The following is a 109,461-nucleotide window of genomic DNA, read 5'->3' as shown; positions in this document are numbered from 1 at the left end:
ATTTATTTAGAGCGAGAAAACAGCTAATTATGGACCGAAAAAATGTCAGGGAGACACTCGGTTTTTATTGACAAGGGAAGTCATACCAACGCTAAGCTAAAGGGCGTAAATGTGGCGCGAAAATGGCGAAGCCGCGCCACGTTTGCGTCCCAGCCCCGACAGGGGCGTTTTTGAGCGCCTTGTTAGCGCCCAATTCGCTCAGCCACAGATGCTAAATTTTTATGGTTTTCAGCCCAACCAGCATGTATGGATATGTCCCCTTCAAGTAATTGAGGGCAATTAATTTCTATGGATGCGGAGGACTCGGCATTTATCCTTGCTATTCTCTCGCATTCGATTCGATTACTCTGCTCGAACCAAACTACAACGTCTCCGCCGAAATCATGATTGTTGACAACCTTGAATCGCTTTAGAGGGAAAGAGGTACTGTCGCTACCACCAACGAATAGATCGTTGTCATTAAGGGTAAATGGATTATCAGAGTCGTTGCGAAGTCCCAGCGCTTTCAGGATTGAATTATTTGAATTTATTACTTTATTGCTAATCGTTTTTCCAAAGAAGTCAGCTCCTGAGTAGGCGCTTATGTGTGCGAGGACTAAAAAAACCAAAAAATAACAAATACGATATGAAATTTTTGTGACATTGTTTTTTCCTTTTATTATCAAAATACTTTGTGTATTGCTTATAAAGCGTCAAAAGCCCCGGAGGCTCGTTGAATTGGGCGCTAAAACCCCGATAAGGGGCAATTGCTTGCATGCGAAAATCGCGAAGCCGCATGCGAGGAATTGTCCCAGCGAGCGGAGCGAGTGTGTTGATTGGTTTGTTAAGCGCCACTACGTGTCTAAGCATATCTCATCCCAAGATTCTTCAGCGTAACATACCCACTCAAGAGATTTCCTCCGCTCAATAATGATGTCCATATTGACTAAGTTTGTAGCTTTATTATTCATTTGCGAATGCCTACAGAACCAATGTGCCCTGTAAAAGGCATCCAATTTTTCAATAATTTCTTTTTCTGATCTCAATGTAAATGAGTTCAAGAAATCCTGCGCGGGTTCGTTGTCTACAAAACTAGGTAAATAGGACGCGAGTGAGTCTTCAACCTCAGAGTTGAATGTTAAGTTGCCATGATAGCCTCCGCACCATGTGAGAGCCCATATCGCTTCTATGCTCCAATACAAATCAATTTTAGTCTGGTCTTCCCATTTATTGTATTCCTGCCCCAAAAGAGCAGTCTCTTCCTCAGTGAGATGCCGCATGAGGTTATTTTGCTTCAAATACGACGAAACAAATTCGTTTGTTGCTCCAAAGTGAGATTGAAGTAATACCGCAAGAACGACACATCTTTCTGCAACTTCATGCGCACTACGAAATTTTGGAATGTCTAAAGCGGGAAGATGCTCTGGAACAATTATTCCCAGTTTTGAAAGAGTCTTCGTGTTTTTCTTTTTGATTTTCTGTGGGTTGATTCTAGAAAAAAACATGAGATGCTGAATATCCGTGGTGCTTAACAATTTATTAGTTTTCAATCTGGGGTAAAGAACTACGACGAAGTGGGGTATAAGTCCATGACTTTCTTTGGCTGGCATTTTCCTCAGGCCTCTCAAAACCTCATACACTGGGTAAAGTAATTCACTCTGGGGTAATTAAACACCCCAAAAAAGTGCTGCATATTTTGAAGCAGTCAATATCGTTAAAACTGTTTTTGTGTACAGTGTTTAAGTGCGCAAAGTAGAGATACTGTGGCCGCTGCTTGGAGGAAGCTACATGCCGTCACAATTTTTGCAATACATCGAGGCATTCATGTGTCGTAAACGCTATGCAAAGCGCACAATCGAGTCATATGTGTCGTGGATCGCTAAGTACATTCGATTTCATCAGCTTCAGCATCCGTCAAAGCTGCACGACAATGATGTTGAAGTATTTTTGTCGTTTTTAGCATCCGAAGCAAACGTTGCTGCAAACACGCAAGCCCAGGCGCTTAATGCATTGACATTTCTTTACAGCAAAATTATTCAGAAGCCATTAACAGCAGACTTGCGCTTCGCTAAAAGCCATCAACAAAAAAAGCTGCCGGTGGTGCTTACTCGGGCAGAGATTACGGCGTTGCTAGCGCACGTTTCGTCGCTGCATTTGCTGGCTGTCAGCATGCTTTACGGAAGCGGCTTGCGCCTGATGGAGTGTGTTCGCTTGCGTGTCGGAAATATTGATTTCGATTTTAAGTGTGTCAGGGTTTACAACGGAAAGGGGGGCAAGCATCGAGTGGTAACGTTAGCTAAAAAATATGCACACGCGAATAAACAATTGGAATGGCAGTATTTATTCTCGGCAACCAAACGCAGTGTTGACCCGGAATCTAAACTTGTGCGCAGGCACCACATTGATGAAAAGCAAATCCAACGCTCGATACGCATTGCAGCAGCTGATGCAGGTATCTCAAAAAATGTGACACCGCATACACTCCGGCATACCTTCGCAACACACTTGCTGCAATCGGGAGCCGATATCCGAACGGTACAAGATCAACTGGGTCATACCGACGTGCGAACTACGCAGATTTATACACACATTTTACAGCGGGGCGGTAATGCCGTTGTCAGCCCGTTAGGGTAAATGGGCACTAAGCATTCCGCTCGACGGCAGTGTGGGCTAGCGCAACAAGCGCCTGTTTGTAATCGCTATCAGGAATTTCATTCAGTGCCTGAATCGCAAAATCGGCTTCAGCTTCGGCTAATTTTCGGGTGTAATCGAGGGCGCCGGTTTGTTTGATAACAGCTAAAATTTTATCGAATGCAGGCAAGCCATCGCTGTTTTCAATGGCACTTCGGATCAACGCCGCGTCTTCCTCGTTTGTGGCATTCCACATGGCGTATAACAAAGGCAGCGTGGGTTTGCCTTCGGCGAGATCGTCGCCGGTATTTTTACCCATCACATCGCTGTCGGCGTCATAATCCAAAACGTCGTCAATTAACTGAAAGGCGGTCCCTAAGTGTTTACCGTATGTCTGCATTGCGTTTTCAATCGCATCAGGCTGTTCGGTCAACACCGCGGCAAGTTGCGTGGCTGCTTCAAACAGACGTGCCGTTTTACTGTAAATAACGTCCAAATAGCGCTCTTCGGTGGTGTTAGGATCGTTGCAGTTCATAAGCTGCATCACTTCACCTTGAGCGATACGGTTTGTCGCGTCAGACAAAATATCCATGACACGCATGCGTTGTAAACCCACCATCATTTGAAATGCGCGAGAGTACAGAAAGTCACCCACCAGCACACTGGCTTGATTTCCAAACAACTCGTTCGCGGTTTCTCGCCCACGGCGCAATGTCGATTCATCAACGACATCATCATGCAGCAGTGTCGCGGTGTGGATAAACTCGATAATCGCGGCTAAATGAATATGTTCGTTCGATTGGATGTTCAATGCTCTGGCGGCAAGTACAGTGAGCAGAGGGCGTAGTCGCTTACCACCACTGTTCACAATGTAGAAGCCAAGCTGATCGATGAGGGCGACATCAGAGGCGACCTGTGATTGGATCAGTTGATTGACCGCCAGCATATCGGTTTGCGCTAGCGCTTGGATCGCATCTTTATCCATAAAAAAATCTGACTACCCGAGACATCGAAATTGTCGTGAATTGTACAGCAATAAAGCTTGGTATCCAGTCGGGAATATCGGAAAATACAGGTCGTTCGGCGGATTTTACAACCGACCAAACCCTCAGAAACACTGCGCTTTGGCTGGTTTTGAAAAAAGTGTTGCAAAAATAGCCATTTTTCGCGGCAGGGCACTTGCCTCAAATTTGGTTATCACGTACAATCCGCGCCCTGTTTTTGTAATCAGCGCAACAGTGCGCAGAGCGGAGTAATTTATGTACGCGGTTTTCCAAAGTGGTGGTAAACAACACCGTGTGGCCGAAGGTCAAACCGTTCGTCTTGAAAAACTTGAAGTCGCCCCAGGCGAGTCAATCGATTTTGAAGACATCTTAATGGTAAGTAATGGTGATGACGTTAAAATCGGCACACCTTCAGTAGCGGGTGCTAAAATAACAGCTGAGGTTGTTACGCACGGTCGTGGCGAAAAAGTTAATATCGTCAAGTTCCGTCGTCGTAAGCATTCACGTAAGCAAATGGGTCATCGTCAGTGGTTCACTGAAGTGAAGATCACTGGCATTAGCGCATAATAGGAGCACGTACACATGGCACATAAAAAGGCTGGTGGTAGTACCAAAAACGGTCGTGACTCAGAAAGCAAACGCTTAGGTGTTAAGCGTTTTGGCGGTGAGTCCGTTCTAGCCGGTAACATCATTGTTCGTCAACGCGGAACTCGTTTCCACGCCGGTGACAACATGGGTATTGGTAAAGACCACACTCTATTCGCTTTATCTGACGGTAAAGTTCAATTTGAAGTGAAAGGTCCAAGAAACCGTAAATTCGTCAGCATCGTTGCTGAGTAAGAGAATTTAGCGAATTCGAAAAAGCCCCGCTTCATGCGGGGCTTTTTTATGACCGCATTGAATAGCAAAATAGCGTAAGCATGCAGTGTTGACTACACTATGTAGCATTAGGTAAGCGAACCAGGTGGTCGCTTACCACAATTAGCATTTAAGGTTTGGCGCTGGCTAAACTTTTCAGTTCGAACCCAGTAAGTATTAACAGAGATAATCATGAAGTTTGTAGATGAAGCGGAAATTCGCGTCGAAGCCGGCGATGGCGGCAATGGCACTATCGGTTTTCGCCGAGAAAAATATGTTCCTCGCGGTGGCCCCGATGGTGGCGACGGTGGTGACGGTGGCAGTGTTTATTTGGTGGCTGATGAAAACCTCAACACACTGATTGATTATCGTTTTGAGCGTTTCCATCGGGCTCAACGTGGCCAGAACGGGCAAGGCAGTGATTGCACAGGGCGTGGTGGTGAAGATTTAGAGTTGAGGGTGCCTGTTGGTACGCGAGCCACGGATAAAGATACCGCAGAACTGCTGGGTGACCTAACCCAACATGGCCAACGCCTTAAAGTGGCGCAAGGTGGCTTTCATGGGCTCGGAAATGCACGTTTCAAAAGCAGCACCAATCGTGCACCTCGTATTAAAACCGATGGTACGCCGGGTGAAATCAGAACGTTGCAGCTCGAACTGATGCTACTCGCCGATGTGGGGTTACTGGGTATGCCAAATGCCGGTAAATCCACTTTTATTCGAGCCGTTTCTGCGGCAAAGCCGAAAGTCGCGGATTACCCATTTACCACATTGGTGCCTAATTTGGGTGTGGTGAGAATGGATTCACAGGAAAGTTTCGTGATTGCGGATATTCCAGGGCTGATCGAGGGCGCTGCAGAAGGCGCCGGCTTGGGTATTCAATTTTTGCGTCATCTCGAGCGCTGCCGTGTGCTGCTTCATATGGTTGATATTATGCCCGTGGATGGCTCCGATCCGGTTGATAACGCCCGAGCAATAGTTAACGAGCTGGAAAAATACAGCCCTAAACTGGCCGCTAAACCGCGCTGGTTGGTTTTCAATAAGATTGACCTGTTAATGCCAGAGGAAGCCGAAGCATTGACCGCTAAAATAGTCAAAGCACTTGAGTGGGAAGGCGACTATTATCAGATTTCGGCATACCAGAAACTCGAAACGCAGTCGTTATGTCGCAAGGTCATGGACTTTATTCATGCGTTGCCAGCCGACACAGGTGCTGAGGATGATCAGCAACCGATTGACTTTAAATGGGATACGTTTGACAAAAACGCCGCGCAAGAGGCTGATTTTGATGGCGATGATGACGATTGGGATGACGACGATGATGATCATGATATGCAGATCATTTATCGCAAATAGCACTGCGCTCGGGTAAACTGCACAGCATTGAGTTTTGTTTAGTACCCGCCTCTATGCGAATTTCCATGATAGCAGCGATGACGCCAGCGCGCGTTATCGGTGCTCAAAACACCATGCCATGGCACTTGCCTGCCGACTTACAACATTTTAAACGGGTTACGTTGGGAAAGCCGGTGATCATGGGGCGCAATACCTATGAATCTATCGGCAAAGCGCTACCCGGGCGACCGAACATTGTTGTCTCCAGTCGAGATGACTATGTTTTGCCGGATGCTTCAGTCGTTAATCATTGTGAAAAAGCCCTTGAGCTGGCGCAATCTTATGCCGGTGAAGAAGTCATGATCATTGGAGGAGGGCGGATCTACCAGAGTTTCTTACCGCAGGCTCAACGGTTATACCTCACCCTGATTGACGCGGACATCAAAGGCGACACGTATTTCCCCAACTATGAAGATGCAGCGTATTGGCGCGAAATTGCCCGTGAGCATCGTGAAGCTGATGAACGTAACCCACATGATCTCACGTTTGTGACGCTGGAACGGATTTCTGCGAGCGCCACAGAGTAATACTGTAGCTGTACGCGTACACCGTACTGAACACAATAGAAGGCGTGACAGTTAGCCACAGATTTGGCGTTTGATTGAGTAGATTCACACCCACCACGAGTATTGATTGAACCAGAATCGGCAAGATGGGGGCGAAAACCACGCCCGGTAACTGAGCGCCTGCTAATCGACGTGCAGATTGGTCTAATGCATCGTTCATTGCATCGCGCATTGCCGATGCCTGCCGAGATGGGCTGTGTACCGCACATAACACCGGTACCATAAACGCCAACGACAAGCACCGATGCGCCAGTGAATGGTTTGCTCGTTCAAGCAAGAACGTAAAGCCCAGTGTGATCAGGCCACTGTAAGCACCCTGCACAAAGGCGCTTTGAAGCGTCATTGCGGGGTCAATATCGGGCGCGCTGTTTGCCCAATACGCCCATCCGAAATAAAAAACAAAGGCAACAGCGCCGGATAAGATCAGTCTATAGGTCGAATTCACATGGATGTTTGGTTAAACAACGCTTCCAGATTAAGGCCTTGATGACCCAGCATATCGCGTAAGCGACGCAAGGCTTCAACTTGAATTTGACGAACACGCTCACGCGTAAGACCAATTTCCGCACCAACATCTTCGAGCGTTGACGGCTCATACCCCATCAGACCGAAACGACGCGCTAAAACTTCCCGCTGTTTCGGATTGAGATCGCTCAACCAACGAACAATACTTTGCTTTATGTCGCTATCTTGTAAATTTTCTTCCGGGCTGTATTCGTTATCATCAGCGATAATATCCAGCAGGGCTTTGTCACCATCACCACCAATGGGGGTATCGACGGAGGTGATACGCTCATTTAAACGGAGCATTTTCGTCACGTCCTCAATGGGGCGGTCGAGTTCGGCGGCTATTTCCTCAGCGCTGGGCTCGTGATCAAGTCGTTGCGAAAGCTCTCTGGCCGTGCGCAGGTAAACATTTAATTCTTTGACGACATGAATAGGCAACCGGATCGTGCGTGTTTGGTTCATGATGGCACGTTCGATGGTTTGACGTATCCACCAGGTCGCATAAGTCGAAAAACGGAAACCTCGCTCAGGGTCGAATTTTTCTACGGCACGAATTAAACCTAAATTACCTTCTTCAATCAGGTCGAGTAGGGCGAGACCACGATTATTATAGCGACGAGCGATTTTAACCACTAAACGTAAGTTGCTAACGATCATGCGTTTGCGTGATGCTTCATCGCCTTTCAGTGCTTTGCGCGCGAAAAACACCTCTTCTTCGGCAGACAACAGCGGTGAAAACCCTATCTCACCGAGATAAAGCTGGGTCGCATCAAGTGTTTTGGTAAATTCTTCGGCCGTGAGTGAGTCGTCGGCAGACGTATCAGGCTTGGATTGTTTGGATTCAGCTTCAAGAGAGGCTTCATCAGGCTCCATGACAAGGGTGTCTATGTCGCCGTCTATCTCATCTTTTGTGGTGCCGGGAGCATCCGCTTGCGCATCATCGATTACAGCGTTTTTGGTTTGTCCCATAACTGCATCTCCTTTGTAGTTTCCTACGTCATTAGTTTTGTACGATCTCTCCTGTCTTTCTAATTATTATTTATTGTTATTATCGGCGGGGAAGATAGCGTATCGGGTCAAGTGACTTGCCGCGATATCGAACTTCAAAATGAAGCATGACCGAATCGGTACCTGAATTTCCCATTGTGCCTATTTTTTGCCCTGCACTAACCCATTGCTGCTCTTTCACCTCAATGGTGTCGTTGTGTGCGTAAGCGCTTAAAAACGTATCGGTGTGCTTAACAATAATTAAGCGCCCATAGCCTCTCAGAGCTTCACCGGTATAAACAACTTTGCCATCAGCGGCGGCAACCACAGGTGTGCCACGTTGATTGCGAATATCGATGCCTTTGTTACCCGACTCACTGGCATCAAACAAACCGACTAACTCACCCTCTGCGGGCCACACCCAAGTGTTTACCTTACTGGCAAACTGCGTTGGCGGAGCGCTAGACCTAGGCGGCGCTGGTGTGTTGCGTTTCGGCAACTCGACTCTTCTTGGCACCGTCTTTACATTTTGTTCACTTTCACCATACGCCTGCTCTGGTTTGCGGTCAACTGGCTTTGGCGCGACAGGGGAACTGGTTCGACCTCGCGAAGCGACAGGGGCTGTTAGGCGCAGCGATTGGCCCACCTTAATGGTGTAGGGAGCCGACAAATTATTGTATTTTGCAAGGTCCCGGTAATCGTTGCCGCTGTACCATGCGATGGCGAAGAGTGTGTCACCGGGTTGAACGGTGTAGGTGGAACCGGAAAACGGACCTGCCGGTTCTTCAACTCTCATATCCAATGTGGTGACCGGCGCGGGTGTATGTTGTGTTGAGCACCCTAACAAAAGTGCCGAAGAATACAGTGCGAGTAACAGGCGCGCTAAGTACCGGAATGGGATAGTACAACGAAGGTCAGCACCGGTAACAACCACGGTTTTCTGTCCTGTCAACGTAAGTAAAAGTAGGCAGCAACAGCCAGTAAAACAACCGCCCAGCCCAAAAACTCTACCCATTCGCGCAATTTACTTTCCATTGCTGGGCCACCCCACCGCATTAAGGCGGCGACAAGGAAAAAACGCATCCCGCGGCCGACCGCTGATGCCAGCAAAAAGGGTAAAAATGCCATGCTTAGGAAACCCGCGCTCACGGTGAAAATTTTGTACGGTATGGGTGAAAAGCCGGCAATAAACACAACCCACACACCGTAAAGTTCGAACCATTCTACCGCGCGGTCGACTTTGGGTTGATAACCCATGGTTTCAATCCAGGGGGCGATAAGGGCTTCAAACGCAAACAAACCTAAGAAGTACCCTGCAATACCACCCAGTACTGATGTTACTGTGGTGATTAACGCAAAACGCCATGCTTTGGAGGGTTGGCCAAGTGCCATTGGCGCGAGCATGACGTCCGGTGGAATGGGAAACACCACTGATTCGGCAAAACTCAATACGCCTAAATAGCGTTCAGCATGCCGATGTTTGGCCCAGCGCAGCGCGAGGTCGTAACAGGGCTGAAAAATCTTCATGCAATAGCACCGGCCACTAAAGGCACGAAACGAACTGACTCAACTTCTTCAGTCACCAATTCCCCATCGCGGCGATCAATGCATAAAAGCGTTTGCGAATCATGGCCTACCGGAATAATCAAACGCCCACCCTCGCTCAGTTGATCGGTTAATGCCGTGGGCAGAGAACTCGCCGCGGCGGTTACAATAATGGCATCAAACGGACCTTTGCTTTGCCACCCTTGCCAACCGTCGCCATGCTTCATTGAAATATTGTGCAAATTAAGGTGATTCATGCGTCGTTTTGCTTGGAACTGCAGTGATTTGATGCGTTCTACGGAAAAAACCTTAGTAAACAATTGGGCGAGAATAGCGGTTTGATAACCAGAGCCTGTACCGATTTCCAGCACACTGTTTGCTCCATTCGGCGCGTTCAGCAATAACTCGGTCATGCGCGCTACAATATAGGGTTGAGAAATGGTTTGGCCCTGACCAATGGGTAGCGCGGTATTCTGAAAGGCTTTATGTTTTAGCGCATCTGGCAGAAAGAAATCGCGCGGCGTGCCTGCGATCGCGTTGAGCACCCGATTGTTCGTAATGCCTTCCTGCACCAAAAGTTGGGCGAGTGCGTCGCCTTTACGTGAACTTGCTCTCATGAGGATTCAGTGTGTCGGTCGATTGTTATTGGTTTTTTCATTATTGTCACGGTTCAGATGGATTTGTTCAACCAATCTTTCATCTCATCCATGCTTTGGTACGCCGTGATATCAACACTCAGTGGTGTGATTGAGCTGTAACCATTAGCAATGGCGTGAAAATCGGTGCCCGGTCCAGCATCTTGTTCACTGCCCACGGGGCCATACCAGTATATTTCGCGCCCGAAAGGATCGGTGTCTTTCACCATGGTTTCAGCACGGTGACGGCGCCCCTGACGAGTAACCTGCACCCCGTTTAATGAGGCGTAGGGTAAATCGGGCACGTTGATGTTCAGGATCTGATTGGCCGGTAACGGGTGCGCCTTCAACTTATTAATGGTATCTACTACCACTTTGGCAGCGGTTGCAAAGTGTTCACCGCGTTTGCTGGTAAGTGATACGGCAATGGCCGGAAGCCCCATGTATCGGCCTTCAGTTGCCGCCGCAACCGTGCCAGAATAAATCACGTCATCGCCAAGATTCGCGCCATGATTAATGCCGGAAACCACCAGTTCAGGATCATCCTGCATAAAACTGTTCACACCGAGATGAACACAATCAGAGGGGGTGCCGTTGACTGAATAAAACCCATTTTTCATGGTCATGACGCGCAGTGGGGCGTGTAGCGACAAGGCATTGCTTGCGCCGCTGCAATTTCGATCGGGAGCGATAACCGTTACATCATGGTGTTCCGCCAAGGCGTCATATAACACTGCGAGGCCTTCGGCATGCACTCCGTCGTCATTACTCAATAAAATTCGCATGATGTCTCCTCAGTATCTGATGATTTCTCGCAGCACAGACGTCGCATAACACCCCGATGGTAACGAAAACTGCAGCTCTAAATCATCACCATTCACCTTCCATGTTAAATCTTGTGGGGTGGTTAGCAAAGCCCGTCGCTCTTGGCGTAAACCTAATTCCGACAGCAGTGCTCTGGCCGGTTCAAAGCCATTGAGCTGAGCGCTTTCCCATGCAAATGCCTGATCTTTAGAGGCCAGCTCGCCTTTGCCGAGCATTGGCGCGGTTAACAAAATATCGCGTTCCTGCAGCCGCTTTAACAATACCTCATCCACCTGGTCACAGATAAAAAAACTATTGCTGCCAGACAGTTGTATAGCATCACCCGGTAATGGTTGATGCGCTAATGATGCCTGCACTCGGGCGCTGACGACCGTATTAAATACCCAACTGCGCAAGGCAGAAATTGCCATAGAGCGCTTGTTGCGATTGCGGATTGTCTCTCCTGCCAGCATCTTTTCCGCCAGTGCGAGATTACCGCCGACCTGCCAGGTGTCATCCGGTGTTTGTTTAACACCAAAACGCTGCTCGGCGAAATAGTTGGGCACACCATGGGCGGTGACGTTGGCAAGTCGTTCGGCAAAATCTTCGGCCAGTGTGACATCGCGAAGCCTGATGTCAAACGCATTACCTTTCAGTACGCCCGTGCGCAATTTTTTCGTGTGGCGCTGGCTGCTTAGCACGCGAGCGCCCTCCAGCGCAAAGGATTGCCAATCAGGCTCGCTATTGCCAGGTATGTGCAAGCCGAACCATTGTTCGGTAACGGCCAGCTTATCTTTGCGCCCAGCGTACGTCACATTGCGCAACGGGATCTGACAAAACTTGGCCAGCTGTTCAGCCACAAAGGCGGTATTCAGGTTTGTTTTTTCCAGCCACACGTAAATGTGCTCGCCCTCGCCTGAGGGTGCATAGCCAAGCTGCTCGCGGACGATAAAATCTTGTGGTTGTTGCTTAAATGTACCGGTGCTTGACGGTTTACCATGCAAATATTGCCAACCTTGCGTATCCAACACCATTACCGTGCTTCCAGCAAGACGACAGCGTGACATGCAATGCCTTCTTCTCTGCCGGTGAAGCCGAGCTTTTCGGTCGTGGTTGCCTTCACATTAATCATGCCAATCGCCGAATCGGTATCGTCAGCAATGGTGCGGCGCATCGCTTCAATATGCGGTGCCATTTTTGGTGCCTGAGCGACGATAGTCATATCGGCGTTGCCAAGGCGATAGCCGTGTTCATTAAGCAGTGCCATCACATGACGCAGCAACACACGACTGTCAGCGTTTTCGTAGTTAGAGTCCGTGTCGGGGAAGTGTTGGCCAATGTCGCCCAGCGCCGCTGCGCCAAGCAGTGCATCGCACAACGCATGAAGTAGCACATCACCGTCAGAATGGGCAATAAGACCCTGCGCGTGTTCGATAGCCACGCCACCGATCATGATGGGGCCGGCACCGCCGAATTTGTGCACGTCAAAACCGTGACCAATGCGCATGTTTGCTCTCCGTTACTGCTGCTTATTTTGGGTCAAATAGAAGGTGGCCAGCGCTAAATCGTCTGGCGTGGTGATTTTAATGTTGCTTGCGTTGCTCTCGATTAGCGCAACGTCGAGCCCTTGAGCTTCCATCGCCGATGCTTCATCAGTGATGGACAATCCTTTTTCAAGACCGACCTCGATGGCATCAATCAATTGAGTCAGTGGAAAAAACTGCGGGGTTAGCGCATGCCATAAAAATTCACGGGGCTCGGTGCGTTCAATCACCGGTACGGCAGCCTCGCTGCATTGTGAACGTTTCATCGTGTCGCGCACGCGCGACGCTAAAATGCCGCCAGCGCAGGGTTCACTGCGTAAGGCTAACAAATTGCTAATATCTTCGTGGCGTACGCACGGTCGGGCCGCATCGTGTACCAGCACCCATGACTCTGCATTGCTTTGATCACTATTTTGGCTGTCTCTAACGGCGCGCAATCCGCACAATACACTGTCAACGCGCTCATCCCCGCCGATCACGAGCTGAATATTGCTCTGTTTCGCGATCGTCAGGCCGCTAAAGATGGTGTCATCGGTACTGATCACAACGTATATATCGCCGATGCGCGGATGTGAATCGAGGGTTTCGATGGTGTGCTGTAAGATCGTTTTTCCGGCGATGGTTAAATACTGTTTAGGCATGCTGGCTTGCATGCGCTTGCCAATGCCCGCAGCGGGTATAACAACTGGGTAAAGAGTCGACATGGGTTATTGCTCTGCTGGCAGAATACGGTAAAACGTTTCGCCTTGTTTAATCAGGCCTAATTCGTTGCGAGCGCGTTCTTCGATCGCTTCAAGGCCTATTTTCAAATCGTTGATGTCTGCTTTTAGCAAATCGTTACGCTGAGTCAGATTCGCATTTTGCTGCACTTGTGCGGCTATTTGCGCTTCCAGTTCCCATAAGTCGGGAATACTGTGCTTGCCAAACCAAAGGCGGTACTGCAGCAGCGCCAGTAAGGTGATAAGCAACAGTGGCAATAAGCGTTTGCGCAACATGAAAATGCCTTTCATTGAGATGCGCCTATTATGCCGCGTATCGATTCACAATCAAAGCTTTCACCCGCCTAGTTTGCCTTTAAGCTTATCAAGTAGCTTTTTCTTCTGATCGTCAACCACATTGTTGAGTTGGGTTTGCAAAAGGTTTTCTAGCGTTGTCGCATCGCCTGATGCGAGTGCTTGCCAGTCGACCGTTTGAGCCAACGCCGCATTCGTTTCGCCCAGCGCATCAGCGGCTTTGGCGTTCAACTTATCACGCAGTTCGCTGAGCTTTCCACTTTGCCCGCCAGACAAGTTTGCTGCGATCGCGCCAACCAATTGCTTATCCAGATTTGAACCAATTGAAAAACGCGGACTGTTGATATCGCCGCTAAAGCCAATATTCATCGCGAGCGAGGAAATATCTTCAAGCGCGTCGGCTAGAGCACTGGTAAAATTGTCGGTGCCGCTGGCTGTCAATGCAAGCTGTACCAAGTCAACTTTGCCCGTACCGCTTACCTGATTATCTGTGACCTTAAGCGAGCCGCTTGACGCCAGCAACGCTTCGGCGATCTGCGCCGTCATGCGGCCACCGTCTGATAAGGTTAAATTGTCTAAATTCACGCCAGAGAGTGACCAGTTTTGCTGCGCATCGATACCTTTGTCATCTAATTTGAACTGACCAGATGTGTTAAACGCGCTCCAAAACGCGCCTGCGGCTGCATCGACAGTAAACGTGGTAGCCGCGTTGATCAGCGCATGTTGGTCGGTGATATTTTGCCATTGCGTTGTGATGGATTCGCCTTTGACGTTAACCGAGGCTCGCGCATTCTTGATCCACACTTTAGGCAACCCGTCCGTATTGATTTCGACAGGTTTTGCATCTTCGGTATCGCCTTGCAGCATGGGCGCTATGGTTTGTATCGCCAGCGTGAGGTACTGCGTATACTGTTCGGCTTTATCACCAAACACACTTTGCGTGACTTGCTGCAAGGCAGCCTGGTCCCCAGCAAACACACCTTGCAGTAACTGATAATCCTGCTGTGGCGCATTTCTCAAAGCGCTGACGGCTTCACTCAAATCAGCCTTAGCGGTTTGTGCTGCCTGTTTAAATGCCTCAATCTTTGCCTTATCAACGCGCATCTGCTCTTTGAGTTCATCAAACTTCGCTTTTGCCTGTAACAGTGCTTGTGGGTCGTTGAACTGAGTTTCCTTCAACGTTTTAATTTCCTGCTTATAAAATTCGAGACGTGCTTTATCAGGTAACGACTGGTATTGCGACTTAAGCGTGTCGGTGTGCGTTTGATAGGTTTGCTGAGCTTGCTCTACCGCTTTGGTGGTTTTTAAGGGAGAGTTTGCCAATAGTTCATCCACAGACGGAATATCCTCGGCTGTCGGAAAGGCAAAACCGGCACTGGGGTCGGGTTTTCGAATCACTTTGCCTGCGCTTGCTCTTGGTTGCGCAAATTGAACATTATCAATATTGAGTTGATTGGCGATAAGTTTTTGTTTCAACAGTGGCATGATCTCAACATCGGCAAACGCTTCACCAACAACCACTTTGTTTTGCATCGGTTTGGCGGGGTCGGTGAGTTGTATATCTCTTAACGTAATCGTTGCGGGAAACAGGCTATGGCTGACGTCACCAATATTCACTTCAGCACCATAGGCCTCTGTCAGCTGTTGCTCGCCGATTGTTTTGATGAGGTAATCAAGCAGGAAAAAGTAGGTCACCAACAGCAAGGCGACTATAATCAGCAGCGTGTTTCTAAGCAATTTCATCGTATTTCCCATATTCACTAATACCATCGACTGCGGCCTGTGGCCCTATCACTAAAGACAAAAATGGGTGCAGCGAGTTCAACGCCATGGTCGCACAGTGATGTTGATCTACCGACTATGGTTGATACTGAAAAAACATCAATGATACGCTTGTTGTCTTGCGTTTATTTTACGCGCTGTCAGCATTATTCAACGTCAATGAGTTTGGCACACTCTGTTGTCTTTTCAATTTAACTAGAGGCTCATATGCTTTTTTCTGATCAACTTTGTTCGGCATTACCACTTCGTCAGGCTATTCGTGATTATCATCGCATTGACGAAGAAAAAGCGATTGATTTCATTCTTCCCGAAGCTGAAATCAACATGCGTGCGCGCAGCCGAGCCTGGGACCGTGCGCGCAAGCTGGTGTTGCGCATCCGTAAGGAGCAGGAAGGTCACGGCGGCGTAGACGCACTATTAAATGAATATTCTCTCTCTACATCGGAAGGTGTGGTGCTGATGTGTCTGGCTGAGGCGTTACTACGTGTGCCTGACAAAGAAACGCAGGAAGGTTTAATCCGCGATAAGCTGGCAAAAGGTAAGTGGGCACCGCATTTAGGCAACAGTGATTCGTTTTTCGTGAATGCGTCATCGTGGGGCTTGTTGCTCACCGGAAACATGGTGAATTACGCCGATAAGCGCAAAACCGAGCAATTTAATCTATTAGAAAAAACCATGGGGCGCTTAGGCGAACCGGTGATCCGCCGTGCTATGAATATCGCGATGAAAGTCATGGGCCGTCAGTTTGTCATGGGTGAAACCATTGACGAAGCGCTTAAGCGTGCACGCGAGAAAGAACAGCAAGGCTATGTTTATTCCTATGACATGTTGGGCGAGGGGGCACGTACTTCGGCTGACGCGGAGCGTTATTTTAAATCTTACGAAAAAGCGATCCATGCGATTGGTAAAGCTGCCAAAGGTAAAGGGCCACGGCTCAGCCCCGGTATTTCAGTCAAACTTTCGGCGATCCATCCACGTTATGAGTTCACCCATCGGGATCGTGTGCTCAAGGAAATCCCGCCTAAACTGCTTTCCCTGTGCTTGCTGGCAAAAGAGTACGACATCAATCTTACGGTAGATGCAGAAGAATCAGAGCGTTTAGATATTTCATTGGACATTATTGAGGCTGTGTTTCGCGACCCTCAGTTAGGCGATTGGTCTGGCTTCGGACTTGCGGTGCAGTCATACCAAAAGCGAGCCATCCATGTGATCGAGTGGCTGCGCGCGTTGACGGTTGAAGAGGGCCGCAGTTTGATGGTCCGTCTGGTTAAGGGAGCCTACTGGGATACCGAAATCAAAGCGAGTCAGCAAGGCGGGTTGGATGATTACCCCGTATTTACGCGTAAATCCTCTACAGACGTTTCATACCATGCGTGCGCGAATCGGTTGTTGGCCTATCGGGATTCTATCTACCCTCAGTTTGCTACGCATAATGCCTATACCGCGTCGGTGATTATTGAGTTGGCGGGTGACGATAGAACGGGCTTTGAGTTTCAGTGCTTGCACGGTATGGGCGATACCCTGTACGACAGTGTCGTTAATGAAGAAAAAATTCAGTGTCGTATTTACGCGCCGGTGGGCGATCATGAAGATCTCTTGGCATATCTCGTGCGCCGCTTACTTGAAAATGGTGCGAATTCATCTTTCGTTAATGCCATCATCGACGATAGTAAGCCGGTTGAATCTCTACTGGAAGATCCGGTCGAACGCACACAGCGCCTCACTCAACGCGTGAATCCGAATATTCGTTTGCCCAAGGCAATTTTTGCGCCTGAGCGGGTCAACTCAGCCGGCATCGATATCACCGATTTAAATCATATGGTGCCGCTGAAACGCGGTGTGGAACGCTTTATCAGCCTTTATCAGGTGGATGAGCCCACGCTGCCGGAAGGGGCCGTTGCGGTAAGAAACCCCGCCAATCAGTCGCACATTGTCGGTTACCATGAGTACGACACCAAAGCGCAGATGCAAGAAAAACTAGCCAAGGTGACTGAAGGTTACGAAAGCTGGCACACGTTGCCGGTTGCAGAGAGAGCGCATGTGCTAAACCGCATTGGTGATGCGCTGGAGCGCCATCGCGATGAGCTTATTGCGCTTTGTATTGTCGAGGCGGGTAAGGTGACACAGGATGCGATAGATGAAATCCGCGAAGCGGTTGATTTTTGTCGCTACTACGCCGTTGAGTTAGAGAAAGTTTGCCTGGATGAGCGTTTGCTCTCCCGTGGTGTTGTGTTGGCGATCAGTCCTTGGAACTTCCCACTGGCGATATTTTTAGGTCAGGTAGTTGCTGCCCTTGCGGCCGGCAATACCGTGATTGCGAAACCTGCCGAACAAACAGCGCTGATTGCCAGACGGGCAGTAGACATCATGTATTTGGTGGGCTTGCCGGAGGACGCTGTTCAATTAGTGATTTCCGACGGTGCGCCGGTAGGCGAAACGCTTTTGCCAGACGAGCGCGTCAATGCCGTTATGTTTACCGGATCTACGCAAACTGCCACCTTGATTGCACGCACACTCGCTAAGCGAAGCGGTGCTCAGGTGCCGTTGATTGCTGAAACAGGCGGTCAAAACTGCATGATTGTCGATTCCACCGCGTTACCCGAGCAAGTGGTTGACGACGTGGTGCATTCTGGTTTCCAAAGCGCAGGCCAACGCTGTTCAGCGCTGCGCGTGTTGTATTTGCAAGAGGAAATCGCTGACAAAGTCATTACCATGCTGGTAGGGGCGATGAAAGAATTGTCTATTGGTGACCCACGCTGGTTGAGCACTGATGTTGGCCCGGTGATCGATAAAAAAGCCTTAGACACGCTGCAAAGCCATATCAAAAATATGGAAGGAAAGGCCAAGCTGCTGCATCAATGTGACTTCGGCAGCGAGCACGTTGAGGGCGTTGATAAGGGTCACTTCTTCCCGCCAACATTATACGAGATTGAATCGGCAGACATTTTAGAAAAAGAAGTCTTTGGGCCAATCATTCACGTCGTACGCTTTAAAGCAAATCAGCTTGAAGCAACCGTAGAGAAAATTAACGCGCTGGGCTATGGCCTGACCATGGGCGTGCACTCTCGCATTGATGAACGCGCACAGGCGCTGGCAGAAATGGCGCGTGTCGGGAACGTTTACATCAATCGTAATATTATTGGTGCGGTCGTCGGTGTGCAGCCCTTTGGTGGGCGAGGCCTGTCTGGAACGGGTCCGAAGGCGGGTGGTCCAAACTATTTGCCGCGGTTAATGCTGGAACGCAAAACACCAAGCGATATCTGGACGGCGCCTGATCCGACCTCGCGGGACTTTACGCCCAATGAGGCAGACGATGAGAAAGTGGATCAGTGGATGCAAAAAGCCGCTGAAGCTCAGCAAAAATGGCGTCGTTTGGCGCTCAATGATCGGATTTCATTTGTACGTCAGATGTTGGCAAAACTGGCACGCGACGATGTTAGTGAAGATTATGCGGAAGAGTTGGATGCAACCCTGTCCGGCGCTCGTAAGCAATTGACGCTGATTGAAAAACTGTTGAAAAAGCACACCGCGTTACCGGGGCCAACCGGCGAGGCGAACGAACTGCGGTTTGAGTCTCGTGGTGTGCTACTCGGGTTTGGTGATACCAGTGTTAACTTCGACTATTGGGTATTGTCGTTGGTGACTGCGCTCGCCACGGGTAACGCCATTGTGACGGTGGTTTCTGATGCTTACTATGGCGAACTGGAAGCCATTAAGGGTTATCTGGTTGATGCTGGTGCGCCACCTGATGTGCTGCAAGTAGCACGTCCGGAGCATTTGCACGCATTGCTCGCCCACCCAGTGTTAGCCGGGGTTGTGGTCGACAGTCAAAACAATCACCACGAGTACTTCTGTGCACGGCTTGCCGAACGGGAAGGCCCAATCCTGCCGGTTATCACCTCAGAGTATATGGATAACCTGATTGTGCGGCTGATGACTGAAAAAACCATTAGTATTGATACCACTGCATCCGGCGGTAACACCTCGCTGATGACACTGGTTGATGATGACTAATTAGCGCCTGTTGGTCGCTGATTTTAAGCAACAGTGAGACACAAAAAAGGGCGTTCTAAACGCCCTTTTTTAGTGCTCGTTATCAGTCACTCGCTTCCATTACATCCATTGATCTTCACGGCGACGTTTTTTCGGCAGGTAAGTCAGTAATATGCCAAGCAGAATACAGACCACGGCAACGATACCGCCGCGAGTAAACCATTCAATCATGGCGGTATTGTCTGCGTTATCCAATTCCGATTGCAGCGTGATATTGCTTTGCAGTGCTGTTTCCAGCTCGCCAGCCATACGTTGATTTTGCTGCTCCAGGGCGTTTTTTTCGCTGCGAACGCGTTGGTATTGCTGCTGTAATGAACTGAGGCGTTCTTGCAACTCGCCCACTTGCTCTTCCAGTGCGGGCAGTTGTGCACGTATCGATGGCGTGTTGGACACATACTGGGCTTCAACCCACCCGGTCTGGCCTTCGTTATCGGTCATTTGAATAAATTGCGGGTCGCCATCACGTTGCAAAACCGTGATCGGTTGGCCTGCCTGTATGGTGCCTATAATACGATAGTTCCGACTGGGGCCTGTGTGTATGAATACCGTCAAATCATCGGTGATACTAGCTGTTGTAGCATCACTGCCCTGTTCTTGCAGAGCGATAGCTGAAAAGGAAAACGAAGCGAACAATAATAAAGCGAATAGTCGTTGCATAAATCCAAGCGCACACAGCGCGATTAAGAATAATTACCCGATGGTATTCGATGGTGAACCGATTGCCAAGTGAAAGGGGCAAGAGTAAGGTTACAGCGAGACCAACAACTTAGGTGGAAATGTCCGGTTTGATTAACGAACTTGAGATGAAATTTGCCCTGTCCGGCCAGGGGCATGCCGTATTTCGTGAGCAACTATTGCCCAATCTGTCGGAGAAATTGAGTCAATCTGACGGCTTACAAGTTGATTTTGAGTGTAAGCAGCTCACCAATCATTATTATGACACGCAGGATTTTTACTTTGCTAAGCATCGCTTTGGTTTTCGGGTACGCGGCTGTGACGGCGTTTTTGAGCAAACGCTGAAAACCCATGGCAGTACCACGGGGGGGTTGCATCAACGCGGTGAATACAACATCCAGTTACAGGAGCCGACCCCGGATCTCACACTGTTTTCGCGCGTCGAGTGGCCAGACGATGCCGAGCCAAGCACGTTAACGAAATCGCTGAGCCTGCGATTCAAAACTGATTTTGAACGCAACGAATACACTTTACGGTTCAACGATGCGGTGATTGAACTGGTGTTCGATCGCGGCGAAGTGAGTGCCGATGGCGACACAGTGCCTATCGATGAAGTAGAGATTGAGCTAAAAACGGGCAATGTGGATCGCGTATTTGAATTAGCGCGTTTACTCAATAATACATTGTCGCTTCGTCTCAGCGACACCACTAAGGCAGCATCGGGGTATCACCTTATTGGCGAGTCGCTCATTCAGCCACACCCCTTGCCCGAATACTTGCCGTTAGCGCCTAAACTTTCCACCGAAGATGCCTTCTGCCAATCGGCACAAAAAGCCTTGATGCATTGGCAATATCACGAACAAGCGTACCTGCAAACGCACAAACTCAAATATTTAGACTTTATGGTGGAGGGGGTGCACTTACTGCTTCACTGTGTATCGTTGTACTTGCCAGTGTTGCAGTGTCCGGAGTTACTGAAGCTGCACAAACAATTGATCAGTTTTTCGCAACGCTGGCAATGGGTGAATGAGCTCAACAGCATTCGCTACCTGCGCTCAAAGCGTGGGCCATTTAGTAAGTATTTGAATGAACATGACGCGTTAATGAGCTATTTACAGGGGCGCAAGATGGGCTTATTGCAGGGGCGTGCCGCCCGAACGCTTTTTTTTGATAGCACGGCTAATAACATCAAATTGCTGACCAGTGAGGTTATTTTAAAGCGGCCTTGGCAAGCCACGGTATCAGGCGCCGACAAACCGGTGCTAGAACATGCGCGTGGCTGGCTATCGCAAGGCTGGCAAAACGTGATGCAAAGTTTGTCGCAAGCTGAGCCATTAGCAGATTCGCATTATGTTGCTACCGAGCATGTATTGCGCCAAGCACTTACCAGTGGTTTCTTACTGGCCGATTTGTTTGGCGATGAACGCGGCGAATTTAGAGCGCCCTGGCTGGATATTCTCAGTGGTATTCAAGAGCTCAGGGCATTGCTCGCCTTGAAGTCACTGCTGCGTGAAGCTGAATTTGATCAAGACCTTGAATTAAAGTCGTGGGCGGCCGATAAAATAAAGAACCTATTGCACGTGATTGAGCGAACGCGACGCGTGGCAATCCAATCTGAGGCTTATTGGTGATGACGTGGCAGCGCTGGTCGATTTATATGTTCTGATTTTATGTGGATTATGGGTAGCACTGCTGGGTTTAGCGTGGTTTCGTTTTGATGATCTGCCGCATGGCCGCGCTTTATTTATTCTGACTTTACTCTGGCCTCTGAGTCTGGTTGAAGAGCTCATTAAGCTTTTTCCGTCGGCCACATGGCTAGCGAGTCTGGTGGGTTTGACGTACGTAGCGCCGGTTTTGTTAAACGTTGGATTAACCAGAATGCTCTACCCGCTCATCGTTGAGCAGCCTCGGCAGCGGCGCAGACTGCAATCGATTATTGTCGTGCTCATTGTGTTGTTGCAAGTGCCCATCATATTGCTTCCGCTTGATGTAAAGGTGGCATTACTTGATGCCTCGCCGGTGGGCGAGCCTCTGTATAATCTCCCTCTTTATGCCTGCTACGCACTTGGCGGTGCAGCGATAGTGGCGATGGGGATCCAACTTGTCGAAAGCATGCAGGCGCATCAAGCGTCACTGCCTGAACAGGTTGTTGATATCCGCTATTACAAAATGCCTGCTGTCATTGGTTTGGTCGGTACGCTGGTGAGTATTGCATTTTGCGCAGTGATTATTGTGAGTCTGGTGGCTTTTTCTGTGCTCGACTTTTCTCTCTGGCAATCGGCGCTGCATATAGCCTACGCCACGGTTTTGCTACTCATCTTGATATTGATGACCGAGCGACGTCGCTACTCTCCACTGCCCATCGACCTCGACAAAGTCGCCCAGCGCCCCTATAGCGACGAATTGCTTCGACGCACGCTGACTTCGGCAGAGCAGGCGATGATCCAGCAAAAAGCCTATAAGGTGATTGGTTTGCGACTTCGACAACTGGCTGACGCTGCCGACGTTGACCCGACGGTGCTTGCTGCCGCAACACATGCACTACTGAAGCGAAACTTTCGAGCCTTTGTGTACCATTATCGATTGGAATATGCGAAGAAGGTGTTGATGCGCTCCGATGCCAAGGTGTCTTCGGTCGCGAAACGGTTGGGTTTCCACTCTGAAAAGTTCCTGAGCGGCGTATTTGTCAAATATATCGAAGCGACGGGCGATCCGGATGAGTCGCCCGCAACGTTGCACCCTGAGAACGACGCGTTGATGTTGTCAAAGCGCCGCGAGAAAAGCTGAGCGTCCTTCCTCATTGCTCCTAATGAGCAACAATAAACACAGTCTAATTTTATGTTCTTTGATTTCGTGCACTGCTGACATTCATCATTTGAGATTGACAGGCGGTTTGAGACGAGGAGAAGTAGTAAACACATTCAACTACGATGACGATTCTTCGTAGAGAGCCAGCAGTGTGTTTCTTCGGTTCGTGTCAACGTCGGTAAAATCTACGCTACAGGTTTTCAAAACCAAACGCGTCATTCAGAATTTGCTGAGTAAAGGCTTTGCGCAGATAAAAGCCGCGCGGGCGCGTTTTAATCAGGCGCCCGTGTTTGCCGATAGCGTCAGTGAGCTGCTGGCCGTCAGCTGCTTTGGGTCTCAGTTGCAAAAACTCACCCGTTCGGGCGGTGACCGATTCAATCTCGCCCAAACTGATCCGCTCCATAAGCTCTTCCCAATCGGCTTGCAGCTGCGCCAGTTGGGAATGATCAGGCGACCAGAAAATGGGCGATCCAACGGTGCGCTGAGCGGGTGGAATGTGACGATCGCCAACCACGGGTATCCACAGCACTTGCTGCAGCTTGTTGCGCACGTTGCTCGTTTCCCACCGAGTGTCCTCGATGCCTAACAACGGTGCGTAGCATACATAGGTTGTTTCGCAGGGGGCGCCCATTGCATTGATGGGAAGTGTTTTCAGTTCAACACCCAGCTCTGGAAAATCTTGCTGCGGTTTTGAGCCAGCCGTTGCCCCCAACCAGAGCTCAAGTAACTGGCCGCTCCAGCCTTTTTCTCGTTTGAAATTTTCAGGCACTTGAAGGGCGGCCATGTTGGCTAAGTCGCCCAGCGTCAAACCGGCTATTTGCTCAGCTCGTTGTCGCAGCTCATGGAGGGATTTTGGCGGCTGTTGTGGTGGCTGCATGGCGGCGTGCTACCTGAATTATCATTCAAACTAATTAGCGCTAATGCTATGCAATTCATGCAGTTTATGGAAGAATGAATTCATTGATAAATGAGTTACGCACTTTGGAGTCTACGTGATAGACGCAGACGGATTCCGTGCGAATGTTGGTATCGTAATATGTAATCGTATGGGCCAGGTATTTTGGGCTAGGCGATACGGGCAGCATTCATGGCAGTTCCCGCAAGGCGGGATAGATGATGGCGAAACCCCTGAGCAAGCAATGTTCAGAGAGCTGTACGAAGAAGTAGGTTTACAGTCAAAAGACGTAGAAATTATTGCTTCGACACGCAATTGGGTTCGTTACAAGTTACCAAAACGTTTGATCCGGCAGGGCTCGAACCCCGTGTGTATTGGTCAAAAACAAAAGTGGTTTTTGTTGCAACTGCGCTGCGATGAGTCGGATGTGGATGTGCTGCAGTCAGGCCATCCAGAGTTTGATGACTGGCGCTGGGTAAGTTATTGGTATCCTGTGCGCAACGTGGTGTCGTTCAAGCGTGATGTGTATCGGCGTGTGATGAAAGAATTTGCGCCCATCGCCATGCCTGCCAACGCGAAACACATTTTTGGTCAGCAACGGCGAAAACGTCAACGCCGCAATTAATTCACGTTGGCATAACAGGAGCTTATGCTTACTACTCTTAAGCGGATTGTACAAGAAGTTAACCGAATTCCGGTGCTCGATGAGGCCATCGGGCATTTGGTGCTGCGTGTTAAACAGACCATGCAGGTGGACGCATGCTCGATGTACTTGGCAGATTATCAAACACAGTTGCTCACACTGGTCGCCACGGAAGGGCTGGCGAAATCGGCCGTTAATCGGGTGTTAATCGGTTTTTCTGAAGGGCTGATTGGGTTGGTAGGGCAGCGCGAAGAGCCTTTAAACATCATCGATGCGCATAACCATCCGCGCTTCAAATATTATCCTGAAGTGGAAGAAGAGCACTTTAATGCGTTTCTTGGCGCGCCGATCATTCACCAGCGCAAGGTGCTGGGTGTGATCACACTTCAACAACGTGACAAACGCCGCTTTAGCGAAGATGAAGAGGCTTTTTTAGTCACTCTGGCAGCACAGATTGCACTGGAAATAGCCAACGCGGAGATCCGCGGAGCGTTGCGCACGCCGTCGAAAATAGGTCAGCTTACGTCACAGAAAAATCTCCATGGCGTGGCAGGATCATCGGGCCTCGCGTGCGGCACGGGCTACCAGCCAAACATTAAGATTGATTTAAGCCGCTGGCAGGTCAAACGCACGACTGACGTGAGCGCAGCGATAGCCGATTACCGCGCGGCGGTAGACATCACTCGTCGCGAAGTGGAAGGCTTGTCATCGTCATTAGAGGGAACAATCCCTGAAGATGTGCGCTCGATTTTTCAGCTCTACCATCAGCTTCTGGACGCCAATAGCCTCGGGCGCGAAGTTGAAGCGAAAATCAAGCAACAGGATTGGGATGCGGGTTCTGCATTAAAACTGGTCGTCGAGAGTTACGCGGCACAGTTTGAAAACATGGAAGATCCCTACATGCAGGAGCGGGCTATTGATATCATTGACCTGTCGAATCGAATTTTACGCAATATTGTGGCCCGTGCTAGCGGACACAAAGGTCCGCAGCAGCGCCGTATTGAGACGGATTCTATTTTAGTGGCCGAAGAAGTGTCTGCGCCTATGTTGGCCGAGTTTCCACGCAAGCATTTGGTGGGCATTATCTCCATCCGTGGCTCAAACAACAGCCATACTGCCATTCTGGCCAGAGCGATGGGCGTGCCAGCGGTGATGGGTTTAAACAATGTGTCGCCGGAACTGTTAGATGGCAAGCCCATCTTGCTCGATGGCTATTCCGGTGAAGTGATTGTTAATCCACAGCGGCATATTGAAGCAGAATTTAAACACCTGATCGCTGAAGAGCAGGAACTATCAAAAAAAATTGAACAGGAAGCCGTTAAGCCTAGCGTGACTGAAGATGAGCATGCCATAACGCTGCTTGTGAATGCGGGTTTGTCGGTAGAACTGGAACTGCAACAGGAGCAAGGCTGTGGCGTAGGGCTTTATCGCACAGAAATTCCGTTTATGTTGCGCGAGCGATTCCCCTCAGAGCGAGAGCAATTTGAGCTGTATCGTCAGGTGTTGCACAGCGCAGCCGAGCATGAAGTCACGCTTAGGACCTTAGATGTCGGGGGAGACAAACCGTTACCGTATTTCCCCATCAATGAAGAAAATCCCTTTTTGGGCTGGCGAGGCGTACGTTTAACGCTGGATCACCCTGAGATTTTTCTGGTGCAGATCCGTGCGATGCTAAGAGCCAGCGCGGGTCTGGACAACCTGCACATTATGTTACCCATGATCACTTCAGTGAATGAGGTGGATGATGCGTTGCGGCTAATTGATCAAGCCTATCACGAGGTCAATGAAGAACTTCAAGGGCCCGGTGGCTTGCTGTATAAGCCAAAAATTGGTGTCATGTTGGAAGTGCCTGCGGCAATTTATCAAATCCCCCAACTTGCGTCCCGCGTGGATTTCTTTTCGGTTGGTAGCAACGATTTAACCCAATACTTACTTGCGGTGGATCGCAACAATGCCCGTGTGGCAAACCTCTACAGTAGTTATCATCCTGCGGTTTTAAATGCACTTGCAACGATTGCGACTCAATGCAATGCCCACAACACGCCTGTTACCGTGTGTGGAGAACTGGCCGGGGAGCCCGGAGGCGCGGTGTTACTCGTCGCCATGGGATATCGGAAACTTTCCATGAATGCGCATAACTTGCGTAAAATCAATTGGGTGATCCGCAATATTTCCGTGGCGGAGGTCGAACAATTACTACCGGCGGTATTGGCCTGTGATCTCCCTGCCGACGTATTTGAACGCGTTAATAAGTATTTAGACAATAAGCAATTGGGCGGGTTAACCCGAGCGGGTTGGTAGGATGGAAATGATGTTGGTCATTGTTATCACCTGCATGTTACTGGGGGCTGTAGTAGGCGTACTGGCGGGCTTACTGGGGATTGGTGGTGGCCTGATCATGGTACCGGCTCTGGCTTACTTGCTTGCGGGTTGGCTCAATATCCCACCGACAGAAACGATCGTTATTGCCATTGCAACGTCATTATCAACCATTATTTTTACCGGCATGTCATCCGCGCGGGCGCATTATAAGTTGGGCAACCTCAGTCAAACGATTGTGCTGTGGTCAGGGATTGGTATCGCCTTCGGTGCGATCATTGGTGCACAGGTGGCCAGTCGCATTCCTGGTGCCGTGCTCAAAGGTATTTTTGCTGTGCTGGTGATGCTGATCGCTCTGTATATGATGTTCGGCAGTCGGCGCGAATCGACGCACACAGCGTCGCAACCTAAGCTGGTTGGCATTGGCGCATCGGTAGGTACGCTTTCCGCACTCATGGGGATTGGCGGTGGAGCACTGTTGGTGCCCGCGCTGGTGTGGTACCGGGTGAATATTCGACAAGCGATTGGATGTGCGGCATTTAGTGGTATTCTTATCGCTGTTTTCGGTAGCGCCAGTTTTGTCATCTCCGGTTGGCATTATGGGGCGCTGACAGAGGGGTTTATCGGTTATGTATTTTGGCCAGCGTCAGTGAGTATCGCTGTTATATCCGTATTCACAGCACCTCTGGGTGCCAAGTTGGGTCAAAGGATGAACACGCAAGGCTTAAAAAAAGTCTTTGCCGTTTTTTTAGTGTTAGTCAGCATTCGTATGCTGTGGGGATTGTAAAACGTGTTAGAGCAACAGCATTGGGTGTTTCCGCAAATTGATCCGGTCATCTTTTCTCTGGGCCCTGTCAGTGTGCGCTGGTATGGCTTGATGTATCTGGTCGGCTTCATTGCCGCATTTTTATTGGCTAAACAACGCATTCATCGCATTGGGTGGAGCAAAGAGCAACTCAGTGACTTTCTGTTTTGGGGTTTCCTTGGGGTGATTGTGGGAGGTCGGGTCGGTTACGTACTCTTCTACCAGTTTGGGTTGTTTCTAGACGATCCTTTATATCTTCTCAAAATATGGACAGGAGGCATGTCTTTCCACGGTGGCTTGCTGGGTGTGCTCGTCGCCATTGCGTTGTACGCTCGAAAAATGAATATGCCGTTTTTGGCGTTGGGTGATTTTGTCGCGCCGCTGGTACCGATCGGGCTAGGCGCAGGGCGTTTAGGTAATTTTTTAAACGCAGAGCTTTGGGGGCGTACAACCGATGTTCCTTGGGGCGTGATTTTTCCGGGTGCCGGGCCGATTGCGCGGCATCCGTCTCAGCTTTATGAATTTTTTCTTGAGGGCGTGGTGTTGTTTATCCTGTTGTGGTGGTTTTCTGCTAAACCGAGACCTCGTGGCGCGGTAGGTGGCCTGTTTTTAGCCGGTTACGGGTGCTTTCGATTTATCATCGAATACTACCGCGAACCAGATGCCCACATTGGTCTTTACACTTTAGGATTGTCACAAGGTCAGTTATTATGCATCCCAATGATTGGGTTAGGCGTATGGCTTATCGTTCGAGCGTATCGAAAGCCCGTTTTTGATAATCTTAACACGCAACATAAGTAGTCATCTATGCAGCAGTATCATGAATTAATGCGGCACATTTTAAATAACGGTGTGCGCAAAGAAGACCGCACCGGCACCGGCACATTGAGTGTGTTTGGGTATCAAATGCGCTTCAATCTGGCCGACGGTTTTCCGTTAGTGACGACCAAAAAGTGTCATTTGCGCAGTATTATTCATGAACTGCTATGGTTTCTGAAGGGCGATACCAATATCGCGTATTTGACTGAGAACGGCGTGTCTATTTGGGATGAATGGGCGACCGACGAGGGCGAGCTTGGGCCGGTTTACGGGCAACAGTGGCGCAGTTGGGCGGGCCAGAACGGAGAAACAATTGATCAAATAAGTCAGGTGGTTGAGCAAATCAAAACTAATCCTGACTCTCGCCGGTTGATTGTCAGTGCGTGGAATCCGGCGGTTTTGCCTGATACCAGCGTGTCACCTAAAGAAAACGCGGCTCGCGGCAAACAAGCGTTGCCCCCATGCCACACCTTATTCCAATTCTATGTGCTGGAAGGCAAATTATCCTGCCAGTTATATCAGCGTAGCGGCGATGTGTTTTTGGGGGTGCCCTTTAACATTGCCAGTTATGCATTATTAACCATGATGGTGGCTCAGGTCTGCGAACTCGAACTGGGTGATTTTGTCCATACGCTAGGTGACGCGCATTTATACAGCAATCATCTAGAGCAGACAGAATTGCAACTTAGCCGCGAACCTTTCCCGCTACCTACGATGCAGATTAATCCGCAAATCAAAGACATTTTTGGATTTACTATTGATGATTTTTCGCTTAAAAATTATCAATCTCACCCGCACATCAAAGCGCCAGTGGCTATTTAGCGATGACGACCAATATCCTTATTTGCGACGACTCCGGCTTTGCACGTAAGCAAATGGCACGTTCTATTCCAGATGGCTGGGATGTTGAAATCAGTTTTGCCGAACATGGACAGCAGGCCATAGAGCTTATCAAGCAGGGAAAGGGCGATGTGCTGTTTTTGGATTTGAATATGCCGGTCATGGACGGCTACCAAACGATGCAAGTGATCCGCAGTGAAGATTTGCCCACACTGGTCATTGTGGTGTCCGGCGATGTACAGCCAGAAGCGAGAAGCCGAATGGTCGGCATGGGTGCACTGGATTTCATTCGCAAACCGATCGACAACGCGAAGCTGACCACTATTTTAAGCCAGTACGGGCTTTACTCTGGCGCGCCAGAGGCGACACAGCGCTCCACCACAACGACCAATGTCGCTCCGCAGTCAACGCAACGTGTAAGCAAAGCGGATGACAAGATTGATGCCTACCGAGAGCTGGTGAACGTGGCAATGGGGCGAGCCGGAGAGAGTTTGGCCAATCTGTTCGGTGAGTTTATTGATTTGCCAATACCGAATGTGAATGTGCTGGAAACGACCGAGCTGCACATGGCAATCGCCGAAGTGCAACGAAACGCTAGTATTTCGGCGGTGTCGAAAGGCTTTGTCAGCGCAGGCATTACCGGAGAGGCGTTAGTGCTGTTTGACGACGAAAGCGTCGATAGCATGATCGAATTACTTAAATATGATGAAGTTGAAGTCACTGAGCAGCTTGAGTTAGAAGCGTTTATGGATGTTTCCAATATTCTTATCGGCGCGTGTCTCAACGCCCTATCGGAACAATTGAACGTGAAATTCAGTCACAACCACCCGATTATTCTGGGCCGCCATTGCGACTTGGATGTATTGCTTGATGGTACGGTATCCCGGTGGAATAAAATCATGGCGATTGAAATATGTTACGCCATTAAGAAGCACGATCTGACCTTTGATCTGTTGCTGTTGATACCGGGCTCAGCCATGGAGCAAGTCTACACAAGGCTAGTAGATACAACGGAGGCGCGGATCTGATGAGTAAACCAATGAGCGATGTCGCCGATATGCACTGGCAGTACGATTTACTGGGTTCGATAGAAGTTGGCATCGTGGTGGTGAATCGCGACTACAAGGTTGAAATGTGGAACCAGTTTATGGAAAACCACAGTGGCTTGCTGCCAAGCAAAGTTGTTGGGAAAAACCTTTTCGATGTGTTTCCTAAAGTGGATAAGGGCTGGTTACAACGCAAAGCGAAGCCGGTATTTGACTTAAAAACACCCGCGTTTTTGATTTGGGAACAGAGACCTTTTTTATTCGAGTTTTCGACCAACCGACCTATTACCTCTGCGTCGAGTTTTATGTACCAGAATGTCACTTTGTTTCCGCTGGCTTCCCTGTCTGAAACGGTAGAAAAAGTATGCATCGTTGTCTATGACGTTACCGATCAGGCGTTAGGTCAGATGAATATCGAGCGCTTAAACAGCGAGCTTGAGAATATGAGCCGTATTGACGGCCTCACTCAACTGTTCAACCGTCGGTACTGGCAGGAACAATTTGAGCGGGAATATAAACGAGCCCTGCGTACTGACGAACAGGCGACTGTGCTGATGTTGGACATTGACCATTTTAAGCGGGTTAATGATACCTACGGCCATCAAGCGGGAGACAAGGTCATACAAGCGCTTGCCGGTATTGTGAAAAGCTCTGTGCGCGAGACCGATTATGCAGGGCGGTATGGCGGCGAGGAGTTTGCCATTTTGCTCCCCAATACCAGTGTAACCTCGGCAGTGAGTGTGGCAGAACGTATTCGTGAAACCGCAGAACACACGGAAGTCACTCATGAAGATGACCATATCCGTTTTACTGTCAGTGTGGGTGCTGCTGAGTTTAGCGCAGATTACGCCACTGCGCTGGCCTGGCTTGAAGATGCTGACCAATCGTTATACGCGGCGAAAAATGGCGGACGCAACCAAGTTCGCATCCACCAACCAGAAAATCGTTAGTGCTCGCTGCGTTGCTCAAGTGCGTGAATTTTGTGCCTGATCCGATATAAGAACAGCAAACTTGGGATCACCATCACCGCGGTAAGCGCAAAAAACACGCTCCAGTTTCCATCTAAACCATCCACAATAAAGCCACTGCCCGACGCCAGTACCGTTCTTCCCAGTACACCTAAAGACGCCATGAGTGCATACTGAGAGGCCGAAAATGCTTTGTTGCACAGCAGCGAGATAAACGCGACTAATGCGACCGAACTCCATGCCGCGGTGAAACCATCGATGATAATGGTTGCAACGAACAGCGGTTTGCTTGGGCCTACATGCGCCATCGCTGAAAACATAAGGTTACTTGCTGCCATAGCGATGCCTGCAATCATGAGTCCGCGATAAATACCATAGCGGATGTTGACGAGGCCGCCAATCACCGCAAACACGATGGTAACCCACCAGTTGAGAAGCTTAGACAATGAGCCTATGTCACTGTTGCTAAAGCCGAGCTCTTTGTAAAACACAATACTCATACGGCCTAAAAACGCTTCACCAATTTTGAACAGAAAAATAAACAGCAATACCGACAGGGCGAATTTCACGCCATTGCGATTAAAAAACTCTTTAAATGGCTCAACAATAGTAACCAATAACCAGGCAGTGGCTTTGCTGAGCCAGGAATGACTGCGTCGCTGCAATAGTTTCTGTTGATAAAATGCCATTGCCTCAGCCTGCTGTGCCGCGCGATCGGTTTTAGGCTCTTCGACAAAGTATACGGTGACGTGCAACAGTAGCATGATTGCTGCTAGCACAAAGTACACCTCATGCCATGCCCAGTGGGGAGAATCTGCCAAAAAGAATGGAATAGCCCCAAGCCCACCATACCCTGTCCACCACCCTGCAGTTGCCATCGCCGACGCAGCGCTGAGCTTATCTTTTTCGTCGTGGCCGATCACATCAATCCGAAAAGCATCAACAGCAATATCCTGTGTGGCGCTGCATATGGCAATCAGCAGCCCGAACAGCGCAATGTAAAACAACTGTAATTCGAGCTGAAAGGTCGCCATGGCCATGCAACAGCCAGCAACACCCCATTGTGTCAGGGCAATCCAGCTACGTCGTTGGCCGAGCTTGCGCGATAATAGGGGTAAGCGCACGCGATCCAGCAGCGGTGACCAGAGAAAATTAATTGAATAGGCGGCAAAAATGATCCCGAACAAGCCTATGGAGCCTCGTGATAAGCCGCCGTCTTTTAACCAAGCGGTAAGTGCTGAGCCAATCATGACCCACGGAAACCCGCTGGCCATGCCAAAGCAGAAAATAGCGGCGATGCGGCGGTCACGATAGTGACGCAGCGACGATAGTAAAGGAGCAGAATGCACAGACACGACTTCTATTATGCTGATCGGAAGTCGTTATTGGATCATGTTAAGGCGATGAACGCAATGTTTGCATCACGGACGAATACCGATGCAATCGAAAGGGCATAAGCCGCGCCCGTCGAGGTAATGTAAGCAGTTGCTTAGCTCTTCATGCAAAAAAGTGTCGAAGCGCAATTTTTCTGCCGGCCAGTAATGGAGTTGATGCAGTACGTGCCAGAAAACACGCTCTTTCTGACTGTAGGGTTGTGAGCGATCATTCACGTCGGCCCATTCCTCAAGTGTGTCCCAAAAAAACAGAACAAGCTCGGCATGTGGAAGGTCACCGCGCCAAAACGCGTGGACATAAAACGACAGCTGCTTTGATTTGGAATCAATAAACGACGGCACCTGCACTCGACTATTAACCTCTAGCTAACCTTAATTCAGAGTATAGTCACGGATGCAGGCTTTTACCTGTTTCATTGTAGAGACACGCTGCAGAATACAAGAACCTATTGAAATGGAAGATAAATTATTTTGTGAACACGCATCGATTGATGAATGTAATTTACCAGCCCAGAAAGGTCATCCACCCATAAATATTTTTACCAACGCTTTGATATTGCTGAGTATTGTACTGGGTGCCGTTAATATCGCGTTGGCGGTAATGCATCTTCAGCTCGGTGGCTGCTCGCACTTTACGTTGTTTTTCAGTCAGTACACTCCAGCGATTATCCCACTCGTTGGTCAAATCAAGCACCGGAAAAGTCGTTTGCGCCAGTTGCATGGGAATATCATCATTGAGGTCACGCTGTGGCCAGAATGGACCAGCCACCACGAGCCCATCAGGCTCGATGACATTGCCTTGCGCATAGAGTCGGATCAAACCAGCGCTGGCGATGCCATGACTGATCAACAACCGATAACCTGGCGTGCTCTGAATTTCTGCAAACGCGGCTTCAAGCCTCTGGCTGAGCGCCAGAGAGTAACGCGTGAGTGATTCCGGATGAATGGGCGGCATGGCGCTACGGGCGTTCACGTCAGTGATCGCGGTCGGATTGTGGTTGCTACTGAACAGTACCGCGGGTGCCGGCATAGTCAGGGTCGTCCAGCCCCAACCATTGAGTTGCTCAGCCACAGAACTGACGCCCTGTGTGCCAAAGATGCCTTGCAGTGATTCAGTCACGATAATCGCCACGCCGCGTGTGAGTGGCGCGGTGGCGGGGGCTATTTTAACAGGAACCTCGTCAGTTCCAGCAACGATAACCTGTGTTTCGCCCAGAGGCATCGATGCCTGTATGTCTTGTGTGAACAACGCGCTGGACGAGAGTGTTTCCTGCGCATTGGCGCTGGAAGCAATGGCAGTCATCAGCATTGTCGCCGCGCAAAACGATTTAAGAAGCATAGACAATAAGTCGGTTAGCCGATGTTAACAGTATGAGTATATTATCGGCGAATAGCGCGTTTTCTTCACCCCTGATCCACGCGAATAAACGTTTGGTGCTCACAGTGGGTCTCGTGACTGGGTTCATTGGCGAAGTGATGGGGCGAGAAAAACTGCACCTCGCCCCCATGCAGCGGATGCTTGAACGCAATAGCCTGTGCATGCAACAGTAGTCGATTGGAAACGTTCAAGGCGTGCCCCTCGGCGTACAGTCGGTCGCCTAATATGGGGTGACCAATGGCTTGCATATGAACACGCAATTGGTGCGAGCGGCCTGTAATAGGCGATAGCGCTACCAGCGAGCTAAAGCTATCCCGGCTGATCACACGATAATCGGTGGTCGAGGGCTTGCCATTTTCATGATCGACCATCTGCTTCGGACGATTGGGCCAATCACAGATCAATGGCAGTTCAATGCGCCCAGCATCCTCAATGGGATGGCCGTGCACACGCGCAAAATAGGTTTTTGACACTTCGCGCTGCTGAAACTGGCGGGAAAGCTCTCGATTTGCGTCTTTTGTCAAAGCCATCAGCAGTAGGCCACTGGTCGCCATGTCAAGCCGATGCACGATGCTCGCGGTGGGATAAACCCGCTGGACGCGGGTCTGAATACTGTCAAAATGGGCCTGAGCGCGACCTTTCACGCTGAGTAATCCACTCGGTTTCTCTACCACCAGTAGGCTGTCGTCGCGATACAGAAAGCGTAAATACGGCGACACAGGCGGATCATAGTGCAGCAATACCATCAGGGGTTATTCACGACTAAGCGAACCGCATCGAGCTGTAATTGAGCGGTTTGCATACTGCCGTCAAGCTGACGGATTTGTTCGCGCAGAAAGTGTATTTCCTCTTCACGAATTGAGGGGTTATGCGCTGACAGTGCGACTAATCGATTCACCTCATCGCCAAGCAAACGGTGCATTCGCTCAAGTGCATCATGCTGAATTTGATTGGCACGTTGGTGCGCGCTGCGTTCAGCCACATCCAGATTTTGCATGATCGCCGGTTTCAGCGCGCCAATCAGTTTGTTCGCTGTGGACTTATTCACATTGAACAAATGGCCCATCTCCGCCTCGAAGGGTTTTCCTTTCGCATCGATACACACACTGATCGGCGTTTCGGGTAGATAGCGGCCTAGTTGCAGTTGTTTTGGCGCCTGCGCAGACAACACAAAGATTGTCTGAAGATAATAGGCTCCTTTGGGTAATTCCGGGTCTTTGATAAACGCCACACTGGCTTTGCCCATCACATCAGTGATTACCGCGTCCATGGTGTTATGCACCAACGGATGATCCCAACTTAAAAAATGCAAATGCTCCATACTGGCGGCAGTATCACGACGATAGGTGACTTCCATGCCTTCAGGGTCGAGCCCCGGGATCGCGCTGACCATTGACTCTGTTGGCATCAGTACATAGCAGTTTCGTTCAATTTCATCCTGTTGAACGCCGAAAGCGTCGAACAGACGATTCATGAAACGCGGCAGATCGCCTGAGGCATCCTGACTGGCTATTTCATCCAGTAATGGTTCGATCTTGCCCGAGCCGGCTGCATTCATTTCGAGTAGTTTGTCACGCCCTGCATCCAACTGTGCTTTATACATTTGGTTGAGTTCGTGCGTGTTCTCTATCAACGCGTTAAGTTGGGCAGTGTTTTGTGGCGTATGCAATGCTTCGACGAGCGCCCCTTGAGTTTCCTCAAAAACGCGCGTGCCGGTAGGGCAGGTTTTTTCAAACGCACCCAGACCGCGATGGTACCAGTCAAATAAAACATGTTGTGCGGTGTGTTCGAAATACGGCACATGGATCTGAATATCACGTCGCTGACCAATGCGATCTAATCGACCAATGCGCTGTTCAAGTAAATCCGGGATAAGCGGCAGGTCGAACAGCACCAACTGATTGGCAAACTGGAAGTTGCGCCCTTCACTGCCAATTTCACTGCAAATTAACACTTGCGCGCCATCCTCGGCCTGCGCGAAGTAATGTGCAGCTTTATCACGCTCGACCAAACTCATACCTTCATGAAATACCGTCTGGCGGATGCCGGTTTTAACCCGAATATGTTCTGCCAGTTGCTGTGCTGTCACGGCACTTGCGCAAATCACCAATATTTTCTCTGGACGTACCTCAGTCACAAAGTCGCACAACCAATTTACCCGAGGATCAACGCTCAGCCATTGATCAAAGACTTCGGGCTGTTGTTCTGGATGCAAGCGAATGTAGGTATCGATTTCATCGTCATGCAATAGCGTCTGGTAAGATTCAGGCAAGGTTTGTGGATGGGCATGTACGTGACGCTCGGGAAAGCCTGCAATGGCGGCGCGGCGGTTCCTAAACAGCAACCTACCCGTGCCGTGTTGGTCGATAAGCGTGTCAATCAACGCTTCTCTGGCTTCGCGTTGGCTAAAATCCGTCTGTGCTGTTAACCATTCTCCGGCAACGGCTTTGAGCTTTGTCAGTTCTTCGTCATCAGGAATACGGTAATCAAGCAACGGCGCGACAGCGTCCGCAAGTTCACCATAATGGCGCTCTTCCTCTAGAAATTCGTCGTAATCGTGAAAACGTGCCGGGTCGAGCAAACGTAAACGGGCGAAGTGGCTCTGATGGCCTAACTGATCGGGGGTTGCCGTTAACAGCAGCACACCTTTTGTGGCGTGTGCCAATGCTTCAATCGCCTGGTATTGCGGGGAGGGCAACTGCGGTTGCCATTGCAGGTGGTGTGCTTCATCCACAATCAGTAAATCCCACTGTGCTTCAATTGCTTGGCGGCGATATTCGTCATGCTCGGTAAGAAAGCTCAGTGAGCAAAGCACAAGCTGTTCGCTGTCAAAGACGTTAACCGATGCCGTTTTTACTGAGTCTTCACCCTCTTCGCCAGTCGCATTGCTTTGCTCTTCAGCAATGGCTTCGCAGCGGCTTTCATCAAACACCGCAAAATTCAGATTAACGCGGCGTAGCATCTCTACCAACCACTGGTGTACCAAACTGTCGGGAACAACAATCAGCACGCGTTGGGCGCGACCGGTTTGGATTTGCTGGTGGATGATCAGAGCGGCTTCGATGGTTTTACCTAATCCAACCTCATCAGCTAATAACACGCGGGGGGCATAACGTTTACCCACTTCTGCGGCGATATGTAACTGATGGGGAATTAAATCAATTCGTGCGCCAGCAAGTCCCAACGTTGGCGATGTCGCGTGCTGGTGTTGATAGTGCAAGCTGTCAAATCGCAGATCAAACCATTTGGGCTCATCAATCTGACCACTGAACAGGCGTTTTTCTGGTTGATTCAAGCGAATGTGATGGTCGAGCCCGGTTTCATGTAGGCTGGCATCTTCCTTGGTATCTTCACGGATGCCCTGATAGCGAATAACGCCCTCAGTATCAATCACGTCGGTGATCGCCATGTCCCAACCTTCAGCGCTTCTGACCACGTCACCCACCTCAAACGTCAAGCGCGTTAGTGGCGCAGAATCCAGCGCATAGGTGCGCTGTTCTTCAGTCGCGGGAAAAAGAATATCGACTGTGCGCCCGCTGACACTCAAAATAGCACCCAGCCCTAAATTAGGCTCGGTATTGCTGATCCAACGCTGACCCACGTTAAACATTTGAATTTCGGCCATGTTTGTACTCCAACATCAAAGGTCAACACGCCCCACGGCGTACAAAAGGGGCGGTATTGTAGCGATAAGTGTAGCAAAGTCACTGAAATTCGCGGAAAGATCCTAACATGCGTTGTGTGGGTCGGTCTGACTGGTCGCATGAATTGGTGAATATTTGAAAAAATCAGGTGCGAAGCGCCGAAAACTTTAATATGGTGAGTGATAGACATCGCAGTTCACCTTCTGGAGTAATGGATGCCACGAAAAAAAGCGCTTACCAGCAAAATCTATGTGCTCGATACCAATATTCTGCTTCACGAACCGCTCGCCTTTTTATCCTTCAAAGAAAATGATGTGATTGTACCCATGACGGTGCTGGAAGAACTTGATTACATCAAAGACAGTAAAAAAGATGTCGCCCGTGATGCCCGCGTGTCTATTCGGGCGATGGAAGATTTACTGCACGATGCCACGCCAGAAGACATGCTCAAAGGCGTTTCGATGCAGGGGATGCTAGCTGGCGATGCCGCCCCGACGGGCAATTTGTCGATATTCGCTGATCTGAATATGCCTGAATCTCAGCAAGTCTTTACCAGTAACGAGAACGATAACCGCATCATCAATGTGGCGCTTCACTTACAGCGAACCTGTGCTCCGCGCGCGGTTATTCTGGTTACCAAAGATATTAACATGCGCCTCAAAGCGAAAGGCGCAGGCATGGCGCTGGTTGAAGACTATCGTACCGACCAGTTGATCAGTGACATTAAGTATTTATCCAAAGGCTACCACCGCTTTGAAGGTGACTTTTGGGAGAACGTGAAGTCGGTTGACAGCCGGACGGAGGGCCGAGATACGATCCATTCGATTCCGCGTAAAGTCCTTCCAGAAGGGTACATCAACGAATTCCTGCTCGACGATAGCCAGCATTTTGCCGGGTTAATTGAGTCGATGGACAATGACACAATGGATGTGCTTGATCTCGGCTACGAGCGCTTAATGGGGCGGCATGCATGGGGTGTTTCACCGAAGAACATTGGGCAGGCCATGGCGCTTCATTCACTGCTCGACCCACATATCGATTTGGTCATACTGACCGGACCAGCAGGCAGTGGTAAAACCCTACTCGCATTGGCCGCTGCTCTGGAGATGGTGGTAGAGCGCAATATGTACGATAAAATCATCGTAACGCGGTCGACCCCCGAAATTGCGGAGTCAATCGGCTTTTTACCGGGTACAGAAGAAGAAAAAATGGCGCCATGGTTAGCGGCGATTACCGATTCTTTGGAAGTTCTGCATAAAAGTGATGAAAATGCTAAAGGCTCCATGAGTTACATCATGGAAAAGGCCAACATCCAGTTCAAATCCGTTAACTTTATGCGCGGACGAAGTTTACAAAATGCGATTGTGATCCTTGATGAGTCACAGAATCTGACCGCGTCACAATTAAAAACCATCATCACGCGCTGCGGCGAAGGAACGAAGCTGATTTGCAGCGGAAATCTGGCGCAGATTGATAGTAACTACCTGAGTGCAGTTACATCCGGTCTGACCTATATCGTTGAGAAGTTTAAGAATTTCTCAGGCAGTGCGACGATTAATCTTGATGGAGTGGTACGCAGTCGCCTTGCTGAATTTGCCGAAGAACAACTGTAATGTATGAAAATATGCTGCGGCGTTTAAACGACCGCAAGGCTCAGATCCTGATTGTGGATGATCAAATCATTAACGCTGAGATTTTAGCCAATGGCTTGAGTGATTTATACGACGTCATAATTGCTACCTCCGGACAGGAGGCGCTCGCCTGCGCCAAGCGAGATGTGCCCGATTTAATTCTGCTCGACATACGAATGCCAGATATTGATGGCTATGCGGTGCTCAGTGAGTTACAGGAAACCATCGCCACACAAGACATCCCGGTTATTTTTGTGACTGGCGAAGACAGTATGGATGATGAACTGAAAGGCTTGCAGCACGGCGCCAAAGACTATGTACGCAAACCCTTCGAGTTGGAGTTGGTTAAAGCGCGGGTTTCTATTCAAATAGAGCTTAAGCGTAAAACGGATTTACTCAATCTGATGGCAAGCGCTGACGGCCTAACCGGACTTGCCAATCGACGTAAATTTGATGAATCGTTAACGCGGCTTATACGCGACAGTGCTCGCCACAAAACGCCATTAGCCCTGATTTTACTGGATATTGATTTCTTCAAACAATACAACGATTTGTATGGCCACGCCGCAGGCGACCGATGTTTAATTGATGTCAGCGCCGTATTGGCAACGGTGGCTAAGCGCACAACGGATGTCGTCGCTCGTGTAGGAGGCGAGGAATTCGCCCTATTGCTGCCCAATATGGACACATCCCGTGCGGCGCTGTTGTGCGAAAAGCTACATCGTAGTATTGCGGAACGCAAGATAACTCACGAAGGCTCATTAGTGGCAAAAACATTAACGGTGAGTATTGGCGCAACGATAGCAACGGTCGATGCCGAACTGTCGTCAGAGGCGTTTTACAAGCGCGTGGATAAATTGCTTTATCAAGCCAAAGCCAATGGCCGCGCACAAACCTGCTTAGACTGAAGCCGCCACCGCTACCGCTTGTGATGTGAATTCTCCCTGAGCAATCGCTTGTTGACTGTCGTCACCGATTTCACCTAACGGCATTTTCGCCGGTCCGGTTGGTTCAAAAAGGATATAGGGAATGCCGTCGATATTCAGCGTAGCATCAGTGATTTCAGTGTTTAGGCTTATTGCCAGTAAGGCATGGTTGCGTAAAAATATCATCCGCATAGGCACCTGCGGAAGAAATGCGCGAATAATCGCGGCGGCCAACACCGATTTGCTGTCGCAATCTCCTTCGTTCTGATTTAACAAACTGACGGGCGGTAAAAAGCCAGAGCCGTTGCTGGTAATGCGATCTGTGAGCGGTGAGTAAGGGATGGATTGCAGCCACGACAGCATAAAGTTGATGTACTCGCGTGCATCACTACTTGCGTTTAACTTCTCGTAAATAGCCTGAGACAATGGGATCAGCGCCCGCGTGCTCTCATTCACATAGCGCAGATGGTCCGGCTTAATGGCTTTCTCGTTGAGCTTGGTGCGGTAGCGCTCGTAATAGTTCTTGTAAAGGTAATCATCAAACGCTTCCTGTTCTTTTTCGCGCATTTGAGCCTGATATTCAGCAATCTTTTCTGGAAAGCGAGAACTCACTTCAATATTAATGTCTTCACCACTGGGGCGAATATTAATACGTACCTGTTTAGGGTCGTAAGTACGCGCATGCTTGAATAACGATACCACCACATGGCGCTGGGCTATGGCCTGCTGATAATTGCGCTGGGTGGACGGCAGTAAGGCGATATCATCTCTACTCAGTGCAAACGAAAGTTGCCGAGCAGTGCGTTGATCATCTTCCCAGCCATAGGAGAACTGAACGCTGTCTGCCGTTGATTGGCGTTTAAACTGGGTCTGTTCAGCCAGCGACTGCGTAGCCCAGCCACTGAAGAAAGCTGCGCAGCATACTACGGCGGGAATTAAACGTCGTTTTCCGAACATGTTTGAAACCAATTCAACTGATTGTGCAGTGATACTACACCGCCCACGATGGTCAAGGTAGGGGGTTTGATATCATGCTCAGTTGCAATTGACTCGATGGTGTTCAGCGTGCCGGTGATGACTTTTTGTTGCACCATCGTGGCAGACTCTACCAATGCAATGGGGGTGTCTGCTGGCAATCCGTGCTTTATCAACTGCTGGCAAATAATCCCGAGGCCGGTCAAACCCATGTAAAACACGCAGGTTTGGTTCGGTTGCGCGAGTGCTTGCCAGTTTAAGTCAATGCTGTCGTCTTTCAGGTGCCCAGTGGCAAATACCACACTCTGGGCAAAATCACGGTGTGTTAATGGAATGCCCGCATAGCTCGCCGCGCCAGTGGCAGCGGTGATCCCCGGCACGACTTCAAAGCCGATCTGGTGTTTGAGCAAGGTTTGTATTTCTTCGCCGCCGCGGCCAAACACAAAAGGATCGCCGCCTTTCAGGCGAACCACTCGGTTGCCCTTCAGCGCTTCGCTAACCAGTAACTCGTTAATATCCTGCTGAGGAAGCGTATGACGACTTTTCGCTTTGCCAACATAAATCTTTTCAGCGTCACGACGAACCAGTTCCAGAATGTCAGGTGACACTAGCCTGTCGTACACAACCACATCGGCTTTTTGCATCAATCGCAATGCTCGAAAGGTGAGTAAGTCAGGATCACCCGGGCCTGCGCCAACCAGATAAACCTGCCCTTGCACCGGCTTGTCTGATTGATACTGTGCCAGCAATTCAAGCAATTTCTCAGCAGCGAGTTCGTCGCGTTGCTGAATGACATCCTCAGCAATATCGCCGTCGAGCACATCTTCCCAAAAGTAGCGACGCTCGGTGACGCTTTTCAGTGTGTGCTTTACTTTGTCTCGAAAACGCTCTGAAAAAGTACCCAATCGACTGACCTGCGCTGGGATGACGCTTTCGAGTTTCTGTCGCAAGTAGCGCAGCAGCACAGGCGCAACGCCGCCTGAACTCATGGCGATGATGATAGGCGAACGATCCACGATAGAGGGGGTGATAAATTTACACAGCGGTGTGTTGTCGACCACGTTGACCAATTTATCCTGAGCGACGGCCAAATCGTGAACGTGTTGATTCACCTCTGGTTTGTCGGTTGCCACAAAAATCAGATTATTATCGGCAATATCAGCGTCTTCGAATTCTCGCTGTTTAAGCGTGATGTCATTGTTGGACACCAGCTTCATCACGGTAGGGCAAACATAGGGGGCTACCACGGTGATGCGAGCTTGCGTTTTTAACAGGAGTTCCAGTTTGCGCGCGCCCACTTCACCGGCACCCACCAGCAACGCTCGTGTGTGTTGTGTATCCACAAAAACCGGGAAGTAGCGCATCGTACCAAACTCGCTATTTGTCGAAACGCGGCTTTCTGCGTTTACTGGCGTCGGGTTTGTCGCCACGGGGCTTGCCTGCCCCTTTTTTAGGTGGCTCATCAGACCATTCGCGCAGCGCGATGCGTTGGCCAGCGACGCGCGTGTTCTGCAGCAAGTCGCGTGTCTCTGCTGGCATGCCCTCGGGCAAATCGACCGTGCTGAAATGATCGTAAATCTCAATCGCGCCTATATGCTTACTGCTGATATTGGCTTCATTTGCGATGGCACCCACGATATTACCCGGCTTAACACCGTGCGAGTGGCCTACATCAATCCGAAAACGCTGTTTACCCGCTTCAGCTTTGCCTCCCCTTGGCGCGCGAGGCTTGCGCTCACCCCGATCAGGTCGGTCACCGCGATGACCACGTTCTTGGCGATCGCCTCGGCCACTGTCACGCGTTGGGCGAGCCGTCAAATCAGGGCGATCAGACTCTTTCAATAAGAGTGGCTCTTCACCTTGAGCAAGCTTAGCCAATGCCGCAAGCAAGCGCTCGGGTGCGACGTCGTTTTCCTCTCGAATACTGTCGATAACCGGCATAAACTGCTCAATACTGTTATCTTCAAGCGCTTCGACGACATTACGTTTGAAGCGCGACAATCGAGATTCGTTTAATTCGTTAATGGAAGGAATTTCCATTTGTTCAATCGGTTGCTTGGTGGTTTTCTCTATCGAAAATAACAGGCGCTTTTCGCGATGTGAGATGAAGAGAATGGCATCACCTGTTCGACCCGCACGGCCCGTACGACCAATGCGATGCACGTAAGACTCTGAATCATAAGGGATATCAAAGTTAACCACGTGGCTTACCCGTTCAACATCCAGCCCTCGCGCCACAACGTCGGTAGCAACCAGTATATCAATTTTGCCTTGCTTCAAACGTTCCACGGTGCGCTCACGGGCGTTTTGTGGAATGTCACCATTGAGAGGTTCTACGTCATAGCCGCGCGCTGAGAGTTTTTCGGCCAGTTCTATCGTGGCCGTTTTTGTGCGCACAAACACAATCACACCGTCGAAAGGCTCAACTTCCATAATACGCGTAAGCGCTTCAAGCTTGTGATGCGGAGCCACTTGGCAATAACGCTGGCGGATGGTGCTTGCTGTGCTTACCTTTGACGCAATCTTCACGTGTTTGGGCGTTTTCAAATAGCGCTGCGTGATTTTGCGAATAGGCTCTGGCATGGTGGCCGAGAACAGCGCGGTTTGACGCTCTTGTGGCGCGTGGCTAAGAATGTGCTCCACGTCGTCGATAAAGCCCATCCGAAGCATTTCATCCGCTTCATCCAACACCAAAAATTTAAGCTCGTTAAGTTTGAGTGTGCCACGATTAATGTGGTCAATAACGCGCCCTGGCGTGCCGACAACGACCTGAACGCCGCGTTTCAGTTGACGGATTTGATTGTCGTACGATTGGCCACCGTAAATAGGTAGTACTTTGATTTTTTTCGAAAAGCTGGCGTACACTTGAAAAGCTTCGGCCACTTGGATCGCCAGTTCACGCGTAGGCGCAAGTACCAGAAGCTGCGGAAGTTTTGCTTCGGCATCAATCTTTGCCAGCATGGGCAATGCAAACGCCGCGGTTTTACCGGTACCCGTTTGCGCTTGGCCAAGTAAATCATGGCCTTCTAAAATGAGCGGTATTGCTTCAGCCTGTATTGGTGAAGGTTTTTCATAGCCTACTTTTTCAAGGGCTTGGAGAATAGCGTCGGGGAGGCCCAAGTCGCTAAATTTAATGTCGACAGTTGTAGTCATGTAGTGTCCTGAAGTGTTAGGGCGGGGCAAAGCCGTAGCGGTTGCTTTGAGCCGCACTGAACCCTCAGTGACTTATTGCTGCTAAAACCGCTTTAGTGTTGCAAAGATTGTAGTATATTCGATAACCTCTTTGCATACCATGTTATCTAACCGAGTTATTCTCACATGGTGGCGTGATTACTGTACGATACGCACGCAAATTCAACGTTTCGACAAGAAGGAAGTGAAATGAGAACCCGATCAGGTCTCCGCCCATCTCGAGCACTGGCACTGAGCATTGCTGTTATAGTCATGCTCTCCGCGTGTTCCAAGAAAACCAGCGAAGAACATATTGAAGCTGCGCAGGCTTACATCGAAGCTGATGACCCAAAATCGGCGGTCGTCGAGTTAAAGAATGCGATTCAAGCGGACCCTGACGCTGCTGATGCGCGTTTCGAGCTAGGCAAGGTTTACCTTAGCCAGAATGAGTTTGATAGTGCTGAAAAAGAGCTTCGCCGTGCGATGGATTTAGGCCACCCCGCCTCTCAAGTTGTACCACTGCTTTCTCAGGCTTATCAGCGTACCGGTGCCTTTAACGCGCTGGCTGATCTGGATCACACTGAAAACGACATGACCACAGCCGAGCGGGTGGAAGTGGGCTACTACAAAGTACAGTCGTTTATTGAATTGGATGATTTGGATGCCGCCAAAGCCCTTATTGATGAACTGGTGACGCTCGACACAAGTTCGGTGTACAAGGGGCTTGTTGAAACTCTCGGTTTGGTGATTGATGGGCAAACAGAACAAGCACTTGCGCAGGCAAAAGCCCTGCGTGATCAATCGCCGCTGAATCGCGATGCACTGATGCTATTGGCGCGTTTGTATCTGCAACAACAGGAAATTGATCAGGCGGTTGATGCGTATGTCGACTATCTGGACAAATTTCCTGAGGACGTCAACACGCAGTTCATGTTGGCCTCAATGCTCATCGAATTAGGCCGAACTGAGCAGGCTGAAACCTACGTTGATGAACTGCTGAAGCTGAGTGCAAAAAACCCTATGTTGAACCAGATGAAGGGGATTATTTTAGCGCAGCAGCAAGAGTACAAAGCCGCATATTCGTATCTGGAAACGGCAATTAACGGCGGCCGGAATGATCCCGTATTGCGTTTAGTGGCAGGTTTTACCGCTTATGAGTTAGGTGATTTCGAGTCGGCAAATACACATTTATCACTGATTGCTTCGGTGCTTCCAGACAACCATGCTGGGCTTAAATTATTGGCGGCCAGCCAGTTACAATTGGGTCTAGTCAGCGATGCCAATTCGGCGCTACAACGTGTTGACGCTGTTTCTGAAGACGACGCTGAATTGTTTTCCAGAGCGGGTTTTGAACTGCTTAAATCGGGCAATCTGGCGGATGCTCAGAGTATGCTTGAGCGTAGCAAAGGCGTGTCAGAGGATGCCGATGACTTACTGCGCACGGGTGTGTTGCAGATGTCGATGAACCAGATTGAGGGCATTATCAACTTGGAGCAGGCAGTCGAGAAAGCGCCTGAGTCAGCCACGGCGCAAACCACACTGGGAACGGCTTATCTGGCCACGAATCAGCTTGATAAAGCATTAAAACTAGCGCAGGAATGGAAGAAAAATTCACCTGACAGTGTCACGCCATACTTGCTGGCTGCCGATGTTGCCCTGCGCCAGAATGATATGGCTGAAGCAAACAGACAATATGATGCTGCTGCTCAAATCGCACCTAATGATCCTTCATTATTGATGGCTCGCGCCACGTTGTCGGCGCAGCAAGGCGAGCATGCTGAGAGTTTGGCCCTTGTGCGTAAAGTGTTAGCGCAAAAGCCGGATCATCTGGGCGCGCTAGCGATGCAATATCAGGTAGAAAAGCGGCAAGGTGATGCAAGCAAAGCGCTTAAAGCGACCAAATCACAGCTCAGTAAACAGCCCAAAAATGAAGATTTACGCTTAGTTTATGCGCGCATGCAGGCATCGGACGGTTTGTATGAAGATGCCATAAAAACCTTGGAGCCGATAAAACCTTCACGTCAGGTATCGCGCGATTTCTGGCAGCTCAAGGGACAAACGTTGTTGCAGAGCAATAATTTAGAAGGGGCTCAACAGCATTATGAACAATGGCTGTCACTCTATCCATTCGACAAAGATGCATTACTGGGGAATCTGTTAATTTTTGACTTGTTGAACCAACCGGCCGACGCCATCGCTATTATCAAGCGATTTAAAACACAACGAGATGATGTGCAAGTCGATTTGTTACACAGCCACTTTTTGAGCTTGCAAGGCGAAGTGAAACAAAGTCGTAAACTGCTGGATGCTCTGCCTGAGCAAGCGCAAGAACTCGCCTTTGTTAAGGGTATTGTGGCGCGTAACCTGGTACAGGAAGAAAAATTTGATGACGCTATTGCGCCTGCGAGTTTGGCGTATGAAGCAAGACCGAACCTGCGCAATCTGCTGCTACTGTTGCGCACTCAGGAAGGTGCTGACGAAATGGACGCGGGTTTTGCTACCTTAACTGAGTATGTCAGTGAAAACCCAACTGATGAACGCGCTCGAATGCTGCTGGCTGAACGTAAAATCAGTCGCGATCCCAGCGCTGCAGTGAGTGAATACCAAGCGTTAATCGACACCAACAGAAAGAACTTTGTGGCGATGAATAACTTGGCCTACCTCAAACTGCAGGCAGGGGATTTGGCAGGAGCACAACCACTTGCCGAACGTGCTGTGTCATTACAGCCCCGCAATGCTGCTGCCGCTGACACACTGGCGCAAATTTATGTCGCACAAGGAGAGTTCGATAAAGCGGTTGGTTTGTATGAAAAGACGATTGATGACAGCGTGCAAAGTGAGGAAATTTATCTCAATTATGTACAGACATTGATCAAAGCTGACAAACTGACAATCGCCAAGCGCCGGTTCAACGAACGTCAGTTTACGGCACCTGAATCACAACCCGTCGTTAACGACATAAAGCAAGCGCTGTCTCAATAGACGGCGCTTGGCTGAATGCCTAAGCGTGCCATAAATATTACAGGCTTCACTTGAATAACCGAGCGCGCGGTCATATTAACTGCGCGTCTCCGCTTTTTTAGATTAGAACATCATGACCTATCAGGCTATGCAAGAGCGACTACTTCGGCTGAAAAACAATCGTGCTTTTGAGCTGTTTGTGGTTGCAGTGATCATCGTTTCTGCATTGGAGATCGGCGCTAAGACCTACGAGTTACCCACCTTTGCTTACTCGTTGACCAGTGTCTTAGATGTATTTATTACGGTGTTCTTTCTGTTCGAAATTACCGTTCGCTTCATTGCCGAACCGAATAAAAAAGACTTCTTCAAATCGGGTTGGAATGTGTTTGATACGCTCGTGGTAGTGGTCAGCCTGATCCCCATTCAAGATAGCGAAATGGCGCTGCTTGCCAGATTGGTACGCGTTTTTAGAGTACTGCGAATGGTCTCCATCATTCCTGAACTGAGGGTACTTATCAACTCGCTACTGAAAGCGTTACCACAGTTGGGCTACGTCGTTCTTCTGTTGTTTATCATCTTTTATATTTATGCCGCAGTCGGAAGTTATCTGTTTAAAGATATCAACCCCTTCTTGTGGGGTAACATTGCCCGATCGATGTTGACGTTGTTTCGTGTGATGACCTTCGAAGATTGGACGGATGTGCAGTATGAAACCATGGAAATCTACCCCATGAGTTGGCTGTACTATATGACCTTTATCTTCCTCACTACGTTTGCTTTTCTGAATATGGTGATTGGTATTGTGGTGAGTGTGATGGAAGAAGAACATAAACGCGAAGCGGCGCTGACCAGCACGGAGCCAACCCTTGACGACCTGCACTGTGAGATCAAAGAGCTCAAGGCGATGGTCAAGCAGTTGGCAGAGCAGACACCGAAATCCTGACGGGCTATTTTCAATCTCGTCAGGATCCTGTATGGTTTGCACTACAAAGCAATGGACGCCATCATTCAGTGCAAGGAGAGCTAATGAAACCTGTACAATATACGTCGGCGACGTTACGTGAACAATTACTCCAGGTCAGCCAGCGGCTAGCAGCATTATCCCACCCAGCTGCAACCCAAGAAGTGCCGCCAATGTCATCAGTGAATGAGGCCCATCAGCTCAAGCAGGATATTCAGGAATTGCTCGAGAAAATGCGGCGACTGACTTCCGCTTAAGGCTTAAATAACGCGTTAATGCGATCTTGAGTAACGCAGAGTTCTGAGTTTGACGGCGCTGCCGGACGGAGTGGTCCTAAATTCAAGTTAAATAAAAATCCCGCTGAGTCGGTTGTCTCAGCGGGATTTATCTTTTCATGCAACGTAGACCGTTGTTAAAGGTCAGCGGTATTTCAGGAAGCCTCATCCTCAATAGGCGCAGGCATTAACCCCTGATTGACGGCTTCGATATCACTTTTTGACAAATTGCCCGCGGCACGTTTTAAGCTAATGATTGACTGGATAAAGTCGTAACGTGCTCCAGCTAAGTTGCGGCGCGCATCAAATAAGTTACGCGTGCTATTCAGCACATCAACAATCGTTCGTGTACCCACTTCAAAACCAGCGTCAGTCGCTTCTAGCGCGCTCTGCGCTGAAACCACTGCTTGGTCAAGCGCGCGAATTGTGGATATCGCTGCATTTACGTCGTTGTACGAACTGCGGACAGAACGTACTGTCTGACGATAAGTAAGCTCCAGACTTTCCGAAGCCGCTACATAACGATAACGTGCCTGCTCTGTACGTGAGCTAACGGCACCGCCCTGATAAATAGGCACATTCAACGTAATGCCGATGGATTGATTGTTCAGCTTAGGTACGTCTAAATCACCACCGCCTTGAGCAGCACCTACTACGGTTGTATCCGTTTGTCCGTAGCTGCCGTTGAGTGAAAGCGTTGGATAATGGCCCGCATGCGCAATATCAATATCTTCTTTAGCGATGTCTTTTGCAAAGCGCTGAACCAGTAACTCCAAATTGCCTTCTTGAGCTAACTCTAGCCACTGATTGACCGATTCTGGCGAAGGTTTGCTGGCACTGAATTTTTCCGTATCGAGCACGAACAAACGATCATGATATTTACCCGTGATTTCGCGCAGTTCTTCCAAACGCAGTTCTAGATTGTTCTCTGCCCGGATTTGCTGTGCCACCGTGTTGTCGAAATTTGCTTGCGCTTCGTGTACATCGGTTATCGCCGTCAGACCCACTTCAAAGCGTTGCTTGGTTTGCTCCAATTGACGCTCAATGGCGCGTTTCTCGGCCTTAACGAATTCGACATTATCTTTAGCGCGCAACACATTTAAATAGGCGGTAACCGTACGTTCAATCAGGCCTTGTAAAATGGATGAATAATTTGCTTCGCTCTGCTGCGCGACCAACTCGGCACGATCCAGCCCTAACCAACGGGCATGATCATACAGCGACATTCTAAGTTCAGCCCCATAACCCAGCGTTTCAGTTTCATTTTCGAAAACGGCGAACCCAAGAAACTGTTCGGTGACTGGATCAGTGATTGGGTTGGTGTTGTCCCGCGTGCTCATGGTGTAACTTAAATCGGCGGAGATTTGCGGCAACAATGCTGCGCGACTTTCCGTGATAGCCTCAAAAGCGACATCTCGGTCTGCTTTAGCTCGATTTACCACCGGATCATTTTCGACCGCTTGTTGATACACTTGTACAAGATCGTCGGCTAACGCGTTGGAGGCGAGACCAACGCCAACAATCAACGAGATTAATGTTTTTTTCATGTATGCGCCTTAGAGGTTTCGGGAGTTCTGATATATGCTTACGAGTCTACGTAATTCAAGCACCGTAAAACATTAAATAGTCGTAACACTTTGCTACGAAGTGTAACAGAATATGAGAAATGGGTGCGTATTCCTATAGGTAACTCGGATTTGAACGACATTAAACGACAGATTCAACGGTTTTCACGACAAGATATCCGCCAGCTTGAAAAATCGCCACTCTATGATGGCTATTTTAAAATGGTGAAATATCAGTTCGAACACCGCTTGTATGGCGGCGGGTGGAGCGAGCCGGTAGCGCGCGAAATTTTTGAGCGTGGGCACGCGGTAGGCGTATTGCCTTATGATCCTATTCGCGCAGAATTCATATTAATCGAGCAAGTACGCATTGGCGCACTGGCCACCAGTGACCGGCCGTGGCTGATTGAAATTATCGCCGGCATTATAGACCCTGGCGAAGAAGAGCGTGCAGTGTGCGTACGCGAATCACAGGAAGAAGCCGGTATTGAGATCACCCAGCTCACCAAAGCCTGCACTTATTTGGCTAGCCCTGGCGGTACCACAGAAAGAATGCACATCTACATGGCATGTGTAGACGCTGCCACGGCAAAGGGTGTGCACGGATTAGACAACGAAGCCGAGGATATATTGGTACACAGAGTGAAAGAGTCAGAAGCACGACAGTGGCTTGACGACGGTATAATCGATAATGCAGCCGCGATGGTGGCTTTGCAGTGGTTCTTTTTAAATAAGTCTCGCCTAATGCGCCAGTGGCAAAACAGTGATGCTGAATAAACGCAAATACGTGCCTCATTTACCGTCGATTTTGGCAGTATGCGAAGCAAACTATGCCAAACTAATGCGACTGCTACCGGATGTCGACACCGAGCGACTGGAGTATGTGTTTAGTGCCGGTGAGAAGTTGCGCTTTCGTATTCGCATACTCGATTCGGCACGTTTTACCAGTACGCTGGAAATGCGTCAGGTGCAGTCTAACAGTCCGGCGTTTTTGCAACCCGCCATGGAAGTCAGACTGTATCATGATGCTAATGTCGCAGAAGTGTTGACCAGTCAACGAGTTGGTGCATTGGACCCGTCTTACGAATACCCAAACCGTGGCATGCATCAGCGGAATGAAAAGCAAATGGTTAATCGGTTTTTAGCCGAATGGCTGACCTTCTGTTTGAGTCATCGTCAAGCGTCAGTGTCAGGCGCTTAGTGGTCAAACATAAGCCGCCATATGTCATCGCGCAGCTGAGTGATTGCCATCTGTTTGCTGAGCGTGACAAGTGCGGGTATAACGACATTAATCCCTATGATGCTCTTGCTGCTGTATTTTCGGCTATTGGTGGGTATCAGGTGGACGCCGTATTGTGTACCGGTGACATTTCCGGTGACGGTAGCGCACAGAGTTATCGCCATTTTCAATCGCTGTGGCAAGCCGCTGAGATTGAGGCTGTATTGTTCACACTGGCCGGGAATCATGATTCTCCGGTGCACTGGCCTGCAGATTGGCAGCCATTTACGGCGTATCAGTATCATGCTTTGCCTGCCAACTGGCATCTGCATTGCCTGCCCAGTACATTTGCAGGGGCGCGCGGCAGTTTGACTGAAACAGGCATAGGTCAATGTCGGAATCGGTTAGTAGAAACAGCCGGTTCGAACCAGTATCATTTGATGGCAATCCATCACCCGCTGTATCCGGCCAATGAATGGATGGATAAACATCGATTGGACAACCCTGAGCAACTACTGCATTTGATTGAGCAATCCGAGGGTGTGCAAGCCGTGGTTCATGGTCATGTGCATACGGCTCGCGTGCAGCAGCACAGCAGGCCCAATGGCGATGTCTGTCGTCTGTATGCCTGTCCGAGTAGTTGTTGGCAGTGGGGAAACACCGCACACTTTAGCGTTGCTGCACAAACACCCGGCTTTCGGCTTATAGAGTTAAGTGATGGGGGGCAGTTGCACACGTCCGTACACTATCTCGCTGACAGCCCGACTATTTCAGATGCACAGAAAAGATGAGGCCTATGACACCCATAGTCTACCTGCACGGATTTTTAAGCTCACCACAGTCGGTGAAAGCACAGCAAGCTGCTCAGTACGCTGCTCTTCACTTACCCGACATCGCACTGATCACGCCGCAGATCCCCAACACCATCAGCGAAGCTGTACCCTTTCTGCAAAGGCTAGTGCAACAACAGGTGATTGACCAAGGCTATGTTTTGCGTTGTATTGGCAGTTCCATGGGCGGATTTTTAAGCACCTGGCTGGTGGAACAGTTCGGCGGAAAAGCAGTGCTGATCAACCCAGCCGTCGCGCCGTACACCCTGATGCAGAACTACATTGGCGAGCACGTGAACCCTTACACTCAGGAATCGTTCAGTATTGATACGCAGCATATTGCACAATTGCGCGCGCTGGAGTCATCAAAAATACGCGACCCAGAATGTTTTTCTGTTTTTTTGCAAACGGGCGATGAGGTACTTGATTACCGGCGCGCAGTGAAACGCTACGAGGGGGCCACCCTGGTGGTGGAAGAGGGAGGCGATCATAGCTTCATTAAATTCGACCGCCACCTGAAAGCGATATTCGAGTTCTTGCGTGTATAGCGCAATTGCCCTTCAAAACACAGCTTGCTAACATCAAGCACCTATATGCGATCGATACGCTGGCGCAGGCCTAACAGAGAATAATATTAACATGTCGAATCAATATAATGCGGATGCTATAGAGGTACTCAACGGCCTTGATCCGGTAAAACGCCGCCCCGGTATGTACACCGACACCACGCGCCCTAATCATCTGAGTCAAGAGGTTATTGACAACAGTGTGGATGAAGCGATGGCGGGGCATGCATCCAGCATCAAAATTACTTTGCACAGTGACCATTCTCTGGAAGTGATTGATGACGGACGCGGGATGCCGGTTGATATTCACCCCGAAGAAGGGATATCCGGTGTGGAACTGATCATGACCAAGCTGCATGCCGGTGGAAAGTTCTCCAATAAGAACTATGCGTTTTCCGGCGGCTTGCACGGCGTGGGTATCTCGGTGGTCAATGCCTTATCAACCCGCGTTGAAGTGACTATCCGTCGTGACAGTAATGTCTACCAGATTGTGTTTGCTAACGGCGATAAAATTGAAGATTTACGTGTGATTGATAGCTGTGGTCGCCGCAATACGGGTACCCGGGTACACTTTTGGCCTGATCCTCAGTATTTTGATTCAGCAAAGTTTTCAGCAACTAAACTGCGCCATATTTTGCGCGCCAAAGCCGTTCTTTGTCCGGGGCTGCGTATTCGTTTTGATGACAAAGTTAATGTAGAAAGTCATGAGTGGTATTTTGAAGACGGCCTGCGCGACTATCTTACCGACTCGCTGGCCGATGCGATCACCCTGCCTGAAGATGCGCCCTTCGTAGGCACGTTTTCTGCGTCGACAGAGCAAGCCGACTGGGCTGTGATGTGGTTGCCTGAAGGTGGCGAAATGGTCACGGAAAGCTACGTTAACCTGATCCCTACCACACAGGGTGGTACACACGTAAATGGTTTGCGCCAAGGCTTGTTGGAATCGATGCGTGAGTTTTGTGAGTTCCGTAACTTGATGCCGCGTGGCGTTAAATTGACCCCAGAAGACGTGTGGGACAGATGCAGTTATATCCTCTCAACTAAGATGCAGGATCCGCAATTTGCTGGGCAAACCAAAGAGCGATTGTCTTCCCGTCAGGCATCGGCTTTTGTATCAGGCGTAGTGAAAGACGCTTTTAGCCTGTGGCTCAATCAACATACTGACGTGGCAGAACTACTGGCTGAGCTGTGTATCAGCAACGCGCAACGACGTTTACGCCAAATCAAAAAAGTCGCGCGTAAAAAAGTCACACAAGGGCCTGCGCTACCGGGTAAGCTTACCGATTGTTCATCGCAAGATATCAATCGCTCAGAGCTGTTCTTAGTTGAGGGTGATTCAGCGGGCGGCTCTGCCAAGCAAGCGCGTGATCGTGAGTTTCAAGCCATCATGCCCCTGCGCGGTAAAATTCTTAACAGTTGGGAAGTAGATTCCTCACAGGTGCTGGCATCGCAGGAAATTCACGACATTTCAGTGGCGCTGGGTATTGATCCTGACACCGCCGATTTAACGGGGCTACGTTACGGTAAAATCTGTATTTTGGCAGATGCGGACTCCGACGGCTTGCACATTGCTACCCTCTTATGCGCCCTGTTTGTACGGCACTTTCGTTCACTGGTTGATCAAGGGCACGTGTATGTCGCCATGCCCCCCTTGTTTCGTATCGATGTGGGGAAAGAAGTGTATTACGCCCTCGATGAAAGTGAGAAGCAGGGCATACTTGATCGCATAGAAGCTGAGAAAAAGCGCGGAAAAGTGAATGTACAACGTTTCAAAGGGTTGGGCGAAATGAACCCATTGCAGCTGCGTGAAACCACCATGGATCCAAACACTCGGCGCTTAGTTCAACTTACCATTGATGACGCTGAGGGCATGCTTGAACTGATGGACATGTTACTGGCGAAGAAGCGTTCACCAGACAGACGTCAGTGGCTTGAGTCAAAAGGCAATCTAGCGGAAGTGGTGTAGTGTTGGTATCGCATCTGCCGCGAGCACCGCTGGAAGCTCGAAGGTTAGCGTACGCAATGGTCCCGACTGTCTTTCAGCTGTATTGGTGTAAAAATATCGCTTGTGTGGGTGTTGATGCTCAGTAGCAAATATTAAAGCCGACGTCGTGTGTAAACTGCTTCGGCAACCGGCCATCTTTTACCGTCAAGACTTCTGCTGTATCGTCATGTTTAAAGCCTAGGGGATCTTTAGAAAATATCTCCGCTGAAATCAGTTCACGGTTGCCATTGAGCACACATCTAATCTTCGTCGCATGCTCAACGGGGAGAATTCTCTCAAGAAAATCATTTTGAACTTCATGTCGATTGGTCATGTGGCGGTCAATGGCTTCCATACCATAATGAGAAAGCGTTAGATTGTGCACACGAAAGCCTAACTGACAATACGTATTCACTGAAACTGTGACGTTGTAATGAAGACAGTATGCTTGACCAGGCGTCGACAATAAACAAAATGAGACCAAAGAAATGAGTTTGATTGAGTCCATGTGCATTGCCGTACTTTCCGAGTTGTTGTGTCCTATCCTAATTGAATGAGAGTAGACCAATTACGCGATGACGGCTAATTTCTCGTGAGTTTCTTGACCGGTCAAATCCATAAAGGATCAGAAGATTTGATACCACGCTCACGGTGCGAGCTTTATACTGACTTACGAAGAAGGGCTCTCGACAGGCACGAATCAACATACTAGGAGTCAGTTTGTCACGCGGGTTCCTCCAATCACCCGCGCGTCAGCAATGTCTGGTAGTCAACAATCTGCGCCTGCGTATCGGTGAGGCTGTCCTGATTCACCTGGATTAGGCCGCGTCTGGGGCGATCCAAATCCACCACGATAAACACCACCAATACAATCATGCCAGACATCAGTAGGGTCGGGAAAGCAGGGCGTTTGCGATGCAACCCACTGGTATAGCCAAGCATGCCTCCGGCGGTGATAAATACCAGAAATAACAAAAACAACACCGGCTCAGGCACATGCAGCCGTAGCATCGCATTGCGTTTATTTTCCAGATAAATCATATTGCTGAGCGACTGAAAAAATGCATTCGCAACCGCTGGCTGGGTAGACACTTCAAGCTCTGCCTGAGCGAGCGTTGTCAGGTTCAGTTGCAACGCACTGACTCGCTTGCTGAGTTCCCGCCGCGCAGCTTCGTCAGACAAGTCGATTTCACTGAGGGAAATACGCAATGCAACATAGTCGTTAAGCAACGCCAGCGCCTGCTGTTGATTCGCCCGGCTGATAAGACTAGCCTGCATGGCCGCTTTACTAATAGCGCCAGACTCTTCAATCACAATGTTGCTGCGCGCGTCATAGCGCTGTAGCGACATGTTAAAGGTAAAGCCGAGCAGCAGTGCAAGCAAGCCGACGATCCCCGCTTGGATTGCAGCGGTTTGCGGCTTGACCTGATCATTTTCGTCCGTCGCTTGAAATTTGCGGCCCAGCAAGTAACACAGTTGGTTGACCAGTAACATGCTCAAAAAGAGCAATACGGCAATCACTACACTGTTTTTATCATACATTATTTCGTGACTCACTCAGATCCCTATCGACCATGGTTTGGTTAAAAAGCGCGCAAGATTGCCGTAGGTTGAGAATAGCGTCAAGCGAAAAGATCATAAAAAACGTTTGACCATCGACAGTGGAACATCGGTATAATCGAATCAAACACTTAGACGTGATCGTTATTCATTATCATCAGCTGCGTTGCCAAGCAGAGCAGCTCTATCGCAATCGAGTACTGCCGAAAACCCTATGAAACGCTTAGCCCAAATTCTTGTTGGAATCGTTTTAGTCGTCATTTTTCTTGTGATGATGGGGTGGTTTGTTTTAACTGACAGCAAGCCCTCTGTCAGTGCCTCAACCATCAGTGGGCTCAATGAAGCGGAGTCGGTGACCTCGTTACTGGGCCAACTGCAAACCAGCATTCATGATCGCCACAACGCACACACAATCACGGTCACTAAACCGCAAATAGACAGCTTGTTAGCGTTTGCTGAACGCGCAAAACCTGAGTTTAGAGGTAATGCTGAGCTACAGCAGTACAGTGCGACGTTACAACTATCGTATCAGCTTCCACGTCACCTGATGGAACGGTACGTCAATGTGCGGGTAACTGTGCTGCCGGGTAATCGTGTGCATATTGATCAACTGGTGGTCGGTGATTTAACGGTGCGCGGCGACTGGGCCCTCGATGGAATCATCATGTTGGTCGACTGGTGGACGAACAGTGATATTGCCAGTTTCGCCTACGAACAAGTCACCCAGGTGGCAATGACTACGGATGAGTTGAGCATCTCGTTACAGCCGTTAAATGCGTTGATGGACCAACTCAATATGATCAAAAATGGCTTGTCAGTGGAGCAGGATGACTGGCTTAGCCAGCGCACTGCGGAGTATTTGCGTTATTTGGCCATTATTTCTGTGGACGACAAATCCATTTACCATAATACCCAACCCTCACTGGGGATTTATCTATCGGCGGTGATGCGCAGAGCTCAGTCGACAGGCACGCGCACAGCGGTAGAAGAAAACGAAGCGGCGCTACTGGCGTTGACCATTTTCGCAGGGCACCACCGGTTTGCCAATCTTGTTGGTGCCGTTCAACCAGACCCTGATCGTGCTATTCGGCCGCCGCATCCTACTGTGTTGGCTGATCGCAAAGATTTAAGCCAACATTTTATTATTTCAGCGGGCTTAAAACTTTTGTCTGAGCAAGGCTTAACCAATGCGATAGGCGAGTTTAAAGAGCTGATGGATCGGGTATTAGGCGGCAGCGGGTACAGCTTTGTCGATTTAGCCGCTGATCTGGCCGGTGTAAAATTGGCTAAGATGGCGATCGATCCGCGTTATGCAGCAGATATTCAACAGCGTCTGGCAGAAAATGCTGATGAATCACTATTCTTCCCACGCATTGATGGGTTGAGTGAAGGCTACAGTAAGGCAGAATTTGTCGAACGTTTTACCAATGTTAACAGCGCGGCTTATCTTGCTGAAGTTGAGCGGGTTCAAGCGCGTGTGGATGCTGTGCCGCTATACGATGATCTACGCGCACAGTGATGCTTATGTTTTAACGACGGCTTTGAAATCGTTCAGTGTCACAAACATCAATTCAATTTTCTTCACCACCGGAGGCAATGCGGTTGGCAACTCATCTTGTGGTAACGCTTTTAAATCCTGAATATCCACTGCTAACTCTTCCATATACGGCGAGAATCGTTTAGCGCGCGTGGTAAATCCACTGTCTGCGTCGAAAATGGTCGTGAACTTCCCCTTGCCCTGACGCTGTAAATCGTCGATCGCTTTGTCTGCATCAATCGCTTTGCGATAAATAAGTTGAAGGTTTTCAGTGAGCTGCTGGAAAAGTGCATCCATGGGTAAAAATTCTCTAAAGATTTTGGTTAGCGGGTCGATATATAGAGCGTGTTGATCTTTGCGGTGCATTTTTGCAGCAAGCGCTGCCCGCAGGGTTCAGTTCTATGGCTTGGGGCTCTCGTCATTCGTCATTCACTTAGAATAACTAAGCTTCAATCCTCTTTTCTCAGCCGCAAGCCATAGAATTGAACAAAATTTGTACCGCAAAGATCAACACGCTCTACGAAGCAGGCAATTGTGCCTGCTTTTATTCAATGCTACAACCAAACAGGAAATGGGTATGGATTTACAAGGTGCTTCTACCTCTGGAACGTCCGGTGCATCGCTTGAAATCGCGTCGCTAAAGTTGGCAAAAAGCCAACAGCAGCAAGACGGTCAAGCGTCGCTTCAGCTGCTGGAATCAGCCGCTGACGTACCAAAAGCGACATCTGCAAACGCAGCTATCGGCCGAAACGTCGATACGTTCGCTTAGCATTTCAGTGCGAATTAGGAACTGGCCGAAAGGCCAGTTTTTGTTTGTGCGCTCGATTTAGTCAGCGGTACAATGCAAATCAATAGGACTTTTCGAGCCTTCACCGGCGACTTCTCGCACCAGTTTCGGCACTAGAAACCCGGGTAGCTGCAGTAGCATTTCCCGCACAATGCGTTTTGCCTCACCCGTCGAGACCTCAAAATGCGCAGCACCTGCGACTTTGTCTAACAAATGTAGGTAGTAAGGCAATATGCCAGCATCAAACAAGCCTTCACTGAGTGCAACCTGCGTGTCCACCGAATCATTAATACCGCGAAGCAAAACGGCCTGATTTAACACCGTAACACCAATCTTCTTTAACGCCGAGACGGCATTGACCAAAGCGGGGCTGATTTCATGTACATGATTGATGTGCAACACCATGACGCGCTGAAGGGGGAGAGCTTCCAGCCAACTCAATAGACCGGTATCGACCCGATGTGGCAGTACCACCGGTAATCGCGTGTGGATGCGTAAACGTTTGACCGACGCAATGTCAGCGATTTTACTGGCAAGATCTGCCAGCGCAAGGTCTTTCGCCATGAGTGGATCACCGCCCGATAAGATCACTTCGTTAATCGTTTCGTCAGCGGCAATTTTGGTCAATGCATCGTCCCACTGAGCGCGACTGGGTGAGTTATCAGCGTAAGGAAAGTGCCGCCTGAAGCAGTAGCGGCAGTTTACCGCACAACCGCCACGCACAATCAGCAATACCCGAGAACGATACTTGTGCAACAGTCCCGGTGTGGTGTTGTGCTGTTCTGATAAGGGGTCATGCGTGAAACCCGCCACCTTATCGAATTCCGCTGCGCGCGGAAACACCTGAAGTAAGAGCGGGTCGTGGCGGTCTTGCTGATGCATCAAAGACGCAAAATGACGCGGTACACGCATGGGAAAGAGCTTGCGCGCTGCCACGTCTTCTGAAAATTGGCGTGGGTCGAGCTTGAGGTAGTGCAGCAAGCTTTCAGGATCGGTAAATGCGGTCGCTAACTCTTTTTGCCAGTTTGACTCTACAGAAACGAGATTTTTAGGTATTATCTGCGCCAATTACATCACTCATCAGTCACGGTTATACAAATTATGGCGAATTTTAGCACCAATGAATTCAAAGCGGGCCTTAAAATCATGCTCGATGGCGAGCCTTGCAATATTCTTGAAAACGAATATGTGAAGCCGGGGAAGGGGCAGGCCTTTAACCGAGTGCGTATTCGTAAGTTGATTTCCGGAAAAGTACTGGAAAAAACCTTTCGTTCCGGTGAGTCAGTAGAAGGCGCCGACGTGCTGGATACGGAGCTTGCTTATCTTTACACCGATGGCGAGTTTTACCATTTCATGAACAATGAAACGTTTGAGCAAATCGCCGCGGATGAGAAAGCGGTTGGCGACAACGTAAAGTGGTTGGTTGAAAACGACTTATGTACTATCACGTTGTGGAATGGCACGCCAATTACGGTCACACCGCCTAATTTTGTGGAGCTGGAAATTGTTGAAACCGATCCTGGTCTAAAAGGTGATACAGCGGGAACAGGCGGTAAACCTGCCACGCTAAGCACTGGCGCTGTTGTTCGTGTTCCGTTATTTGTGCAAACCGGCGAAGTGATCAAAGTTGATACGCGCAGTGGCGAATACGCGTCTCGTGCGCAGAAATAGTCGTCTGATTGCATCCAGAAAAACGCCTGCAGATGCAGGCGTTTTTGCTTGCGGTGAACGTTTTTTGAAGTCTGTACTCAAGGCATAATATGGCAAACAAAGTTCTGCCAGCGTGGCACCCGCAAGCGGATATTGAAACGCTGCATGCGCGCGCGCACCTGCTGCACAGCATTCGCGCCTTTTTTGCTGCGCGCAGCGTGCTTGAAGTTGAAACGCCGGTGTTATCCGCTCATGGCACAACGGATCCATACATCGAGAGTTTTTGCGCGGCGAAGCCCCGTAGCGCGCATAATAGTCAGGCTGAATTCACCCATGCGGGCTACTTACAAACGTCGCCAGAGTTTCCAATGAAAAGACTCCTTTGTGCTGGGTCGGGCTGCATTTATCAAATTTGCAAAGTGTTTCGTCAGGAACAAAGTGGGCGACGACACAACCCCGAGTTCACCTTGCTGGAGTGGTATCGCGTTGGTTTTGACCACCATGACTTAATGCAGGAGGTCGACGCGTTTCTGCAACATACTTTAGCCTGTAAGCCAGCGCAAACGATCAGTTATCAGGCGCTGTTTGAGCAGATTATGCAGATTGATCCGCTGAGTATCACTCACGAACAGCTAGTAAATCACGTTGATACGTTGGGGATACTCGCTGGCACTGCTGATGAATTCAGTCACGACGACCTGTTAAATCTACTCTTTAGTCATGTGATTGAACCCAACCTCGGTCACGATAGGCCGCTACTGGTGCACAGTTTCCCCGCCAGTCAGTCAGCGCTCGCCCGAATCAATGCTGATGATCCACGCACCGCTGACCGATTTGAGGCGTACGTTGCTGGTATGGAATTAGCCAACGGTTTTTATGAATTGGCGGATGCGCCCGAACAGCGCCAGCGTTTCGAATCCGACAACCGGGTTCGAGCCAGGGCCGGCCAACCCGAAATCCCTCAGGATGAACACTTGTTGGATGCGCTGGCGCACGGTCTGCCAGATTGCGCAGGCGTTGCTCTGGGGCTTGATCGCTTGTTGATGCTGAAAATGCAACGGGCTGACATTCAAGACGTGCTGGCGTTTCCTTTCCAGCGAGCTTAGTGCGCTGCCTGAAAAATCTACCGCCGCCGAATTGGCTGCGATCGCTATCGACAAGCCCTAAAGACCAGTTCTTTTTTGAAGATGGGATGGTGACGCTGTAATTTAATCGAAATGCACAAGGTGAAGTCACCTCAGTCACGTTAAAAGGCACACGGCAAGATCAAATTTGGCAGAAAACGAATAAGGTTGTGCCAACCGATAGCGACCCTACGAGCTAAGCGAGGTTTGCTTTGCTGCACATTTTAGAAGTTCGAACTTGAATTCGTGGCTAGATGTTATAGTATAACGTGACATATGTAACAATATAACATCATTCTCATCGGACTTTATATGCGTTTTACTCAATCCAGACTCTCACTGTCAATCGCCACGGTATGTGGTTTAGCGGCTACCCCTATCGCCAGCGCGACCACCATCAATGGTGTGGTTAAAGACATCAATGGTGACCCTGTTAAGGGTGCCACGATCAAAGTCGAAGGTACCAGTAAAACCGCCTTTACCGATGCCAGCGGTGAATACCAGCTGACTTTGAACGAGAAAGAAGCGGATTCGCATATCCACATTCACGTTTACTCGGCAAAGCATTTGCACGGAGACAACGATCTTGGCTTTGTTGAAGATGACCAAACCGTTAATTTCACCCTCTCCCCAGTGGTGTTCGAGAATGTGTTGGTTACTGCCAACGCATTGGAAACCTCAGTATTGGAATCGATTACGCCAGTGACGGTGTTGGGTGCAGAAACACTGCGTAAGCGCCAGGCCCCAACGTTGGGTGAAACACTCAAAATGACCCCAGGCGTTCACAGTACGTATTTTGCCGGCGTTGCTTCAAGTCCTATTATTCGTGGTAACGACGGCCCGCGCGTTAAGATCGTGCAAAACGGATTGGATGTGTCTGATGTATCGCGGGTCGGGCCGGATCACGCCGTGGCCAGCGATGCCAGTAGTGCGACACAGATAGAAGTGTTGCGTGGCCCGGCCTCCTTGCAGTACGGCAGTGGTGCCATCGGTGGTGTGGTCAATATTGTGGATAACCGGATTCCGACTTACCTCAACCCGGAATTATCCGGCGAAGCTGAAGTGCGCTATGCAACGGTGAATGAAGAGAAATTTGCCAAAGTCGATTTAAACAAGAGTGTGGGTAATTTTGCGTTTCATTTAGACGGATTCACACGAAAAACCGATGATATCGAGATCCCTGGGTTTGCCGAACTTGATCCTCATGAGGAAGATGAAGCGGGGTTGATCGAGGGGTCTTCGGTTGATACAGATAATCTTGTAGGCGGTTTGTCCTATATTGGCGATGAAGGGTACGTGGGATTTTCCGTCCAGCGTTTGAATAATTTTTATGGTGTGCCGGGACATGCTCATGGGCATGAAGAGGAACACCACGAAGACGAAGAAGAGCATGAAGGCGAGGAAGAGCATGGTCATGACGAGGGCGAAGAGTCAGTAAACATTGATGCCAAGCTCGATCGATACCAGCTCGCTGGCAAATGGTACTCGCCGTTTGAAGGTATTACGTCAATTGGTTTTAGCGCGGCCTATAGCGAGTATGAGCACGCTGAAATAGAAGGGGACGAGCTTGGCACTCAGTTTACCAATGACGGGATAGAAGTACGTACTGATATCCGCCACGAAGATATTGGCGGTTGGCATGGTGTGGTCGGCTTTCAATATGCCAACAGTGATTACACGGCAGTGGGCGAGGAAGCCTTCACACCACCCGCTGAAACGGACTCGTACGCCGTATTTGTATTGGAAGAAAAGCGTCTGGAAGACTTCACCCTACAGGCTGGCGCGCGCATTGAACGCACCGAATATGCGGCGGACGACGTGCTACTCTCATTTGAACTTGGCGAGCACCATGACGAGGACGAGGGTGAGGAACACGACGAAGAAGAGCATGAGGAAGAGCTTGAGTTAGTGTCATTTGAGGACTACGGCTTCACTGCGGTGTCTGCATCAATTGGCGCCAACTGGCATTACGATGAGCAGAGTTCATTAGCTGTTTCGTTGTCGCGTTCGGAGCGCGCGCCGAGTCAGCAAGAGCTATTTTCTGGCGGAGCGCATTTGGCCACCAGAACCTATGAGCTTGGGCTTGTGTTCGACGTTGATGAAGAGGGCGATATTGTCAGTACGGCAGGTAACGTAGAAAAAGAAGTGAGCACAAACCTGGATGTCACCTGGCGTAAGTATTACGCCGACTGGGGGTTTAGCGCGTCGATTTTCTACAGTGGTGTTGATGACTACATTTATCAGGAAGACAGCGGTTTCGTGTTTGCAGATTCACATGGTGAAGAGCATCACGATGAGGAAGACGAAGGCGAACACGATGAAGAGCATGCTGATGAACATGAGGAAGAAGGCTTGCCAGTTTTGGTGTTTCAACAAAACGATGCCACGCTTTACGGATTTGAATTTGATGGCCATTACGATATCAATCTGAATTGGCGCGTGAGCCTGTTCGGTGATTACATTCGCGCCAACATAGACAGCGATGATCTACCTCGGATACCACCGCTGAGGTTAGGCGCTGCCGTGCAATATCAATGGCAGGGTTGGGATGCTGATATTGAAGCGACATGGTACGATGATCAGGACAGAACAGCGACATTTGAAACTCCCACGGATGGCTACACGCTAGTCAACATAGGCGCGACATATACGACGATGTTGTCGGATATGGAATGGCAGGTATTTGCCCGTGCAGAAAATGTGTTTGATGAAGAAGCTCGCGTGCACTCGTCGTTCCTGAAAAATGAAGCGCCACTGCCTGGCCGTAACTTTCAGATTGGCGTACGCACTTACTTCTAATAGGGGTTTGCATGCACAATAATACGCATCCTGATTGGCAGGATGCGAAACACTTTCTACTCGGCTATGGTTCGCTGCTGAGCGACGATAGCCGATTTCGCTTCAGCCAGAATCCTCATCCTGCCGCGAGCGTGCTCGTCGATGGTTTTCGGCGAGAGTGGATAACGCGCTCAGAGCCAGAACAGCAAACTTACGTTGGCGCGATAGCCGACGCCACATCTCAACTTAACGCACATTGTATTCCCGTGGTCATAAACCCCTCGCTGCAACAGCGCGAGCAGGATTACCGGTTCGTTCAGGTCAGCAAATCTCAGGTGAGCGGATTAGGATGTCAAAATGCGCATTTGCTGGCTGCCATTGAGCCAGCTGATGTTACTCTCTGGTTGTGTGAGTCGTTGTTGTGCCAACGCCCCACAGCCGAGTTTCCCATTCATCAGACCTACATTGATACCTGTTTATCAGGCAGTTTACAGCACGGGGGAATCGACGAAGCATGGCGCTTTATGACCTCTACTGCTGGCTGGGATCACATCGTCAATGACCGAGATGAGCCTCGCTACCCGCGAGCCGCTAGGGTCAGCCCAGCCGTTATTAATATTATCGACCAGCGTTTAATGCCGCATATCACTGGTCAGTAGCGGGCTTGTCAGCGGATACGTTCGACGCAAAGTCGGCTAATGCTTGCAACTGCATGGCCTGCACACTATCAACAATCGGGGCAAGTTCGGCAAAATCAGTATTATCCAGACCATGCACCTTATAGGTTAGGGTGATCTGCGTGCCGGCATCAGCCTCAACAAAGGTCCAATCCAATGCGCCAAACATGCCCATGCCTTGCAGTGGCCCAAGGCCACCACTCATTCGCAGCACTGAGAATTGATCAACATAACTAATGCGCATGTGCTCCGCGCTATTGTGTTCGGTGGTTTCACAAAAACACCCACCGGCCTTCGCATCGATTGAGAGGGTGCCGCGCCACCAGGTATGATCTTTTGGCCACCATGCGTCTATGTCGTCGACCAATGCCTGCCACGCTTGCGGTGGTGGGGCAGTGGTGATCACTGAGTGATTTACCACAAAGCCGTGTTCAGTCACGTGCGTGACCTCCGCATTAACCATTGACGTTAAGCATGCCAAGGACACACCGCCAACTACCATCGAGAGTATTTTCATTTATTCTTCCGCCAGTATGGTGGCTTTTTCAAGGATCACGGGTTCAACGGGTACGTCTCGCATACCTGAAACCTCAGATACGCCGGTTTCGACCAAAGAAAGGGCGTCGAGTACTTCACTGCCTTTAATCACCATACCAAACACGGCATAGCCCCAACGTCGGCCCGGATCGAGACTCTTGTTTTCGCCCATGTTGAAATAAAACTGACGGGTTGCGCTATGCGGATCATTTTGTCTCGCCATGGCGATGGTGTATTTATCATTGGTTAAGCCATTGCCAGATTCGTTGAAAATAGGGTCAAAGGCTACTTTCTCTTCAAAGTCTGGGTTGTAGCCTCCGCCCTGAACGACAAACTCGGGGATTACGCGGTGAAAAATCGTATTGTTGTAAAGACCTTTGTCCACGTAGCGAAGAAAATTGTTAACGGTAATCGGGGCTTTGCGCCGGTCCAGTTCAACCACAATACTGCCCATGGTGGTATCTAACTGAACCTTGGGGTAAGAGTTACGCATTTGGATTTGCGAACCATCATCGACTTTCTCGGCCTGTGCATTGGTGCTCATGCAGCTGAGCAACATGATGAGCAGCGCTGCAAAGTGCCAGCGCAACGGTAACAATCGGGTTAGGTTCATAGCGTATCCTTTTTCAGTTAGCGTTTTATCGCACTCAAAATAACAAATTTCTTTTCACTTGCCACCACACTAAACCCACCAAATATCTTCTTTAACACCTCGCCATAGGGTAAATGGCGATTAGCCACCACGCGCAGTTCACCACCAGACGTTAGCACGCGGTGTGCGTCAACAAACATTTGTCGGGCAATGTGTTCTGTTAACGTATTTTGCTGATGAAAAGGAGGGTTGCACAAAACCAGATCGGCTTGCCCATTATGATGGACGTCATATTCATCAAGGCAGTTACTTGCAAGAAAACTGCAATTACCCACCATTTCGGCGACATTCTTCTCAACACTGGCTTTAGCGGAGGCAATTGCCATGTAAGACTCGTCCACAAAGTGCAGTCGCAAAGCCGTGTTGCTGTGACGCTCGCGTGCTAATAATGCGATACCCAGCACGCCGTTGCCGCAGCCCAAGTCAATTACATTCGCGGTTTGCGGCAATGAATGTTGCGCGGGGAGATGCTTAAGCATGATTCGAGCGCCAATATCCAGGCTTTGCCGGGAAAACACGTTAGCGTGATTGACGAGTGTTAGCGCTGTACCGGTTTCCGTTGTGCTGGTGGTGAAGACAGTAGGATACGGCGCCTGTGATGCAAGGCTTGCTGCTCTGCTCTGCGCATCAGGGCATTGTGAAAACAGCAGTCGCGATTTCTTTTTTGCGAGTGATGTTGTCACGTTGCCGCAATATCGTTCAAACAGCTTAAACACCCCGGCAGGTAGGGCGGTCAGTTTGGCACCAGCGATAATGGGAGTCGCCGGTGCACATTGGCTGCTCAATAAACCCAGCTGATACTCTAGCAGCGCTAATGTGCGCGGGATTTTAATAATGTTCAAAGTGAGCTTGTCGGGTAGCGTATCCAAACTACTGTGATAGGTAACGTGATCCGTCAACCGATTGGTATTGAGGTTCTGCGCGCAGCCAAGTTGGCTGACGATAGAGTCGGTGATGACATGCACCTGCGCGTCAGGAAACAGCGTGCGGCACACGCAGCACAGCGCGCCAAACTCGTCATTAAATAATGCAATGCGTTGAACCTCTGGGCTAACTTGGGTAGAGTCACGCACAGTCAGCAAATGATTGGCGATCAGTTCATCGGCACTGTCCCATGCCTGCAGACTTTTGTGCTGCTGTTTGGCCGGAAAGCGTCGCAGCCTAAGGGCTATCTCGCCAACCTGAAATTCAGTCATTATCATGATGTGGTTAACTTTTTATCTGTGGTCGTTATGCAGCAATCCGTATTTTTTGACAATCAGGGCTGCCATACGCTCAATATGGCTGATGCAGATGTCATCTTTTTGCCTAACTGGCTCACCAAAGCGGCGGCGGATAATGCCTTTACTGAGCTGCAAGATACGCTTCAATGGCGTCAGGATACCATTAAGCTATACGGCAAAGAACATTTAATCCCACGCTTGCAAGCATGGTATGGCGATAGCCATGCACAATATGCCTATTCGGGTGTGGCTCTAGCGCCTTTGCCGTGGACATCGTGCGTGAGCGAACTTAAGGCTCAGTGTGAAGCAGCGGCTCAGCACAGGTTTAACTCGGTACTGGCGAACTGGTATCGGGATGGTCGTGACAGCATGGGGATGCACAGCGATGATGAGCCGCAGTTAGGCAAGCAGCCGGTTATCGCGTCTGTCAGCTTAGGTGCTGAACGTAAACTGTTGTTTAAACACAAACAGACCAACGTAAAATGCAGTATTGTACTAACCCATGGTAGCTTGCTGATCATGGCAGGTAAAACCCAACAGTGTTGGAAACACGGCATCAACAAATCAAAACGCATCGACACAGGACGGATTAATCTTACTTTTCGTCATATCCAGTCAGCACTTGAATCACCGCTCTAGGAGGCTAATGTGATTGTTCAACAGCGTATTATCGATAAACTGAATACGGCGCTTTCCCCCGAATATTTACAGGTTGAAAATGAAAGTCATAATCACAACGTACCGGCAGGCAGTGAAAGCCACTTCAAAGTGACCCTCGTTGCGCCAGCCTTCGAAGGCAAACGCCTTATTCAGCGTCATCGGTTGGTCAACCAAACACTTGCCGACGAACTGGCAAATGACATTCATGCCTTGGCGTTACACACGTACACTGCAGCCGAATGGCAAAGCAAATTCGGGCAAGTCCCTGAATCACCAAAATGCATGGGGGGAGAGAAGCGCTAGCGTTTTTTTCGTGTGGTTTTGCAGCAACAAACTTGTGAAAATGTGGCTAAGCAGCGAAACTTAATCGGGCAATACTAGGGCCTAGCCTAATCAGGGTACAAGGAGCGATTATGTTAGATGACATTCTTGCGCTGGCTGAAAAAGCACGGCAACCGCAACGGCGCATTGTCGGTTTGATGAGTGGCACGTCGTTAGACGGGCTCGATATTGCGCTGTGTGATATCGAAGGTCACGGAACGGATACCCGTTTGCGTGTTGCAGAGTTTATCACGGTTGAATTCAGTGAACTATATCGTGATCGCGTTCGCAGTGTGTTTTCAAAGCGGCAGGTCGATTTGCAGCAAGTCACCGTGCTAAATGCGTGGATAGGTCGTGAGCACGCACACATGGTCAATCAAACGCTGAAAGACTGGGGTATCGATGCGAGCGACATTGATTGCATCGCCAGTCATGGGCAAACGATTTTTCATGCGCCGCAGCATCAACACGGGCTGGAGGATTTACCCCATGCCACTTTGCAAATTGGTGACGGCGACCATATCGCGCATTTAACCGGTATCCTCACGCTCAGTGATTTTCGCCAGAAACACCTTGCCGCAGGGGGAGAAGGCGCGCCATTGGTGAAGTACGGTGATTTTCTGCTGTTCTCGAATGCACAGAAAACGCGGATCCTTCTTAATATCGGTGGCATCGCCAATCTCACGTACTTGCCCGCAAAAGGCGGGTTTGGCGATGTAGTTTGTGGTGATGTGGGACCCGGAAATACCTTGATGGATCAGTACGTGCAGCGCTGCTACCCGGGCAATCAATTTGATCGCGATGCCGGCTTTGCACGCCGAGGTCAAGTCAACGACCGTTTGCTGGCCGCGCTGTATCAACATCCGTATTTTGCTAAGTCTTTGCCTAAGACGACAGGCCCGGAGCTGTTTAATCTCGATTTCGTGTTAGATGCGCAGCGCCGAAGCCAGACTGAGTCGGTGTCGGCGGATGATGTTATCGCTACGCTGAATCAGCTCACCGCGCGAGCGATTGTGAATGCAATCGAGCCTTTGGCGGTGCAGGATGCCGAGCTTTACATCAGCGGCGGCGGATTACACAACCCCCTGCTGATGCAAACTATTCGTGATGCACTGCCTCAACTGACACTGGATTCAACTCAGGCTATCGGTATGCCAGCGGATGCTAAAGAAGCTGCGTTATTTGCTTTGTTGGCAAATGAATGTATCGCTGGCACGAAACACACCTTTGGCTCTAGCCAGGTGGCGCAGGATCAAGCACCACTGGCGTTGAGCCTGGGTAAGATCTGTTTGCCTTAGCGCGGCGTCGTTGCCATAGCGCCGCGCTCAATCCCAATAATACCCAAAGTCCTGATGAACCACCGCCGCCGTTGTTGCCGGGCGGGGGAGTTGGGGGTTCGGGTGAGGGGGCAGGCGCGTCGGCCACGTTGGGGTCAGTGCCGTTGACGAATTCATCGACATTCGACACGCCATCACCGTCAGCATCTTCAGTGGCATCACTGGGATCTAGCGGATCAAAGCCGTTGTCGTTTTCGAAGCTATCAGGCATGCCATCGCCGTCATCATCTTCATCAGCATTGTTACCAATACCGTCACCGTCGGTATCGGTTGTTTCGTTGGGATCTAGCGGTAGGTCATCATCAGGATTCAACACGCCGTCATTGTCACTATCATGATTGGGGTCATACGGGAACTCATCCGCCAAGTCACTCACAAATGCCACGCTCACCGGCCTTGCCAGGCCTCCTTCACCGCTTTCTACAGCTACATCAATAAATGCACCGCTCGCGCCATCAAAGCGTAACACTTGATGGGTTTCTAGGCTGCATACATAAAGCTGACCTTCAGGACCGAATGCCAAGCAGCCTGGCGTGGCTAAACCACCACTGCCTGCGCTAACGAAGGTTCCGAGTGATTGACCTTGGGCATTAAATCGACGCACGGTGTTGTCACTGACGTCAGATATGTACAAGTTACCCTGCGAATCGACCACGAGATGTTCTGGCTTTTCCAAGCCGTTGTTGACCAATACATTGAATGCGTTGTCAGATTGCTGTGGATTGAAGCTGAGCACCTGCTGGGTGCTGCGAGACACCACATAAGCCAGATTATTGCGTACTACTGCTAAGCCCCGCCATATCTCACTTGACGATGTGCTGGCGGTCAGCGTATTACCGATGGCGGTCAAACCAAAGCTCTCGACAAAAGAATTGCCTAATCCATTGTTGACCAATAACCGATTTGACTGCGGCGCCGCCAAATGGACTGGAAAATTCGTGGCTAACCGCGTACGGGGGATTGCCATGCTGGTCGTGTTACGTAACCTGTCATGTTGCAGAACATCGCTAAAGGCAATGAAGTAGATCAGGTTGTTTGGCGCTTCAATCACGGCTGAGCGGAAGGTAATACCACCTGGCGCCACTTCGGCCATCACCTCCACAAAGTCACCGCTGTCTGCGCGGTATGCTAACAACTGGTGTGTATCAGCGCTGGCAACAATCATTTGGCTTTGCGCGATAGTGGGGGCAGGGAAATAGTCGGGTACGCCGTCGTTATCGTCATCGTTGTCTGCCAGATCACCCACGCCGTCATTGTCAGCATCAAACTGTTCTTGGAAATTATTGTCCAGCGCATCGCGACTCACGCCAAAACCGTCTGCGTCGGCATCGACGCTGTCGCGGTTATCTAGCGGCAGGTCGTCCTGACTATCGGGTACATCGTCGTTATCATCGTCGGTGTCGCTGTTGTTGCCCACTCCATCGCCGTCTGTATCCAGCGTTTCGCTGGCATCATTGGGAAATGCATCGGTATTGTTGCCAACGCCGTCATTGTCATCGTCATCTCGCTCGCTGGCGAGAAATGGGAAATGATCATTCTCATCAATTGTGCCGTCACCATCGGTGTCGTTGCTTTGTTTGGGCGGGGGCTGCACTGAGCCGGGCACGACTTGTGCGCGCAAGGCTGCATTTTGCGCTGCGAAGGCATTGACGGTGCGGGCATTATCAGCAGTGCTGGCGTTACCACACACATCACCACCGCAGTTGTTATTCGTATTAGAAAACACCGCAAGGCCTAAATTACGGTTTTCATCGCCAGTGCCAATGGATGACATGATGGTGTTGTATTGACCTGACACAATCAGCGCCCCCGAAAACGGTAAGGACCCGACACTTTCACCGTTACGCTGTTGATGGCCGGCACCGAAATTGTGGCCGACTTCATGCGTGAAAGTATCCACACAGTTTGAGCCGCCACTGATACCTACGTTACTTATATTGGCCAATACATCGCTCTGCGTGCTGGGAAAGCGCGCGACACCGCACACTTCACGCTCGTTTAAATCATGTGTTCGGATCATCGCCACCAGATCGGCGCCAAGTGCGTTGCGTCTGGCGCGCACGGCATTGAGCGAGGGGTCTGGTTGGGTGCTGTTGTCATTGTCTAGTGCGGCAAATAGGTCGGTAAGCGCGTCCAAACTGGAGGGCCGGGTATAATTCACGAACTCATCCCCGACCAAACGCAACTGCATGTTAATATCGCTATTGACGAAGGTTTGGTTTGCTTTAGCGATGAGGTGATTAAGTAAAGTTTGCGTCATTGCACCCGGATAACGCTCTACGATGTTCGGTGTGAACAACAGTAAGGTATCTACCATGATGGGCATTTGCTGAGTCAGTGCGCTATCAGCTAAATGCGCAGCGTCTTCTGCACTGAGCACACCAACCTCATGCGGATTGGCAACATCATTTTCATACAATGACGGCAATGTTCGGGTGGCCGCTACGTCAACCACTTTGACTTCATCACCACGCCATTCAAAATACAGCCGCTCACCAGCGCCTATGATTTCACCCATGCCCGTTTCTATACCTTGGGTGTAATACAGCGTGAAAGGCTGCTGCGCCACATAATACTTATGGCTAATAAATCGGTGAGTTGATGATAGCTGGCGCATGGCCTCAGCGGGCAACGCCAGTTCAGTTGTATCTGCCATGCCGTGTTCAATCAAAAATGGCAGGTGGATAGCCGTTACTGCGGTATTCTTGGTATGTGTTTGCTGTGTGAAAGTGACCAAGCCCTGTTGGGATGGTTTAGGTGAATTCAGCGTGAAGGTTTGTGCGCTGCTCGCCCCGAAGATCGTCTGGCCCCCGCCTTTCTCAGCGGCACCCCAAGCGAAGCCAACGGAGATTAAAAACGTAAGCGCCGTGCACGCTGTGAGAAAAAAAGGTGTCCGTTTACTCGTCATTGTCGGTTCTCCCTAAAATGTGTACCACAAAGATCAGCACGCTCTAGCTGGTCATTCCTGTCACTCCAATATAGCCCACTAACGTGGCGGGGATCGACACAATTGTGCTCACCGCAACAATATTGGCCGCTAAATCCGTGTTGCCCCCCATACTTTTGACCATAATAAAACTGACTGCCGCCGTGGGGGCGACTGCCATGAACAACAGTGTTAACTGTTCGGTTTGATTGAAGTTAACCAAGTAGCCTACCGCGACTAAAAACAACGGATACAAAAAGCATTTGCTGATCACCGCGAAGAGCAATGCGTTGCGTTGCCCCCCCATACCTCTAAAGCGAATCGACGCACCGGTACACAGCAGTGCCAACGGCAATGTGAGTTGAGCAAAGTATTCGGTACTTGATTGCAGCAGGGTCGGCAGTGAAAGGTTAAAATACGAAAACAGCAACGCCGCGATAATCGACAGCATAATAGGGTTACGAGCGATAGCGAATACTGTATTCAACGCGTTTAATCGATTCGGCAGATAATGATTCAAAACCCACACCGACAGCACGTTATACACCAGAATGAGCGCGCCCATGTAAACGGATGCCTGAGCAAATTCATCGGCTGCAAAGGTATTAACCGCATAAGCTAAACCGACAACCCCTAAATTTGCGCGAAAGCTGCCCTGCACAATCACGCCTCTGTCAGCTCTACAGGTAAACAGCATATGCACGCTCAGAAGCGCTGCGACAAAGAACATCAAAGTGCACAACACGCCAACGCTGATCAATGCAGGGTTGGCCGCTTGACTAAAGTCCGCCTGACTTATCGAGATAAACAGCAAGGCGGGCAAGGCGAAATTGAACACTAGCCGAGAGCCTCCTGCGACGAAGGCATCACTTAAGTGGCCTGTGGCGTACAAGGTTTTCCCCGCGACTAACACCAGCATGACAGGGCCGATGACATCAAGACTAAATTGGATAAAATCAGCGTTCATTTTGACGTTGTGGGTGCATGAATGCAGTGACTATAACGTAAATCCTGGCGGATCCCATCGTCATTAACAAACTGTTAAAAGATTTTAGGCGTGATACCTGCTAGTATCGCCGCCTAAAATTTACACAGCAATAATAAGTGGTACAGGCTCTATGTTTGATTTGATTACCAAGCAACAAGGTAATATAAAAAATGATGTGCTCTCTGGCATTACCGTGGCGCTAGCTTTGGTGCCAGAAGCGGTCGCCTTTGCATTCGTTGCCGGGGTAGAGCCGATGGTAGGTTTGTATGCTGCCTTCATGATGGGTTTGATCACATCGGCGATTGGTGGTCGTCCGGGCATGATTTCTGGCGCAACCGGTGCGATGGCCGTGGTTATGGTGGCCTTGGTTGCACAACACGGCATTGAGTACCTATTCGCTGCCGTGGTGCTGGCGGGTATTCTGCAAATACTGGCAGGGGTATTCAGGCTGGGCAAGTTTATTCGCTTAGTGCCGTATCCGGTCATGCTGGGCTTCGTAAATGGCCTCGCGATCGTAATTTTTCTCGCGCAAATGGGTCAGTTTAAAGTCTTAGGGCCGGATGGAAGCATGCAATGGATGCAGGGTGAAATGATGTATATCATGCTCGGACTGGTTGCGCTGACAATGGCGATCATTTTCATTCTTCCTAAGCTCACCACTGCTGTACCTGCGTCGCTGGTGGCTATTATCACCGTGACGTTAGCTGTTCACGGGCTCGATCTCGAAGCGCGTACCGTGATCGACTTTGTACGTGATATGTTGCCCGCAGAACAACAGGCATCTGCAACGTTGGCGGGTGAACTGCCCTCCTTTTCGATTCCCATGGTGCCCTTCAACGTTGAAACGTTGATGATCATTTTACCTACTGCGGTGATTCTATGTTTGGTGGGCCTGATTGAGTCGCTCCTCACCCTGACGTTGATTGATGAAATGACTGACACACGTGGGCGTGGCAATAAAGAATGTGTAGGGCAAGGCGTGGCCAATACCGTCAATGGCTTTTTCGGTGGTATGGGAGGATGTGCCATGATTGGTCAAAGTATGATTAACATTAACTCAGGTGGCCGTGGGCGTTTATCCGGTATTACCGCTGCGTTGGTATTGCTAGGTTTCATTTTGTTCGCTGCTCCGTTGATTGAAATGATCCCATTAGCCGCGCTTGTCGGCGTGATGTTTGTTGTCGTGATTGGTACGTTTGAATGGGCGTCGTTCCGCATTATTCGTGGCGTCAACAAAGAAGACGCGTTCGTGTTGTTTTTGGTCACTGCCGTGACGGTCATCGCTGATTTAGCCGTTGCTGTAGTGGTCGGCGTTATCGTATCTGCATTGGTATTCGCATGGAAACACGCAACTCATATGATAGTACGTACTCACACCGATGATGATGGATGGAAAGTGTATGAATTGGAAGGGCCGTTGTTTTTCGGTTCGGTGACGCATTTTAAAGACTTATTTGACCCACAAAACGATCCGAATGATGTGGTCATGGACTTCGCTGAATCACGTATCTGGGATTCATCGGGGATTGATGCGCTGGATACGCTCGCAGGGAAATATGAAAATTACGGCAAAAAACTGCATATCCGTCACATCAGCCCCGACTGTCGCGGCCTATTGGTGAAAGCTAATAAGTTTGTTGAAATGAACGTGAATGAAGACCCGCGCTACAAAGTAGCTGTTGATAAAGCTGAGTAGCTAAAGACCAGCAAGCTGAGTCGCTCGCGGTGAGCTGACTCAGCTTGTATTCAGCGCGCTCCTCAGTTTGTGCTCAACGTCACAGCGCTAAAGTAAGCCACACAAGTCGATGATCTGACGAGCTTTGCCTGTCTTTTACAAGTCTGTATAAGGGATCGTCTTTGGAGGGCCAGAAAACGCCTCCATTCGCGATTTTGAGCTGTTTAGAGGGGATCACGTAATCCGCACGAGCCCCCCAGCTTGCGGTATGAAACTTGGCAGAAGCATTGTCTGGTCTGTTCTGTTTCCCAGCTTCGCTCGTGGGAGTGAAAGTGTTGTTGACCTGAGGTGAAGATAACAGGTTAACGATGACCTGAGGTGTCTCGTTGGGACGATCAGGCGAGGCATTTTGGTCACCTAAAATGACGAATGAAGCGTCGTCTTCTAAACCACCTTTTAGTCCTCTAGCATCGTAAATGTAGTTGCCTTGTCCCGGCGTCACGTAATCTAACCAGAAACGTATTTCATCGTGGTTACGTTTGCCATTGCGATCTTCAGGCCCATCAAAAACCGGCGGTGTGGGGTGGCTCGCAAGAACATGAATTTTCTGGCCGTTTATATCGATAGGAACATCCCAATGAGATTTAGATGACAGACGCAAACTTTTCCATTCCAGTTCAGAATGAAATGGCGTGTTGGATTCTGGCGTGAACGGCCTGAGCGCGTTGGGCATATCGGACCAAAGAAAACGTTGAAACGTGCGAACTTGCTCTGTGAGTATTGGAAACTTAGACAATAGCACCATCGCATAGTGTCCCGTATACAAACCGTAGCCCTGTGCATCCGCACCGAACTGTTCTCTTTTGCCGTTGTTATCTAAATCAAACGTGGTTGGAAGCCCAGTGTTCGAAGGCGCATAGTAAATATAATCGTAAGTAATCGCTGAATTGCCGTTTTGAGACACAGCGAGGTAGTTCTCTTGAAATGCATTGATACCTAAATCGGGGTTCTCAATGTAGTCAAACTCATTCAGCAATATCACATCGGGTGCAACGCGCTGGATGATTTCAGCGATATTGCGAATTTGAGCATGCTTGCCTGTTGCCAAATGCTGGATTAAAAGCTCTGGGCCAATCTGCGTGGCCCCAGTGCCATCTTTCTCAAGTTCACCCGCATAATTTTGTGCTTCCATGCTGACGTTAAACGCCGCAAATTTGACCGCTGTTTTTGGCTCAGCATTTACTGGATACGAGCAACTTATTAACGGAATAAACGCAATGAGGAAGCCTATGTATCGCATCATTAATCTCTTCAAAAGTCCGACGGTGCAGGTGGCACGGTCAAGGGTTTTTTACGCTTATCTTCCAACGCTTTGAGTAACTCTTCGATAGCGCGGTCGAGAGAAGGATCTTTGCCCTGATAAATAAGCTCTGGTCGGTCAATAACTTCAATATCAGGTTCCACACCTTCGTTTTCGATAATCCAATTTCCGTCATTGTCTAAGATTCTGAAGGTCGCCGCGATCAACACGCCGCCGTCAACAAGATCAGGGTTGCCAGACGTACCGATTAACCCGCCCCATGTGCGCGTACCAATCAACTTGCCAAGTCCAGCTTGTCGAAAATAGTAAGGGAGTGCGTCACCGCCGGAGCTAGAATATCCGTTGATGAGCATCGCTTTAGGGCCATCATGGGCGAAATTAGGGGTTTTAGTAGGCTCGACGCCACGACGCTTCCAATAATTTAGTGGCTTACGGGCCAACCAAGTGATCATATGCTCAGGAATAAAACCACCGCCGTTGTATCTGTCGTCGATGATCATCGCATCCTTGGTCGTCTGTGGCATAAAGGTTTTGAACATCTCCCGGTTTCCTGCCATGGCCGTGTTAGGTAAATGCACATAGCCAATTCGACCGTTCGAGGCTTTACGAACATAGTCAATACGAGATTGTACCCAGTTGATGTAGCGCAACCCCGTTTCACTCTCGACAGGTTTTACCGTCGTTTCCCAGGTTTTTTTCGTGTTGGGCGATTCGCTCAATACCAGCTCTGTGGGTTGGCCTTGGGTGTTTTCCAACAACTCGTACACATTCGATACGGCGTTAGTCAACCGACCGTTTATTGAAATGATAAAGTCACCGGCTTTTGCTTTTACGCCAGGTTCATCGAGTGGCGAACGGAAGTTCTCGTGCCAGTTTTCACCTTGGAAAATGTGGTCAATTTGCGCAAAGCCTGAATCATGCTGCGACAAAGTTGCCCCTAGCAAACCATGCTTAAGCCGGGTCGCAGCGGGTGTGTCACCTGCGTTGACATAGATGTGCCCTGCATTTAACTCACCTGCAATTTCCCCAAACACGTAATCCAAGTCGTTTCGATGGGCAACCGCATCAGCCATAGGTTGATACTTTGCGCGGATCGCCTCCCAATCCTGACCGTGATGGTTCTCGTCATAAAACCAATCTCGTAGTGTGCGCCAACCTTCTGCGTACATCTGCTTCCATTCTGTTTCAGGATCGATTTTTAGCATCATCGCGCTCAAATCTAACTTTGCTTCCGCTAGGTCTTGTTTTTCTTTGGGCTCAACCAAACTGTATTGGTCTCGTGAGTTAACCAACAAATGCTTGGCATTGTGTGAAAGTACGTAACTATCGACCTTCTCAGCAACCGTTTTGACCTCGCCTGACCGACCGGGCTCGACCAACTTGAGTGTTTTTTCAGATATTGCCAGCACGCCGTTTTCAACACCTGAAAGCTGACTGAAAGTACCCGCGGGCGCATTCAATACTTCGATGCGCTGCATAAACTGATGAGTATCGAGTAGCGTCGACACGTCTTGTTCGTCGTTTTCCTTTTCACTTTCCTTTCCCTTTTTCTTTTCAGTGTCGCTATCGTGATCACCGTTAACGACGATTTCATCACTTTTAAATCGATTAATTCTGTAGACCTCATTGTTGACGGCCGCACCATAAATGCGAGTTGCGTCGTTGTACAGGTAGTCAAATTCATAACTGGAAAAAGCGAGGTTGAAATCGCGCTCAGAAGTGAAATACACATGATGTCCGTCTGGCGAGAACGCCGGATTTGACTCGGAGGTCATGTCATCAGTTAACTGGGTAACTTTCTGAGTTTTAAGGTTGTAGTGAAACAACGACGATAACCGATTTTCATTATTTTTGACGTAAATGATGTCCTGACTATTCGGCGACCATACATACTGCGTTAAACCACTTTCATCGAAGGTGGCGACATCAATTTTGGTCTGCTTTCCGCTTTTGACATTCAACACCCACAATGTGTGATTTTTATCGGCAAACAACAGGTGCTTATTGTCTGCGGACCATTTCGGTGCAAAACGCCAAATTGTGCCGTTGTCGGTTAGCTGCTCCACGTTATCGTTATTCAGCCTGTCAATGAGATAGACTTCATATTCGCCGGTGATATCACTCATAAAGGCAATAAATTGTCCGCTAGGCGACCAACTGGCCTGAATTTCCCTGCCTGCTGGCGTGTAGGATAAATTGCGCGTGGCGCCGTCTTTTTTAGGGACAGAAAACAACTCACCTCGCGCAGTAAACAGTACGCGGTTGCCACTGTTGTCAACAGACATGCTGTCGATAAATTGACTGACATTTTTACTGTAAGGTTGCGCATGTTGGCGCACGCCAGGAATACTGATTGATAACTTAGAAGACGCGTTTGTTGTAGGGTCAAACCGATACAGGTAGCCGCCATTTTCATACACGATGGCATCGGGTCCGGCAGAGGGCCAAAGCACATCATAGTCGGTATGATTTGTCAGTTTCTTCGCTTGCCCCGCTTGCTGATATTGATAAAGATTGAGCGTGTAATCGCGGTCCGAGACAAAATAAATCGTGTCGCCCACTATCGTAGGCTGGTGGTCTGTGGCACGGTTATTGGTGAGTTGCTCCGAAGTATTGTTTTCAAGGTCATACACCCAAACATCCTGTGCGCGGCCTCCACGGGTGCGTTTCCAAGTTCTGAATTCCCTGTCGATAGGCGTGTAAATATAACGTTTTCCGTCAGGTGAAAGCATGCCCCCGCCCGTTTCCGGTACGGCAATCGGCTGTTCAATACCGCCGTCAATTGACACAAGATATGGACGGCCCATGCGCTGCCCCCAGGGTAAGCGGTTTGCTCTGAATAAAATCTGCTTGCCATCGGGTGTCCAGTCAAGAATTCGATAGTCGTAACCGCCTCGTGGTGGCATGGGGCCAACATCATTGTAGTAAGTCAGCTGTTTTACGCCTGAGCCGTCGGCATTCATGACATACACTTGTCGACTGCCATTGTATTCTGCTGAGAAAGCGATTTTCTGACCGTCGGGTGAAAATTTTGGAAATAGCTCCAGCCCGTCATGGTCAGTTAAACGCTGACTTTCACCCGTATTGTGATCAGCAATGTAAATATCTCCTGCATACACAAAGGTAACCTTGTCTTTGTGAATATCGGCAAAACGCAGTAAACGAGTATCTTTTGTGTCGTAGGCGTGTGAAGTCGCTGACGCTATTAGCATGCATAGGATGAGCAAAGGCTTGAATTTCATGAATTCCCTTAATTATTTTAAAAATTAAGCATTGTTATAATATAGCAATAATGGCATGGACTACGTAAAATTCACAAATAAATAGAAGTAGGCTACATTTTAACGATAGAACGAGAAAACCTGTTGAGAAAACATTCTTTCGTTAAGCAGGTAAACACAACGCTTCCGCACGAGTCCTCACGTCGACTCATTCCCACGCGAAATAGAGTAAGGTGTTTAAGCGTACATTCTGATTTCAATAGATGTGCGTTTTCCATAAAAAAAGCCCTCGTGAGAGGGCGATTGTCGAATATGGTTAACCATTGATTACTTTTGCTTGCTCAGCCACACAATCAAATTGGTCATGTCATCCGGTGTCATATCACGACTGAATGTTGCCTGATACTTACCGTTAACAATGAAGTTAGGCACACCGCTAAGATGAGAGCGGAATTTTTCTATTTCTTTATTGTTTTTTTGTACCATGCTATTCACGCCAAAACTAGACGCTAACTTATCGAATTCAGCTTCATCAACGCCATTAACGACGAAGATGTTACGCACATCCTCTAAACCAGTAATGGAAGCACGCTGTTTGTGGATATAATTAAAGATAGCACCGTTTAGACGCTCTTCCTGCTTCACAGCTCGCGCGATCATCATGCCACGCGTCACTTCATCCTGAACGTCGGCACTGGTGAAGCCCATGAAGTTAACATGCACTTTATTGAACTTTACGTCTTCCGGCAGTTGCTTTTTAATTTCCGCAACCAATGGCTCAAAATTGTAGCAAGCGGGGCACCAAAAAGAGAAAAACTCTGTCACCACGGGTTTCTCTGTGGCGGTATCACTGATGACTTTAAAGTGTTTTCCTTCCTGCCATTGCTCTTGCGCGCAAGCTTGTAGGGGAATTAATGCTGCAAATACAAAGCTTAAAAACAGTTTTTTCATGACGGGTCTGATTCCTTAAATAAAAACGCGCACAGATTAGCATAGCTAGCCTGTGCGCGACTAGATCGTGCTTAGATATACGACAAGAAGGGGATCTTGTACGACTATTGCCAGCCAACTACCACAAGTAGGTTACGCCTAGACGGATCTGCTGTGGCTTGCCGACGAAGCCGACGATATCTTCATACGTCTCGTCAAATAGGTTAGTGGCACTGAGCTGAATGCTGGCTGAATCATCAATCGCATAGATCACACTGGCATTAACCAATGTGTAAGGGCGCAAGCCAACCCGCTCAGGCGACTGAGGAAACGGTGGAAAAAACTGGTCCTCACGAGAGCCGGTGTAATCAGCTTTCACATTAATGTTCAGCGGTAACTGCGTAAGCGCGTAGTTCAAGGTCACCGAGCCAGTATGCGCTGGACGTCTTAACTCAGTTACTGCCGTGCCTGTGGCGTTTGCTTCATCAGCATCGACATAGCTATAAAACAATGCCAGAGATAACTGCGACCAAGTTTGCTGTAGCGCAAACTCAACGCCGCTGCGCTCGCTCTCGTTGTCACTGTTGGCAGCAGTAAAACCGCCGCCGACAGGGTCAAATACAAATCCGTTTATTTCATCTTCTAAATCGCTGTGATAGCCATTCAGTGAAGCGATTAGCCCGGTCGCTGAGCTATATTCAACGCCCACTTCTGTCGTCGTTACCGACTCCGGTGTCAGGTCAGGATTGCCGATGAAGGAGCCCGGGAAAAACCCGTATCGTTCAGTAAATGTAGGATTACGTACAGCGGCTCCGTAGCTTGCAAACAACCGCCACTGGGGCGTCATTGCGTAGCTAACGCCTGCTCGGTAACTTAGGTCATTGTCAAAGTCACTGTTACTGTCGTACCGTGCGCTTGCATTCATGCTGATGTGTTGGTTAAGGGCGATGACCGCGTCCGCCAGTGCGGCGTAAGACGTTATGGCCTGATCCTGATTCGGATCGCTAAACCCCACTGGCCCGCGCTGACTAAATTCATCGCGTACCCATTCAGCGCCTACGTTGACTGTACTCTCGGAAGCCATTGCGATACTGGCATAATAAAGTGCGCGCTGTTTGTTGGTATCTGTTTCTGCTGTGGTCGTGCCCGCACTGAAGTTTTCAACCTGATTTTTGCTGTATTGGTAATCCAGCGTATGCTTAACGCGACTGTTCTGGGGGTTATACTGCCAGCCGACTTTACCTGAGTACTGCTGGCCTTCGCTGACATTATCTGCATCGACTGGTAAGCCTGTGACAGCAAAATCGACGCCGTCGAATTCCGTACGATAATCGACGCTGCGCACGCTGGCAGTGAGTGTATGCTGGTCATTGAGTTGCCAATTAACGCTGCCGCCTAGTGTGGTGTTGCGATAACCATCATCCTCATCGCCTTGCCGGGAGACATTCGTTCCATCACTTCGTTGATGCGACAGATTGGCGTTATAGGTGACATTGCCATAATGGGTGTTGATTTCACGCTGTGATGTACTCAAGTCGGCGGCGTATTGACCATGATTACCGGCGCTGGCGCTGATACGCGTAGCGGGCTGACCGCCAGTGGTCGTTATACTGAGCACGCCTGCAACTGCGCCACTGCCCCATAAAGCACTCTGTGGGCCCTGAAGCAGTTCAACACGAACAATGTTTTGCGTGCTGATATGCGCAAAGTCGACAAAGCCTCCCTGGCCTTCATCGTTGACCACCACACCATCAATCATCACCAGTAAATGATTTGTTTCGCCGCCACGCAGACGGACCTCTGTTAAGCCACCGACACTGCCCGATGAACTAATGCTAATGCCCGGCATGCCACGCAACAAATCAGCCAAATAAAGTTGGCCGGATGAACTGATGGCAGCCTGATCGAGCACATAACTGGCGCTTGCCAGTTGATGGGTTGGGGCTGGAGTTCGCGCACCCACGATTGAAACACGTTCGATTTGAGTTTGATCCGGCGCGGTTTGCGCAGCGACCGTAGGCAACGTCAAGCTGTAAGCTGACGCAACGGCGATAGACACCGCTTTTGCAGAAAATAAAGACATATTAGGTAAGTTCCTTATGCGCTCCACCCGAGCACAGGGGATAAAATTCCAGCGCTTTGCTGGGCCTATTCACAGGCCGGTATCCGGGCTTACGTAAACAACACGTAGAGTGTGTTGTACTGGAATTGCACCTTCCCATGCCGTTAGAGCACAGTGGTGATACAAAAGTATCGCGCAATACCACAACGTTCAGCGCATGCACTGAAAGCTGACGTTCACCGTTGCGGGGGCAGCGCTGGTTTCACACCAGCTTCCCGTTTAACTGCATCGTAAAGCACGATGTAGCACCTGGAACTCGCGCAGTATAACTAAATACACTTAAATTGAAACCGCTTATTACTTTTGGGTCTGTCTCGCCAGCGTTAACGACCTGCTATAGGGTGGCTGGAGCAATCTACAGACTGAATATGGAAAATTTTCACACGGAAACGGGCTGCGGCAAGGTGAAAGCATCTTCCTTATGGCAACGAGAAAATCAAAAATTTCAGTAAAAACAGTTCGTTTGATTTCAGCCGCCACGCGTGCCAGTAGTCGCTAACCAGTTTGGCATTTTCTCTGCTAGTTTTTCATTGAACGAGGGCGAACAGCCTATCTTACGAGGAGAACGACCATGCAAGCGAGTACACGTGTTGTAAAAAACAGACGCCCAAATCGTCATTTTGACGACTACGATGTGGCGCCACGCGACGCCTACCGGAGTAAGCGATTTAAAGTGCGTGATGAAGCGCTAGACGGCGATATGGGATTAGACGATATTGATCAGCAAATCGACGAATACTTTGACGAATTGCGCTGAGCTTAAGCAGGCTTTTCAAGCAACTAGAGCACGCTCTAGTACATTGGCGTTAAGCGAAGCGGTGGTTCCTGCAAGGCTGACAACTGCTCTTTGAGTGCGAGTATTTGTTGTTCCCAATATTTGTCCGTGCCAAACCAAGGAAAGGCTCGCGGAAAAGCGGGGTCTTCCCACCGCTTTGCTAGCCACGCCATATAGTGCACCATTCGCATGGCTCTTAGGGGTTCGATGAGTGCTAACTCAGTTTGATTAAATTCGTGAAATTCTTCGTAGGCTTCAATCACGGTTTCCAATTGTATCAACTGTTGTTGGCGGTCGCCCGACAGCATCATCCACAGATCCTGTATCGCCGGGCCGCTGCGGCAATCGTCTAAATCAACAATACTGGGTCCATCACGCCACAGAATATTGCTGGGGTGACAATCGCCGTGCAAACGAATAAAGGGTGTGTCGGTAAACTGAGATGACGCTTGTGAAATAACGTGCTCAAGTGTACCAAAAAAGGCGTTATGTAAACTCGCAGACACCATGCCACAAGATGCTAATGCCTCAGCGGGATCAGTTAAGAAACTCTGGATGGAAAACGCCGGCCTGTGGAGAAATGTTGTTGTTTGTCCGACACGGTGCATGCGGCCCAGATAACGCCCAACCTGTTCAATCTGATCCAAATCGTCAACTTCGAATTGCCTGCCGCCGACCGATGGAAAGAGCGCAAATCGATATCCTGATGCATGGTGAAGCGTGCTGCCATTGACACGCTCAGGAGCCACCACAGGAACATCGTTGTCGAGCAAGTCTTGTGTAAAACAATGCTCCTCAATAATTTGCGCGTCTGTCCAGCGTTGGGGTCGGTAGAATTTCACCACCCAGCGCCGTTTGTGCTCATCCACAAACTGATAAACGCGGTTTTCGTAGCTGTTCAGTGCAAGTAATCCAGACTCAGGAAAAACACCGACTGATTCAATCGCGTCGAGTATAATGTCTGGCGTGAGGTCGGCGAACTCAAACCGACCTGGTGCTTCTGTGTGTGCTATCACCGATATAAAAACCGTGTAGGTTCATTAACTTCGATGAGGGTACCGTCTTTATCCTGAGTTTGCACATGAATAAAGATATCGGTGACGCGCTCTTCCAGATTATAGGCATCTGTTGCCACTGAAACGGGAATACTGAACACCTCACCACCGCGCACAAACACTGTCTGGTCACCATAAAATTCATAATCTGGTAACCCTTTGACGGTGATAGAGAAGGTGCGGTCATCCTGCGATTTATTCAAAATTTTCAGGGTATATACGTTTTCAATTAACCCCTGATTGGTCTCACGATACAGAGAGTTCCGATCGCGTATAATATCAACTTCAAGCGATGAGCGCGTCGCCATTTCGTACGCCAGCAAACCCACCATCACCATCAACACGACAAAATAGCCGATCAGCTTGGGACGAATAATGTGTGTTTTCCCGCCGTTCAGCTCATGTTCTGACGTGAAACTGATCAGGCCCTTCGGATAGTTCATTTTCTCCATCACGCCGTTACAGGCATCTACGCAAGCACCACAGTTAATACATTCGTATTGCAATCCATTCCGAATATCGATGCCCGTAGGACACACCTGCACACACAAATTACAATCAATGCAGTCACCTAAGCCTTTATCAGCGAGTTCGTCATGGGGCAATTTTCGAGGTCGGGGGCCGCGCTGTTCACCACGAGAGGGGTCATAAGCAACGGTGAACGTATCTTTATCGAACATGGCGGACTGAAAACGCGCGTACGGACAAATGTGAGTACACATAATTTCTCGCATCCAACCGGCATTACCGTAGGTGCAAACGGTAAAAAATATGACTGAAAACCCGGCCCAAAAACTGACGTCGAATGTGAAAAAGCCGAGGAATAACGCATCAATCGGCGTGAAGTAACCCACGAATGTCAAGGCGGTTAACAGAGCCACCAATATCCATGCCGTGTGTTTGAGCGTTTTGCGCCAGAATTTATCGAAGTCCATTGGCCGTTGGTCAAGCTTCATCCGCTTGTTGCGGCTGCCTTCAATTTGTTCTTCAAACCAAATATAAATGAATGTCCATGTGGTTTGCGGGCACATAAAACCACACCATACGCGCCCAGCGAAGGTGGTGACGAAAAACAGGGCATATGCCGCCACGATCAGCAGCCACGCCAACAACGTCAAATCCTGTGGCCACAGCGTAAGGCTGAATAGGGTAAATCGCTGTTCAGCAATGTCGAGTAAAACGGCTTGGGACCCGTTGTAGGAAATCCACGGAATGATGGCAAATATACCCAAAAATATCAGCCCAAAGAAGCGCCGGAAGGTTTCCAGTGATCCTTCTACCGCGCGCACATAAATGCGGCTGCGCGGCGTGTAACTGTCATTTTGATTACTGCGTTTAGGTTTATGAACCTTGACCGGTGTGACATCTTTGACCGGGATTTGGTTAGTCATAAGCGAACCTTTGAAGGCAATGAGCAAGCTCATTAATGAATGCGATTAGGTAAGTATATCGTATTCGTCAAGTTCCGACTTAACATAGATCAATAATCTACGGGTTTGATACTTAGGTATTGAACTTACGCTTTATTCATTGATGAAATACGGTACATTAACGTTATGACTTTCCAATATCTACGACTATGTTACGCGGAATAATTGTCCTTATTGAAGTGGCTTTGCTGATCATCTTGCTTCGCTCGCCGTTTGTCCAATACTGGCTAAGCGATGCTCAGACTACGGTGTCTGGTTGGATATCTCATGTCGCTACAATGCCTGAAAGGCAGGAATTGGACAGTTTACGTGAACGTCTCGCTCCGCAAATCGCGAATATGTCTGAAAACCAAAAGGCGTATCTGGAAACGGTGTTAAGCTCTAAATCGTCATTGATTCATTTTCATCGGCTGTATTGCCAACGGCAGGAAATCAACCCGTACATCTTCGGTGCAACACGAACCGCTGTTTGCCAGCGTATCGAAAGTAGTCAGGTGTTACATACTTCTGACTAACCGCTTGCTCAAGTCTGAAGGAAACGTTAAAAAACTCATGGTTTGTTTTGCTGCAACTTATCTACTCGTTTGGTTTCTCAAGGAGGTTACCGGTACTACCGCCAGTGACTGGGTCATAATATTCGGCCAGCATATAAAATAATCGGAAATACGATCCAGACTACTTTCTTGTGGAAAAACAAGCGGTTCGCTTATGGAGAGAGCAATTCGTCCTTGGCTGCTTTTAAAAGATCATCCCATCCTTCAGGAGGATGACCAGTCTTTAACATCTTTTTGAATACTTTGTAAGCATCTGTTTTGCTGCCGTACGCACGTTTATTCATTTCATCATTGACCCAAGCATAAACGATGACTTTTGATTCTAGGTGATATCGAAAAAACAGACGGTATTGCTGAAAGAACTTTGCCCGAAACCAGTGTTTGTTATCAATACCTAATGTGTTTCCTTGGCGAAAGTCAGCGCTGGTAGGATCATGTGGTATTAATTCAAAAATTAGTCTTTGAATAGCGGCTAATCGTTTCGTGGCGTTCTTTTTAAGGTAACCTTTTGGATCTTTTTCACGTAAAGCCTCAACGTGTGATTTCAGACTTAGGTACTGCTCTTTAAACAATGGATGAGTGTAAAGTGTCCAACCATTTACGACCATTGGTATCGTTTTTTGCAAACTTACTCGTCCTCATCCAATAGCGGAGCATCTAAATCAATTTCAACACCTTCAACCAACGCATCAACGCTTTCTCGCATACTTGCTGATAACGGCTCTAGTCTTTCAGGGTGAGCCTTCATATCACGCGCTATGAATGATAAAAACTCGCCCAGTACAGGGTCGCTTTCTTGCGCTTCTGCACGCGAGATAACCACGCTGCCATCAGACTGTATCGCGTATTTAATTTTGTCTTTCTTGCCTAAGCGCAACGCCTGACGAACAGGACTAGGCACCGTAGTTTGAAAACGGTCTGTCAATGTTGATTCAGTTTCTAAAGCAACTTGTGCCATAACAACCTCTATCATTTACTTGTTTCAATTGTTTTGATTTTAGTATGGATGGAGAGGTAATGCAAATGCATTACCTTTTATGGTAAGCTAGAAAATGCTCAAGTTGCTTAACGCTGAAGGATGGGACTTGACGTGGACGTCAGCAAGCTTAGAGCGTGAAACGTGAATATAAATTTGTGTCGTGGAAATATCAGCGTGAGCTAACATCTTTTGTACGTGACGCAAATAAGCACTATTATCAGGCATTGTTATAGCAGTAGCATGGCGGAACAAATAGCAAGAGTCAGCACGTTTGATACCCGCCAACATAACCTAGCGAGACACCCTATCTGACAACTTATTGGGTTCAAATCATCCGCCATTATTTGCGCAAAAATAATGCGCCATTTGAGCTGATGACTTGCGTTTGCAAGACCGTTGTCGCTTTTATTTTATAAATTAAGCCACTTCTTTCCCTTTTCCTGATTTCAATGTTTGAATGAGGAAACTTTTTAACTGAAAAAGGCAATAAGGTGTGTTGGAATGCCCTGACATACACGCTAGCGGCGTTCGCAATATCTGGCTAAGGGAAAACGTGAATACTACTGCGTTACCATTTGCAAAGCTTGCCGAAGCGCGGCAACATCGATAGTGTGATTACTCAAAATCGCTTAGTACTTATACGGTCAGTATCCCTTGGTAATCACACTAATATATGTTGAGAAAACAGGAATGACAGAGATTTTCAAACATTACCAAAGCGAACATTCTTCTATCAGTTTAATTTGGCATTTGGGTTAGTGTGATTGATTGCAGTCGCCAACTTATCACTGAAATCTCTTCGTTTCATGGCCCATTTACTTGATGCTTCGACACTTTTTAATGCAAGCTCTTTTTTTTGCTCTCCAACTGCTTGCTCAATTTGGCGATCAATTTCAGCCTGTGCTTGATGTTCTGAATACAATGCCTTGGCAGACATCAATAGGTCTTGCCATACTTTTATTAAATCGTCCGAGCAAGTCTCCACGTCCAAATTCGCTAGATCATCTATGAGTTCTGGCAACAACTTTTTAAAACCTATCGAATAATTCCTTTTATCAGAATTTCGAAGTAGGGCCTTATGAGCAGATACCCATGACGTCATAGAATCGTTGAATTTACTGTCGCAATTTTCTATAGACTCGGTATTAAATGCTATTAAAGCAAAACAAATTGCTACCACAAAGGGCCAAGCAAAATTAAGGCGCTCCATTCTACCTCCTTAACTCTGGAACATTTCTTACTAACAGTTCATACGATTTTGAGTTTATTGAATTTAGGTTATTAAACTGTTTAATATGAGCTGTAGTTATTTGTGCTTTATACTGAATCAGTTTGTAAGCGTAATAAGCAGCCTCAGTATTTATTTCTGCACCTTTCAAAGCCTTCATCAAAGGATCTTCAATATTGGCTCCATTTTGAATTTCAACGCCGTTGTAAAGCAAGAAATCAAACATTCTCCGAGCTGAAAATGTTACTAACAGAGCATTTAAAGCATTATCACCACTTGCTGTTCTAACATGAATACTCAAGCCAAGCGGAATAAGCTTTTCCACCATTTCAACTTTATTTTTCATCGCTAACATCATCGTATGTCTAGGGAGAAACCTCGCTCCTCTCGATATAAGTTCTTCAAAAACATGAAGCGGCGCATTGTGACGAATTGCAGAACTGATAGAAGCAGATAATAGATAATCTGACATCGTTTGAAGGTGCACCGTCTCATCTAAAAAAAGCTCCCAGTCACCTTCTTTTGCAGCTATCATTGGAGCCTTGATCTTTTGATCTCTCTCCAATCTCTTTTGAGAGACGTCTCTCACACCATATTGGCTTGGATATATCTTTGTCCTAAAGTCTTCCTTTATTGCAGCAAACTCTGCCTTTCGTTTTTCTGACAGTTCTATGGTTTCCTGCGACGCTAGCTTATCGCCTAAGTCCCGTTCTGAAAACCCTGAAAGGTTTTCTGAGTGTAGTGGCTCGTTAGAAGGTTCAGGGTGGCTTTGCACAATAACGGGCCTGGACCAGTTATGGAAAACGATAAATCCGCCAACAACGAGTAAAGTAGCCAGAAATATAAGACGGGCTGGCTTCTTATTAAAAGGTTTTATCGCTAAATTCATAGTCGTTACTCGTATAAATTTAAGGCATGTTCTAGCCACCGAAGTTGCGCTCACAATATGCTATGTCATCACCGTACTCATCGGAACACTCTCCGAGATCATAGTCATAACTGTATCTAGCATCGGATACACAATCATGAATATCATCTCCCGTTACATATGGGTCTCGTGACATTGAACCACAGTAATCGGTGGAAGTCTGAAAATTATAGTCTGCAATACCTCTGCAACTAGAGTAATGGCCTTCAGCGCCGGAATAACAGTTTTCCTTCTGTTGTTCTTCGCCTGCATCACCACCGGGGCTTCCTGTCCCTCCATCTTCATTCCCATCATTGCCTCCGTTAGAACTGTCGTCCCAACCCGGCTCGTCCCAAACGGGGTCAATAGGATCAAGTGGTGTTCCAATCACATCAATAATTTCAGTACAAGAATTGTAATCATCACATGCATTCGCCGTACTTGTTCCCCAATTCCATCCACCTACAGACAGCTTTGAAGCATTAAAATAGGAATCCTCTTCTAGGTACGCCATATCATTCGGAGAGTTATAATATATACCACCTCAATATCTGGCTGAGGGAAAACACGCATACTACTGCGTTACGATTGGCAAAGTTTGCCGAACCGCGGCAACATGAATAGTGTGAAAACGTCAAAATCGCTTAGTACTTATACCGTCAGTATCCCTTGGTAATCAAACCTGACTAACGGCTAGCGTCAAAAGTCAACACGCCTGTGATTCGCCGGAAAACCATAGCGGTTGTTAGCAGCGAGCTTCAGCAAAATAGAGGTGAGCAGTGTGTAGCATGCGAAATTTGCTCATTCAGTTAACGTTCACATCTTTCTGCTAAACTATTTACTATCAAGGTGGTCTTAGTAGAGTCGATTGATGGATTCAGTGCAAGTCAAAAGGCTCTGGATCTAGTGGCCATTGAACATTGAAAAAGAAGTGAGGTTTTTATGAAAAAATTTAACGTAAGCTGTGTTTCGGCAGCGCTCTTACTATGTTTTTCTGGTTCGTCATTCGCCGAAAAATCTGCAGTTAACGATGATCCAGAGACAGAAAATAGTCAAGTATCGGTAACGTGGCAGTCGCCTGATGATTATCGTGATGTGCGGCCTACAAATCAATCTCGCACGCGATTTCAGGAGCAAACCTTTAACCGCTTAGAGGCACATTTTGCCGAGATGGCAGAGGCTCTACCTGAAGGTCAAATGCTTGAGGTAACGGTGACTGATGTCGACCTGGCGGGTCAAGTCTGGCCTTCATCTTTTGTTGGGCTTGGCAGCGGTGCAGAAGATGTTCGAATCATTAAAGATATTGATATTCCGCGCATGTCATTTAGCTACCAGTTGAAAGAAAATGGTCTTGTTATCAAGGAATCTGACGTTGATTTGAAAGACATGGGGTTTCTTCACACCAGTCTTCGCGGGTCCGATTCAGAGACGTTGCGTTATGAAAAGCGCATGTTAGATGATTGGTTCAAAAAAGAATTTTCCGATCAAATTGCCAAGCAATAAGCAGGTAACGTCTACACTGCATTAAAAACGGTGGTTAAAACGCACTGTGTGTTAGCACACAGTGCGTTTTTTTATTGTCTAAACCTTTCCGAAACAATAGTGGGTACGAAACTGTTTCGCAATATCACTTCAACCATTACGGATTATTCGTGAAAACTGATTTTTCAACGAAGTAAAACAAAATAGAGTGTCAGGTTTTTTTCCAGCTTCGCAAATCGACGTCATGTCAACTGAGCTAAGTGACTGTTTTTGTTTGCGTTGACCCAATGGGGCTATTTCTTGCTTAACGGATTGATGTTGGGAAATGACGCATTGGCGTTAAATGGTCAAAATGTTGTCACATGAATGTCACAATATTGTCGCACCATGCCAGCCCATTTGACCGAAAAATAATAAGTCGAATCATCGACACTCTGTTTCCTCTTGGAGAGATTATGAAGCGAAAAATAGCGGGGGCACTGTCGGCACTGTGCGCTCTATCTGCGCAAGCAACGACCGTATTCATCAACGAATTGCATTACGACAACGACGGCGCTGACAGCGGCGAGTTTGTTGAAATTGCCGCACCACAAGGCACCGATCTCAGTGGTTGGACAATCGCACTTTACAATGGCACGAGCTCTCAACGCAGTGTCTATGCAACGAAAACGTTGTCTGGCGTGGTTGCTGATCAAAACAATGGATACGGATTTGTCAGCGTAGCGCATTCCGGCATTCAAAACGGCTCGCCAGACGGCCTCGCGCTAGTCGATAACAATGGCGCTGTTGTCCAATTTTTAAGTTATGAAGGTAGCTTCGAAGCGGCCAGTGGCCCTGCTGTCGGCATGACAAGCGTGGATATTGGCGTTAGCGAAAGTGGTGGTACAGCCGTGGGCGAATCACTTCAGCTAACCGGTACAGGCACACAGTATGCTGACTTCACGTGGGTCGCCAATCAGGCAGAAACCCCTGCAGCGATTAATCTGGAACAATCTTTTGGCGGTGGTTCAACCATTGATACGCCTCCCTCTGTAACGATTACGCCAGCAGATGGTGCGGCTAATGTTGCGGTAGATGCCAATATTGAATTGGTTTTCAGCGAAGATGTGGTTGTTAGTGCCATCAACGCCGTTAACTGCACAAGCGATGTAGCGATTTCTGCGGAATTAAGCGGAGAAGGGGCGCGTTATGTCGTTAATCCTGATCAGGATTTCGCAAATGCAGATGAGTGCTCATTTACACTGAGTGCGGACGATGTAACTGACTTAGACGGTGAGTCGGATAACTTGGTTGAGGACGTTACTGTCACCTTTACGGTTGTGGATGCAAACGCATCAACTGCCCTGGTCATTAATGAAATTCACGCTGATCCAGCCAGCGATATAGCCGGCGACGCCAATGGCGATGGCACGCGTGATTCGGGTGATGATGAATTTGTAGAGCTTGTCAACGATGGCAGTGAAGCCATTGATATCAGTGGCTGGACACTCAGTGACGGTTTTGGTGTTCGTCATACCTTCCCGGCAGAAACTCAGGTTGAAGCGGGCTGCGCAGTGGTTGTGTTTGGTGGCAGTGAACCTGTCGGCACATTTGGTGGCGCGCTGGTACAAACGGCCACGGGTGGTTCGCTTGGATTAAACAATGGCGGCGACACCGTTACCGTTTCAAACGGTGTGGAAACGTTTGAAGTGGCGTACGGTTCTGAAGGCGGAAACAACCAGTCAGTGACACGCAATCCTGATATTTCGGGTGAAAGCTTAGTGCAGCATAGCACTATCGCTGCCGCCAATGGCGCGCTGTATTCGCCCGGTACGCAATCCAATGGCAGTAACTTCGCAGGTTGTACTGTGCCGGATGTAGCGCCTGCTATCGTGGACGTTACACCCGCAGATAATGCCACCAGTATCAGTGTTGATACTGCCATTGTACTCACATTTAGTGAGGCCGTTGCGGTCAGTTCAGTGCCGGTACTTTCATGTTCAATCAGTGGCACCGTGGCACTGACAGCTGAGCTCAGTGACGTGACTTACACGCTCACACCTGACGCGGATTTGGCGGATGGAGAAATCTGTTCGCTATCGGTTGCAGCCAATTCTGTGACTGATCTTGATGGTTCGCCAGATACGTTAGCGGCTGACTTCGCAAGCAGTTTCACCACGATAGAGCAGTTGTCGTGTAACAGCGATGATGCGTTCACGCTAGTGTCTGCGATCCAAGGCAGTGGTTTTGCCAGCCCTCTGGAAAATCAAGATGTCGTTGTACAAGCCGTGGTGACAGCGGTTTTACCTGAATTGAACGGTTTTGTGGTTCAAGAAGAAGCCGTTGATTCGGACAACAATGACGCAACGTCTGAAGGTCTGTTCGTTGCGATGCAAGCTAACGCATCCGCGCCTGGCATCGGTGACGTAGTCATTGTTTCAGGCTCGGTATCAGAACGCTTCGGCCGCACGCAACTCAATGCGGTTGCTGAACCGCAATTGTGTGGTGAAGGCAGCATTCAGGCGACTGAATTTGCGTTGCCAGTGAGCGCCACAACGGATTTTGAAGCATTAGAAGGCATGTTGATTACAACGGCGTCGCCGTTGGTCGTCTCAAACAACTTCGAGTTGGGTCGGTACGGTCGTGTGACGTTGTCTAACGGTCGCATCTTCAATCCAAATAACATTTTTGCGCCGGGCTCAGCACAGAACCTTGCGTTAGCTGAAGCGAATGAACTCAATCGCGTGTTACTCGATGATGCCAGCGATGATCAGAACCGCGAAATCGTGCCGTTCCCTACGGGTAACTTGTCGGCGAACAATACACTTCGCTTGGGCGATACCGTTTCATCACTCACGGGTGTGCTCGATTTTACGCGCGGTGAGTACATGATTTACAACACCGAAGCGCCTGTATTTGCAGCAACCAACCCGCGTTCTGCTGCTCCAAGCTTGGCTCAGGGTAATGTCACCGTTGCAAGCCTCAACGTGCTTAACTTCTTCAATAATATCGATTCAGGCCCAGATATTTGTGGCCCGCAAGGCAATCAAGATTGTCGTGGCGCTGATGACAACGGCGTTGATGGCAGTGGTCGCACGGAATTTGAGCGTCAAAAGCTTAAGACGGTTGCCGCCATTGCTGCAATGGACGCAGATATCGTGGGATTGATGGAAATCGAAAATAATGGCTTCGGCGCGGGCAGTGCGATTGCTGAGCTGGTGAGCAGTGTTAATGAGGTTGTCGGAGAGGGGACATATGCCATCGTCAATCCTGGTAGCCCTATTGGTACCGACGCCATCACTGTAGCGCTTATGTACAAGCCATCGGTGGTCAATCTTGACGGTAATGCAGTGATTTTGGATAGCAGCAATTCGATCGCGGATGGTAATGGCCCGTTATTCAACGACCGTCGTAATCGCCCCTCGTTAATTCAGCAATTTGCGCTGGTGGAGAATGGTGAAAAGCTCGTGGTCAGTGTTAACCATTTGAAATCAAAAGGTTCAAGCTGTGGTGCTGGCGATGACGATACACAAACGGGTCAAGGCAGCTGTAACCTGACAAGAACCCGAGCGGCACAAGCGCTAACGGCATTTTTGGCCGACAACTTTGCCGACATGCCTACGCTCATCATTGGTGACTTAAATGCCTATGCGAAGGAAGATCCTATTACTGCGATTCTGAGCGAAGGATACACTGATTTAGCCAATGCGTTTGGTGGCAGCGAAGCCTATTCTTACTCGTTTGCTGGTGAGTTAGGTTACCTTGACCACGCGCTCGCTAATGACGTCTTACTTGAGAATGTGGTAGACACCACCGAGTGGCATATCAACGCGGATGAGCCGATCGTATTGGATTACAACACTGAGTTCATTGCGCCGGTCAATATTGACAATTTCTACGCACCCGATGCGTATCGCATGTCGGATCATGATCCTGTCATCGTTTCACTTCAGCTCGACGCTGAGGCATTACGTGGTGACTGGGATAATGACGGTGATGTAGACATTAACGACTACCGTGGTCTGTTGCGCGCCATTCAGCGCCGTCAAGACGTGGGTATGGAGTTTGATTTAAATGGAGATGGACGTATCACAACGCTTGATGCACGCGTTCTTCTCACTCTTTGCACGCGTACTCGTTGCGCTGCGTAATCTTAGGAAGTAGTAAAATGAAACAGTTATTTTTAGTTGTCGCGTTAATGTGGACCTCAATGGCGAGTGCCAATATTATCGAAATCAGTACAGATGAAGTGAATGTGGTTGCTGGCAATGAAGTCAATTACTCTATTCGTTTGGTCGATTTTGAAGAATTCGATTTTCTGACTTTTTCGCTTAATTTTGACGATGTATTGTTAAGCTTTAATTCAAGTAGTATCAGCAGTGATTTTGCCATCGTTGATTTTTTCACAACGTTTGATGGGTTAGATGTGTTTGAGGATGCTTCGACGTTATTCTTTACCCTAAACTCAGACTTCATGATGGGCGAAACGTTTGCTGGCAGTTACTTGTTAGCCTCGTTTTCATTCGATGCGAATGCTAACGGTGTCGCACTGTTTGGCGGTGAGTTCTCAGCGATCGATAGCCTTTCACTGAATTTCACTGAGATAACGCCTCCTTCTTTTACTGTCGCGTCATCGGCGACCGTATCTGAGCCTTCCACGATTGCTCTGTTTGCGGGTCTATTGATGGCCGGCCTTGTGGCGCGTCGCAAAGTGTTTTAAATTCGAACACGTTATTATTTGATAATAAAAAGCGGAATGAGGTCATTCATTCCGCTTTTTTTATGTCTAGCGAGCTTTGTGTCACCGTTTACTATGCCTCTAATACACCATTCTGCATATCTGCGCTGAGACGTCTGCTATAGATAATCAAATTCGCGATCGTCAACCGCGAGCAAGTCATCAGCTCCCACCGTAATGCTGGCTTTATGCATATCCTTGCGTGGAAGTAAGCGCTTAATGTAGAAGTCACAGGTTTTCACCTTCCCGGCTGCTATGGCTGCATTGTCACCGCGTACAGCCGCATCAGCCATGCTATACCACAGCACACCCAGCAGTATGTAAGATGAATAGTTCAGGTAGTCACAGGCTGCACCTGCCACATCTTCTGGTGAGAACGACATGATGTTGTCTGACACTTCCAACCACTCTGCCAGTAAATCCTGCGCTGCAACACGTCGGCTGTCGTCTTCGATGGCATCCGTCAGCTTGATAAACTCGGCACGCGTGGCACGCATCATTGTCCCACCGCTTCTGGTCAGCTTTCGGCCAATCAAATCAACTGCTTGTATACCGTTAGTGCCCTCATACAGTTGCGCAATTTTAGCATCTCGCATGAGTTGCTCCATGCCCCATTCGCGCACATAGCCGTGACCTCCGAATACTTGAACCCCATGATTGGCGACTTCGAGTCCCATTTCGGTCATAAAACTTTTACAGATAGGAGTGAGATACTGGAGCACATGTTCTGCGTTAGTTTTTTCCTCACCACTGCTGTATTTTTCGATATCCATCGTTTTCGCGTAAAATAACGCAAGCGCCCGACAGCCTTCAGCGAAGGCTTTCTGAGTCAACAACATCCGACGTACATCAGGTTGATGAATAATTGAATCTGCTTTTGCGTCAGGTTGCTGCACACCATAGGGAGCACGGGATTGTAAGCGGTCACGGGCGTACGCCAAGGCGCCTTGATAAGAAGCTTCAGCAATGCCTAAACCTTGCATACCCACCTGAAAACGCGCATCGTTCATCATGGTAAACATGCACGCCAAACCTTGGTTTTCGTCTCCCACCAACCACCCTTTGGCACCGTCGTAATTCATCACACAGGTGGGGCTGGCTTTAATGCCCATTTTCTTCTCAATACTACCGACAGACAGTGCATTTGCTTGGCCAGGCTCGCCATTTTCATCGAGCAAAAACTTTGGAACCAGAAACAAGCTAATGCCTTTCACGCCTTTCGGCGCGTCCGGCAAGCGTGCCAAAACAAGATGCACTATGTTTGAGGTCCAATCGTGATCGCCACCGGTGATAAATATCTTATTGCCGGTAATGGCATAGCTACCATCGGCCTGAGGCTCTGCCTTGGTCGTTAACAATGCCAAATCTGAGCCTGCTTGCGGCTCGGTGAGATTCATTGTGCCGGTCCACTCCCCGGAAATCAGTTTCTCAAGGTACTGGTCTTGAAGTGCTTTGGTGGCGTGTTTGTTCACGGCCAACACCGCACTTTCGGTTAGCATGGTGGTTAGCCGCCAGCTTAGATTCGCTGAGTTGAGCATTTCATGGATTGGCACCGCAGCCGAGTAGGGTAAATCCTGGCCGCCAAATTCCGGATTGCCCAACATCGCGTTCCAGCCATTTTGAATATAGTCCGCATAGGCTTGAGCAAAGCCGTGAGGCGTAGTGACCTTTCCATTGGCTAAGGTGCATCCTTCTTCGTCACCTTCGCGATTCAGTGGGGCAACCACTTCTTCAGCAAACTTTGCACCTTGCGCCATAATTTCAAACACCAGCTCCGTATCATAGTCTTCGGCGCCGATACGCTGATAGTGCTCGTTGATATTCAACCAGTCCTTCAACAGAAACTGAAAGTCAGCCATGGGGGCTTTATAAGTTGGCATAGTGCTCTCCTAAAAATTCAAACGCGCGTTTGAATTTAATTATACGGGCTAAATTTCTAAGTTGATACGAGTTTATTCCGGGTTTGGTGCAGCGGTGCCAGTCGCCGTGCGACCCGCCGCAACAAAGGCGTCATTAATCACCACGTGCTGGTCTGCAAAGCGCCAATCGTTGTGCGTTAATGTGAAGGGATCTATCCACTGCACCGAACTGACTTCGGCAAGAGCCCATGGGGGAACAGCCATTGGATCTGCTGACCCAAAGCCCCCACTGGGCTGGCAAGCGAAAAGCCACAAACCGGAATCTGTTGTACCGATAAGTTCAGTGACTTCAACATTGAGGCCGGTCTCTTCAAAGGTTTCGCGGTGAGCTGTGCAGGCTGCTGATTCTTCACTGCTGCCGGTTCCACCGGGCAGATCCAGCTTGCCGCTCAAACGGTGACCAATTGTCAGTAGATGCTGTCGATCAACGATGACACAAGCCGCGAGCGCACCAGACGGCACGGGCGATGTTACGCTTGAACGGCAAGTCGGGTTTGCCGGTGAAGATTCACTGCACGCACCGAGCAGCACAACCCCTAGAATCGCTGAATGACGCAATCTGCTCGACAAAACAAATCTGAATTCCATGAAAGCCTGTAAACTACTGAACAAATGTCTCTACACCTTACGGCGTAGTTTTTTCGAGTTCAACCTCTTGATTTTAGAACCGGCCCAGCATTAATTCGACGCGGTGCCGCTGAGTTCTGATGGGAAATAGCATGGCGCGCAGTTTACGATTTTCACCTCTCATTCTCGGTATTTTTTTACTGGCTGGGTTTTTGGCCTACCTGAACTGGCCAGCAGAAGAGCAAGCACAGCAGCGACGCGGCGGGGGCGCTACCCCAGTTGTTGCCGAGACTGTTAGCGTAGAGCCTTTCGCGATCGTGATTGAAGCATTAGGCACGGCTCAGGCCAATGAAAGTGTTGAACTGACTGCTCAGCAAGCGCAAACCGTAAAGCTAATTGCCTTTGATGATGGTGATATCGTCGAAAAGGGCGACTTACTGGTGGAACTCAACAACCGCGCAGAGATTGCTCGGGTCAACGAGTTAGAAATCAATATTGCTGATGCTAAACGCCAGCTTCAACGGATTGAAAATTTGGCCAAGGATCGCGTTGCTTCCCAGCAACTACTTGATGAGCAGCGTGCGCGTGTGGATGCGCTGAGCGCGCAGTTGGATGTCGCCCAAGCGAATTTAAGTGAGTTAAAAATTCATGCGCCGTTCAGTGGCAAGTTGGGTCTACGCCAAGTCAGCATTGGTACCTTAGTTCGCCCCGGAGATGTGATCACAACATTGGATGATATCGAGCGCGTCAAAGTTGATTTTAATTTATCTGAAACGCATTTAGCCAGTGTCAGTAAAGGGCAGAGTGTTACCGCAGCGTCGGTAGCGTACCCGGGAGAAACCTTCACTGGCCAAATATCGACCATTGATGCTCGCCTTGATCCTATGACTCGGTCAATCAACGTACGCGCGATTATCGACAACCCTGAAGGAAAACTGCGGCCGGGGATGTTGCTGCAAATTACTGTGCAAAAGCGTGTGTTAAACACTATCGTCATTCCAGAGAAAGCGCTGATCCCTAATCAGGAGAAGCAGTTCGTGTTTGTGATTGAAGAGGGCATAGCGCACTCGCGCGAAGTGAAGGTTGGCGAGCGTCGCCCCGGTATTGCGCAGATAACGTCCGGTTTGTCGCCGGGCGAAACAATTGTCACGGAAGGCACGTTGCGGCTACGTGATCAGTCTCCCGTTCAAATTCTAGATACGAAATAGGGTACCGACTATGTGGCTTTCAGATACGTCCGTCAAACGCCCAGTCTTTGCCTCGGTCATTAACTTACTGTTAATTGTATTCGGCTTAGTGGCCGTGTCACTGCTGTCGCTGCGCGAATACCCTGACATTGATCCGCCGATAGTGTCGATTGAAACACGATACCCCGGTGCATCCGCAAACATTGTAGAAACGCGTATCACGCAAATTCTGGAAGACCGCATCAGCGGTATTGAAGGCATTAAAAATGTGACTTCAACCAGCAGCAATGGGCGTTCCAGTATCAACATTGAGTTTACATTAAGCCGTGATATTGATGCGGCCAGCAATGACGTTCGCGAGCGAGTGAGTAGGGCATTGAACAATTTGCCTGATCAAGCTGACCCACCCGAAGTATCAAAATCAAACTCCGATGAGAACGCGATTATCTGGTACAACTTGCGCAGTACCAATTTAAACACCATGGAATTGACCGACTATGCGCGCCGGTTTGTGGTGGACAGATTGTCTATTGCCGAAGGTGTCGCACGAGTACAAGTCGGTGGTGGGCGTGATTATGCGATGAAAGTCTGGCTTGACCGCAATGCAATGGCGGCACGGGGGGTTACTGTAGCCGATATTGAGCGCATCATCCGTTCCGAGAATGTTGAGTTACCGGCAGGTCAGGTCGAGTCAGTCGACCGTGATTTGGAGGTTCGCGTTGCACGTACTTTCCTCAGCGCAGATGACTTCGCGAATTTGACCGTCGCCGTAGGGGATGACGGCTACTTGGTTCGATTAAAAGAGGTCGCTAACGTCGAGCTGACGTCGGTTGATGACAAAACCGATTTCCGTGGTGATGGGGTCAACATGATTGGCCTGGGTATTATCAAGCAATCAAAAGCCAATACGTTAGAAGTTGCCCGCTCTGCGCGTGAAGCGATCGAGCGCATTGAAGAGACGCTACCTGAAAACATATTCATTGTGCCCAGTTATGATTCATCCGTATTCATCGAGGAATCCATCAACGAAGTCTACAACACGCTGGGGATCGCAATGTTGATGGTCGTGATTGTGATTTATGTGTTCTTAGGCAATGTTAAGGCAACCTTGATCCCCGCGATTACAGTGCCGGTAGCCCTTATTTCAGCATTTACTGTGATGTACGTCATGGGGTTCTCGATTAATTTGCTCACCCTGTTGGCTCTGGTATTAGCCATTGGACTCGTGGTGGATGATGCGATTGTCGTACTTGAGAATATTTATCGTCGCATCGAAATGGGCGAGCCGCCGATTTTAGCGGCCTATCGAGGCGCTCGTGAAGTGGGGTTTGCCGTTGTAGCAACGACGCTGGTACTGGTATCGGTATTTTTACCCTTAGTTTTTTTGGAAGGGAATATCGGTCGCTTATTTACCGAGTTCGCAATAGCTATTGCCGCGGCGGTGGTGTTTTCAAGCTTTACCGCACTCACGTTGTCGCCCATGATGGCGTCGAAAATGCTTGAAAAACGCGAGCGCAGTTCTCGATTCGGCCAGTTCGTCGACAACAACTTCAAAAAGCTCGAAAAGCGCTATTTCAACAGCTTGGCAACGACATTACACCAACCCGTGATGATGGTTGTACTGCTCATTTTTGCGATCGTTGCTGTGTATCAGCTATACAATTTGATCCCGCGCGAATTTGTCCCCAGAGAAGATCGGGGCAATTTTTTCATCCTCATGCAGGCGCAAGAAGGCGCGAGCTATGAGAGTAATTCGCGCAACTTAAAAAAGATTGAAGATATCTTGCTTGAGTATCGTGAAAGCGGCGAAACGCAGCGTGTTCTGGTACGTACACCGGGTTTTGGTGGCGGAGCGGGTATTGCCATTGTGGGCGCGGCCAACTGGGATGAACGCAAACGCACGACCTTCGAGCTGATGGACGAAATCAGCGGCAAGTTAAACGATATTCCTGATGTGCGGGCATTTGCCATTATGCGTAGTTCTATTGCTGGGCGTGGTTTTGGTCGGCCGGTACAGTTTGTATTACAAGGCAACACCTACGAAGAGTTGGTGGATTGGCGTGATACGTTAATAGAAAAAGCCTCAGAGAATGAAAAGTTGCTGCGCTTAGACTCTGACTATAAAGAAACAACGCCGCAACTGCTGGTGAATATCGACAGAGACAGAGCGGCTGATTTGGGCGTCTCCATATCTGACATTGGCCGAACGCTGGAGACCATGCTGGGCCAGCGGCGTGTATCCACATTCCTGGATCGTGGCGAAGAATACGATGTCATCATGGAAGGCATCGACGAAGACTTCCGTAGCCCACGCAGCATCGACAATCTTTATGTTCGTTCGCAGCGCACCAGTGAACTGATCCCAATGGATAATTTGTTGAGTTTCGATGAACGCGCCACATCATCACAGCTCAATCGTTATAATCGCATGCGCTCTATTACCATCAGCGCCAATCTGGCTGAGGGTTATACCGTAGGCGAAGCATTGGCCTATCTTGAAAATATTGTTAAAACAGAACTGCCTGATTCTGTGTCTATTGATTACAAGGGCGAGTCGCAGCTTTATCAGGAATCAGGTAACTCGTTTATCTTTATTTTCATACTGGCTCTGGCGATCACCTATCTGGTACTGGCCGCTCAGTTTGAGAGCTGGATACACCCTTGGGTGATCATGCTAACCGTGCCGCTCGCGCTGCTAGGCGCTTTCGTCGGTCTGTATCTCAGCAATATGAGTATTAACATATACAGTCAAATCGGTCTTGTGATGCTCATTGGCCTTGCCGCCAAAAACGGCATCCTTATCGTTGAGTTTGCCAATCAACTGCGAGACGCCGGCGAGGAATTTGAGATGGCGTTGCGCAAAGCATCGAGTATGCGATTACGCCCGATTGTGATGACCGGATTTACTACCGTTTTCAGTGCGTTACCGCTGGTACTTGCATCAGGGCCAGGGGCGGAAAGCCGAATGGTGATTGGTATGGTTATTTTTGCTGGTGTTATTGTGGCAACGTTTATGACGCTGTTTGTTGTGCCAACTGCGTATGCGTGGCTGGCGCGAAATACCGGTTCTCCTCTGGCACGAGCACAGAAAATTGAGCAATTAGAGGAAGAGATCCCGTATGATAAGGGTAAGATGGAGTAATGTTCCGTTATTGACGTTTTCTCTGCGACATGAGTTCTTCCTGTGACACCCACACAGAGCAACGTAGCGTTGCTCTGTTCGATCTTGACTACACATTGATTAGCTCAGATTGCACGGCGCATTGGCTGCGTTTTATGTTGACACGAAATTGGCGACGTAAGCTTTTGACACTTTGCCTGATGCCACTGGTGAAGTGGGCAGATTGGCGAAAATGGACACTGGCACAACGAAATTCTGTATATTTGTGGGCCGCCACGGCTGGATTGTCACGCCAACGTTATCTAACATTGCGTTGGCGCGCAGCGCGTTACGTCATTGATGACAAAGGTGTTCAAGCCTATCCTGAAGGCTTGGCAAGGTTGGATTGGCATCGCTCGCAGGGTCATCATGTAATCATTGTCACAGGGGCGCTACGCTGGTTGGCAAGAGACATTTGTCGCGCCTTGGGTATTCAGTATGACGTACTGCTGGGTAGCAGTGACGCTAAGTTTTACGCCGGACGCATCAGTGCAGAGTTCTGTTATGCGCAAAATAAAGTCAACTTGCTCAATGAGCGCGGGCTGATTGCCCATGGCGCAGACTACGCCTACTCAGATAGTGCGGCCGATATCCCTTTGCTGAGCGTGAGTCGGCGCCGCTACGTGATCAATCCTAAACCTGATTGCCTTATCCAATTCCAAGATCGTTTTGCTGACAGCGCGCAGGTATTGCATTGGTCTCGTGCGCAAGAATGAACCTTTTAGTGCGCAAGCCTCTGAAACTTTTTGTATCCCAGCAACGCACATTAGCGAGTAAAGCGTTATACTGCGCGCTTGTTGCGCAACATTTGTTATAGGTCTTTTTTCTCGATGTTGGAATCAGTCTGGTTAGATAATATCTCTGCGGTGCTTTTACAGTATCGCACCCATCTTGTCTGGAGCGTGATACTGCTTGTCACTTATTCGTTACTCACACGGTTGGCGTTACCGCTGATCGAATCCAAAGTGATTAAGTCGAACCTGAAAAGTGAAGCGGTTAAAAAAGCCAACCATATTACGCGCGTTATCGCTGGAATTGTGTTTTTTGCTTTGCTGCTGATCGTGTGGGGGATCGATTTTAGTGGTCTGCTGCTGATCTCAACCTCACTGCTGACATTAACCGGTGTCGCACTCTTTGCCAGTTGGTCGCTGCTGAGCAATGTTACATCGTACTTTGTGCTGTTGTTTCAACCCTCTTTTCGCCGTGGTAACTATGTCCGGATTGTTGATGGTGACAATTACATTGAAGGCTATATCGCCGAAGTAAATCTGTTTAATGCAAAATTAATCACCGATGAGCGCGAGATCATTGTGTATCCAAATAACTTGATCCTCACTCGCCCGTCGATTATCAATCCACGTGCTCGTTTTGCATCAATTGGTAAATTCCCGCTTGCGCACTTTAATCAACCAAATGCAGTGCAAGACACCGGTACTCAAGTGCCGCCAGTTGGCCAGAATAATCCGGCTGCGAATCCGCCACCAGCGCCTGCCCAGTCAGCCTCATCCAGTTCGTCTAATACAGGGCCTTTTGAACACAAATAATCCTGTACCGCCAATAAAAAAGGCCCCTAAAAAGGGGCCTCAAGCAAAATAAATAATGCTTATTATTTAGCTTTTCTTCTAAGCAACAACGCGCCTAGTGCAAGCCCAAACAAGCCGAGTGTTGCTGGGGCATTAACTGCTGTTGGCGCTATCGCACTGGCATCAAACTGCAATTCGCGAATTTCAAGATTGCCACCTTGTGTCGCAGTAATATTGATGGCTAACGACTTAACGCCTTTAAGTGCGCTTACATCACTACCAGAAAACGTGCTTGCAGCGAAGCTATTGGTTTGTAAGCCAGTAAAGGTATTTGAACCCGTCGCGTTGCCGTTCATGTCGAAACCAAAGATGGTGATTGCACTGACTTGCTGTTCGAAATTGTTGCCCCAATCATTAAAGAATGAAAACACATTGATGTCGAACAATGAGCTAAACGTCACTGCAATAGAAATAGGTGCGGCTGCATTAGGCTCGGCGCCGCCATTGCGGAAACCGATGAATCGTGTAGACGGTGCTTTGGTTTCTACACTGCCGTTGAACAATTCATTGATGTTTAAAAAACTCCATTGCGCAGGGCCTGTCACGCTAACAGATTCGATGTCGGCAGACGTAATAAGTGCCGCATGCGAAGCCATTGAAAACAAGGTGGTCACTGATACTAAACAAGCCAATACTAATTTTTTCATTTATCTCTCTCTATTTTTCCCTAAATTCACGTCTGCTGACGCGATACCTTAGATTATAAGCAAGAACCGAGCCCTAATTTTAAAGCGTTGTTTTGTTTGTAAATATTGTTTGTTCGGTATGGGTTTTTAGCAGACTTGTAAATTATCTTGACAGGCAGCTTTGTCAGGCAAAAAAAAGCGACTCCACCGGAGTCGCTCAACTTTTGACTATTGACGCGTGGTTGATTACTCGTCTAAGAAACTTTTCAATTGCTCGGAGCGACTGGGGTGACGCAGCTTACGTAACGCCTTCGCCTCAATTTGTCGAATACGCTCTCGGGTAACGTCGAACTGTTTGCCAACTTCTTCTAACGTATGGTCCGTGTTCATATCAATACCAAATCGCATGCGCAGTACTTTCGCTTCTCGTGCAGTCAACCCGGCTAATACTTCCTGAGTCGCATCTTTTAGACTGCCACCCGTGGCGGAGTCCAACGGCTGAATAATGGTGCTGTCCTCGATAAAATCACCTAAGTGTGAATCTTCATCATCACCAATGGGGGTTTCCATTGAAATTGGCTCTTTGGCAATCTTCAACACTTTACGGATCTTGTCCTCAGGCATTAGCATACGCTCAGATAACTCTTCTGGCGTTGGCTCGCGGCCCATCTCCTGCAACATCTGGCGAGAAATACGATTCAGTTTATTGATGGTCTCAATCATGTGAACAGGAATACGAATAGTACGCGCTTGGTCAGCAATTGAGCGTGTGATGGCTTGACGGATCCACCATGTTGCGTATGTTGAGAACTTGTACCCTCGGCGGTACTCAAATTTGTCGACCGCTTTCATCAGGCCAATGTTGCCTTCCTGAATAAGGTCAAGAAATTGTAATCCGCGATTGGTGTATTTTTTGGCGATAGAGATCACGAGGCGCAAGTTGGCTTCAACCATTTCTTTCTTGGCACGGCGCGCTTTGGCTTCACCAATCGACATACGGCGATTAATATCTTTGATATCCGCAATCACCAAGCCCGTTTCAAGTTCGACCTGGTTCATCTTGCTGACGCTACGTTCAATGTCTTCTTTTTGAACTAAGATCCCTTCAACATAGTCTTTTTTGCCCTTGAGGACGGTTTCGAGCCAATCCGTTGAAGTTTCATTACCCGCAAACGCTTTGATAAAATCTTTCTTTGGCATTTTCGCATTCACGACACAATACTTCATGACCAAGCGCTCTTGAATACGCACCCGATCCATCATATCGCGCATATTTTTAACCATGCGATCAAATTGCTTGGGCACTAAGCGAAACTCTTTAAAGATGTCGCTCAATGCTTCGATTTGTTTACGTGCTTCTTTATGTGAACGGCCTTTCTTCTCAATGACATCACGCGCTTTTTCGTATTGAACTCTCAGTTCACTGAATTTCTCGCGGGCGACTTCTGGGTCAACGCTGTTATCGTCTTCCTCATCATCGTCGTCGTCATCGTCGTCATCATCTTCGTCATCTAGCTCTTCTTGCGATAGCTCAGAACCTACGTGCGTAGCGGTCGGCGCAACGTCTTCTTCATTCGGGTCGACAAAACCTATGATGATGTCGCTAATGCGGATTTCTTCTGCTTCGTAAAGGTCCCATTGGTCAAGCAAGTAAGTGATGGCTTCAGGGTACTCTGCCACGGAGCATTGAACTTGATTGATGCCATCTTCAATGCGTTTGGCGATTTCAATTTCACCTTCACGCGTGAGAAGTTCTACCGTACCCATTTCGCGCATGTACATGCGTACCGGGTCAGTTGTACGACCAATCTCGCTTTCAACCGTTGCAAGTGCCTGTGCGGCGGCTTCAGCAACTTCTTCATCGGGCGTATTTTCCTGCATGAGCAATTCGTCTGAATCTGGCGCAGATTCAGACACTTGAATGCCCATGTCATTGATCATTCGGATTATGTCTTCAATCTGATCAGAGTCGATAATGTCTTGCGGTAAGTGGTCGTTAACCTCAGCAAAGGTTAAATAGCCTTGCTCTTTACCTTTGGCAATCAAAAGTTTGATCTGAGACTGCTTGTTTTGCACCATAAATTTTACACTTCTCTCATTCGAAAAATTTGTGACCGTGACAGTGCATAGCGTAACTACCCACAATCCCGACTTAAGCGTGTTCTGTCGTATTTGCTGCTTGCGTGTTTATACAAACAATGGCACAGTTTAGACTCGATTCGGGCAATGGCTTTTCGGTGTTAAGTGCGGTGCGTACCGCCAATGTTTCATCTCGAAAGCGCTGCATTCATTATTGCCACCACTCTGGCACTGTGCCTAATGCGAATTAGCCAGTATAGCAGAATTTCGTTACTCTTCGCCACATCAAAATGGTTACGATTCAGTCAATTTCAACCGCATTACCCTGGCTTTTTTGCCTGCATCAATAAATTAAGCTCCTGCTTTTCATCGGCAGAAAGACCGGATACACGAGCCTTAACCATGAGTTGTTCCATACGTTGTTCGCAGTGCCAATTGATCAATTTTGCGAAACTGTCAGCATATTCAGCCTTCGCTCCCTCATCACTGACAAAATGTTCCTGAGTGAGCAGTTTCGACAAAATGCGTGATTCAGCGGTATTGCGAAAGTGCTCAAGTACAACGCCGGTGTGCGCGTGCGGATGAGCGGCACAGAATTGGTGAACTTTAACCAGAACATCTAAACCCGGTATGGCCGTTTCTACCAAAGCGGACAGGTCGACTTGTGGAGATTCAATCGCTAGGCTTGGATTATCAAGCAACAATCTGATCATCATGCGAACCGGCGATATGGTGGTCTTTTGCGGCGCACCAGACGGCACATACCGCGGGCGAGAACTGTTCTGATTCGCTTGCTGAATGTCTCTATCGCGTCGATATCGATCACGTTCGCCGCATAAACGGCTAAGCTCTTCAAGCAACAAATCACGCTGGTTATCGCCCAGTATCTTCTCAATCAACGGCTGTGCATGTGCTTTGAGCGCGGCTTTGCCCTCGGATGATGACACATTATGTTGCTGCATAAGATTGTCAAACAGGAAACGTGACAGTGGCTGTGCTTCGTCCAGCTTGGCTTCAAAGGCTTGTTGACCGATGGATTGCACCATGGTGTCTGGATCTTCGCCGTCCGGCAAAAAAAGAAATCGCATGGTAACGCCGTCTTTGAGATAAGGCAGGGCATTCTCCATGGCGCGCCATGCTGCTTCACGGCCCGCTCTATCGCCATCATAGCAACAAATAATATCGTTTGTTGCGCGCACCAGCATTTGAATGTGCTCAGGCGTCGTGGATGTACCTAGCGAAGCGACCGCATAATCAATACCGTATTGAGCCAGAGCGACAACATCCATGTAGCCTTCTACGATTAAAACCTTATCCAACTGCCGATGTGCTTGTTTGGCTTGATAGAAGCCATAGAGCTCATTGCCTTTGTGAAAGATACGTGTTTCCGGTGAGTTGAGATACTTGGGGCCACCCTCGTCTAATACTCGGCCTCCGAAGCCAATCACGCGACCGCGTTTATCGCGGATCGGGAACATCACACGATCACGAAAGAAATCAAACCTCTTGCCGTTGTCGTTTTCTGTGATCAGCTTTAAATCCAGTAACTGTTGCTGTCGAGTGGATTGATCCGCGCCTTTACCAAATTGACTGAGCACGGCATCCCACTCAGAGGGGGCATAACCAATTTCCCAATGCTTCACCGTTTCCCCGCTTAGGCCACGCTTTTTTAGATAGCTAATAACGTGTTCAGAATTGGCGTGCTTTTTGAGTTGCTGCTGGAAAAATTTGGTGGCTTTATCCATCAACGCATAATCGTTGTCGAGCTGTGCTCGCGGGATCGAGGGGCGATCTGATGGGTTACCTTTTTCACGGGGCACGTCAACGCCGTGATAACGGGCCAGTTCCTCTATGGCTTCTGGGAATTCAAGCCGGTCGAATTCCATCAAAAAGGAGATAGCATTGCCGTGCACACCACAGCCGAAACAATGATAAAACTGTTTGTCCTGACTAACCGTGAAAGACGGTGATTTTTCATTATGAAACGGACAGCAGGCTTGGTAATTTTTGCCTGCCTTTTTCAATTTAACGCGGCTATCAACGATATCAACGATATCGGTACGCGCGATCATATCGTCAATGAAATCTCGGGGGATCATGCCGGCCATGGAGGATGATTACTTCCTAAATAAGAACTCAGACTGTAGCAGTAAGCTGGCGCTTATAATAGTACAATAGCGCTCTTGCGCTAGCCAAGCTTGGCTTTAATTCTGCCGCTTAGCGCCCCCATATCAGCGCGGCCTTGGGCAATCGGCTTGATATGCCCCATTACCTTGCCCATGTCCTGCATGGTCGTCGCACCAGTGGTTGTCATCGCTTCCTCGATTAACTCGTCAATTTCCTGTTCACTGAGAGGTTGGGGCAGAAACGATTCCAACACGACAATTTCCTCGCGCTCTTTGTCAGCCAGATCGGCTCGGTTGGCATCATCAAATTGTTGTGCTGCGTCTTTACGTTGCTTAACCATTTTGGTCAGTACACCCAATACGTCTGAGTCATCTAAAGTAATACGTTCGTCAATTTCGCGTTGTTTGATCGCAGCTAAAGCCATACGGATAGTGCCTAAACGTAGCTTATCTTTCGCTC

Annotated in this window: 96 protein-coding genes and 1 riboswitch (1 of these 97 running past the window's edge); of the genes, 44 read left to right on the top strand and 52 right to left on the bottom strand. The window is 49.0% G+C overall.

Annotated elements, in window-relative coordinates; translation table 11 throughout:
* Nucleotides 1-182: 182 nt before the first annotated feature.
* Both KIU71_RS03155 and KIU71_RS03150 read right to left on the bottom strand, forming a co-directional pair.
* Nucleotides 183-665 (bottom strand): hypothetical protein, encoded by a 483-nt coding sequence (locus tag KIU71_RS03155; RefSeq protein WP_214129689.1) that lies wholly within the window; start codon nt 663-665, stop codon nt 183-185.
* 168 nt (nt 666-833) lie between these two features.
* On the bottom strand, nt 834-1,589 hold the full coding sequence (locus KIU71_RS03150) for a DUF4272 domain-containing protein (protein ID WP_214129688.1): 756 nt from the start codon (nt 1,587-1,589) through the stop codon (nt 834-836).
* A gap of 178 nt (nt 1,590-1,767) precedes the next feature.
* On the opposite strand from KIU71_RS03150, the gene KIU71_RS03145 reads away from it, so the two are divergent.
* Nucleotides 1,768-2,613 (top strand): tyrosine-type recombinase/integrase, encoded by an 846-nt coding sequence (locus tag KIU71_RS03145; protein ID WP_214129687.1) that lies wholly within the window; start codon nt 1,768-1,770, stop codon nt 2,611-2,613.
* Nucleotides 2,614-2,620: 7 nt separating this feature from the next.
* Here the strand turns inward: KIU71_RS03145 and ispB are convergent, their stop codons facing one another.
* The gene (ispB, locus tag KIU71_RS03140; protein WP_214129686.1) at nt 2,621-3,595 is read right to left on the bottom strand and encodes an octaprenyl diphosphate synthase; all 975 of its coding nucleotides are present in this window, start codon (nt 3,593-3,595) and stop codon (nt 2,621-2,623) included.
* A 274-nt stretch (nt 3,596-3,869) separates the two neighbouring features.
* Between ispB and rplU the strand changes: the two genes are divergently transcribed.
* From rplU to folA, 4 genes are all read left to right on the top strand, one after another.
* Nucleotides 3,870-4,181, top strand: a complete 312-nt coding sequence (gene rplU / locus KIU71_RS03135) for a 50S ribosomal protein L21 (protein WP_214129685.1) — start codon at nt 3,870-3,872, stop codon at nt 4,179-4,181.
* A gap of 15 nt (nt 4,182-4,196) precedes the next feature.
* The gene (gene rpmA, locus KIU71_RS03130; protein ID WP_214129684.1) at nt 4,197-4,454 is read left to right on the top strand and encodes a 50S ribosomal protein L27; all 258 of its coding nucleotides are present in this window, start codon (nt 4,197-4,199) and stop codon (nt 4,452-4,454) included.
* A gap of 210 nt (nt 4,455-4,664) precedes the next feature.
* On the top strand, nt 4,665-5,828 hold the full coding sequence (gene cgtA / locus KIU71_RS03125; protein ID WP_214129683.1) for an Obg family GTPase CgtA: 1,164 nt from the start codon (nt 4,665-4,667) through the stop codon (nt 5,826-5,828).
* A gap of 65 nt (nt 5,829-5,893) precedes the next feature.
* On the top strand, nt 5,894-6,394 hold the full coding sequence (gene folA / locus KIU71_RS03120) for a type 3 dihydrofolate reductase (RefSeq protein WP_214129682.1): 501 nt from the start codon (nt 5,894-5,896) through the stop codon (nt 6,392-6,394).
* On the opposite strand, the gene KIU71_RS03115 is transcribed toward folA, so the two are convergent.
* The 11 genes from KIU71_RS03115 to KIU71_RS03065 form a co-directional block, all read right to left on the bottom strand.
* Complete coding sequence (locus KIU71_RS03115) at nt 6,348-6,776, bottom strand: hypothetical protein (protein ID WP_250207190.1); 429 nt, start codon at nt 6,774-6,776, stop codon at nt 6,348-6,350. The two genes, folA and KIU71_RS03115, sit on opposite strands and share 47 nt — an antisense overlap.
* A gap of 98 nt (nt 6,777-6,874) precedes the next feature.
* Nucleotides 6,875-7,909 (bottom strand): RNA polymerase sigma factor RpoS, encoded by a 1,035-nt coding sequence (gene rpoS, locus KIU71_RS03110; RefSeq protein WP_390881762.1) that lies wholly within the window; start codon nt 7,907-7,909, stop codon nt 6,875-6,877.
* A 79-nt stretch (nt 7,910-7,988) separates the two neighbouring features.
* The gene (locus KIU71_RS03105; protein ID WP_214129680.1) at nt 7,989-8,942 is read right to left on the bottom strand and encodes a peptidoglycan DD-metalloendopeptidase family protein; all 954 of its coding nucleotides are present in this window, start codon (nt 8,940-8,942) and stop codon (nt 7,989-7,991) included.
* Nucleotides 8,876-9,454 carry a YqaA family protein gene (locus tag KIU71_RS03100; RefSeq protein WP_214129679.1) on the bottom strand — a complete coding sequence of 193 codons (579 nt, stop codon included), beginning with the start codon at nt 9,452-9,454 and terminating at the stop codon, nt 8,876-8,878. Before KIU71_RS03100 ends, KIU71_RS03105 begins: the two co-directional genes overlap by 67 nt.
* Nucleotides 9,451-10,089 (bottom strand): protein-L-isoaspartate(D-aspartate) O-methyltransferase, encoded by a 639-nt coding sequence (locus KIU71_RS03095; RefSeq protein ID WP_214129678.1) that lies wholly within the window; start codon nt 10,087-10,089, stop codon nt 9,451-9,453. The genes KIU71_RS03100 and KIU71_RS03095 overlap by 4 nt, the downstream gene beginning before the upstream one ends.
* 53 nt (nt 10,090-10,142) lie before the next feature.
* A complete protein-coding gene (gene surE, locus KIU71_RS03090; RefSeq protein ID WP_214129677.1) occupies nt 10,143-10,892 on the bottom strand; it encodes a 5'/3'-nucleotidase SurE in 750 nt (249 codons plus the stop codon).
* Nucleotides 10,893-10,901: 9 nt separating this feature from the next.
* Nucleotides 10,902-11,978 (bottom strand): tRNA pseudouridine(13) synthase TruD, encoded by a 1,077-nt coding sequence (gene truD, locus KIU71_RS03085; RefSeq protein WP_250207189.1) that lies wholly within the window; start codon nt 11,976-11,978, stop codon nt 10,902-10,904.
* Nucleotides 11,945-12,418 carry a 2-C-methyl-D-erythritol 2,4-cyclodiphosphate synthase gene (ispF, locus tag KIU71_RS03080; protein WP_214129676.1) on the bottom strand — a complete coding sequence of 158 codons (474 nt, stop codon included), beginning with the start codon at nt 12,416-12,418 and terminating at the stop codon, nt 11,945-11,947. Before ispF ends, truD begins: the two co-directional genes overlap by 34 nt.
* Before the next feature lie 12 nt (nt 12,419-12,430).
* Nucleotides 12,431-13,159 (bottom strand): 2-C-methyl-D-erythritol 4-phosphate cytidylyltransferase, encoded by a 729-nt coding sequence (gene ispD / locus KIU71_RS03075; protein ID WP_214129675.1) that lies wholly within the window; start codon nt 13,157-13,159, stop codon nt 12,431-12,433.
* A gap of 3 nt (nt 13,160-13,162) precedes the next feature.
* Nucleotides 13,163-13,450 (bottom strand): cell division protein FtsB, encoded by a 288-nt coding sequence (ftsB, locus tag KIU71_RS03070; protein WP_214129735.1) that lies wholly within the window; start codon nt 13,448-13,450, stop codon nt 13,163-13,165.
* Nucleotides 13,451-13,510: 60 nt separating this feature from the next.
* Nucleotides 13,511-15,211, bottom strand: coding sequence for a TIGR03545 family protein (locus tag KIU71_RS03065; protein WP_214129674.1), 1,701 nt, complete (start codon nt 15,209-15,211; stop codon nt 13,511-13,513).
* A 246-nt stretch (nt 15,212-15,457) separates the two neighbouring features.
* Between KIU71_RS03065 and putA the strand changes: the two genes are divergently transcribed.
* Nucleotides 15,458-19,264, top strand: a complete 3,807-nt coding sequence (putA, locus tag KIU71_RS03060) for a bifunctional proline dehydrogenase/L-glutamate gamma-semialdehyde dehydrogenase PutA (RefSeq protein WP_214129673.1) — start codon at nt 15,458-15,460, stop codon at nt 19,262-19,264.
* Between the two features lie 99 nt (nt 19,265-19,363).
* Here the strand turns inward: putA and KIU71_RS03055 are convergent, their stop codons facing one another.
* Nucleotides 19,364-19,960, bottom strand: coding sequence for a TIGR04211 family SH3 domain-containing protein (locus tag KIU71_RS03055; protein WP_214129672.1), 597 nt, complete (start codon nt 19,958-19,960; stop codon nt 19,364-19,366).
* A gap of 119 nt (nt 19,961-20,079) precedes the next feature.
* Here KIU71_RS03055 and KIU71_RS03050 point away from each other — a divergent pair, with 119 nt between their 5' ends.
* The gene (locus KIU71_RS03050; RefSeq protein WP_214129671.1) at nt 20,080-21,609 is read left to right on the top strand and encodes a CYTH domain-containing protein; all 1,530 of its coding nucleotides are present in this window, start codon (nt 20,080-20,082) and stop codon (nt 21,607-21,609) included.
* Nucleotides 21,563-22,765 carry a helix-turn-helix transcriptional regulator gene (locus tag KIU71_RS03045; protein WP_214129670.1) on the top strand — a complete coding sequence of 401 codons (1,203 nt, stop codon included), beginning with the start codon at nt 21,563-21,565 and terminating at the stop codon, nt 22,763-22,765. The genes KIU71_RS03050 and KIU71_RS03045 overlap by 47 nt, the downstream gene beginning before the upstream one ends.
* 211 nt (nt 22,766-22,976) lie before the next feature.
* Here KIU71_RS03045 and mutH read toward each other — a convergent pair whose 3' ends face one another.
* Nucleotides 22,977-23,663: a DNA mismatch repair endonuclease MutH gene (mutH, locus tag KIU71_RS03040; RefSeq protein WP_214129669.1), complete on the bottom strand. Its 687-nt coding sequence runs from the start codon at nt 23,661-23,663 to the stop codon at nt 22,977-22,979.
* A gap of 115 nt (nt 23,664-23,778) precedes the next feature.
* Between mutH and rppH the strand changes: the two genes are divergently transcribed.
* Genes rppH through KIU71_RS03005 form a run of 7 tightly spaced genes read left to right on the top strand, consistent with a single transcriptional unit; the run spans nt 23,779 to nt 31,103 of the window.
* Nucleotides 23,779-24,306 (top strand): RNA pyrophosphohydrolase, encoded by a 528-nt coding sequence (gene rppH / locus KIU71_RS03035; protein WP_214129668.1) that lies wholly within the window; start codon nt 23,779-23,781, stop codon nt 24,304-24,306.
* A 24-nt stretch (nt 24,307-24,330) separates the two neighbouring features.
* Nucleotides 24,331-26,625: a phosphoenolpyruvate--protein phosphotransferase gene (ptsP, locus tag KIU71_RS03030; RefSeq protein ID WP_214129667.1), complete on the top strand. Its 2,295-nt coding sequence runs from the start codon at nt 24,331-24,333 to the stop codon at nt 26,623-26,625.
* 1 nt (nt 26,626) lies between these two features.
* A complete protein-coding gene (locus KIU71_RS03025; RefSeq protein ID WP_214129666.1) occupies nt 26,627-27,430 on the top strand; it encodes a sulfite exporter TauE/SafE family protein in 804 nt (267 codons plus the stop codon).
* Between the two features lie 3 nt (nt 27,431-27,433).
* Nucleotides 27,434-28,249 (top strand): prolipoprotein diacylglyceryl transferase, encoded by an 816-nt coding sequence (lgt, locus tag KIU71_RS03020; protein ID WP_214129665.1) that lies wholly within the window; start codon nt 27,434-27,436, stop codon nt 28,247-28,249.
* Between the two features lie 6 nt (nt 28,250-28,255).
* Nucleotides 28,256-29,089: a thymidylate synthase gene (locus KIU71_RS03015; RefSeq protein WP_214129664.1), complete on the top strand. Its 834-nt coding sequence runs from the start codon at nt 28,256-28,258 to the stop codon at nt 29,087-29,089.
* Nucleotides 29,090-29,091: 2 nt separating this feature from the next.
* Nucleotides 29,092-30,135, top strand: a complete 1,044-nt coding sequence (locus KIU71_RS03010; protein WP_214129663.1) for a response regulator — start codon at nt 29,092-29,094, stop codon at nt 30,133-30,135.
* A complete protein-coding gene (locus KIU71_RS03005) occupies nt 30,135-31,103 on the top strand; it encodes a sensor domain-containing diguanylate cyclase (RefSeq protein WP_214129662.1) in 969 nt (322 codons plus the stop codon). The genes KIU71_RS03010 and KIU71_RS03005 overlap by 1 nt, the downstream gene beginning before the upstream one ends.
* Here the strand turns inward: KIU71_RS03005 and KIU71_RS03000 are convergent.
* From KIU71_RS03000 to rapA, 5 genes are all read right to left on the bottom strand, one after another.
* The gene (locus KIU71_RS03000; RefSeq protein WP_315853231.1) at nt 31,100-32,476 is read right to left on the bottom strand and encodes an AmpG family muropeptide MFS transporter; all 1,377 of its coding nucleotides are present in this window, start codon (nt 32,474-32,476) and stop codon (nt 31,100-31,102) included. The genes KIU71_RS03005 and KIU71_RS03000 overlap by 4 nt on opposite strands.
* A 66-nt stretch (nt 32,477-32,542) precedes the next feature.
* A complete protein-coding gene (locus KIU71_RS02995; protein WP_214129661.1) occupies nt 32,543-32,863 on the bottom strand; it encodes a hypothetical protein in 321 nt (106 codons plus the stop codon).
* Nucleotides 32,864-33,017: 154 nt separating this feature from the next.
* The gene (locus KIU71_RS02990; RefSeq protein ID WP_214129660.1) at nt 33,018-33,818 is read right to left on the bottom strand and encodes a DUF3530 family protein; all 801 of its coding nucleotides are present in this window, start codon (nt 33,816-33,818) and stop codon (nt 33,018-33,020) included.
* A 101-nt stretch (nt 33,819-33,919) separates the two neighbouring features.
* The gene (locus KIU71_RS02985; RefSeq protein WP_214129659.1) at nt 33,920-34,639 is read right to left on the bottom strand and encodes a pseudouridine synthase; all 720 of its coding nucleotides are present in this window, start codon (nt 34,637-34,639) and stop codon (nt 33,920-33,922) included.
* A complete protein-coding gene (rapA, locus tag KIU71_RS02980; protein WP_214129658.1) occupies nt 34,639-37,518 on the bottom strand; it encodes an RNA polymerase-associated protein RapA in 2,880 nt (959 codons plus the stop codon). Before rapA ends, KIU71_RS02985 begins: the two co-directional genes overlap by 1 nt.
* Before the next feature lie 234 nt (nt 37,519-37,752).
* Here rapA and KIU71_RS02975 point away from each other — a divergent pair, with 234 nt between their 5' ends.
* Together KIU71_RS02975 and KIU71_RS02970 are read left to right on the top strand one after the other, a co-directional pair.
* Complete coding sequence (locus KIU71_RS02975; protein ID WP_214129657.1) at nt 37,753-39,150, top strand: PhoH family protein; 1,398 nt, start codon at nt 37,753-37,755, stop codon at nt 39,148-39,150.
* Complete coding sequence (locus KIU71_RS02970; protein ID WP_214129656.1) at nt 39,150-40,076, top strand: diguanylate cyclase domain-containing protein; 927 nt, start codon at nt 39,150-39,152, stop codon at nt 40,074-40,076. The genes KIU71_RS02975 and KIU71_RS02970 overlap by 1 nt, the downstream gene beginning before the upstream one ends.
* Here KIU71_RS02970 and KIU71_RS02965 read toward each other — a convergent pair.
* From KIU71_RS02965 to KIU71_RS02955, 3 genes are read right to left on the bottom strand one after another with little or no spacing between them, the layout of a single operon-like run.
* The gene (locus tag KIU71_RS02965; protein WP_214129655.1) at nt 40,068-41,051 is read right to left on the bottom strand and encodes a hypothetical protein; all 984 of its coding nucleotides are present in this window, start codon (nt 41,049-41,051) and stop codon (nt 40,068-40,070) included. The two genes, KIU71_RS02970 and KIU71_RS02965, sit on opposite strands and share 9 nt — an antisense overlap.
* Nucleotides 41,030-42,433: a siroheme synthase CysG gene (gene cysG, locus KIU71_RS02960; protein WP_214129733.1), complete on the bottom strand. Its 1,404-nt coding sequence runs from the start codon at nt 42,431-42,433 to the stop codon at nt 41,030-41,032. Before cysG ends, KIU71_RS02965 begins: the two co-directional genes overlap by 22 nt.
* A gap of 13 nt (nt 42,434-42,446) precedes the next feature.
* Nucleotides 42,447-44,222, bottom strand: coding sequence for a DEAD/DEAH box helicase (locus tag KIU71_RS02955; RefSeq protein ID WP_214129654.1), 1,776 nt, complete (start codon nt 44,220-44,222; stop codon nt 42,447-42,449).
* Between the two features lie 228 nt (nt 44,223-44,450).
* On the opposite strand from KIU71_RS02955, the gene prsT reads away from it, so the two are divergent.
* From prsT to KIU71_RS02940, 3 genes are all read left to right on the top strand, one after another.
* The gene (prsT, locus tag KIU71_RS02950; protein ID WP_214129653.1) at nt 44,451-47,222 is read left to right on the top strand and encodes an XrtA/PEP-CTERM system TPR-repeat protein PrsT; all 2,772 of its coding nucleotides are present in this window, start codon (nt 44,451-44,453) and stop codon (nt 47,220-47,222) included.
* Between the two features lie 112 nt (nt 47,223-47,334).
* The gene (locus tag KIU71_RS02945; protein ID WP_214129652.1) at nt 47,335-48,144 is read left to right on the top strand and encodes an ion transporter; all 810 of its coding nucleotides are present in this window, start codon (nt 47,335-47,337) and stop codon (nt 48,142-48,144) included.
* Nucleotides 48,145-48,227: 83 nt separating this feature from the next.
* The gene (locus tag KIU71_RS02940) at nt 48,228-48,419 is read left to right on the top strand and encodes a hypothetical protein (protein WP_214129651.1); all 192 of its coding nucleotides are present in this window, start codon (nt 48,228-48,230) and stop codon (nt 48,417-48,419) included.
* A 173-nt stretch (nt 48,420-48,592) separates the two neighbouring features.
* Here the strand turns inward: KIU71_RS02940 and tolC are convergent, their stop codons facing one another.
* Nucleotides 48,593-49,984 carry an outer membrane channel protein TolC gene (tolC, locus tag KIU71_RS02935; protein ID WP_214129650.1) on the bottom strand — a complete coding sequence of 464 codons (1,392 nt, stop codon included), beginning with the start codon at nt 49,982-49,984 and terminating at the stop codon, nt 48,593-48,595.
* 159 nt (nt 49,985-50,143) lie between these two features.
* Here tolC and nudF point away from each other — a divergent pair, with 159 nt between their 5' ends.
* From nudF to parE, 5 genes are all read left to right on the top strand, one after another.
* Nucleotides 50,144-50,779, top strand: a complete 636-nt coding sequence (gene nudF, locus KIU71_RS02930) for an ADP-ribose diphosphatase (protein ID WP_315853236.1) — start codon at nt 50,144-50,146, stop codon at nt 50,777-50,779.
* Nucleotides 50,769-51,203 (top strand): DUF1249 domain-containing protein, encoded by a 435-nt coding sequence (locus tag KIU71_RS02925; protein WP_214129648.1) that lies wholly within the window; start codon nt 50,769-50,771, stop codon nt 51,201-51,203. Before nudF ends, KIU71_RS02925 begins: the two co-directional genes overlap by 11 nt.
* Entirely contained in the window at nt 51,152-52,012 is an 861-nt protein-coding gene (locus KIU71_RS02920; RefSeq protein WP_214129647.1) for a metallophosphoesterase family protein, read from the top strand. The genes KIU71_RS02925 and KIU71_RS02920 overlap by 52 nt, the downstream gene beginning before the upstream one ends.
* Nucleotides 52,013-52,017: 5 nt before the next feature.
* Nucleotides 52,018-52,599 (top strand): YqiA/YcfP family alpha/beta fold hydrolase, encoded by a 582-nt coding sequence (locus KIU71_RS02915; protein ID WP_214129646.1) that lies wholly within the window; start codon nt 52,018-52,020, stop codon nt 52,597-52,599.
* Nucleotides 52,600-52,690: 91 nt separating this feature from the next.
* Nucleotides 52,691-54,583 carry a DNA topoisomerase IV subunit B gene (gene parE, locus KIU71_RS02910; protein WP_214129645.1) on the top strand — a complete coding sequence of 631 codons (1,893 nt, stop codon included), beginning with the start codon at nt 52,691-52,693 and terminating at the stop codon, nt 54,581-54,583.
* A 118-nt stretch (nt 54,584-54,701) separates the two neighbouring features.
* Here parE and KIU71_RS02905 read toward each other — a convergent pair whose 3' ends face one another.
* Together KIU71_RS02905 and KIU71_RS02900 are read right to left on the bottom strand one after the other, a co-directional pair.
* The gene (locus KIU71_RS02905) at nt 54,702-55,109 is read right to left on the bottom strand and encodes a hypothetical protein (RefSeq protein ID WP_214129644.1); all 408 of its coding nucleotides are present in this window, start codon (nt 55,107-55,109) and stop codon (nt 54,702-54,704) included.
* Between the two features lie 233 nt (nt 55,110-55,342).
* On the bottom strand, nt 55,343-56,158 hold the full coding sequence (locus KIU71_RS02900) for a bestrophin-like domain (protein ID WP_214129643.1): 816 nt from the start codon (nt 56,156-56,158) through the stop codon (nt 55,343-55,345).
* Nucleotides 56,159-56,375: 217 nt separating this feature from the next.
* Here KIU71_RS02900 and KIU71_RS02895 point away from each other — a divergent pair, with 217 nt between their 5' ends.
* On the top strand, nt 56,376-57,680 hold the full coding sequence (locus KIU71_RS02895; RefSeq protein ID WP_214129642.1) for a hypothetical protein: 1,305 nt from the start codon (nt 56,376-56,378) through the stop codon (nt 57,678-57,680).
* A 3-nt stretch (nt 57,681-57,683) separates the two neighbouring features.
* Here KIU71_RS02895 and KIU71_RS02890 read toward each other — a convergent pair whose 3' ends face one another.
* Nucleotides 57,684-57,995 carry a hypothetical protein gene (locus KIU71_RS02890; protein ID WP_214129641.1) on the bottom strand — a complete coding sequence of 104 codons (312 nt, stop codon included), beginning with the start codon at nt 57,993-57,995 and terminating at the stop codon, nt 57,684-57,686.
* A gap of 280 nt (nt 57,996-58,275) precedes the next feature.
* On the opposite strand from KIU71_RS02890, the gene KIU71_RS02885 reads away from it, so the two are divergent.
* Nucleotides 58,276-58,467 (top strand): hypothetical protein, encoded by a 192-nt coding sequence (locus KIU71_RS02885; protein ID WP_214129640.1) that lies wholly within the window; start codon nt 58,276-58,278, stop codon nt 58,465-58,467.
* Between the two features lie 57 nt (nt 58,468-58,524).
* On the opposite strand, the gene epmB is transcribed toward KIU71_RS02885, so the two are convergent.
* Nucleotides 58,525-59,553: an EF-P beta-lysylation protein EpmB gene (gene epmB, locus KIU71_RS02880; RefSeq protein WP_214129639.1), complete on the bottom strand. Its 1,029-nt coding sequence runs from the start codon at nt 59,551-59,553 to the stop codon at nt 58,525-58,527.
* 33 nt (nt 59,554-59,586) lie between these two features.
* Here epmB and efp point away from each other — a divergent pair, with 33 nt between their 5' ends.
* From efp to KIU71_RS02860, 4 genes are all read left to right on the top strand, one after another.
* The gene (efp, locus tag KIU71_RS02875; protein WP_214129638.1) at nt 59,587-60,156 is read left to right on the top strand and encodes an elongation factor P; all 570 of its coding nucleotides are present in this window, start codon (nt 59,587-59,589) and stop codon (nt 60,154-60,156) included.
* Nucleotides 60,157-60,245: 89 nt separating this feature from the next.
* Nucleotides 60,246-61,241 carry an elongation factor P--(R)-beta-lysine ligase gene (epmA, locus tag KIU71_RS02870; RefSeq protein WP_214129637.1) on the top strand — a complete coding sequence of 332 codons (996 nt, stop codon included), beginning with the start codon at nt 60,246-60,248 and terminating at the stop codon, nt 61,239-61,241.
* A gap of 330 nt (nt 61,242-61,571) precedes the next feature.
* Nucleotides 61,572-64,058 carry a TonB-dependent receptor gene (locus KIU71_RS02865; protein ID WP_214129636.1) on the top strand — a complete coding sequence of 829 codons (2,487 nt, stop codon included), beginning with the start codon at nt 61,572-61,574 and terminating at the stop codon, nt 64,056-64,058.
* Between the two features lie 11 nt (nt 64,059-64,069).
* Nucleotides 64,070-64,696 (top strand): gamma-glutamylcyclotransferase, encoded by a 627-nt coding sequence (locus KIU71_RS02860; RefSeq protein WP_214129635.1) that lies wholly within the window; start codon nt 64,070-64,072, stop codon nt 64,694-64,696.
* Here the strand turns inward: KIU71_RS02860 and KIU71_RS02855 are convergent.
* From KIU71_RS02855 to KIU71_RS02845, 3 genes are read right to left on the bottom strand one after another with little or no spacing between them, the layout of a single operon-like run.
* Entirely contained in the window at nt 64,683-65,231 is a 549-nt protein-coding gene (locus tag KIU71_RS02855) for an SRPBCC family protein (RefSeq protein WP_214129634.1), read from the bottom strand. The two genes, KIU71_RS02860 and KIU71_RS02855, sit on opposite strands and share 14 nt — an antisense overlap.
* On the bottom strand, nt 65,232-65,864 hold the full coding sequence (locus KIU71_RS02850) for a peptidylprolyl isomerase (RefSeq protein ID WP_390881761.1): 633 nt from the start codon (nt 65,862-65,864) through the stop codon (nt 65,232-65,234).
* Nucleotides 65,865-65,881: 17 nt separating this feature from the next.
* Nucleotides 65,882-67,105: a methyltransferase gene (locus KIU71_RS02845; RefSeq protein WP_250207188.1), complete on the bottom strand. Its 1,224-nt coding sequence runs from the start codon at nt 67,103-67,105 to the stop codon at nt 65,882-65,884.
* 30 nt (nt 67,106-67,135) lie between these two features.
* Between KIU71_RS02845 and KIU71_RS02840 the strand changes: the two genes are divergently transcribed.
* The 3 genes from KIU71_RS02840 (at nt 67,136) to KIU71_RS02830 (ending at nt 69,405) form a co-directional block, all read left to right on the top strand.
* Complete coding sequence (locus KIU71_RS02840) at nt 67,136-67,765, top strand: alpha-ketoglutarate-dependent dioxygenase AlkB family protein (RefSeq protein WP_214129633.1); 630 nt, start codon at nt 67,136-67,138, stop codon at nt 67,763-67,765.
* Nucleotides 67,766-67,774: 9 nt separating this feature from the next.
* Nucleotides 67,775-68,089, top strand: a complete 315-nt coding sequence (locus tag KIU71_RS02835; RefSeq protein ID WP_214129632.1) for a BolA family protein — start codon at nt 67,775-67,777, stop codon at nt 68,087-68,089.
* Between the two features lie 110 nt (nt 68,090-68,199).
* A complete protein-coding gene (locus KIU71_RS02830; protein ID WP_250207187.1) occupies nt 68,200-69,405 on the top strand; it encodes an anhydro-N-acetylmuramic acid kinase in 1,206 nt (401 codons plus the stop codon).
* Here KIU71_RS02830 and KIU71_RS02825 read toward each other — a convergent pair.
* Both KIU71_RS02825 and KIU71_RS02820 read right to left on the bottom strand, forming a co-directional pair.
* Nucleotides 69,341-72,352, bottom strand: a complete 3,012-nt coding sequence (locus KIU71_RS02825; protein WP_214129631.1) for a reprolysin-like metallopeptidase — start codon at nt 72,350-72,352, stop codon at nt 69,341-69,343. The genes KIU71_RS02830 and KIU71_RS02825 overlap by 65 nt on opposite strands.
* Before the next feature lie 43 nt (nt 72,353-72,395).
* Nucleotides 72,396-73,337 (bottom strand): AEC family transporter, encoded by a 942-nt coding sequence (locus KIU71_RS02820; RefSeq protein WP_214129630.1) that lies wholly within the window; start codon nt 73,335-73,337, stop codon nt 72,396-72,398.
* A 151-nt stretch (nt 73,338-73,488) separates the two neighbouring features.
* On the opposite strand from KIU71_RS02820, the gene KIU71_RS02815 reads away from it, so the two are divergent.
* Nucleotides 73,489-75,054, top strand: coding sequence for a SulP family inorganic anion transporter (locus KIU71_RS02815; RefSeq protein WP_214129629.1), 1,566 nt, complete (start codon nt 73,489-73,491; stop codon nt 75,052-75,054).
* Between the two features lie 79 nt (nt 75,055-75,133).
* Here KIU71_RS02815 and KIU71_RS02810 read toward each other — a convergent pair whose 3' ends face one another.
* From KIU71_RS02810 to KIU71_RS02795, 4 genes are all read right to left on the bottom strand, one after another.
* The gene (locus KIU71_RS02810; protein ID WP_214129729.1) at nt 75,134-76,333 is read right to left on the bottom strand and encodes an endonuclease/exonuclease/phosphatase family protein; all 1,200 of its coding nucleotides are present in this window, start codon (nt 76,331-76,333) and stop codon (nt 75,134-75,136) included.
* Between the two features lie 11 nt (nt 76,334-76,344).
* Nucleotides 76,345-79,596, bottom strand: a complete 3,252-nt coding sequence (locus tag KIU71_RS02805; protein ID WP_214129628.1) for a S41 family peptidase — start codon at nt 79,594-79,596, stop codon at nt 76,345-76,347.
* 306 nt (nt 79,597-79,902) lie between these two features.
* On the bottom strand, nt 79,903-80,526 hold the full coding sequence (locus tag KIU71_RS02800) for a thiol:disulfide interchange protein DsbA/DsbL (RefSeq protein WP_214129627.1): 624 nt from the start codon (nt 80,524-80,526) through the stop codon (nt 79,903-79,905).
* 118 nt (nt 80,527-80,644) lie between these two features.
* Nucleotides 80,645-82,588, bottom strand: coding sequence for a TonB-dependent receptor plug domain-containing protein (locus KIU71_RS02795; protein WP_214129626.1), 1,944 nt, complete (start codon nt 82,586-82,588; stop codon nt 80,645-80,647).
* Between the two features lie 57 nt (nt 82,589-82,645).
* Nucleotides 82,646-82,895: riboswitch (cobalamin riboswitch) on the bottom strand.
* Nucleotides 82,896-83,198: 303 nt separating this feature from the next.
* Here KIU71_RS02795 and KIU71_RS02790 point away from each other — a divergent pair.
* Nucleotides 83,199-83,384 carry a hypothetical protein gene (locus KIU71_RS02790; protein ID WP_214129625.1) on the top strand — a complete coding sequence of 62 codons (186 nt, stop codon included), beginning with the start codon at nt 83,199-83,201 and terminating at the stop codon, nt 83,382-83,384.
* 35 nt (nt 83,385-83,419) lie between these two features.
* Here KIU71_RS02790 and KIU71_RS02785 read toward each other — a convergent pair whose 3' ends face one another.
* Both KIU71_RS02785 and ccoG read right to left on the bottom strand, forming a co-directional pair.
* Entirely contained in the window at nt 83,420-84,418 is a 999-nt protein-coding gene (locus tag KIU71_RS02785) for a serine/threonine protein kinase (RefSeq protein WP_315853227.1), read from the bottom strand.
* A complete protein-coding gene (gene ccoG / locus KIU71_RS02780) occupies nt 84,415-85,848 on the bottom strand; it encodes a cytochrome c oxidase accessory protein CcoG (RefSeq protein WP_214129624.1) in 1,434 nt (477 codons plus the stop codon). Before ccoG ends, KIU71_RS02785 begins: the two co-directional genes overlap by 4 nt.
* 188 nt (nt 85,849-86,036) lie before the next feature.
* On the opposite strand from ccoG, the gene KIU71_RS02775 reads away from it, so the two are divergent.
* Nucleotides 86,037-86,402, top strand: coding sequence for a hypothetical protein (locus KIU71_RS02775; protein WP_214129623.1), 366 nt, complete (start codon nt 86,037-86,039; stop codon nt 86,400-86,402).
* Between the two features lie 191 nt (nt 86,403-86,593).
* Here the strand turns inward: KIU71_RS02775 and KIU71_RS02770 are convergent, their stop codons facing one another.
* The 6 genes from KIU71_RS02770 to KIU71_RS02745 form a co-directional block, all read right to left on the bottom strand.
* On the bottom strand, nt 86,594-87,049 hold the full coding sequence (locus tag KIU71_RS02770; RefSeq protein ID WP_214129727.1) for a type II toxin-antitoxin system YhaV family toxin: 456 nt from the start codon (nt 87,047-87,049) through the stop codon (nt 86,594-86,596).
* A gap of 20 nt (nt 87,050-87,069) precedes the next feature.
* Nucleotides 87,070-87,399, bottom strand: coding sequence for a type II toxin-antitoxin system PrlF family antitoxin (locus KIU71_RS02765; RefSeq protein WP_214129622.1), 330 nt, complete (start codon nt 87,397-87,399; stop codon nt 87,070-87,072).
* 87 nt (nt 87,400-87,486) lie between these two features.
* Entirely contained in the window at nt 87,487-87,645 is a 159-nt protein-coding gene (locus KIU71_RS02760; protein WP_250207232.1) for an integrase, read from the bottom strand.
* A 508-nt stretch (nt 87,646-88,153) separates the two neighbouring features.
* The gene (locus KIU71_RS02755) at nt 88,154-88,630 is read right to left on the bottom strand and encodes a hypothetical protein (protein WP_214129620.1); all 477 of its coding nucleotides are present in this window, start codon (nt 88,628-88,630) and stop codon (nt 88,154-88,156) included.
* 1 nt (nt 88,631) lies between these two features.
* Complete coding sequence (locus KIU71_RS02750; protein WP_214129619.1) at nt 88,632-89,537, bottom strand: hypothetical protein; 906 nt, start codon at nt 89,535-89,537, stop codon at nt 88,632-88,634.
* Nucleotides 89,538-89,568: 31 nt separating this feature from the next.
* Complete coding sequence (locus tag KIU71_RS02745) at nt 89,569-90,069, bottom strand: hypothetical protein (protein ID WP_214129618.1); 501 nt, start codon at nt 90,067-90,069, stop codon at nt 89,569-89,571.
* A gap of 428 nt (nt 90,070-90,497) precedes the next feature.
* Here KIU71_RS02745 and KIU71_RS02740 point away from each other — a divergent pair, with 428 nt between their 5' ends.
* The 3 genes from KIU71_RS02740 to KIU71_RS02730 all read left to right on the top strand — a co-directional run bounded on the left by KIU71_RS02740 (nt 90,498) and on the right by KIU71_RS02730 (nt 95,736).
* Entirely contained in the window at nt 90,498-91,058 is a 561-nt protein-coding gene (locus KIU71_RS02740; RefSeq protein ID WP_214129617.1) for a DUF3016 domain-containing protein, read from the top strand.
* A gap of 434 nt (nt 91,059-91,492) precedes the next feature.
* Nucleotides 91,493-95,167: an ExeM/NucH family extracellular endonuclease gene (locus KIU71_RS02735; protein ID WP_214129616.1), complete on the top strand. Its 3,675-nt coding sequence runs from the start codon at nt 91,493-91,495 to the stop codon at nt 95,165-95,167.
* A 17-nt stretch (nt 95,168-95,184) separates the two neighbouring features.
* Nucleotides 95,185-95,736, top strand: coding sequence for a PEP-CTERM sorting domain-containing protein (locus tag KIU71_RS02730; RefSeq protein ID WP_214129615.1), 552 nt, complete (start codon nt 95,185-95,187; stop codon nt 95,734-95,736).
* A 137-nt stretch (nt 95,737-95,873) separates the two neighbouring features.
* Here KIU71_RS02730 and KIU71_RS02725 read toward each other — a convergent pair whose 3' ends face one another.
* Nucleotides 95,874-97,634, bottom strand: a complete 1,761-nt coding sequence (locus KIU71_RS02725) for an acyl-CoA dehydrogenase family protein (RefSeq protein WP_214129614.1) — start codon at nt 97,632-97,634, stop codon at nt 95,874-95,876.
* Nucleotides 97,635-97,706: 72 nt separating this feature from the next.
* The gene (locus KIU71_RS02720; protein WP_214129613.1) at nt 97,707-98,261 is read right to left on the bottom strand and encodes an NUDIX hydrolase; all 555 of its coding nucleotides are present in this window, start codon (nt 98,259-98,261) and stop codon (nt 97,707-97,709) included.
* 131 nt (nt 98,262-98,392) lie between these two features.
* Here KIU71_RS02720 and KIU71_RS02715 point away from each other — a divergent pair, with 131 nt between their 5' ends.
* The 4 genes from KIU71_RS02715 (at nt 98,393) to KIU71_RS02700 (ending at nt 104,131) form a co-directional block, all read left to right on the top strand.
* The gene (locus tag KIU71_RS02715) at nt 98,393-99,448 is read left to right on the top strand and encodes an efflux RND transporter periplasmic adaptor subunit (protein ID WP_214129612.1); all 1,056 of its coding nucleotides are present in this window, start codon (nt 98,393-98,395) and stop codon (nt 99,446-99,448) included.
* A gap of 10 nt (nt 99,449-99,458) precedes the next feature.
* Complete coding sequence (locus tag KIU71_RS02710; RefSeq protein ID WP_214129611.1) at nt 99,459-102,569, top strand: efflux RND transporter permease subunit; 3,111 nt, start codon at nt 99,459-99,461, stop codon at nt 102,567-102,569.
* A gap of 29 nt (nt 102,570-102,598) precedes the next feature.
* Nucleotides 102,599-103,303: an HAD-IB family phosphatase gene (locus tag KIU71_RS02705; RefSeq protein WP_214129610.1), complete on the top strand. Its 705-nt coding sequence runs from the start codon at nt 102,599-102,601 to the stop codon at nt 103,301-103,303.
* A 114-nt stretch (nt 103,304-103,417) separates the two neighbouring features.
* Nucleotides 103,418-104,131, top strand: a complete 714-nt coding sequence (locus KIU71_RS02700) for a mechanosensitive ion channel domain-containing protein (protein WP_214129609.1) — start codon at nt 103,418-103,420, stop codon at nt 104,129-104,131.
* A gap of 62 nt (nt 104,132-104,193) precedes the next feature.
* Here the strand turns inward: KIU71_RS02700 and KIU71_RS02695 are convergent, their stop codons facing one another.
* From KIU71_RS02695 to KIU71_RS02680, 4 genes are all read right to left on the bottom strand, one after another.
* Nucleotides 104,194-104,817, bottom strand: coding sequence for an MYXO-CTERM sorting domain-containing protein (locus tag KIU71_RS02695; RefSeq protein ID WP_214129608.1), 624 nt, complete (start codon nt 104,815-104,817; stop codon nt 104,194-104,196).
* A 225-nt stretch (nt 104,818-105,042) separates the two neighbouring features.
* Nucleotides 105,043-106,941, bottom strand: a complete 1,899-nt coding sequence (gene rpoD, locus KIU71_RS02690; RefSeq protein ID WP_261348270.1) for an RNA polymerase sigma factor RpoD — start codon at nt 106,939-106,941, stop codon at nt 105,043-105,045.
* Between the two features lie 254 nt (nt 106,942-107,195).
* Nucleotides 107,196-108,983, bottom strand: a complete 1,788-nt coding sequence (gene dnaG / locus KIU71_RS02685; RefSeq protein WP_214129606.1) for a DNA primase — start codon at nt 108,981-108,983, stop codon at nt 107,196-107,198.
* Nucleotides 108,984-109,063: 80 nt separating this feature from the next.
* Nucleotides 109,064-109,461 carry the 3' portion of a GatB/YqeY domain-containing protein gene (locus KIU71_RS02680; RefSeq protein ID WP_214129605.1) on the bottom strand. The gene runs 46 nt beyond the window's last position, so 398 of the gene's 444 nt are visible here — the last part of the coding sequence; its start codon lies beyond the right edge, outside the window — the gene reads right to left on this strand; it ends in the stop codon at nt 109,064-109,066.

It is taken from the genome of Alteromonas oceanisediminis, from assembly GCF_018474025.1.
GTDB lineage: Bacteria > Pseudomonadota > Gammaproteobacteria > Enterobacterales > Alteromonadaceae > Alteromonas_E > Alteromonas_E oceanisediminis.
The sequence above is the reverse complement of the archived record's forward strand: the minus strand, read 5'-3'. Positions and strand labels throughout refer to the sequence as shown.

Bases quoted from the DNA above. Each gene is read 5' to 3' on its own strand.
- cgtA (WP_214129683.1), top strand. From the start codon at position 4,665: ATGAAGTTTGTAGATGAAGCGGAAATTCGCGTCGAAGCCGGCGATGGC.
- epmA (WP_214129637.1), top strand. From the start codon at position 60,246: ATGGCAAACAAAGTTCTGCCAGCGTGGCACCCGCAAGCGGATATTGAA.
- rplU (WP_214129685.1), top strand. From the start codon at position 3,870: ATGTACGCGGTTTTCCAAAGTGGTGGTAAACAACACCGTGTGGCCGAA.
- efp (WP_214129638.1), top strand. From the start codon at position 59,587: ATGGCGAATTTTAGCACCAATGAATTCAAAGCGGGCCTTAAAATCATG.
- KIU71_RS02730 (WP_214129615.1), top strand. From the start codon at position 95,185: ATGAAACAGTTATTTTTAGTTGTCGCGTTAATGTGGACCTCAATGGCG.
- KIU71_RS02695 (WP_214129608.1), bottom strand. From the start codon at position 104,817: ATGAAAAAATTAGTATTGGCTTGTTTAGTATCAGTGACCACCTTGTTT.
- KIU71_RS02845 (WP_250207188.1), bottom strand. From the start codon at position 67,105: ATGATAATGACTGAATTTCAGGTTGGCGAGATAGCCCTTAGGCTGCGA.
- KIU71_RS03145 (WP_214129687.1), top strand. From the start codon at position 1,768: ATGCCGTCACAATTTTTGCAATACATCGAGGCATTCATGTGTCGTAAA.
- KIU71_RS03065 (WP_214129674.1), bottom strand. From the start codon at position 15,211: ATGAAATTGCTTAGAAACACGCTGCTGATTATAGTCGCCTTGCTGTTG.
- KIU71_RS02895 (WP_214129642.1), top strand. From the start codon at position 56,376: ATGAAACGCTTAGCCCAAATTCTTGTTGGAATCGTTTTAGTCGTCATT.
- KIU71_RS02820 (WP_214129630.1), bottom strand. From the start codon at position 73,337: ATGAACGCTGATTTTATCCAATTTAGTCTTGATGTCATCGGCCCTGTC.
- KIU71_RS02945 (WP_214129652.1), top strand. From the start codon at position 47,335: ATGACCTATCAGGCTATGCAAGAGCGACTACTTCGGCTGAAAAACAAT.
- KIU71_RS02705 (WP_214129610.1), top strand. From the start codon at position 102,599: ATGAGTTCTTCCTGTGACACCCACACAGAGCAACGTAGCGTTGCTCTG.
- KIU71_RS02825 (WP_214129631.1), bottom strand. From the start codon at position 72,352: ATGACGAGTAAACGGACACCTTTTTTTCTCACAGCGTGCACGGCGCTT.
- parE (WP_214129645.1), top strand. From the start codon at position 52,691: ATGTCGAATCAATATAATGCGGATGCTATAGAGGTACTCAACGGCCTT.
- KIU71_RS02745 (WP_214129618.1), bottom strand. From the start codon at position 90,069: ATGGCGTACCTAGAAGAGGATTCCTATTTTAATGCTTCAAAGCTGTCT.
- folA (WP_214129682.1), top strand. From the start codon at position 5,894: ATGATAGCAGCGATGACGCCAGCGCGCGTTATCGGTGCTCAAAACACC.
- KIU71_RS03025 (WP_214129666.1), top strand. From the start codon at position 26,627: ATGGAAATGATGTTGGTCATTGTTATCACCTGCATGTTACTGGGGGCT.
- rpmA (WP_214129684.1), top strand. From the start codon at position 4,197: ATGGCACATAAAAAGGCTGGTGGTAGTACCAAAAACGGTCGTGACTCA.
- KIU71_RS02725 (WP_214129614.1), bottom strand. From the start codon at position 97,634: ATGCCAACTTATAAAGCCCCCATGGCTGACTTTCAGTTTCTGTTGAAG.
- rpoS (WP_390881762.1), bottom strand. From the start codon at position 7,909: ATGGGACAAACCAAAAACGCTGTAATCGATGATGCGCAAGCGGATGCT.
- KIU71_RS02720 (WP_214129613.1), bottom strand. From the start codon at position 98,261: ATGGAATTCAGATTTGTTTTGTCGAGCAGATTGCGTCATTCAGCGATT.
- putA (WP_214129673.1), top strand. From the start codon at position 15,458: ATGCTTTTTTCTGATCAACTTTGTTCGGCATTACCACTTCGTCAGGCT.
- KIU71_RS02865 (WP_214129636.1), top strand. From the start codon at position 61,572: ATGCGTTTTACTCAATCCAGACTCTCACTGTCAATCGCCACGGTATGT.
- KIU71_RS02765 (WP_214129622.1), bottom strand. From the start codon at position 87,399: ATGGCACAAGTTGCTTTAGAAACTGAATCAACATTGACAGACCGTTTT.
- KIU71_RS02940 (WP_214129651.1), top strand. From the start codon at position 48,228: ATGAAACCTGTACAATATACGTCGGCGACGTTACGTGAACAATTACTC.
- KIU71_RS02760 (WP_250207232.1), bottom strand. From the start codon at position 87,645: ATGCCTGATAATAGTGCTTATTTGCGTCACGTACAAAAGATGTTAGCT.
- KIU71_RS02795 (WP_214129626.1), bottom strand. From the start codon at position 82,588: ATGTCTTTATTTTCTGCAAAAGCGGTGTCTATCGCCGTTGCGTCAGCT.
- KIU71_RS03010 (WP_214129663.1), top strand. From the start codon at position 29,092: ATGACGACCAATATCCTTATTTGCGACGACTCCGGCTTTGCACGTAAG.
- ispF (WP_214129676.1), bottom strand. From the start codon at position 12,418: ATGCGCATTGGTCACGGTTTTGACGTGCACAAATTCGGCGGTGCCGGC.
- KIU71_RS02965 (WP_214129655.1), bottom strand. From the start codon at position 41,051: ATGTTCGGAAAACGACGTTTAATTCCCGCCGTAGTATGCTGCGCAGCT.
- KIU71_RS02755 (WP_214129620.1), bottom strand. From the start codon at position 88,630: ATGGAGCGCCTTAATTTTGCTTGGCCCTTTGTGGTAGCAATTTGTTTT.
- KIU71_RS02815 (WP_214129629.1), top strand. From the start codon at position 73,489: ATGTTTGATTTGATTACCAAGCAACAAGGTAATATAAAAAATGATGTG.
- KIU71_RS02810 (WP_214129729.1), bottom strand. From the start codon at position 76,333: ATGCGATACATAGGCTTCCTCATTGCGTTTATTCCGTTAATAAGTTGC.
- KIU71_RS02735 (WP_214129616.1), top strand. From the start codon at position 91,493: ATGAAGCGAAAAATAGCGGGGGCACTGTCGGCACTGTGCGCTCTATCT.
- tolC (WP_214129650.1), bottom strand. From the start codon at position 49,984: ATGAAAAAAACATTAATCTCGTTGATTGTTGGCGTTGGTCTCGCCTCC.
- KIU71_RS03095 (WP_214129678.1), bottom strand. From the start codon at position 10,089: ATGAGAGCAAGTTCACGTAAAGGCGACGCACTCGCCCAACTTTTGGTG.
- KIU71_RS02750 (WP_214129619.1), bottom strand. From the start codon at position 89,537: ATGAATTTAGCGATAAAACCTTTTAATAAGAAGCCAGCCCGTCTTATA.
- KIU71_RS02890 (WP_214129641.1), bottom strand. From the start codon at position 57,995: ATGGATGCACTTTTCCAGCAGCTCACTGAAAACCTTCAACTTATTTAT.
- KIU71_RS02920 (WP_214129647.1), top strand. From the start codon at position 51,152: ATGGCTGACCTTCTGTTTGAGTCATCGTCAAGCGTCAGTGTCAGGCGC.
- KIU71_RS02855 (WP_214129634.1), bottom strand. From the start codon at position 65,231: ATGAAAATACTCTCGATGGTAGTTGGCGGTGTGTCCTTGGCATGCTTA.
- KIU71_RS02790 (WP_214129625.1), top strand. From the start codon at position 83,199: ATGCAAGCGAGTACACGTGTTGTAAAAAACAGACGCCCAAATCGTCAT.
- KIU71_RS02800 (WP_214129627.1), bottom strand. From the start codon at position 80,526: ATGAAAAAACTGTTTTTAAGCTTTGTATTTGCAGCATTAATTCCCCTA.
- rapA (WP_214129658.1), bottom strand. From the start codon at position 37,518: ATGGCCGAAATTCAAATGTTTAACGTGGGTCAGCGTTGGATCAGCAAT.
- KIU71_RS02985 (WP_214129659.1), bottom strand. From the start codon at position 34,639: ATGGTATTGCTGCACTATGATCCGCCTGTGTCGCCGTATTTACGCTTT.
- KIU71_RS02905 (WP_214129644.1), bottom strand. From the start codon at position 55,109: ATGGACTCAATCAAACTCATTTCTTTGGTCTCATTTTGTTTATTGTCG.
- KIU71_RS02840 (WP_214129633.1), top strand. From the start codon at position 67,136: ATGCAGCAATCCGTATTTTTTGACAATCAGGGCTGCCATACGCTCAAT.
- KIU71_RS02830 (WP_250207187.1), top strand. From the start codon at position 68,200: ATGTTAGATGACATTCTTGCGCTGGCTGAAAAAGCACGGCAACCGCAA.
- KIU71_RS02740 (WP_214129617.1), top strand. From the start codon at position 90,498: ATGAAAAAATTTAACGTAAGCTGTGTTTCGGCAGCGCTCTTACTATGT.
- KIU71_RS02775 (WP_214129623.1), top strand. From the start codon at position 86,037: ATGTTACGCGGAATAATTGTCCTTATTGAAGTGGCTTTGCTGATCATC.
- cysG (WP_214129733.1), bottom strand. From the start codon at position 42,433: ATGCGCTACTTCCCGGTTTTTGTGGATACACAACACACACGAGCGTTG.
- KIU71_RS02805 (WP_214129628.1), bottom strand. From the start codon at position 79,596: ATGAAATTCAAGCCTTTGCTCATCCTATGCATGCTAATAGCGTCAGCG.
- KIU71_RS02955 (WP_214129654.1), bottom strand. From the start codon at position 44,222: ATGACTACAACTGTCGACATTAAATTTAGCGACTTGGGCCTCCCCGAC.
- KIU71_RS03100 (WP_214129679.1), bottom strand. From the start codon at position 9,454: ATGAAGATTTTTCAGCCCTGTTACGACCTCGCGCTGCGCTGGGCCAAA.
- surE (WP_214129677.1), bottom strand. From the start codon at position 10,892: ATGCGAATTTTATTGAGTAATGACGACGGAGTGCATGCCGAAGGCCTC.
- KIU71_RS02975 (WP_214129657.1), top strand. From the start codon at position 37,753: ATGCCACGAAAAAAAGCGCTTACCAGCAAAATCTATGTGCTCGATACC.
- KIU71_RS02885 (WP_214129640.1), top strand. From the start codon at position 58,276: ATGGATTTACAAGGTGCTTCTACCTCTGGAACGTCCGGTGCATCGCTT.
- KIU71_RS03115 (WP_250207190.1), bottom strand. From the start codon at position 6,776: ATGACGCTTCAAAGCGCCTTTGTGCAGGGTGCTTACAGTGGCCTGATC.
- KIU71_RS02700 (WP_214129609.1), top strand. From the start codon at position 103,418: ATGTTGGAATCAGTCTGGTTAGATAATATCTCTGCGGTGCTTTTACAG.
- prsT (WP_214129653.1), top strand. From the start codon at position 44,451: ATGAGAACCCGATCAGGTCTCCGCCCATCTCGAGCACTGGCACTGAGC.
- KIU71_RS02850 (WP_390881761.1), bottom strand. From the start codon at position 65,864: ATGAACCTAACCCGATTGTTACCGTTGCGCTGGCACTTTGCAGCGCTG.
- KIU71_RS02860 (WP_214129635.1), top strand. From the start codon at position 64,070: ATGCACAATAATACGCATCCTGATTGGCAGGATGCGAAACACTTTCTA.
- KIU71_RS02970 (WP_214129656.1), top strand. From the start codon at position 39,150: ATGTATGAAAATATGCTGCGGCGTTTAAACGACCGCAAGGCTCAGATC.
- KIU71_RS02915 (WP_214129646.1), top strand. From the start codon at position 52,018: ATGACACCCATAGTCTACCTGCACGGATTTTTAAGCTCACCACAGTCG.
- KIU71_RS03005 (WP_214129662.1), top strand. From the start codon at position 30,135: ATGAGTAAACCAATGAGCGATGTCGCCGATATGCACTGGCAGTACGAT.
- KIU71_RS02710 (WP_214129611.1), top strand. From the start codon at position 99,459: ATGTGGCTTTCAGATACGTCCGTCAAACGCCCAGTCTTTGCCTCGGTC.
- ccoG (WP_214129624.1), bottom strand. From the start codon at position 85,848: ATGACTAACCAAATCCCGGTCAAAGATGTCACACCGGTCAAGGTTCAT.
- KIU71_RS02770 (WP_214129727.1), bottom strand. From the start codon at position 87,049: ATGGTCGTAAATGGTTGGACACTTTACACTCATCCATTGTTTAAAGAG.
- KIU71_RS03050 (WP_214129671.1), top strand. From the start codon at position 20,080: ATGTCCGGTTTGATTAACGAACTTGAGATGAAATTTGCCCTGTCCGGC.
- ftsB (WP_214129735.1), bottom strand. From the start codon at position 13,450: ATGTTGCGCAAACGCTTATTGCCACTGTTGCTTATCACCTTACTGGCG.
- KIU71_RS02925 (WP_214129648.1), top strand. From the start codon at position 50,769: ATGCTGAATAAACGCAAATACGTGCCTCATTTACCGTCGATTTTGGCA.
- ispD (WP_214129675.1), bottom strand. From the start codon at position 13,159: ATGTCGACTCTTTACCCAGTTGTTATACCCGCTGCGGGCATTGGCAAG.
- ispB (WP_214129686.1), bottom strand. From the start codon at position 3,595: ATGGATAAAGATGCGATCCAAGCGCTAGCGCAAACCGATATGCTGGCG.
- dnaG (WP_214129606.1), bottom strand. From the start codon at position 108,983: ATGGCCGGCATGATCCCCCGAGATTTCATTGACGATATGATCGCGCGT.
- truD (WP_250207189.1), bottom strand. From the start codon at position 11,978: ATGTCACGCTGTCGTCTTGCTGGAAGCACGGTAATGGTGTTGGATACG.
- mutH (WP_214129669.1), bottom strand. From the start codon at position 23,663: ATGCAGCCACCACAACAGCCGCCAAAATCCCTCCATGAGCTGCGACAA.
- KIU71_RS03105 (WP_214129680.1), bottom strand. From the start codon at position 8,942: ATGGGTAGAGTTTTTGGGCTGGGCGGTTGTTTTACTGGCTGTTGCTGC.
- KIU71_RS02990 (WP_214129660.1), bottom strand. From the start codon at position 33,818: ATGACTGCCATTGCTTCCAGCGCCAATGCGCAGGAAACACTCTCGTCC.
- KIU71_RS03015 (WP_214129664.1), top strand. From the start codon at position 28,256: ATGCAGCAGTATCATGAATTAATGCGGCACATTTTAAATAACGGTGTG.
- KIU71_RS03150 (WP_214129688.1), bottom strand. From the start codon at position 1,589: ATGCCAGCCAAAGAAAGTCATGGACTTATACCCCACTTCGTCGTAGTT.
- ptsP (WP_214129667.1), top strand. From the start codon at position 24,331: ATGCTTACTACTCTTAAGCGGATTGTACAAGAAGTTAACCGAATTCCG.
- KIU71_RS03055 (WP_214129672.1), bottom strand. From the start codon at position 19,960: ATGCAACGACTATTCGCTTTATTATTGTTCGCTTCGTTTTCCTTTTCA.
- KIU71_RS02715 (WP_214129612.1), top strand. From the start codon at position 98,393: ATGGCGCGCAGTTTACGATTTTCACCTCTCATTCTCGGTATTTTTTTA.